General features: G+C 69.9%; 106 protein-coding genes (2 of these 106 cut by a window edge). 50 read left to right on the forward strand and 56 right to left on the reverse strand.

Annotated elements, in window-relative coordinates; translation table 11 throughout:
* A protein-coding gene (locus tag MRBLWH10_RS15770) for a GntR family transcriptional regulator (RefSeq protein ID WP_341940644.1) crosses the window boundary here: on the reverse strand, positions 1–60 show its beginning. It extends 645 nt beyond the left edge of the window; the window shows 60 of its 705 coding nt (coding positions 1–60); its start codon is at positions 58–60; its stop codon lies beyond the left edge, outside the window.
* A 101-nt stretch (positions 61–161) separates the two neighbouring features.
* Between MRBLWH10_RS15770 and manD the strand changes: the two genes are divergently transcribed.
* The 4 genes from manD to MRBLWH10_RS15790 all read left to right on the forward strand — a co-directional run bounded on the left by manD (position 162) and on the right by MRBLWH10_RS15790 (position 3,635).
* Complete coding sequence (gene manD, locus MRBLWH10_RS15775; protein WP_341940645.1) at positions 162–1,400, forward strand: D-mannonate dehydratase ManD; 1,239 nt, start codon at positions 162–164, stop codon at positions 1,398–1,400.
* 110 nt (positions 1,401–1,510) lie between these two features.
* The gene (locus tag MRBLWH10_RS15780) at positions 1,511–1,789 is read left to right on the forward strand and encodes a hypothetical protein (RefSeq protein ID WP_223587358.1); all 279 of its coding nucleotides are present in this window, start codon (positions 1,511–1,513) and stop codon (positions 1,787–1,789) included.
* A 128-nt stretch (positions 1,790–1,917) separates the two neighbouring features.
* A complete protein-coding gene (locus MRBLWH10_RS15785) occupies positions 1,918–2,769 on the forward strand; it encodes a hypothetical protein (protein ID WP_341940646.1) in 852 nt (283 codons plus the stop codon).
* Positions 2,766–3,635, forward strand: coding sequence for an SDR family NAD(P)-dependent oxidoreductase (locus MRBLWH10_RS15790; RefSeq protein ID WP_341940647.1), 870 nt, complete (start codon positions 2,766–2,768; stop codon positions 3,633–3,635). Before MRBLWH10_RS15785 ends, MRBLWH10_RS15790 begins: the two co-directional genes overlap by 4 nt.
* A 63-nt stretch (positions 3,636–3,698) precedes the next feature.
* On the opposite strand, the gene MRBLWH10_RS15795 is transcribed toward MRBLWH10_RS15790, so the two are convergent.
* Positions 3,699–5,297, reverse strand: coding sequence for an amidase family protein (locus MRBLWH10_RS15795; RefSeq protein WP_341940648.1), 1,599 nt, complete (start codon positions 5,295–5,297; stop codon positions 3,699–3,701).
* Between the two features lie 177 nt (positions 5,298–5,474).
* A complete protein-coding gene (locus MRBLWH10_RS15800) occupies positions 5,475–6,248 on the reverse strand; it encodes an amino acid racemase (protein WP_341940649.1) in 774 nt (257 codons plus the stop codon).
* Between the two features lie 412 nt (positions 6,249–6,660).
* Between MRBLWH10_RS15800 and corA the strand changes: the two genes are divergently transcribed.
* The gene (gene corA, locus MRBLWH10_RS15805; RefSeq protein ID WP_105677228.1) at positions 6,661–7,662 is read left to right on the forward strand and encodes a magnesium/cobalt transporter CorA; all 1,002 of its coding nucleotides are present in this window, start codon (positions 6,661–6,663) and stop codon (positions 7,660–7,662) included.
* Positions 7,663–7,889: 227 nt separating this feature from the next.
* Here corA and MRBLWH10_RS15810 read toward each other — a convergent pair whose 3' ends face one another.
* Positions 7,890–9,026: an MFS transporter gene (locus MRBLWH10_RS15810; protein ID WP_341940650.1), complete on the reverse strand. Its 1,137-nt coding sequence runs from the start codon at positions 9,024–9,026 to the stop codon at positions 7,890–7,892.
* Between the two features lie 197 nt (positions 9,027–9,223).
* Here MRBLWH10_RS15810 and MRBLWH10_RS15815 point away from each other — a divergent pair, with 197 nt between their 5' ends.
* Positions 9,224–9,955: an SGNH/GDSL hydrolase family protein gene (locus MRBLWH10_RS15815; protein WP_341940651.1), complete on the forward strand. Its 732-nt coding sequence runs from the start codon at positions 9,224–9,226 to the stop codon at positions 9,953–9,955.
* Positions 9,956–10,098: 143 nt separating this feature from the next.
* On the opposite strand, the gene MRBLWH10_RS15820 is transcribed toward MRBLWH10_RS15815, so the two are convergent.
* The 4 genes from MRBLWH10_RS15820 to MRBLWH10_RS15835 all read right to left on the reverse strand — a co-directional run bounded on the left by MRBLWH10_RS15820 (position 10,099) and on the right by MRBLWH10_RS15835 (position 14,634).
* On the reverse strand, positions 10,099–10,701 hold the full coding sequence (locus MRBLWH10_RS15820; protein ID WP_341940652.1) for a DUF305 domain-containing protein: 603 nt from the start codon (positions 10,699–10,701) through the stop codon (positions 10,099–10,101).
* A gap of 78 nt (positions 10,702–10,779) precedes the next feature.
* On the reverse strand, positions 10,780–11,268 hold the full coding sequence (locus MRBLWH10_RS15825; RefSeq protein ID WP_341940653.1) for a hypothetical protein: 489 nt from the start codon (positions 11,266–11,268) through the stop codon (positions 10,780–10,782).
* Positions 11,269–11,299: 31 nt separating this feature from the next.
* Positions 11,300–13,864 carry an FtsX-like permease family protein gene (locus tag MRBLWH10_RS15830; protein WP_341940654.1) on the reverse strand — a complete coding sequence of 855 codons (2,565 nt, stop codon included), beginning with the start codon at positions 13,862–13,864 and terminating at the stop codon, positions 11,300–11,302.
* A complete protein-coding gene (locus tag MRBLWH10_RS15835) occupies positions 13,864–14,634 on the reverse strand; it encodes an ABC transporter ATP-binding protein (protein WP_341940655.1) in 771 nt (256 codons plus the stop codon). The genes MRBLWH10_RS15830 and MRBLWH10_RS15835 overlap by 1 nt, the downstream gene beginning before the upstream one ends.
* Positions 14,635–14,742: 108 nt before the next feature.
* On the opposite strand from MRBLWH10_RS15835, the gene MRBLWH10_RS15840 reads away from it, so the two are divergent.
* From MRBLWH10_RS15840 to MRBLWH10_RS15865, 6 genes are all read left to right on the forward strand, one after another.
* Positions 14,743–15,978: a sensor domain-containing protein gene (locus MRBLWH10_RS15840; protein ID WP_223587366.1), complete on the forward strand. Its 1,236-nt coding sequence runs from the start codon at positions 14,743–14,745 to the stop codon at positions 15,976–15,978.
* Positions 15,966–16,604, forward strand: coding sequence for a response regulator transcription factor (locus tag MRBLWH10_RS15845; protein WP_105675719.1), 639 nt, complete (start codon positions 15,966–15,968; stop codon positions 16,602–16,604). The genes MRBLWH10_RS15840 and MRBLWH10_RS15845 overlap by 13 nt, the downstream gene beginning before the upstream one ends.
* Before the next feature lie 175 nt (positions 16,605–16,779).
* The gene (locus MRBLWH10_RS15850) at positions 16,780–17,124 is read left to right on the forward strand and encodes a PadR family transcriptional regulator (RefSeq protein WP_341940656.1); all 345 of its coding nucleotides are present in this window, start codon (positions 16,780–16,782) and stop codon (positions 17,122–17,124) included.
* Between the two features lies 1 nt (position 17,125).
* Complete coding sequence (locus MRBLWH10_RS15855; protein WP_105675723.1) at positions 17,126–17,497, forward strand: DUF1048 domain-containing protein; 372 nt, start codon at positions 17,126–17,128, stop codon at positions 17,495–17,497.
* Positions 17,494–18,264, forward strand: coding sequence for an ATP-binding cassette domain-containing protein (locus MRBLWH10_RS15860; protein ID WP_341940657.1), 771 nt, complete (start codon positions 17,494–17,496; stop codon positions 18,262–18,264). Before MRBLWH10_RS15855 ends, MRBLWH10_RS15860 begins: the two co-directional genes overlap by 4 nt.
* Positions 18,261–19,028 (forward strand): ABC transporter permease, encoded by a 768-nt coding sequence (locus tag MRBLWH10_RS15865; protein ID WP_105675727.1) that lies wholly within the window; start codon positions 18,261–18,263, stop codon positions 19,026–19,028. The genes MRBLWH10_RS15860 and MRBLWH10_RS15865 overlap by 4 nt, the downstream gene beginning before the upstream one ends.
* A gap of 250 nt (positions 19,029–19,278) precedes the next feature.
* Here the strand turns inward: MRBLWH10_RS15865 and MRBLWH10_RS15870 are convergent, their stop codons facing one another.
* The 4 genes from MRBLWH10_RS15870 to MRBLWH10_RS15885 are packed head-to-tail and all read right to left on the reverse strand — an operon-like array spanning position 19,279 to position 23,001.
* Entirely contained in the window at positions 19,279–20,493 is a 1,215-nt protein-coding gene (locus MRBLWH10_RS15870; protein WP_105675729.1) for an ABC transporter permease, read from the reverse strand.
* The gene (locus tag MRBLWH10_RS15875) at positions 20,490–21,197 is read right to left on the reverse strand and encodes an ABC transporter ATP-binding protein (protein WP_341940658.1); all 708 of its coding nucleotides are present in this window, start codon (positions 21,195–21,197) and stop codon (positions 20,490–20,492) included. The genes MRBLWH10_RS15870 and MRBLWH10_RS15875 overlap by 4 nt, the downstream gene beginning before the upstream one ends.
* Entirely contained in the window at positions 21,197–22,249 is a 1,053-nt protein-coding gene (locus MRBLWH10_RS15880) for a peptidoglycan-binding protein (RefSeq protein ID WP_341940659.1), read from the reverse strand. Before MRBLWH10_RS15880 ends, MRBLWH10_RS15875 begins: the two co-directional genes overlap by 1 nt.
* Positions 22,246–23,001 (reverse strand): hypothetical protein, encoded by a 756-nt coding sequence (locus MRBLWH10_RS15885; protein WP_341940660.1) that lies wholly within the window; start codon positions 22,999–23,001, stop codon positions 22,246–22,248. Before MRBLWH10_RS15885 ends, MRBLWH10_RS15880 begins: the two co-directional genes overlap by 4 nt.
* Positions 23,002–23,139: 138 nt before the next feature.
* On the opposite strand from MRBLWH10_RS15885, the gene MRBLWH10_RS15890 reads away from it, so the two are divergent.
* Entirely contained in the window at positions 23,140–23,805 is a 666-nt protein-coding gene (locus tag MRBLWH10_RS15890; protein WP_341940661.1) for a response regulator transcription factor, read from the forward strand.
* Positions 23,806–23,810: 5 nt separating this feature from the next.
* Positions 23,811–25,070 carry an ATP-binding protein gene (locus MRBLWH10_RS15895; RefSeq protein WP_341940662.1) on the forward strand — a complete coding sequence of 420 codons (1,260 nt, stop codon included), beginning with the start codon at positions 23,811–23,813 and terminating at the stop codon, positions 25,068–25,070.
* 111 nt (positions 25,071–25,181) lie between these two features.
* On the opposite strand, the gene MRBLWH10_RS15900 is transcribed toward MRBLWH10_RS15895, so the two are convergent.
* From MRBLWH10_RS15900 to MRBLWH10_RS15910, 3 genes are read right to left on the reverse strand one after another with little or no spacing between them, the layout of a single operon-like run.
* The gene (locus MRBLWH10_RS15900; protein WP_341940663.1) at positions 25,182–26,111 is read right to left on the reverse strand and encodes a glycine betaine ABC transporter substrate-binding protein; all 930 of its coding nucleotides are present in this window, start codon (positions 26,109–26,111) and stop codon (positions 25,182–25,184) included.
* Positions 26,104–27,057, reverse strand: coding sequence for a proline/glycine betaine ABC transporter permease (locus MRBLWH10_RS15905; protein WP_341940664.1), 954 nt, complete (start codon positions 27,055–27,057; stop codon positions 26,104–26,106). The genes MRBLWH10_RS15900 and MRBLWH10_RS15905 overlap by 8 nt, the downstream gene beginning before the upstream one ends.
* Positions 27,054–28,391 (reverse strand): betaine/proline/choline family ABC transporter ATP-binding protein, encoded by a 1,338-nt coding sequence (locus tag MRBLWH10_RS15910; RefSeq protein WP_341940665.1) that lies wholly within the window; start codon positions 28,389–28,391, stop codon positions 27,054–27,056. Before MRBLWH10_RS15910 ends, MRBLWH10_RS15905 begins: the two co-directional genes overlap by 4 nt.
* Positions 28,392–28,715: 324 nt before the next feature.
* Between MRBLWH10_RS15910 and MRBLWH10_RS15915 the strand changes: the two genes are divergently transcribed.
* Entirely contained in the window at positions 28,716–29,060 is a 345-nt protein-coding gene (locus MRBLWH10_RS15915) for a DUF6578 domain-containing protein (RefSeq protein ID WP_341940666.1), read from the forward strand.
* A 29-nt stretch (positions 29,061–29,089) separates the two neighbouring features.
* Here MRBLWH10_RS15915 and MRBLWH10_RS15920 read toward each other — a convergent pair whose 3' ends face one another.
* The 4 genes from MRBLWH10_RS15920 to MRBLWH10_RS15935 form a co-directional block, all read right to left on the reverse strand.
* Positions 29,090–29,431: a hypothetical protein gene (locus MRBLWH10_RS15920; RefSeq protein WP_341940667.1), complete on the reverse strand. Its 342-nt coding sequence runs from the start codon at positions 29,429–29,431 to the stop codon at positions 29,090–29,092.
* Between the two features lie 154 nt (positions 29,432–29,585).
* Positions 29,586–30,776 carry a methyltransferase gene (locus MRBLWH10_RS15925; protein ID WP_341940668.1) on the reverse strand — a complete coding sequence of 397 codons (1,191 nt, stop codon included), beginning with the start codon at positions 30,774–30,776 and terminating at the stop codon, positions 29,586–29,588.
* 24 nt (positions 30,777–30,800) lie between these two features.
* Positions 30,801–31,532, reverse strand: a complete 732-nt coding sequence (locus MRBLWH10_RS15930) for an IclR family transcriptional regulator (RefSeq protein ID WP_341940669.1) — start codon at positions 31,530–31,532, stop codon at positions 30,801–30,803.
* Between the two features lie 8 nt (positions 31,533–31,540).
* The gene (locus MRBLWH10_RS15935) at positions 31,541–32,824 is read right to left on the reverse strand and encodes an alanine racemase (RefSeq protein ID WP_341940670.1); all 1,284 of its coding nucleotides are present in this window, start codon (positions 32,822–32,824) and stop codon (positions 31,541–31,543) included.
* Positions 32,825–32,924: 100 nt separating this feature from the next.
* Between MRBLWH10_RS15935 and MRBLWH10_RS15940 the strand changes: the two genes are divergently transcribed.
* The gene (locus MRBLWH10_RS15940; protein WP_341940671.1) at positions 32,925–33,845 is read left to right on the forward strand and encodes a sugar kinase; all 921 of its coding nucleotides are present in this window, start codon (positions 32,925–32,927) and stop codon (positions 33,843–33,845) included.
* Between the two features lie 92 nt (positions 33,846–33,937).
* On the forward strand, positions 33,938–34,549 hold the full coding sequence (locus MRBLWH10_RS15945; RefSeq protein WP_341940672.1) for a bifunctional 4-hydroxy-2-oxoglutarate aldolase/2-dehydro-3-deoxy-phosphogluconate aldolase: 612 nt from the start codon (positions 33,938–33,940) through the stop codon (positions 34,547–34,549).
* A 75-nt stretch (positions 34,550–34,624) separates the two neighbouring features.
* Here the strand turns inward: MRBLWH10_RS15945 and MRBLWH10_RS15950 are convergent, their stop codons facing one another.
* Positions 34,625–34,786 carry a hypothetical protein gene (locus MRBLWH10_RS15950; protein ID WP_341940673.1) on the reverse strand — a complete coding sequence of 54 codons (162 nt, stop codon included), beginning with the start codon at positions 34,784–34,786 and terminating at the stop codon, positions 34,625–34,627.
* Positions 34,787–34,922: 136 nt separating this feature from the next.
* On the opposite strand from MRBLWH10_RS15950, the gene MRBLWH10_RS15955 reads away from it, so the two are divergent.
* From MRBLWH10_RS15955 to MRBLWH10_RS15965, 3 genes are read left to right on the forward strand one after another with little or no spacing between them, the layout of a single operon-like run.
* A complete protein-coding gene (locus tag MRBLWH10_RS15955) occupies positions 34,923–35,300 on the forward strand; it encodes a GntR family transcriptional regulator (RefSeq protein WP_105675753.1) in 378 nt (125 codons plus the stop codon).
* Positions 35,297–36,199: an ABC transporter ATP-binding protein gene (locus MRBLWH10_RS15960; RefSeq protein WP_105675755.1), complete on the forward strand. Its 903-nt coding sequence runs from the start codon at positions 35,297–35,299 to the stop codon at positions 36,197–36,199. Before MRBLWH10_RS15955 ends, MRBLWH10_RS15960 begins: the two co-directional genes overlap by 4 nt.
* A complete protein-coding gene (locus tag MRBLWH10_RS15965; protein ID WP_223587382.1) occupies positions 36,199–36,885 on the forward strand; it encodes a hypothetical protein in 687 nt (228 codons plus the stop codon). Before MRBLWH10_RS15960 ends, MRBLWH10_RS15965 begins: the two co-directional genes overlap by 1 nt.
* Positions 36,886–36,958: 73 nt before the next feature.
* Here MRBLWH10_RS15965 and MRBLWH10_RS15970 read toward each other — a convergent pair whose 3' ends face one another.
* Positions 36,959–37,537: a helix-turn-helix domain-containing protein gene (locus MRBLWH10_RS15970; protein WP_341940674.1), complete on the reverse strand. Its 579-nt coding sequence runs from the start codon at positions 37,535–37,537 to the stop codon at positions 36,959–36,961.
* A gap of 74 nt (positions 37,538–37,611) precedes the next feature.
* On the opposite strand from MRBLWH10_RS15970, the gene MRBLWH10_RS15975 reads away from it, so the two are divergent.
* From MRBLWH10_RS15975 to MRBLWH10_RS16005, 7 genes are all read left to right on the forward strand, one after another.
* Positions 37,612–39,021, forward strand: coding sequence for an MFS transporter (locus tag MRBLWH10_RS15975; RefSeq protein WP_341940675.1), 1,410 nt, complete (start codon positions 37,612–37,614; stop codon positions 39,019–39,021).
* Between the two features lie 65 nt (positions 39,022–39,086).
* Positions 39,087–39,464, forward strand: a complete 378-nt coding sequence (locus tag MRBLWH10_RS15980; RefSeq protein WP_341940676.1) for a hypothetical protein — start codon at positions 39,087–39,089, stop codon at positions 39,462–39,464.
* Positions 39,465–39,497: 33 nt separating this feature from the next.
* Complete coding sequence (locus tag MRBLWH10_RS15985; protein ID WP_341940677.1) at positions 39,498–40,298, forward strand: MerR family transcriptional regulator; 801 nt, start codon at positions 39,498–39,500, stop codon at positions 40,296–40,298.
* 341 nt (positions 40,299–40,639) lie between these two features.
* Positions 40,640–41,257: a sigma-70 family RNA polymerase sigma factor gene (locus tag MRBLWH10_RS15990; protein WP_341940678.1), complete on the forward strand. Its 618-nt coding sequence runs from the start codon at positions 40,640–40,642 to the stop codon at positions 41,255–41,257.
* Positions 41,254–41,709: a hypothetical protein gene (locus tag MRBLWH10_RS15995; RefSeq protein WP_341940679.1), complete on the forward strand. Its 456-nt coding sequence runs from the start codon at positions 41,254–41,256 to the stop codon at positions 41,707–41,709. The genes MRBLWH10_RS15990 and MRBLWH10_RS15995 overlap by 4 nt, the downstream gene beginning before the upstream one ends.
* 53 nt (positions 41,710–41,762) lie before the next feature.
* Complete coding sequence (locus MRBLWH10_RS16000; RefSeq protein ID WP_105675772.1) at positions 41,763–43,316, forward strand: S8/S53 family peptidase; 1,554 nt, start codon at positions 41,763–41,765, stop codon at positions 43,314–43,316.
* Between the two features lie 129 nt (positions 43,317–43,445).
* Entirely contained in the window at positions 43,446–45,869 is a 2,424-nt protein-coding gene (locus MRBLWH10_RS16005) for a CHAT domain-containing protein (protein WP_341940680.1), read from the forward strand.
* A gap of 483 nt (positions 45,870–46,352) precedes the next feature.
* On the opposite strand, the gene MRBLWH10_RS16010 is transcribed toward MRBLWH10_RS16005, so the two are convergent.
* Genes MRBLWH10_RS16010 through MRBLWH10_RS16030 form a run of 5 tightly spaced genes read right to left on the reverse strand, consistent with a single transcriptional unit; the run spans position 46,353 to position 50,828 of the window.
* Entirely contained in the window at positions 46,353–47,132 is a 780-nt protein-coding gene (locus MRBLWH10_RS16010) for a DeoR/GlpR family DNA-binding transcription regulator (protein WP_341940681.1), read from the reverse strand.
* Between the two features lie 36 nt (positions 47,133–47,168).
* Positions 47,169–48,008 carry a class II fructose-bisphosphate aldolase gene (locus MRBLWH10_RS16015; RefSeq protein WP_341940682.1) on the reverse strand — a complete coding sequence of 280 codons (840 nt, stop codon included), beginning with the start codon at positions 48,006–48,008 and terminating at the stop codon, positions 47,169–47,171.
* On the reverse strand, positions 48,005–48,937 hold the full coding sequence (locus tag MRBLWH10_RS16020) for a 1-phosphofructokinase family hexose kinase (protein WP_341940683.1): 933 nt from the start codon (positions 48,935–48,937) through the stop codon (positions 48,005–48,007). The genes MRBLWH10_RS16015 and MRBLWH10_RS16020 overlap by 4 nt, the downstream gene beginning before the upstream one ends.
* On the reverse strand, positions 48,934–49,935 hold the full coding sequence (locus tag MRBLWH10_RS16025) for an ROK family protein (RefSeq protein ID WP_341940684.1): 1,002 nt from the start codon (positions 49,933–49,935) through the stop codon (positions 48,934–48,936). Before MRBLWH10_RS16025 ends, MRBLWH10_RS16020 begins: the two co-directional genes overlap by 4 nt.
* A complete protein-coding gene (locus MRBLWH10_RS16030) occupies positions 49,932–50,828 on the reverse strand; it encodes an SIS domain-containing protein (RefSeq protein WP_341940685.1) in 897 nt (298 codons plus the stop codon). The genes MRBLWH10_RS16025 and MRBLWH10_RS16030 overlap by 4 nt, the downstream gene beginning before the upstream one ends.
* A gap of 342 nt (positions 50,829–51,170) precedes the next feature.
* On the opposite strand from MRBLWH10_RS16030, the gene MRBLWH10_RS16035 reads away from it, so the two are divergent.
* The 3 genes from MRBLWH10_RS16035 to MRBLWH10_RS16045 are packed head-to-tail and all read left to right on the forward strand — an operon-like array spanning position 51,171 to position 54,348.
* Complete coding sequence (locus tag MRBLWH10_RS16035; RefSeq protein ID WP_105675784.1) at positions 51,171–52,421, forward strand: extracellular solute-binding protein; 1,251 nt, start codon at positions 51,171–51,173, stop codon at positions 52,419–52,421.
* 32 nt (positions 52,422–52,453) lie between these two features.
* A complete protein-coding gene (locus tag MRBLWH10_RS16040; RefSeq protein WP_105675786.1) occupies positions 52,454–53,425 on the forward strand; it encodes a sugar ABC transporter permease in 972 nt (323 codons plus the stop codon).
* Positions 53,426–53,427: 2 nt separating this feature from the next.
* The gene (locus MRBLWH10_RS16045) at positions 53,428–54,348 is read left to right on the forward strand and encodes a carbohydrate ABC transporter permease (RefSeq protein ID WP_181155931.1); all 921 of its coding nucleotides are present in this window, start codon (positions 53,428–53,430) and stop codon (positions 54,346–54,348) included.
* An 85-nt stretch (positions 54,349–54,433) separates the two neighbouring features.
* Here MRBLWH10_RS16045 and MRBLWH10_RS16050 read toward each other — a convergent pair whose 3' ends face one another.
* Positions 54,434–55,594, reverse strand: coding sequence for an ROK family protein (locus MRBLWH10_RS16050; protein ID WP_223587392.1), 1,161 nt, complete (start codon positions 55,592–55,594; stop codon positions 54,434–54,436).
* 138 nt (positions 55,595–55,732) lie between these two features.
* Complete coding sequence (locus MRBLWH10_RS16055; RefSeq protein WP_105675790.1) at positions 55,733–56,032, reverse strand: chorismate mutase; 300 nt, start codon at positions 56,030–56,032, stop codon at positions 55,733–55,735.
* 43 nt (positions 56,033–56,075) lie between these two features.
* On the opposite strand from MRBLWH10_RS16055, the gene MRBLWH10_RS16060 reads away from it, so the two are divergent.
* On the forward strand, positions 56,076–57,272 hold the full coding sequence (locus MRBLWH10_RS16060; RefSeq protein ID WP_341940686.1) for an AI-2E family transporter: 1,197 nt from the start codon (positions 56,076–56,078) through the stop codon (positions 57,270–57,272).
* A gap of 75 nt (positions 57,273–57,347) precedes the next feature.
* Here MRBLWH10_RS16060 and MRBLWH10_RS16065 read toward each other — a convergent pair whose 3' ends face one another.
* The 8 genes from MRBLWH10_RS16065 to MRBLWH10_RS16100 all read right to left on the reverse strand — a co-directional run bounded on the left by MRBLWH10_RS16065 (position 57,348) and on the right by MRBLWH10_RS16100 (position 64,650).
* Complete coding sequence (locus MRBLWH10_RS16065) at positions 57,348–57,713, reverse strand: hypothetical protein (protein ID WP_341940687.1); 366 nt, start codon at positions 57,711–57,713, stop codon at positions 57,348–57,350.
* Between the two features lie 114 nt (positions 57,714–57,827).
* Complete coding sequence (locus MRBLWH10_RS16070) at positions 57,828–58,745, reverse strand: ABC transporter substrate-binding protein (RefSeq protein WP_341940688.1); 918 nt, start codon at positions 58,743–58,745, stop codon at positions 57,828–57,830.
* 50 nt (positions 58,746–58,795) lie between these two features.
* Positions 58,796–59,518 carry an ABC transporter permease gene (locus MRBLWH10_RS16075; RefSeq protein ID WP_341940689.1) on the reverse strand — a complete coding sequence of 241 codons (723 nt, stop codon included), beginning with the start codon at positions 59,516–59,518 and terminating at the stop codon, positions 58,796–58,798.
* Positions 59,515–60,204, reverse strand: a complete 690-nt coding sequence (locus MRBLWH10_RS16080; protein ID WP_341940690.1) for an ABC transporter permease subunit — start codon at positions 60,202–60,204, stop codon at positions 59,515–59,517. The genes MRBLWH10_RS16075 and MRBLWH10_RS16080 overlap by 4 nt, the downstream gene beginning before the upstream one ends.
* Complete coding sequence (locus MRBLWH10_RS16085; protein ID WP_341940691.1) at positions 60,201–61,067, reverse strand: ATP-binding cassette domain-containing protein; 867 nt, start codon at positions 61,065–61,067, stop codon at positions 60,201–60,203. The genes MRBLWH10_RS16080 and MRBLWH10_RS16085 overlap by 4 nt, the downstream gene beginning before the upstream one ends.
* Positions 61,068–61,104: 37 nt before the next feature.
* Positions 61,105–61,407, reverse strand: coding sequence for a DUF427 domain-containing protein (locus tag MRBLWH10_RS16090; protein ID WP_105675802.1), 303 nt, complete (start codon positions 61,405–61,407; stop codon positions 61,105–61,107).
* Between the two features lie 292 nt (positions 61,408–61,699).
* Positions 61,700–63,133 carry an NAD(P)/FAD-dependent oxidoreductase gene (locus tag MRBLWH10_RS16095; RefSeq protein WP_341940692.1) on the reverse strand — a complete coding sequence of 478 codons (1,434 nt, stop codon included), beginning with the start codon at positions 63,131–63,133 and terminating at the stop codon, positions 61,700–61,702.
* 188 nt (positions 63,134–63,321) lie between these two features.
* The gene (locus MRBLWH10_RS16100; RefSeq protein WP_341942601.1) at positions 63,322–64,650 is read right to left on the reverse strand and encodes an MFS transporter; all 1,329 of its coding nucleotides are present in this window, start codon (positions 64,648–64,650) and stop codon (positions 63,322–63,324) included.
* A 229-nt stretch (positions 64,651–64,879) separates the two neighbouring features.
* Between MRBLWH10_RS16100 and MRBLWH10_RS16105 the strand changes: the two genes are divergently transcribed.
* Positions 64,880–65,557 carry a hypothetical protein gene (locus MRBLWH10_RS16105; RefSeq protein ID WP_341940693.1) on the forward strand — a complete coding sequence of 226 codons (678 nt, stop codon included), beginning with the start codon at positions 64,880–64,882 and terminating at the stop codon, positions 65,555–65,557.
* A gap of 194 nt (positions 65,558–65,751) precedes the next feature.
* On the opposite strand, the gene MRBLWH10_RS16110 is transcribed toward MRBLWH10_RS16105, so the two are convergent.
* Together MRBLWH10_RS16110 and MRBLWH10_RS16115 are read right to left on the reverse strand one after the other, a co-directional pair.
* Complete coding sequence (locus tag MRBLWH10_RS16110) at positions 65,752–66,846, reverse strand: beta-propeller fold lactonase family protein (protein WP_341940694.1); 1,095 nt, start codon at positions 66,844–66,846, stop codon at positions 65,752–65,754.
* Positions 66,847–66,929: 83 nt separating this feature from the next.
* The gene (locus MRBLWH10_RS16115) at positions 66,930–68,216 is read right to left on the reverse strand and encodes an adenylosuccinate synthase (RefSeq protein WP_105675810.1); all 1,287 of its coding nucleotides are present in this window, start codon (positions 68,214–68,216) and stop codon (positions 66,930–66,932) included.
* A gap of 188 nt (positions 68,217–68,404) precedes the next feature.
* Between MRBLWH10_RS16115 and MRBLWH10_RS16120 the strand changes: the two genes are divergently transcribed.
* Positions 68,405–69,340, forward strand: a complete 936-nt coding sequence (locus MRBLWH10_RS16120; protein ID WP_341940695.1) for a DMT family transporter — start codon at positions 68,405–68,407, stop codon at positions 69,338–69,340.
* 57 nt (positions 69,341–69,397) lie between these two features.
* Here MRBLWH10_RS16120 and MRBLWH10_RS16125 read toward each other — a convergent pair whose 3' ends face one another.
* The 3 genes from MRBLWH10_RS16125 to MRBLWH10_RS16135 all read right to left on the reverse strand — a co-directional run bounded on the left by MRBLWH10_RS16125 (position 69,398) and on the right by MRBLWH10_RS16135 (position 73,801).
* Positions 69,398–70,822, reverse strand: a complete 1,425-nt coding sequence (locus tag MRBLWH10_RS16125) for a mechanosensitive ion channel domain-containing protein (protein ID WP_341940696.1) — start codon at positions 70,820–70,822, stop codon at positions 69,398–69,400.
* Between the two features lies 1 nt (position 70,823).
* Positions 70,824–72,980 (reverse strand): adenylate/guanylate cyclase domain-containing protein, encoded by a 2,157-nt coding sequence (locus MRBLWH10_RS16130; RefSeq protein ID WP_341940697.1) that lies wholly within the window; start codon positions 72,978–72,980, stop codon positions 70,824–70,826.
* A 146-nt stretch (positions 72,981–73,126) separates the two neighbouring features.
* Positions 73,127–73,801, reverse strand: coding sequence for a GntR family transcriptional regulator (locus tag MRBLWH10_RS16135; protein WP_105675820.1), 675 nt, complete (start codon positions 73,799–73,801; stop codon positions 73,127–73,129).
* A 119-nt stretch (positions 73,802–73,920) separates the two neighbouring features.
* Between MRBLWH10_RS16135 and MRBLWH10_RS16140 the strand changes: the two genes are divergently transcribed.
* From MRBLWH10_RS16140 to MRBLWH10_RS16180, 9 genes are all read left to right on the forward strand, one after another.
* Positions 73,921–74,616, forward strand: a complete 696-nt coding sequence (locus MRBLWH10_RS16140) for a Pr6Pr family membrane protein (RefSeq protein ID WP_341940698.1) — start codon at positions 73,921–73,923, stop codon at positions 74,614–74,616.
* Positions 74,617–74,730: 114 nt separating this feature from the next.
* Complete coding sequence (locus MRBLWH10_RS16145) at positions 74,731–75,681, forward strand: hypothetical protein (RefSeq protein WP_341940699.1); 951 nt, start codon at positions 74,731–74,733, stop codon at positions 75,679–75,681.
* Between the two features lie 205 nt (positions 75,682–75,886).
* Entirely contained in the window at positions 75,887–76,963 is a 1,077-nt protein-coding gene (locus MRBLWH10_RS16150) for a MoxR family ATPase (RefSeq protein ID WP_341942602.1), read from the forward strand.
* Positions 76,964–76,971: 8 nt separating this feature from the next.
* On the forward strand, positions 76,972–77,859 hold the full coding sequence (locus tag MRBLWH10_RS16155) for a DUF58 domain-containing protein (RefSeq protein ID WP_341940700.1): 888 nt from the start codon (positions 76,972–76,974) through the stop codon (positions 77,857–77,859).
* Complete coding sequence (locus tag MRBLWH10_RS16160; RefSeq protein WP_105673512.1) at positions 77,846–78,334, forward strand: hypothetical protein; 489 nt, start codon at positions 77,846–77,848, stop codon at positions 78,332–78,334. The genes MRBLWH10_RS16155 and MRBLWH10_RS16160 overlap by 14 nt, the downstream gene beginning before the upstream one ends.
* Entirely contained in the window at positions 78,325–79,311 is a 987-nt protein-coding gene (locus MRBLWH10_RS16165) for a VWA domain-containing protein (protein ID WP_341940701.1), read from the forward strand. The genes MRBLWH10_RS16160 and MRBLWH10_RS16165 overlap by 10 nt, the downstream gene beginning before the upstream one ends.
* Positions 79,308–80,369, forward strand: coding sequence for a VWA domain-containing protein (locus MRBLWH10_RS16170; protein ID WP_341940702.1), 1,062 nt, complete (start codon positions 79,308–79,310; stop codon positions 80,367–80,369). The genes MRBLWH10_RS16165 and MRBLWH10_RS16170 overlap by 4 nt, the downstream gene beginning before the upstream one ends.
* Entirely contained in the window at positions 80,366–81,127 is a 762-nt protein-coding gene (locus tag MRBLWH10_RS16175) for a hypothetical protein (RefSeq protein WP_341940703.1), read from the forward strand. Before MRBLWH10_RS16170 ends, MRBLWH10_RS16175 begins: the two co-directional genes overlap by 4 nt.
* On the forward strand, positions 81,121–82,254 hold the full coding sequence (locus MRBLWH10_RS16180; RefSeq protein ID WP_341940704.1) for a hypothetical protein: 1,134 nt from the start codon (positions 81,121–81,123) through the stop codon (positions 82,252–82,254). The genes MRBLWH10_RS16175 and MRBLWH10_RS16180 overlap by 7 nt, the downstream gene beginning before the upstream one ends.
* A gap of 16 nt (positions 82,255–82,270) precedes the next feature.
* Here the strand turns inward: MRBLWH10_RS16180 and MRBLWH10_RS16185 are convergent, their stop codons facing one another.
* The 3 genes from MRBLWH10_RS16185 to MRBLWH10_RS16195 all read right to left on the reverse strand — a co-directional run bounded on the left by MRBLWH10_RS16185 (position 82,271) and on the right by MRBLWH10_RS16195 (position 84,918).
* Positions 82,271–83,269 carry a hypothetical protein gene (locus MRBLWH10_RS16185; protein ID WP_258132511.1) on the reverse strand — a complete coding sequence of 333 codons (999 nt, stop codon included), beginning with the start codon at positions 83,267–83,269 and terminating at the stop codon, positions 82,271–82,273.
* A 64-nt stretch (positions 83,270–83,333) separates the two neighbouring features.
* Complete coding sequence (locus tag MRBLWH10_RS16190) at positions 83,334–84,305, reverse strand: alpha/beta hydrolase (RefSeq protein WP_341940705.1); 972 nt, start codon at positions 84,303–84,305, stop codon at positions 83,334–83,336.
* 148 nt (positions 84,306–84,453) lie between these two features.
* Positions 84,454–84,918, reverse strand: a complete 465-nt coding sequence (locus tag MRBLWH10_RS16195) for a hypothetical protein (RefSeq protein WP_341940706.1) — start codon at positions 84,916–84,918, stop codon at positions 84,454–84,456.
* A 103-nt stretch (positions 84,919–85,021) separates the two neighbouring features.
* Between MRBLWH10_RS16195 and argG the strand changes: the two genes are divergently transcribed.
* A complete protein-coding gene (gene argG, locus MRBLWH10_RS16200) occupies positions 85,022–86,467 on the forward strand; it encodes an argininosuccinate synthase (protein WP_105673498.1) in 1,446 nt (481 codons plus the stop codon).
* Positions 86,468–86,660: 193 nt separating this feature from the next.
* Here argG and MRBLWH10_RS16205 read toward each other — a convergent pair whose 3' ends face one another.
* Genes MRBLWH10_RS16205 through MRBLWH10_RS16215 form a run of 3 tightly spaced genes read right to left on the reverse strand, consistent with a single transcriptional unit; the run spans position 86,661 to position 89,439 of the window.
* Positions 86,661–87,656, reverse strand: a complete 996-nt coding sequence (locus MRBLWH10_RS16205; protein WP_341940707.1) for a hypothetical protein — start codon at positions 87,654–87,656, stop codon at positions 86,661–86,663.
* On the reverse strand, positions 87,644–88,804 hold the full coding sequence (locus MRBLWH10_RS16210; RefSeq protein WP_341940708.1) for an ATP-binding protein: 1,161 nt from the start codon (positions 88,802–88,804) through the stop codon (positions 87,644–87,646). The genes MRBLWH10_RS16205 and MRBLWH10_RS16210 overlap by 13 nt, the downstream gene beginning before the upstream one ends.
* Positions 88,804–89,439, reverse strand: coding sequence for a response regulator (locus tag MRBLWH10_RS16215; protein ID WP_341940709.1), 636 nt, complete (start codon positions 89,437–89,439; stop codon positions 88,804–88,806). The genes MRBLWH10_RS16210 and MRBLWH10_RS16215 overlap by 1 nt, the downstream gene beginning before the upstream one ends.
* Before the next feature lie 279 nt (positions 89,440–89,718).
* Between MRBLWH10_RS16215 and MRBLWH10_RS16220 the strand changes: the two genes are divergently transcribed.
* From MRBLWH10_RS16220 to MRBLWH10_RS16235, 4 genes are all read left to right on the forward strand, one after another.
* Positions 89,719–90,339 carry a TetR/AcrR family transcriptional regulator gene (locus MRBLWH10_RS16220; protein WP_341940710.1) on the forward strand — a complete coding sequence of 207 codons (621 nt, stop codon included), beginning with the start codon at positions 89,719–89,721 and terminating at the stop codon, positions 90,337–90,339.
* 58 nt (positions 90,340–90,397) lie between these two features.
* The gene (locus MRBLWH10_RS16225) at positions 90,398–93,259 is read left to right on the forward strand and encodes a YhgE/Pip domain-containing protein (RefSeq protein WP_341940711.1); all 2,862 of its coding nucleotides are present in this window, start codon (positions 90,398–90,400) and stop codon (positions 93,257–93,259) included.
* Positions 93,256–95,439, forward strand: coding sequence for a YhgE/Pip domain-containing protein (locus tag MRBLWH10_RS16230; protein WP_341940712.1), 2,184 nt, complete (start codon positions 93,256–93,258; stop codon positions 95,437–95,439). The genes MRBLWH10_RS16225 and MRBLWH10_RS16230 overlap by 4 nt, the downstream gene beginning before the upstream one ends.
* A 107-nt stretch (positions 95,440–95,546) precedes the next feature.
* A complete protein-coding gene (locus tag MRBLWH10_RS16235) occupies positions 95,547–98,192 on the forward strand; it encodes a penicillin acylase family protein (RefSeq protein WP_341940713.1) in 2,646 nt (881 codons plus the stop codon).
* 2 nt (positions 98,193–98,194) lie between these two features.
* On the opposite strand, the gene MRBLWH10_RS16240 is transcribed toward MRBLWH10_RS16235, so the two are convergent.
* Entirely contained in the window at positions 98,195–99,544 is a 1,350-nt protein-coding gene (locus MRBLWH10_RS16240) for an MFS transporter (protein ID WP_341940714.1), read from the reverse strand.
* Positions 99,545–99,684: 140 nt separating this feature from the next.
* On the opposite strand from MRBLWH10_RS16240, the gene MRBLWH10_RS16245 reads away from it, so the two are divergent.
* Complete coding sequence (locus tag MRBLWH10_RS16245; protein WP_341940715.1) at positions 99,685–100,446, forward strand: alpha/beta hydrolase; 762 nt, start codon at positions 99,685–99,687, stop codon at positions 100,444–100,446.
* A gap of 281 nt (positions 100,447–100,727) precedes the next feature.
* Here the strand turns inward: MRBLWH10_RS16245 and MRBLWH10_RS16250 are convergent, their stop codons facing one another.
* From MRBLWH10_RS16250 to MRBLWH10_RS16280, 7 genes are all read right to left on the reverse strand, one after another.
* A complete protein-coding gene (locus tag MRBLWH10_RS16250) occupies positions 100,728–101,531 on the reverse strand; it encodes a DUF559 domain-containing protein (protein WP_341940716.1) in 804 nt (267 codons plus the stop codon).
* 418 nt (positions 101,532–101,949) lie between these two features.
* Positions 101,950–102,339 (reverse strand): monovalent cation/H(+) antiporter subunit G, encoded by a 390-nt coding sequence (mnhG, locus tag MRBLWH10_RS16255; RefSeq protein WP_105673481.1) that lies wholly within the window; start codon positions 102,337–102,339, stop codon positions 101,950–101,952.
* Positions 102,336–102,605: a monovalent cation/H+ antiporter complex subunit F gene (locus MRBLWH10_RS16260; RefSeq protein WP_105673480.1), complete on the reverse strand. Its 270-nt coding sequence runs from the start codon at positions 102,603–102,605 to the stop codon at positions 102,336–102,338. Before MRBLWH10_RS16260 ends, mnhG begins: the two co-directional genes overlap by 4 nt.
* Positions 102,602–103,174 (reverse strand): Na+/H+ antiporter subunit E, encoded by a 573-nt coding sequence (locus MRBLWH10_RS16265; RefSeq protein ID WP_105673479.1) that lies wholly within the window; start codon positions 103,172–103,174, stop codon positions 102,602–102,604. The genes MRBLWH10_RS16260 and MRBLWH10_RS16265 overlap by 4 nt, the downstream gene beginning before the upstream one ends.
* Positions 103,171–104,724 carry a Na+/H+ antiporter subunit D gene (locus MRBLWH10_RS16270; RefSeq protein ID WP_341940717.1) on the reverse strand — a complete coding sequence of 518 codons (1,554 nt, stop codon included), beginning with the start codon at positions 104,722–104,724 and terminating at the stop codon, positions 103,171–103,173. Before MRBLWH10_RS16270 ends, MRBLWH10_RS16265 begins: the two co-directional genes overlap by 4 nt.
* Complete coding sequence (locus tag MRBLWH10_RS16275; RefSeq protein ID WP_105673477.1) at positions 104,721–105,254, reverse strand: Na(+)/H(+) antiporter subunit C; 534 nt, start codon at positions 105,252–105,254, stop codon at positions 104,721–104,723. The genes MRBLWH10_RS16270 and MRBLWH10_RS16275 overlap by 4 nt, the downstream gene beginning before the upstream one ends.
* Positions 105,254–108,199, reverse strand: a complete 2,946-nt coding sequence (locus MRBLWH10_RS16280) for a Na+/H+ antiporter subunit A (RefSeq protein WP_341940718.1) — start codon at positions 108,197–108,199, stop codon at positions 105,254–105,256. Before MRBLWH10_RS16280 ends, MRBLWH10_RS16275 begins: the two co-directional genes overlap by 1 nt.
* Positions 108,200–108,299: 100 nt before the next feature.
* On the opposite strand from MRBLWH10_RS16280, the gene MRBLWH10_RS16285 reads away from it, so the two are divergent.
* Positions 108,300–109,793: a hypothetical protein gene (locus tag MRBLWH10_RS16285; RefSeq protein WP_341940719.1), complete on the forward strand. Its 1,494-nt coding sequence runs from the start codon at positions 108,300–108,302 to the stop codon at positions 109,791–109,793.
* Positions 109,794–109,921: 128 nt separating this feature from the next.
* On the opposite strand, the gene MRBLWH10_RS16290 is transcribed toward MRBLWH10_RS16285, so the two are convergent.
* Positions 109,922–110,986, reverse strand: a complete 1,065-nt coding sequence (locus MRBLWH10_RS16290) for a LacI family DNA-binding transcriptional regulator (RefSeq protein ID WP_341940720.1) — start codon at positions 110,984–110,986, stop codon at positions 109,922–109,924.
* 59 nt (positions 110,987–111,045) lie between these two features.
* On the opposite strand from MRBLWH10_RS16290, the gene MRBLWH10_RS16295 reads away from it, so the two are divergent.
* Positions 111,046–111,755, forward strand: partial view of an MFS transporter gene (locus MRBLWH10_RS16295; protein ID WP_341940721.1) — the 5' portion only. The gene runs 523 nt beyond the window's last position; only the first 710 of its 1,233 coding nucleotides appear in the window; the start codon lies at positions 111,046–111,048; the stop codon falls past the right edge of the window.

Consider the following 111,755-nt stretch of genomic DNA (forward strand, 5'->3'; position numbering starts at 1 on the left):
GATCCGGCCGTAGGCGAGGGCGCGGGCGGAGGGGCGCGCACTCGGCTCGGACTCGGGCATACCGTCACGATAGCTTGACGAAACTTGTATGGCAGTGATTTCATGAGAGTGCCATACAAGATGTGCGTGCGATGCCGCCGCACCGAGCCCGAGGAGCAACGATGTCCATCGACAAGGCCGAGGTGATCGTCACCAGCCCAGACCGCAACTTCGTCACCCTCAAGATCACGACGGCCGACGGGGTCTCCGGACTCGGCGACGCGACACTGAACGGCCGCGAGCTCGCCGTGGTCGCCTACCTCGCCGAGCACGTCGTGCCGTTGCTGATCGGCGCCGACGAGGACCGCATCGAAGACACCTGGCAGTTCCTCTACCGCAGCGCCTACTGGCGTCGCGGCCCCGTCACGATGGCCGCGATCGCCGCGGTCGACATGGCCCTGTGGGACATCAAGGGCAAGAAGGCGGGGATGCCCGTCTACCAGCTCCTCGGCGGAGCCAGCCGCACCGGACTCCTCGCCTACGGCCATGCCTCCGGCAAGGAGCTCCCCGAGCTGTTCGACTCCGTGCGCTCGCACCTCGACCAGGGGTACCGCGCCATCCGCATCCAGACCGGCGTCCCCGGGCTCAAGGCGATCTACGGCATCGCCTCCCAGGCGGCGGATGCCGGAGGCGGCGAGGCCCGCTACGACCACGAGCCCGCCCGCCGCGGCGCGAAGCCGGTCGAAGAGGACTGGGACACCCGCGCGTACCTGCACCACCTGCCCGGAGTGTTCGAGGCCGTGCGCAACGAGTTCGGCCCCGACATCCCCCTGCTGCACGACGGCCACCACCGGATGACGCCGATCCAGGCCGCGAAGCTGGGCAAGTCGCTCGAACCCTACGACCTGTTCTGGCTCGAGGACTGCACCCCCGCTGAAAACCAGGAGGCGCTGCGCCTCGTGCGCCAGCACACCACCACACCGCTCGCGATCGGCGAGATCTTCAACACGGTCTGGGACTTCAAAGACATCATCCGCGACCAGCTCATCGACTACGTCCGCGGAGCGGTCACCCACATGGGCGGCATCAGCCCGCTGAAGAAGACGCTCGACTACGCGGCGATGTACCAGATCAAGTCCGGGATGCACGGACCAACCGACATCTCCCCGGTCGGCATGGCCGCGGCGATGCACCTGGGGCTGTCGATCCACAACTTCGGCATCCAGGAGTACATGCAGCACGGCAGCCGCACCAACGAGGTGTTCCAGCAGTCGTTCACGTGGCGTGACGGCCTGCTGCACCCCGGCGACCGGCCAGGGCTCGGCATCGAGCTCGACGTCGACGAGGCGGGCAGGTACCCGTACGAGCGCGCGTACCTGCCCTACAACCGCCTGGCCGACGGGACCGTCCACGACTGGTGAGAGGCGCCTCCGTAGAATCACCGATTTCCGCGACGATCCGTTGTCAGGCCGGAACGACACTCCTAGGCTCCTTCCCGAAGCCGCACGGAGCGGCGCCGAAAGGGAGAGCGATGAAGAGGTGGGCGCGGACAACAGCGATCGCCGCGGCGATCACGATGGGGATCACGCTCGGCGGCCCCGTCGCAGCGCAGGCGGTGGAAGACGAGAGCGGGATCAGATACGACACGGTGTTCGCCTGGTCCTATCTGGGCATCAGCGGCAGCGGCGCCTTCATGTACACGAATCAGCTGGGCGGCGTCGTGCATGCATCCGACTACATCGGGGATTCGTTCTACGGAACGGAGCAGGAGCTCGCCGAAGAGATCGGACGCGCAGGCGGCGGCGGCTGAATCTCGTTCACACCGCGGCAGGGCCCTCTCGCCGCAACCGGCGCGACGGGTGCCGCACCGCGCGATAGCCCCGGCCTCACAATCCGTGCTCCTCCCTGCGCGCACACGGGAAGTAGGCTGAGCACACTATGGAGTGGTGGAACTACTGGTGGCTCATCTTCCCGCTGATGGGTGTCGCGGGGGCGGTTGCCAAGCGCTGGGAGTGGGCGGCACGCCGCCGTCATGAGCGCCGCCTCGAGACCATGAAGATGAAGGCCCAGCTGAAGACCGCCGAGATCGAGGCCCGCTCACTCACCCAGCAAGCGAAGCGCAAGGGCCCGACGATCGTCGACACCACGGCATCCGTCGCTCCGAATCACCTTCTCGAGCGGCTGTTCTCCGAGCACGACGAGATCACCGCCCGCTGGCTCGACTACGAGCTCGACGTCGCGAAGCTCATCGCCTTCCCCGCCATGAGCGACGGGCGTCAGCCGCTCGTCGCCGCGTTCCTCCGCGCGAAGAGGACGGCCGACGCCCTGCGCCCCGACTCGGCCGACGCGAACGTGTCGGAGAAGCAGGTGTCGGAGTACCTCGACGCGGTGGGTGCCTACGCCGTCGCCTTCGAGGTGGCCGAGAAGGATGCCAGGCGCCTGCGCGACTCCACCTTCACCGAACCGGAGCGCAAGCGTCTGGAACGCGCGCAGCAGCTGCTCAAGGTCGCCGTCGACGAGTCGGCCACGCAGGCCGAGCGCAACGTCGCCTACAAGCGCGTGCGCGACGAGCTCGACGGCCTCATCCTGCTCTCCGACGACGCGGTCGAAGTGCTGGAGAAGCAGGTCGCCAGGGCGCTGCCCTCCGCCCCGGATGCCGCGGCGCCGGCCCCACCGGCCGCGGAACCGCGGTCGCAGGAGCCCGAGCGGATCCCGGTGGCCGACCCGCTGCGTGCCGCCAACCCGCGGCGTTCTTCGCCGCCGCCGCAGCAGCACCGAGAGGACGCATGACCTCCTCCGATCCCACCGCCCCGGATGCCCGCCGCCGCACGATCGTCATCACCGGAGCATCCGACGGGATCGGCGCCGCCGCAGCCCGACAGCTCGCGTCGACGGGAAACCGCGTGCTGCTCGTCGGCCGCTCGGTCGAGAAGACCGCCGCGGTCGCGCGCGAGACCGCGGCCGAGCACTTCACCGCCGACTTCGCCCGACTCGATGACGTCCGCGCCCTCGCAGCGCAGATCGCGGAGGCGGTCGGCGATGACGGCATCGACGTGCTGGCGAACAACGCCGGCGGGATCTTCGGCGACCGGACGCCGACCGTCGACGGACACGAGAAGACCATCCAGGTGAACCACCTGGCGCCCTTCCTGCTGACGAACTTGCTGCTGCCGCAGCTGCGGAAGGCGGATGCCGCGATCATCAACACCTCGAGCGTCGGGCACCGCATCTTCGGGCACATCGACGTCGACGACCTCGACAACCGCAAGAAGTACCGTGCGAACAAAGCCTATGGCGACGCGAAGCTCGCGAACGTGCTGTTCACGAAGAGCCTGCACACGAAGTTCCACGCCGAGGGGCTGAGCGCGGTGGCGTTCCACCCGGGGATCGTGCGCACGAACTTCTCGGCCGGATCGTCGAGCGTCATGCGGCTCCTCTATCGCACGCCCGTGAAGCACCTCCTGACCATCAGCACCGACACGGGCGGCGAAACCCTGCGGTGGTTCATCGAGGGCACCCCCGGCGAGACCTGGCAGTCGGGCGCGTACTACGACGAACGCGTGCTGACCCTGCGCGTGAACCCCCAGGTTGAGGACGAGGCCCTCGCCGAGGCGCTGTGGCAGAAGAGCGCGGAGCTCACCGGTCTCGCGACCTGATCGCAGCGCCCGGCGATGCGGGGGCGGACCGAGTTGCCCGCCCCCGCATCCGTCGCCTCAGGCCTACAGGCTCGGCGCGCGGCGCGCGCCCGTCGCCTGCTCGTACGCGTAGGCGTAGGAGATGAGCGAGGCATCGCTCAGCCGGGTCCCGATGAAGGAGATCCCGAGCGGCAGGCCCGACTTCGTGAACCCGGTCGGCACCGTGATATGCGGATAGCCAGCGACCGATGTGTTGCGCGTGCTGCTCTGGAACGGCGGGTGCTCGCCACCCTCCAGCGGGAGCGCCGGCAGGTCGGAGAGGGTGATGATCGCGTCGAGGTCGTGTTCCCGCAACACGTCGTCCACGCTCTCCTGAGCCCACTCGGTCAGGCGCGCACGGTGTGCGCGGTATTCAGGATCATCGAGGTCTCCATCGGTCTCGTCCGCCATGAGGAGATAGTCCTGCTCGAGCGGGCGAGGAAGCTCGATGTCGGCGTTCTCCTGGTTGTAGGCGATCAGCTCCGTGAGATCGCGGGGATGATCGCCGGGTGTGGAGGCGAGGTACCCGTTGAGATCGTGCTTGAACTCGGTGAGGACGGCCGGAAGCAGGTCGGTCTGCAAGAGCGAGCCGATGTCGGCCAGGTCGGCACCTTCGACCACTTCCGCGCCCATACCGCGAATCACCTCGACGGACATGTCGAACGCGTCGTCCGCCTCGTCGTCCATGCCCTCGTGACCCTCCCTCCACACGCCGATGCGGGCACCACGGAGAGCGTTCTGCTCGAGCATCTCGTCGAGATCCTCAGGGAGTCCGCCGTCGACCGAGTCCCCGTCGGCGTCGTCGACGCCAGCGATCACCTGCAGCGTGATGGCCGCGTCGGTGACGGTGCGAGCAATCGGCCCGGGCGAGTCATGCTTGCTCGTGATGGGGATGACGCCCGAGCGGCTCACCGTCCCGAGCGTGGGCTTGATTCCGACCGTCGACGCGGATGCTGCGGGGCAGGTGATCGAGCCGTCGGTGTCGGTGCCGATCGTGACCGTGGCGAGCGCTGTGGCCGCAGCCACGGCCGCGCCGCTCGAGGAGCCGCAGGGGTTGCGCTCGAGGTCGTACGGATTCCGGGTCTGCCCGCCGATGGCGCTCCAGCCGGGAATCTGCCGCGAGGAGTAGAAGTTGGACCACTCGGACAGATTGGTCTTGCCGAGGATGATCGCCCCCGCGTCGCGCAGCTTCTGCACGAGGAACGCATCCTGCGCCGGCGTGGATCCGGAGAGTGCGGTCGACCCCGCCGTGGTCGTCTGCTCGTCGGCCGTGTCCATGTTCTCCTTCAGCAGCACGGGGATGCCGTCCAGCGGCCCGCGCGACTCGTCGGAGCGCCGGCGCTCATCACTCTCGCGAGCGAGGTCGAGCGCATCAGGGTTGGTCTGCACGATCGCATGGAGACGCGGATTCAGCTCCTCGATCCTGTCGAGGTAGGCCTGGGTCAGTCCTACGGCGTCGAGCTTGTCCTCGTCCATGGCGCGCTGGAGCTCGGGGATGGTCATCTCATCCAGGAACTTCGACATGTCCGTGCCGGGTTTCGGCACTTCCACGCTGACCGTGCATGCCGCCAGCGGCGCGGCCAGACAGGTGACCGCGATCAGGGCCACGGCCCCGCGCAGTCGATTTCGGTTCGACTTGTGCATTGTGCATCTCCTGTCACCGTGTCGGAATGACGACAGCGGGTACGAATCGTGCGGTGTGCTGTCCCGCTTCTCGGTGCGGGATGAGCGCCTGATCGGCGTCTTCTTCGACGGTAGATTCGCGGCGCGGCGGCGACGAGAGAGCCTGACACCACATGAGGGTGTAGCAGGCTGCACTGTTCAGACGGCGGTCGGCACGACCTCGCCGGCGAATCGGTCGCGATCGCCGACGTCGGTCAGAGACGCACGCACGCATGCGAATGCGAGGCATTCCAGGGAGTCGATCACCTTCGCGAGGCGAGTCGCCGACCCGAGCGCGATCGGCAATTCCGTGCACGCGGCCACCAGCACGTCGGCGCCGGCGGAGCGCAGACGCGATGCCGCGGATGCCACCAGGTCCTCCGCCAGAGAGAGTCGTCGACCGCTCTTCACGAACCCGATGGCCTCGTCGATCAGTCGGAATTGGTCGCGGTCCGAGGGGTACACGACCTGGAGGCCCCGGCGAGCCGCCGCCGCGTCGTAGAGCCCGGCCGCCCTGGTGCCTCGCGTGCCCAGGATGCCCACCCGTTCGGCATCCGTGCGGGCGATCCGATCCAGAGTCTCGCCGATCATGTCGATGCAGGCCAGCCCCGTGGCAGCGCGCACCTGGGGCAGGAAGGCATGGGCGGTGTTGCACGGGATCGCGAGGATCTCCGCCCCCGACTTCTCGAGTTTCCTGGCGACTGCCACCATCGCCGGGACCGGCGAGGCCCCGCCACCCACGATCGCCGCCGTACGGTCGGGAATCCGTGGATCGCTCCCGATCACCGTGGGGATGTGATTCTGATCGTGATCCGCCGGAGTAGCTCGGACCACGGCCTCATAGAAGCGGGCTGTGGCGAGCGGCCCCATCCCGCCGAGCACGCCGAGGACTCGAGGCTCCCGAAAGCGCGCAAGGGCGAGTGGCGTGGACACGCAACGATCGTCTCCCCCGGCGACGGCAGAGTGTCGGTGCAGCGGAACGAAATCCCGTGACCGTTTCGTCCGAGTGCGGCCGGCGCGACGAGGCCTGACGGCCCGCGCTACGGAACGCAGTGTCGGAGACCGTCACCGGGGATCCCCGCATCCGGAGCCTGAATCCAGGTTGGGGGAGTATGCTGTTCCGTTGGGTCACAAGACCCCCGAGTGCTCGAAAGGCGGTGATGGCGATGTCCGGTGATAGTCACGACGCCGCCTTCGCTGCGTCGCACTCGCCCGCGCGTTGAGCATCCGCTCCGCGTCTCGCAGGCCTGATCTTCCGCAGCCGTCGGCGGCGTCATCCGCACCCGATGGATTCTGCGCACCCGCTCCCTGAGCCGGCGTGCGCCTGCAAGAACGGAGCCGCACCATGGCGCTCATCGACAACGGCGTGTACGTCCACGGACGTCGCGTCGAGACCCCGAAGAACCTGGACGAGACCTACCGCATCCTCGACGCCCACGGGGGCATCGCGTGGATCGGCCTGTACCGGCCGAGCGCGCAGGAGGTGCACTCGGTCGCCCGCGAATTCGACCTGCATCCGCTGGCCGTCGAGGACGCGCTGTCCGGCCACCAGCGCTCCAAGGTCGAGCGCTACGGCGACACGCTGTTCGCGGTGCTGCGGCCCGCCCGCTACCGCGACGAGCAGGAGTCGATCGAGTTCGGCGAGCTGCACCTGTTCATCGGCCCCGACTTCGTCGTGACGATCCGCCACGCCGAGTCGCCGAACCTCGCCGCCGTCCGCCGCCGCATGGAGGCGCACCCCGACCTGCTCTCGATGGGACCGGAGGCGGTGCTCTACGCGATCCTCGACGAGGTCGTCGACGAGTACGAGCCGATCGTCGCCGGGCTGGAGAACGACATCGACGAGATCGAGGACGAGCTGTTCGGCGACAGCGACGACGACGCCCTCTCCCGCCGCATCTACCAGCTCTCCCGCGAGGTCATCGGCTTCCAGCGGGCGGTGCATCCGCTCGCCGGGATGCTGGAGTGGCTGCGCCGCGGATCCGACAAGTACCGCATCGACGAGGAGCTGCAGCGGTCGCTGCGCGACGTTCTCGACCACGTCATCCGCGTGAACGAGCGCGTGGACTCGTTCCGCGCGATCCTCGACAACGCGCTGACCGTGCACTCGGCGCTGGTGTCGCGGCGGCAGTCCGACGCGAGCCTCGCGCAGAATGACGAGATCAAGAAGATCTCCTCGTGGGCGGCGATCATCTTCGCCCCGACCCTCGTCGGCACCGTGTACGGCATGAACTTCGACGCCATGCCCGAGCTGCACTGGCAGTTCGGCTACCCCCTCGCCATCGGCGCCATGGCCGCGTTCGCGATCGGCCTCTACGGAGTCTTCAAGTACAAGCGCTGGCTCTGACCCGCGCGCGGGCCGGGTCTGCGTTCGCGCGTGGTCAGGCTCTGCGTCTGCGGCGAGATCCCGTGCACTCGCCGAGTGCACGGGATCTCTGCGTGAAAAGCCCGTGCACTCGGCAGGATGCCGTGCACTCAGCAGGTTGCCGGGTACGCGGCAGGACGCGGTGCGCTCACCGGGATGCCGCGCACTCAACAAGATGCGGGCGCTGTGTGCAGGGCGGGCGGGGCGTGTCAGCGGGAGGTCCGCAGGAGAGGGGTGAGGGCGGCGGCCACGGCGGTCAGCACGGCGGCGGCGATCAGGATGCCGTGCACCCCGGCTGCCGTGTACGCCGCCGCGGCGAGCGCGGGACCCGCGACCGCGCCGAGGTTGAGCGCCACCGTCGCATACGCCCCGCCGAGGACGGGAGCCCCCGACGCCTCGCGCACGATCCGCGAGATCAGGGCCGCCCCGACGGCGAACGACGCAAACCCTCCCGCGAAGGCGCCGACGTGCACCAGGATCGCCGACCCTGAGCTCAGAGCGAACAGCATCCACACCGCTGTGGCCGCGACGGTCCCCCCGACGATCCACGTGCGCTCCCTGCGAGCGGCCGCCCGCGCGGTCGCACTGACCCCGAGGAACGCGCCGACGCCGAACACCGCGAGCAGCAGAGGGATCCACGGCTCGGCGACCCCCGCCTCCGCGCCGACGACGCCCAGGAAGGTGAACACCCCGAAAGTCGCCGCATTGACGAGCACCGCGAGCGTGATCGGCACCACCACGCGTCGACGGCGCAGCTCTTCGAGCTCGGAGCGCACGCCGGGATGCGCGGCCGGCGCGACCGACTCCAGGGTGCGATCCCTGAGAAGGGCGATGACCGCGGGCACGCACAGCAGCACCACGCCCCAGAACGTCGAGCGCCAGCCGAATGCGGCGGCCAGCATCGCTCCGGCCGGCACGCCGACGATCGTCGCGAGCGTGGTGCCCGCGAGCAGCGTCGAGACGGCGCGGGTGGTCAGCGCGGGCGGCACGATCGCCCGCACAGTCGCGAGGGCGATCGCGAGGAACCCGGCGTTGGCCAGGGCCGCGACCACCCGGGTGAGCAGGAGCAGCCAGAACGTCGAGGCCACCGCCCCGACGACGTGCGCGGCGATGAACACCGCCAGCAGCAGCACGAGAGTGAGACGCGGCCGCCAGCGGGATCCGAACACGGCGACCAGTGGAGCGCCGACGACCATCCCGACCGCGAAGGCCGACGTCAGCAGCCCGGCGGTGGCAGGTTCGACGCCGAGGTCGGCGGAGAGCGGGAGGAGGAGTCCGGCGAGCATGAACTCGCTGGTGCCCTGGGCGAAGATCGCCAGGGCGAGGACAGGGATGAGGAACGGCATGAGGCATCCAGACAGGACGAAGCCATCCGCGCCGCACAGGACGGCGGACGGCGAGCGAGAAAGGGTCGACAGAGGATGCGGGGAGCGCACGACGTGCGCTCTCACCCGCAGGCTACGGTCTGTCTGACTCGGGACTCACGGCTCCACCCTAACGCGCAGACGGCGCCTGCCACCCGTGCGGCGCTAGGCTCGGAGCCGTGCCGAACGCAGAATCCCCCGCCTCCGCAGCATCCGATCTCCGCCGACTCACCGAGGCTCTCGCCGCAGAGACGCCGCTGAACTGGGTCATCACCGGAGACTCCATCACGCACGGACTCGTGCACACCCAGGGCGAGCGCAACTACGCCGAGCACCTGCACGAGCTGATCCGCGGCGAGCTCTCACGCACCCGCGACATCGTGATCAACTCGGCCATCAGCGGCCACCGCATCACCGACATCCTCGGCGACTGGGAGCGACGCATCTCGTCGTGGAAGCCCGACGTGGTCACCCTCATGATCGGCACGAACGACCTGGCGATCGGCGACGACGGGGTCGGGGTCGATCCTGCCGCGTTCGCCGCGTCGCTGCACGAGTTCGTCTCCCGCGCGAGGGAGCTGGGCGCGATCGTCGTGCTGCAGACCCCGCCGTCGATCGACGTGCCCAACGCCCCCGGACGGGAGAGGCTCGACGAGTTCGCCGACGCGGTCCGTGCGGTCGCCGCCGCCGACGACGTGATCCTCGTCGACCAGCTCGCCCGCTTCACCGCCCTCGGCAACGGCGGGGTCCCGTGGGGGCTCATGGGCGACCCGTTCCACCCCAACGCGGCCGGGCACGCGGCGCTCGCCCTCGAGCTCGCGAACGCTCTCGGCTTCAGCCCCGAGCCGCTGCGCAACCGCACCCTGCCGCTGCTCGCCGCCCGCGTCGCGATGGCGCGCCTCAACCCGTAGCCCCGGCCTCCCGCCGGGTTCAGCCCGCCGCCCGGGCTCGGGCCCGCCGCCGACCGGTTCACAACTCCTCACGGATGGGCCGGATCCCCGCGGATCCGGCCCATCCTGCCCTCGCACTCCGGATTCTTGAGGAGTTGTGAACCTCAGAGCGTCGAGAGGAGCTCCTTCATCTCGGCGATCTCGGCGCCCTGGGCGTCGACGATGCTCTGCGCGAGAGCCACCGCGTCGGGGTTCTGCCCGTCGGCGAGCTGCGACTCCGCCATGTCGATCGCGCCCTCGTGGTGCACGATCATCTGCTCCAGGAACAGCCGCGACGCCTCGGCGCCGGTCGCGTCCTCCAGCGCGGCGAGGTCGTCGGCGGTCATCATGCCGTCGCCGTGATCCATCTGTCCGCCGGACTCCGCGGACACACCCCAGTCGTCGAGCCACCCCCGCAGCTGCTCGATCTCAGGGGACTGCGCCGCCTTGATGCGCTCGGCGAGGTCGATGACGCGCGGGTCGACGCCCTCCTCGCCGAGCACGAGGTCGGACATCTCGACCGCCTGCTCGTGATGGACGATCATCATGGTCGCGAACATCGCATCGGCGTCGTTCGCGTCGGATGCCGACGACTCGGATGCCGGAGCATCGGATGCCGAGTGGTCCATGCCGGGCATGGAACCTCCCGATCCCGTGGGTGCGCAGCCGGCGAGCGCGATGCCGCCGGCGAGGAGGAGGGCGGCCGCAGCCGCAGTGCTGATCTTCATGTCTGTTCTCTCTGTCTGTGGTTCAGTCGATGCGCGCGACCGCGGGCGCGGTGCGCGTGATGCGGGAGCACCCGCGGTTCAGGTGCGACTGATGCAGAGGACGATCAGGGAAGGCGGTCGAGGGAACCCCGCGTCTGCGAAGACCTCTCGTGACGGGAGACAGGACAGTGCGGGATGCAGCCGTCGATGCGCGCGCGGCACGAGGAGCAGGAGCAGGCCGGCGAGGAGCGCGAGCACGCACGCGGCCCACATCCCGCCGCCCGCGTCGCAGTCGGCGCATCCCGACGAGCTGAGGAGAGCGCCCCCGGAGGAAGGTGCGGCGGCGAGCGCATCCGCAGAGACCGAGCCGTACTCGGCGTGCACCCCCACCGTCGGGCCGTGCGTCCCCACCGCCGCAACGTGCACCGGGGCATCGTGCGCCGCCCCTGCTGCCGGGCCGTGCGCCCCCACCGCCGCATGGACCGTGCCGTGCACGTCGAGCGCGTGCATGCCGAGAAGCCCGACGATGACGCCGGTGGCGAGCACGACGGCGAGCAGTGCGCTGCGCACCGCTCGCCGTCGTCTCATCCCTCGATGATACCCCTCTGGGGTATGCGGACTACTGCCTCGACCCGATCTCGTCGATCGGCCGGACGCGCATCGTCGTGATGGTCGCGACCCAGAGCGCGAGAAGCGCGAGCACCGACATCGATCCGATGATGATCCCGCTCATCCCCAGCGGCAGTGCGGGGATCGGACTCCCGCTCACCCCGATGCTCATGCCCATCAGCGGCGGGATCGCGACGGCGACCCCGAACACCGCGGCGATCACGGCGATCAGCACGGCCTCCGTGCGCATCATCGCCCGCACCTGCCGCCGCGACGAGCCGATCAGCTGCAGCAGCGCCAGCTCCCTCGACCTCTCGGCCGTGGCCATGACCAGGGTGTTGATGACCGCGATCGCGATGTACCCGAGGATCACGATCAGCGCCACGAGGTTCACCCAGCCCTGCTGCGACTGCGCATCGGCCCCCGCCGCCTTCTGCCCGCCGACCCCCTGAACCAGCAGTTCCGCGCTCTCGAGCGACGCCCGGACATCGGATGCCGCGCCGTCGGCCACCGCGACGAGCGCGAAGTCCGTGAGAGCGTCCGTCGTGTGCAGGCGCACGGCATCCGCCTCCATCGTGAGGTCGCCGAACCCGAGCCCCCGCTCGTAGGTCGCGACGACCACCGCCTCCAACGGCGTTCCGTCGCCGAACCGCCCCTTGACGGTGTCGCCGAGGTCGACCCCCAGCGTCTGCACCATGTCGGTGCTCACCGCGACGGCGTGCTCTCCGTCCAGTGCCTCCAGGCCCCCCGACTGCACGCGCAGATCGAGGGTGTCGGACACCGCGTCGGGGGCGATCCCCTGCAGCGTGTGCTCGCCGATCATCGGAGAGCCGTCGAGATCGCGGTAGTCGAGCGCCGCCATGCTCACCGTCACCGGGTTCACCTGGGTCACCCCCGGCACGTCGGAGACGACGCCGAGCGCACCCGTCGAGATCCCGGCCTGCGCGCTCACGCGCAGATCCGCGGTGACACCGGCCTCCGCCTGCGCCGCGGCCTCCGCCGCGACGATCGCCGGAGCGCCGACCTGCACGAGGCCGAGGCCGATCCCCAGCGCCAGGGGGAGGATGGCGCTCGCCATCCTCCGGCTGTTCGCGATGCTGTTCTCGGCCGCGAGGAACCCCGCGGCCGTCGTGCGCCGCAGCACCGCACCGAGCAGCCGCATCACGAGACCGACGAGCCAGGGCCCGAGAACGGCGAGCGCGATGATGAGCACCATCGCCGCTCCCGCTGCGGCGCCCCTGGCGTACTCGCCGCGTGCGACGAGCGGCACGGTCGACAGCGAGACCCCCGCCGCTGCGAGCACGATGCCCACGATGATCCGCGGCAAGCCGATGCTCCGGGCCCCGGTGGCCGACTCGCGCAGAGCCTCGACCGGGTCGAGCCGGGCCGGTCTCCGCGCGGCGATGGCCGCCGCACCCCAGGCGGAGCCGAGCACGAGCAGGAGCGCGCCGGCGGCGGGGATGGGACTGATCGCCAGCGCGAAGTCACCGGGGATCACCCCGCCCTGCACGAACGCCGTCTGCAGCGCCGTCGAGAGCAGGTAGCCGGGCAGGATGCCGAGCACCGCCGCGACCCCCGCGACCGAGAGCACCTCTCGTGCGATCAGGGAGTGCACCTGACGCGGGCTCGCTCCGACCGCGCGGAGCAGGGCGAAGTCGCGACGCCGCGCCTGCACCGACAGGGACAGCGTGCCCGCGACGATGAACAGCGCGACCAGGATGCAGGTGCCGACGAACGCGCTGCCGATCGCGATGAGCGTCATGCGCGCGGCGCCGGAGTCGAGGAACTCGATGTCGCCGCGTCCTGCTCCGGTCTGCGCGCTGAGCCCGGGGACGGCGGCTCTGATCGCCTCGGCGACCTCGTCGGGCGCCGCCCCCTCGGCCACGAAGACGCCGAGCACCTGCGCGGCGCCGCCGTGGGGATCGAGCTCGGCGATGCGGTCGTCGGAGAGATACGCGTGCTGTGCTCGGGTGGCGGCATCCGTCTCCGCGAGCACGCCGACGACGCGGTACTCCGCGCGCTCTCCGCCGTGGGCGATGAGGACGGTCACGCCGACATCGACGCCGGGACCGGCGACCATGACGACCTCGTCCTCGGCCTCAGGCGCCCGCCCGTCGCGCAGCGCGACGGCGGACAGCGCAGTCGCCGACCACGGGTGCGCCTCGACGACGAGGCCCGCAGCGTCGACGAGCGGCACCGTGACGTCGGCCACCATGCTCGCCACGCCGGGCACCGCGGCGACGGCATCCGCCGCCCCGTCGGGGAGCACCGCCCGCTCCGGAAGGGAGATCGGGAGGTCCCCCGACGGCGGCACCGGAACGCCGTCCGGCACCCCGGGCGGCGGCTCGGCGGGGGCGGTCGACTCGGCCTGCTGGGAGGCGCCGACGACCACGTCGACCTGCGTGTAGCGCTCAGGGGCGAGTCCACCGCGGATGCCGGACTCGACGAGCACGCCGAGGCCCGTGACGAGCATCGTCGCGACGAAGATGGCCACCGCCACTCCGACGAAGCCGCCGCGATGGAAGCGGACGTCTGCGCGCACGAGTCGCCCCATGCGCAGGGGCGCGGCGCCCATCACCACTCCCCGAGCGAGCTCATGCGCTCGGTGATCCGGGCGGGCGTGGCTCCGTCGAGGTGGCCGGCGAAGGCTCCATCGGCGAGGAAGATCACACGGTCGGCGTGCGAGGCGACGACGGGGTCGTGCGTGACCATCACCACGGTCTGCCCCAGGGACTTCGTCATGTGCGCGAGGAGGTCGAGCACCTGCGCACCCGCGCGCGAGTCGAGCGCTCCGGTCGGCTCGTCGCCGAAGAGCACGTGCGGACGCGTGATGAGCGCCCTGGCGATCGCCACACGCTGCTGCTGACCGCCGGAGAGCTCGGAGGGCCTCCGCCGCCGCTGCTCGACGAGTCCGACCGACTCCACCAGGAAGTCGAGCCATGCCCGATCGAGCGGGCGGCCGGCGAGGCGCAGCGGAAGCGTGATGTTGTCGTCGACGTCGAGCGCGGGCAGCAGGTTGTACGCCTGGAAGACGAAGCCGATGTGGTCGCGGCGGAACGCCGTCAGCGCGGCGGCGCGCATCCCGGAGATCTCGGTGCCGCCGAGCCGCACCGATCCGCTGGTCGGACGGTCGAGACCGGCGGCGCTGTGCAGCAGCGTGCTCTTGCCGGAGCCCGACGGCCCCATGATCGCGGTGAAAGTGCCCTGCCCGAGGACGAGGTCGATACCCCGCAGCGCGGTGACCTTGCCTGGTCCCGATCCGTAGGACTTGACGACGCCGTCGAGGCGGAGCGCCTCGGTCACGACTGCGGGGGCGGAGGCGGATGCCTGAAGTGGAGAAGTCATGCTTCGACGTTAGGAAGACCGCGCGCGGCATCCCATCCTGCGGGGCACCGGATGGATGGTGGAGCCAGCTGTACCGTGCCGGTTCGGGTTGTCCGTCAGACTGGCACAGTGAAAGATGGACGGATGCGGCGCTGGCTGCGCGACTGGGCGTTCGTCGCGGTCGACACCGCGGCATCCCTCGGCTCCCTCCTGCTCTTCTGCATCGGACTCGTCCTGCTCCCCCTGATGCTCATCACGGGCGGAGTCCTGCTGCTGCCGCAGTTCGTGCGGATCCTGCACAGGTGGAGCGATGTGAACCGCCGCCGCGTGGGGCGCTACCGGGGTGAGGACATCCCGTCGCCGGGCGGGACCCTGCACCGCGGCGCGACCATCGACGAGCGCCTGCGCTTCTCGTTCTCCCCCGCCGCGGGCCGCGAAGCCCTCTGGCTCACGGTGCACGCGCTGCCGATGATGTTCGTGTCGATCGTGACGATCGCGCTCCCCATCGGCGTGGTCCAGTCGCTCGCCATCCCGTTCTACTGGCAGCTCGCTCCGGCCGACGAGCCGATCGTGTTCGCCTTCCCCGTCACGTCCTGGCAGTCCGCGGCTCTCATGCCGCTGGTCGGCGTCATCTACGGCCTCATCTCGTGGGCGCTGATCCCCGCCATTGCCCGTCTCTTCTCCCTGATCTCGGCGCGGATGCTCACAGCCCCCCGCCGGTCTCTGCTCGCCGAGCGGGTCGACGCCCTGACCCTGAGCCGCGCCGCCGCGCTCGACGCTCACGGCGCCGAGCTGCGGAGGATCGAGCGCGACCTGCACGACGGCGCGCAGAACCGGCTGGTGAACGTCGTCATGATGCTCGGCATCGCGGAGCGCGCCCTCGAGACCGGCGCGACGGATGCCGTCGAGCAGGTGCGCCGCGCGCAGGATGCCGCGACGGACGCCCTCGCGGGACTCCGCCGCACGGTGCACGACATCTATCCGCCGATCCTCGACGAGCTCGGACTCGAAGGAGCGCTCGCGTCCCTCGCCGGACGCAGCGCCGTGCCGTGCACGCTGGAGTCGTCAGACGTGGGCCGGGTGCCGGCGGCCGTGGAGTCGGCGAGCTACTTCGTCGTCGCCGAGGCCCTCACCAACGTGAACAAGTACAGCGACGCGGCGAGCGCGTCCGTGCGGGTGCGACGCGACGGCGACCTGTTGGAGATCACCGTCACGGACGACGGCGGCGGTGGGGCGATCGAACGCCCCGGCGGAGGTCTCGCCGGCATCCGACGACGCATCGAGGCGTTCGAGGGCACGATGGACCTGACGAGCCCCGCGGGCGGGCCGACGACTCTGAGAGCGGAGATGCTGTGCGGATCGTGATCGCGGAGGACGACACCCTGCTCCGGGAGGGGCTGGCGCTGCTGCTGCGCAGCGAGGGCTTCGACGTGGTCGCGGCCGTCGACAACGGCGACGACTTCCTGGCGCTGCTCGAGGATGCCGACGCCGCCGTCCTCGACGTGCGGATGCCGCCGACCTTCACCAGTGAGGGCCTGAAGGCGGCGGCGGAGGCACGCCGCCGTCGCCCCGGCTTCCCCGTGCTCGTCCTCTCCGCCTACGTGGAGGACCGCTACGCCGGTGAGCTGCTCGCGGCGGGCGCCGACGGGCTGGGCTACCTGCTCAAGGAGCGGGTGGGCAAGGTCGCCTCGTTCGTCGACGCCCTGCGCCGCGTGGCGGCGGGCGGGACGGTCATGGACCCCGAGGTCATCTCCCAGCTCATGAGCCGACGCCGTGCCGATGATCCGGTGCAGACGCTCACTCCGCGCGAGCGGGAGGTGCTCGGGCTCATGGCCGAGGGTCTCGACAACCTCACGATCGCGAGCCGGCTGTTCGTCACCGAGACCGCGGTGAGCAAGCACATCGGCAACATCTTCGCGAAGCTCGGTCTCGCCGCCAGCGACAGCGGACACCGTCGCGTGCTCGCCGTCCTGGCGTACCTGCGCAGCTGACGGCATCCGCCCTCCCCTTCGCCGCCTGCGGAGGTCTCTCCTGCGACCCTTCGAGCTCGTCGAAAGAAGTTCGGTATTCGGTGTTGCTAAGTACCGGTACTCAGTGTTACTTTGTACTGGTACCCAGCAACACTGAGTACCGAAGACCGAGACAGAAGAGAGAAAGGAGGACCTGATGGGCAAGCAGATGACCGAGATGCTCAAGGGCACTCTGGAGGGCATCGTTCTGGCCCTCCTCGCCGAGCAGCCGGCATACGGGTACGAGATCACCACACGAATCCGCGACCACGGGTTCACCGACATCGCCGAGGGCACGATCTACGCACTCCTCGTGCGCATCGAGCAGAAGAACCTCGTCGACGTCGAGAAGGTTCCGAGCGAGAAGGGCCCGCCCCGCAAGGTGTACACCCTGAACGCGCAGGGCCGGCAGGAGCTCGACGAGTTCTGGAAGACCTGGGACTTCCTCAAGACGCATATCGAACAGCTGAACAGCACGAACACACACGACAAGGAGAACTGACATGGCCGCGAAGTGGATCGAGATGATCACCGGATCGCTCGAAGAGAAGAAGCAGTACAAGCAGGCGCAGGCCCGCATCAACGCCCTCCCCGAGCCGTATCGCGAGATGGCCAAGGCCCAGCAGCGCTACAACATGTACTACGGGGGCATCACCGACGGCGACACCATCGTGAAGATGTTCCTCGACATCGCCGACATGTGGGAGCGGGCCGCACTCGACGGCACTCCCGTCAGCGCGATCGTCGGCGACGACCCGGTCGAGTTCGCGGAGAACTACGCCGCGGCCTACGGCGGACGACAGTGGATCGACAAGGAGCGCGGGCGCCTCATCAAGGCGTTCGACGACGCGAAGAAGAAGGAGAACCGATCATGACCACCCCCGCCATCTCGGTGCGCGGCATCGAGAAGTCCTACAAGGACCTGCACGTGCTCCGCGGCGTCGACTTCGAGGTCGCCTCCGGGTCGATCTTCGCGCTGCTCGGCTCCAACGGCGCCGGCAAGACCACCATGGTCCGCATCCTCTCCACCCTGCTGAAGTCGGATGCCGGCACCGCCACGGTGCAGGGCGTCGACGTCGCCGCAGACCCCCTCAAGGTGCGCGAGTCGATCAGCCTCACCGGCCAGTTCGCCGCGGTCGACGATATCCTCACCGGACACGAGAACCTCGTGCTCGTCGCGAAGCTGCGGCACCTGAAGAACCCGGGCGCCGTCGCTGACGACCTGCTCGCGAAGTTCCGACTGACGGATGCCGGGTCCCGCAAGGTCGGCACCTACTCCGGCGGCATGCGCCGCCGGCTGGACATCGCGATGAGTCTGGTCGGACACCCCGAGGTCATCTACCTCGACGAGCCGACCACCGGCCTCGACCCCGAGGCGCGCATCGAGGTGTGGGACGTCGTCCGCTCCCTCGCCGACAGCGGCACCACGGTGCTGCTCACCACGCAGTACCTCGACGAGGCCGAACAGCTCGCCGACCGCATCGCGATCCTCCACGAGGGCCGCATCATCGCCAACGGCACCCTCGCCGACCTCAAGAAGCTGCTCCCCGCAGCCACGGTCGAGTACGTCGAGAAGCAGCCGACCCTCGAGGAGATCTTCCTCACGCTGGTCGGCACCACCGGAAAGGAGAACGCAGCATGAGCACGCACTTCGTCGCCGACACCGCGACGCTCACCGGCCGCTCCATGCGGCACATCTTCCGCAGCGCCGACACCATCATCACCACGGCGGTCACCCCGATCGCGCTGATGCTGCTGTTCGTGTACGTCTTCGGCGGAGCCCTCAAGCAGAGCACCGGCACCGAGAACTACGTCAACTACCTGCTCCCCGGCATCCTGCTGATCGCGATCGCGTCGGGCATCGCCTACACGGCGTTCCGGCTGTTCACCGACATGCAGTCGGGCATCTTCGAGCGGTTCCACTCCATGCCGATCGCCCGATCGAGCGTGCTGTGGGCGCATGTGCTCACCTCGCTCGTCGCGAACGGCATCACCCTGGCGATCATCTTCGCTGTCGGCTTCCTCATGGGCTTCCGTACAGGGGCGAGCGTGTTCGCGTGGCTCGGGGTCATCGGCATCCTGCTGCTGTTCACCCTCGCGCTCACCTGGCTCGCGATCATCGCGGGGCTCAGCGCGAAGACGACCGACGGAGCGAGCGCCTTCTCGTACCCGCTCATCTTCCTGCCGTTCATCAGCTCGGCCTTCGTGCCCACCGACACGATGCCGGGGCCGGTGCGCTGGTTCGCCGAGAACCAGCCGGTGACCTCGATCGTCAACACGATCCAGGCGCTGTTCGCCGAGAAGCCCGTCGGGAACGACATCTGGGTGGCACTCGCCTGGTGCGTCGGCATCCTCGTCGTCGGCTACGTGTTCGCGATCATCGCCTACCGCAAGAAGATCAGTTGACCTCGCTCAGCGAGACGGAACGCTCCGCCCGGGGATACTCCCCGGACGGGGCGTTTCGCCGCGCTCGGCGGCGTGCGGTCACGTCCCGCCCGGTCGGGTCGCGACACGTCGGGTCTGGTCGCGTCGTGTCCCGACGCGTCGGGAGGAGAACTCGCGTTCGGGCTGAGACCTGAGCCGGATTCCTCAGCCCGAGAAAGAGATCTCCTCCCGAACACGCGCTCACCCCGTGCGGAGAGCGGATGCCGCGGCCTCACACCGTCCGCAGGGCCGTGGTCGGCGACAGCCGCGCCGCGCTCACGGCGGGGTAGAGGCCGGCGACGACGCCGACCGCGAGCGCCACGAGCGGCCCGCCGACCAGCACGACGAGCGGTATCGACGCCGCCTGCCCCTGGATCGCGGCGTAGACGAACACCCCGACCCCGCCGAGCAGCATGCCGACCAGTCCGCCGAGCCCGCCCAGCACCAGAGCCTCGCCGACGAACTGCCCCGCGATCTGCCCCGAGCGTGCGCCGAGCGCCCGTCGCAGCCCGATCTCCCCTCGACGCTCCAGCACGGCGACCACCATGGTGTTCGCGATGCCGATCCCGCCGACCAGCAGCGCGATCGCCGCGAGGCCGACCGCGAGGCCCGACAGCGAGTCGTCCGCGGTCTCCCGGGCTCCGGCGAGATCGCCGAGTCCCATGACCTGCACGTAGTCGGATGCCGGGTTGGCTGCGCGCGCGACGGCGTCGCGCACATCCGCTCCCGTCCCGCCGTCCGCCATCCGGACGTAGATCGACGCGATGGTGTTCTTCTCGCCATCCGCCGACACGTGCTCAGCGGCCCAGCGGTCGCCGAGGAACGCCGAGGCGTCGATCGACTCGGCGAGACCCGCCGAGTCCAGGATGCCGATCACCGTGTACCACTGCTCACCGATCCACACCCGCACACCGGGCTCGGTGATCCCCATGCGCGCCGCCGCCGCGGCTCCGAGCACCGTGACCGGAAGGGAGCGCGTCGACTCGTCGAACCACTCCCCCTCGGCCACCGACCCCTCCACCGACGACAGGAAGTCCGGGCTCGCCGCGTACGCCGTCAGCCCGTTGCCCTGACTCTTCGCGATCAAGTCGTTGCGGTACACGCCGATCCCGTCGGGCACGCTCTGCAGCACGCCGACCTCCTCGACGCCGTCGACCCGGTCGATCATGCCCGCGGCCGACTGGGGCAGCGGCACCGGCTTGTCATCGGGACCGTATCCCGGCTGGACGACGAGCATGTCGGCGCCGAGCGCGTCGAGCTTGGCGAGCAGCGCCGCCTGATTCGACGCCGCGATACCCGTGATCGCGGTGAGAGCCGCGATCCCGACCGCCACGCCGAGCGCCGAGAGCGCCGTGCGCATCTTGCGGCTGCGTGGACCGATGAGCGCGGTGCGGATGCTGTCGAGCGCGCTGAGCCTCGGCATCCTCTCCCCTGAACGCCGCTTCATCGTGCTGCTCCTTCCAGGACCAGGGCCCCGGTGTCGCTGAGGATGCGCCCGTCGTGGATGCTCACCTGACGCTGCGTGCGGGCGGCGATGTGCGCATCGTGGGTGATGATCACCACTGCGGTTCCGGCCTCGGAGATGGAGGTGAGCAGCTCGAGGATGCGCTCGCCCGTGGTCGAGTCCAGGGCGCCGGTCGGCTCGTCGGCGAACAGCACCGACGGATCGCCGACGACCGCCCTGGCGATCGCGACGCGCTGCTGCTCGCCGCCCGACAGCTGACCGGGCCGGTGCCGCATGCGCGCACCCAGCCCCACCCGTTCGAGTGCGACCGCGGCCCTCGACGCCCGCTCCGCCGCAGGCACCCCGGAGTAGAGCAGCCCGAGCGCGACGTTGTCGAGCGCGCTCAGCGCCGGCAGCAGGAAGAACTGCTGGAAGACGAACCCGATCCGCCGTGCGCGCAGGGCGGCGCGCTCGCGCTCCCCCAGCCTCGCGACGTCCGTGCCGTCGATCAGCACGGTGCCGCTCGTCGGATCGTCGAGGGTGCCCATGATCGCGAGCATCGTGCTCTTGCCCGATCCCGACGCCCCCACCACCGACACGAGCTCACCGCTCCCGATGGCCAGGTCGACCCCGTGCAGCACGCGCAGCGGCGGGCTGCCCGGATACTCCTTGACGACGTCGACCAGCTCGACGACCGTTCCGGGCATCACTGGGCCACCACCACGGCGTCGCCCTCGGCGAGGTCTCCCCCGACGATCTGCACCCGGGCGTCGGCGATCAGCCCGACCTCGACCGCCACCCGCTCGACCTTCCCGTTCTTGCGGAGCACGTCGACCGCATAGCCGCCGTCGGCGGTGGCGACCAGCGCGGTCACCGGGACCACGAGCGCGTCCTTGACCTCGTCGGCCGCGAGCACGACCTTCACGGCACGAAGGCCGATGCCCTGCGCGGCCGCGGGGTCGGCCAGATCGACCAGCGCGGTGGGCGGCGTCGTCTCGCCCTCCTTCTCCGTCGGCTGCCCGCCGGGGTCGATCGACGTGATCGTCGCCGGAACCTCGGTGCCGTCGGGGAGCACGACCTTCACCGCCGTCCCCGGCAGGATCTCCCTCGCCTGCGCATCCGTGAGCTTCGCCACCACGCGCAGGGTCGTGCCCGTGTAGCTGAGCGGGCTGGAGCCGGCGGGGTCGCCGAGGTGGGCCTTCACCGCATCGACCCGCACCGAGGCATCGGCGATCGCGACGACATCCCCCAGCTTCACGACGCCGTCCTTCGCCATCCCCAGCGACTTCTGCCAGGCCTTGACCGCAGCCTCCGTGACCTGCGTGAACTCGTCGTCGACCGTCAGGTTCTTGCCGAAGCCGAGGTCGGCGAGCGCCTGCTCCAGCTGACGCACGTCGGGCCCCTTCTCCACACCCAGGCCGAGATCCCGCCAGAACGGCCGGTCGCCGCGCACCGCGATCACCGGCTTGCCGTCGACCTCGTAGAGCGCCTGACCGACGCCCACCACATCGCCGGCCTTCGGCAGACGGGTGACGGTGCCTCCGCGCCCGGGGAGGTCGATGGATGCGCCGTAGCTGAGGCTGCCGTTCAGACGCAGGTCGGAGGTGAGCGTGGTGAGCTCGGCGATGGCCGTGACCGGCTTCTTGCCCTCGTCAGGACTCTCGGCGGCGGACTGCCAGGGCTGCAGCACGGCGAGCGCCACCCCCGCAGCGGCGACGAGCGCGAGGGGCGTCAGCACCCAGGCCACCCGGCGGCTCATTCGCCGCCCTCCGCGGGAACGACGGTCGTCGCCATGAACCCGCCCTCGAAGAACTCGCTCACCACGGCGAACCAGTCGAAGTCGAGCGCCTCGATGCTCTTCTGGGAGATCGCCGGCGGCATCTCGCCCATCGCGTCCTTGCACGACGTGAGCAGCTCCCTGGCCTCGTCTTCGGTGATGCCCGCCGGGAGCTCCAGCATGCCGTCGGCATCCGGATCAGCGAAGTCCGCGTACCCGTTCTCCCTGGCGCACTCGGCGAACTTCAGGCTCGCCTCGATCATGTCCTTCGCGGAGAACGCCTTGGCGCCCTCGGCCATCGACATGTCCGGTTCGGGCTGCGAGAACTCCGGGACCTTCTTCTCGCAGGTCTCCCACGCCTCCCGCTGGCCGCCGTCCTCCGGGTAGCCGTCTGCGGTGGTCGACGCCAGCCACATGCCGTCCTCGTCGGTCGTGACCATGGTCATGCCGAGGTTCTCGCCCTCTCCCGTGCTGAGCGTCGCCGACCCGCTGTCCATGCTCTCCATCGGGGAGTCGCCGGGAGCATCGGGCATGAGCATGCCCACCTGCCCGCCCTCGAGGATCTTCGCCGTCTGCCCCTCCCCGGTGAGGCATGTCACGAAACGCGCCGCTGCGGCGTCGTTCGCGGCATCCCCCTTGCCCTGTCCCTCCGGAGCCGCGCAGGCGGCGAGCACGATGACCGCCGCGATGGCGGGGATCACCGCCAAGGTACGGCGCTTCTTCACATCGACCATGACATTTCCCTTTCTCCCGGCCGCGGCTCGTCCACGACTCCGCAGTCAGTTCTATGGAGGCGGTGGTTTGCTGTCGGTATGACGGCTCCTAACCGGAAACTAACCGCGGCCCCCGCACCCTCGGATGAGGGAGGTGCCATGCGGCTGCTGCTGGTGGAGGACGAAGTCGATCTGGCCGACACGCTGGCCGACGGCCTGCGCCGAGAGGGATACCTCGTGGACGTCGCGCGCGACGGCGCGAGCGCGCTGACAGCGGCCGCGGCATCCGACGTCGACGTGATCTTGCTCGATCGCGACCTGCCTGTGCTGCACGGGGATGCCGTCTGCCGCACCCTCGTGGCGCAGGGGTATCCGGCGCGGATCCTCATGCTCACCGCCGCGGGCGCCCTCACCGACCGCGTCGAGGGCCTCGACCTCGGCGCGGACGACTACCTCGCCAAGCCCTTCGCCTACGTGGAGCTGCTCGCGCGCATCCGCTCCCTCGCCCGCCGCACGCAGACGACGCGGCAGAGCGCGGTGCGCGAGTTCGCCGGGATCCGGCTCGACGTGGCCCGGCGCATCGCGGAGCGGGAGGGGATGCCGATCCGGCTCACCCTCAAGGAGTTCGGGGTGCTGGAGACGCTGCTCACCGCCGAGGGCGGATACGTGAGCGCGGAGGAGCTGCTCGACGAGGTGTGGGACGAGCCGCTCGAACGGACCCGCGGCGTCGTCAAGATCGTGGTGCACACGCTGCGCCGCAAGCTCGGAGAGCCGGCCGTCATCCACTCGGCGGCCGGCCACGGATACCGGATGGGAACGTCATGAGACGCATGAGCTTCCGCACCAGGCTGGTGCTGATCATCACCGCGGTGTTCATCGCGGCGGGCGCCGCCCTGCTCGCCGTGCAGTACCTGGTCGTGCAGCAGCTGTTCGCCTCTGCCATCTCGTTGACGACGCAGAGCTGCGTGCCCGCGAGCACCCTGACCGACAGCACCGACGTCACCGGGACGACCGCGCCTGAGGGCGCCGTCCCCTTCTCCACCTTCGGGTCGACGGACAGCGCGACCATCACCGGCTGCGCCTATTTCGAGGAGGTCGCGCAGGCGATACCCGCATCGACTCCCGCCCAGACCGTGGCGGTCGACTCGGTCGGCGGCGCGGTGCTGCAGCAGTCGACCTTCCTCGCCGACGAGGTGGGCGGCGGCCTGCTGCTGTGGTCGGCGGTGACCCTCCTGGCGTTCACCGGGGTGGCCGCCGCGATCGCGTTCTGGCTCGCCCGGCGCTCCCTCGACCGCATCGGCGAGGTCACCGCCACCGCACGCGACATCTCCGAGCGCGACCTCGGACGACGCCTCGACCTCCCCGGCCCCGACGACGAGATCAAGGAGCTCGGCGACACGATCGACGGCATGCTCGACCGCCTGGAGTCGGCGTTCGCCGCGCAGGACCGCTTCGTCGCGAACGCCTCCCACGAACTGCGGACCCCGCTCACGACCACCCGCACCGCACTGGAGATCCCGCTGGCCCAGGGCGACGTCCCGGAGGGGCTGGAGCCCAACATGCGCAGGGCCCTTCGTGCCACCGAGCAGAGCGAACGGCTCATCACCGCGCTCCTCACGCTCGCCCGCTCCCGCACCGACCTCGAGCACGTCGAGCACGTCGAGGTCGACAGCGTCGTCTCGGCGGAGATCGAGGAGCTCGCGGTGAACGACGTGACGCTGCACGCGGACCTCTCGGCGGCGTCGATCGACGGAGACGGGATGCTGATCGCCAGGGCCGTGCGCAACCTGCTGGAGAACGGCATCCGCCACAATGTGACGGACGGCGAGCTGTGGGTGCGCGTGCGCCGCGGCAAGGATCGCGTCGTCGTCGAGGTCGAGAACACCGGCGACCCCATCGCGCCGGCGACGCTCGCGCTGCTCACCGAGCCCTTCTACCGAGGAGACGCGACGCGCACGTCGACCGGTCCGGACGGCACAGGGCTGGGCCTCGCGATCGTGCAGAGCGTCGCGGAGAAGCACGGCGGAACCCTGCATCTCACCGCGCGCCCCGGCGGTGGCCTGATCGCCGCCCTCTCCCTCCCCGCCTAGCGCCTCAGCGCTGTTGAGGGGTCAAGAAGTGCCGCCTCCCACTCCCCGGAGGCGGCACTTCTTGACCCCTCGACGCAAGATCGAGCGTGCGCGAGCGCGAGGGAGTGGGCGTCAGTCGACGACCCAGCCCAGGCGGTCGCCGTTCTGCTCGAGCCAGGCGTCGACGGCATCCGCTTCCTTGCCCTCGCCGTACTGGTTGACGACGAGGTCCTCCAACGAGCCGTACTGCTCGTCGTCCAGACGGATCTTCTCGATGAGCGCTGCGGCCTCGGGGAACTCCTTCGCGAAGCCCTTCGTGCCGAGGAAGTGCAGCCCCTCGGCCTCGCCCATCGCGCCCTTCGGATCCTCGAGATCCTTCACGGGGAACGCGTCGTTGGCCCAGAAGGGGCGCCACAGCGTGACCACGATGTCCTCCTGCTTCTCGGTCGCGGCCTTCAGCTCGGTGAGCATGGCAGCGGTCGAGGAGGTGAGCAGCGAGTACTCGCCGTCCAGCCCGTAGGCCGACAGCATCTTGACCGTCTGCTTCGTGAGACCCGCACCGGGCTCGATGCCGACGATCTTGCCTCCGAAGTCCGCGCCCTTGCCCGCGAGGTCCTCGATCGAGTCGATGTCGGAGTACTCCGGCACGGCGATCGTGAGCTTCGCGTTGTCGTAGTACGCCCCGAGGTCTTCGATCGAGTCGGCGTACTTGGTCATGTACTCGGCGTGCGTCAGCTCGGGCCAGGCCGACGGGTAGAGGTCGACGTCGCCCTGAGCGAGTCCCGCGTAGAGCGGCCCCGCCTCGGTGAGCGTCTTCATCTTCACGTCGTAGCCGAGCTTGCCGAGCTGGTCCTGCAGCAGGTACGCGGTGCTGAGGCCGTCGGTCCAGCTGGGCAGGTACCCGAGCGTGATGGTGCCCTTGTCTCCCGTGCTCTCCCCACCGGTCGACCCGCCGCCGGTGAGGCCGCTGGTGCCTCCGGCGCCGTCTGTCGCGCAGCCGACGAGGGCGAGGGATGCCGCGGCGACGAGGGCCGCGGAGATGAGGATCCTGTTCTTAGGCATTCTGCAGCTCCTTCTCTTCGGCGGGCGTCTCGGGCTCAGCGGCGGTTCCGGCTGCGGATGCCGCGTCTGCGCTCTCGGCGGAGCGGCGGTGGGCCAGCATCCAGAGCAGCGACGAGGGGTTCTGTCCCACCGAGCCGAGGGAGGCGGTGACGCGGTCGAGGAAGACGGCGATGAGCACGACGCCCAGACCGGCCTCGACGCCCTTGGCGATGTTGACGGTGGAGATCGCCTCGACGACCATCTTCCCGAGGCCGTCGGCCCCGGCCATACCGGCGATCACGGCCATCGAGAGGGCCAGCATGATCACCTGGTTCACTCCGGCGAGGATCGTCGGCATCGCGAGCGGAAGCTGGATGCCGCGCAGGATCTGCGCGGGGGTCGCGCCGAAGGCCTGACCGGCCTCGACGGTCTCGGAGTCGACCCCGCGGATGCCGAGCTCGGTGAGTCGCACGCCAGGGGGCAGGGCGAAGATGACGGTCGCAACGAGACCCGGCACCACGCCGATGCTGAAGAACACGATCGCGGGGATCAGGTACACGAACGCGGGCATGGTCTGCATGAAGTCGAGCACCGGCTTCAGCACCGCACGCACGGTCGGGTTGCGGGCCGACCAGATGCCGAGCGGGATCGCGATCAGCACCGCGACGATCGCGGCGACGAGCACCAGTGCCAGCGTCTGCATGGCGGGCACCCACAGGCCCATCGCGACGATGAGACCGAAGGAGATCACGGTCCCGATCGCGAGCTGCCAGGAGCGCACGAGCCACGCGATGAGGGCCGCCACGGCGATCACGACGAAGAAGTACGGCAGCAGCAGGAGGTACGTGAGGCCCTCGACGAGCGACGTCACGACGAACGAGACGACTCCGAGGAGACCGTCGAGGTTGTCCTTGATCCAGTCGACGGCGGATTCGACCCACGTGCCGACGGGGAGATGGAAGTTCATCGGGTGGCCTCCTCGGCGCTGTCATCCGTGCGTTCGAGTCCGCGCTCCACGACGGGGAACGTCGCGGGCTCCGCGGTCCAGCCGTCGTCGAGCACGGCGTCGATCTCGGCCTGCGGCATCGGCATGAGCGGCAGGGTGAGCTCTCCCGTCGCGCCGGGGCCGGGGCCCAGGGCGGCGAGGAGGGTGACGCGGGGGATGACTCCGACCAGGCGGCCGGCGGCATCCGTCACCGCGAGCGGCACGGGGGACTCGACCGAGGGGATGAAGAGGTTCATCAGCACCTCGTCCTCGTTCACGGCGAGCGGCACCGGCTTGAGGATCGAGTCCAGCGTGGTGATGCCCTTGCGCACGAGCTTCACGGCATCGCGGTCGGTCACGATGCCGACGAGCTGGCGGTCGCGGCCGACCACGTACGTCGCCGACATGTAGGCGTCGCGCATCTGGCGGAGCGCCGTGCGGGGGCCGGCGGTGTGCGCCACGACGGGACGAGGGCGCTCCATGACGTTCGCGGCGGTGAGCACACGGGCACGGTCGACGTCCTGCACGAACTGCTCGACGTAGTCGTTCGCAGGGTCGGTGAGGATGTCCTCCGGCGTGCCGATCTGCACGATGCGGCCGTCGCGCATGACCGCGATCCGGTCGCCGAGGAACATCGCCTCGTTGAGGTCGTGCGTGATGAACACGATCGTCTTCTGGAGCTTCTGCTGCAGTTCGAGCAGCTGCTCCTGCATCTCGCGGCGGATCAGCGGATCGAGCGCGCTGAACGCCTCGTCCATCAGCAGGATGTCGGTGTCGGCGGCGAGCGCGCGGGCGATGCCGACGCGCTGCTGCATGCCGCCGGAGAGCTCGGAGGGCAGCTTGTCGCCCTGGCCTTCGAGACCCACGAGGGTCAGGATCTCCTCGGCCTTCGCGAGACGCTCGCCCCTGGGCATCCCCTTGAGCTCCAGCGGATAGGCGACGTTCGCGGCGACCGTGCGGTGCGGGAGCAGGGCGAAGTGCTGGAACACCATCGAGATGCGGTCGCGGCGGATCTCCCGCAGCCGCGAGGTCGGGATGCCGGTGATCGGGTCTCCCGCGACGATGACGCTGCCGTCGGTCGCCTCGTGCAGCCCGTTGAGCATGCGGATGATGGTGGACTTGCCGGAGCCGGACAGCCCCATGATGACGAAGATCTCACCGCGGTTCACGGTGAAGCCGGCGTCGATGACGGCGGCGGTTCCCGCGTCGACGACGTCGGTGCGGCTCTCTCCGGACTTCAGTCGACGGACGGCCTGGTTCGGGTTCTTCCCGAAGACCTTGTACAGATGGCGCGCTTCAAGTGCGATTTCGGACACGTTTCCCCCGCGGCGCGCCCTGTGGGGCGAGCCCGCTTCGGTTACGCCCGGGTGACGTTCACGGGGCCGTTTCGAGTGCTTCGCTGTGGCGGCGCTGGCGAGGGATTTCGGATCCCTCGCAGAGAACATCGACCGTACGCCCGCGCCTCTTCGCAGCACAGCACATCGAAAGAAGGACGCGGCCGCGGACTGATCTTGGGCCGTCAGGCCCTCAACCCAACCTAACGAAATGGCCGGTCAGGGACAAATCCGCAATTCTGATCACTGTTCGGTTTCGTCGGCTGACCGGGGGATTGAACGGGGTGGACGAGTATGGTCTCCCCCATGAGGATCTGGCTGTCGGCGTGGGAGTGGTCGTGCTGCGGAGAGCCGTTCGAGACCGGCTCGGAGGTCACGCTGGGCGTCAGCACAGAGGTCGGAGAATGGTTCGGGAAGACCCTGGGCGAGGTGTTCGCGAACTCCCTCGACGGCGTCGAGATGCACCACGAAGACGATCCGCTCCCGCAGGTCACGGGGATCGTGACGAGCATCGCGGCAGTCTGGCGGCGGCACGAGAACGGCGGCCGGATCACCGATCCCGCGAACCTCGACCCGATCCCGCGAGTCCCCTGGCGCGAGGAGGGACGAAGGCCCGCCGGCTACCTCGTCGACCTGGACGTCTCGCACTGATCGCCGACGCCGCCCACCGCGGCCCGCGATCAGTCGGGCAGCAGCCGTTTCGTGAGCGCCTGGACGTCGCCGTCGAGGCCGTCCAACCGATGCTCGACCCGATCGAGCCGCTTCTCGATGCCGACGAACCGACGATCCATCTCGCCGAAGCGTCGATCGACTTCCTCGAACCGTCGATCCACCTGCTCGAACCGATGATCCACGCTCTCGAATCGGACGATCATCTCCGTCTGCAGGCCCTCGATCTTCGTGTTCACCGTGGCGAACTGCGCGGAGATCGTGCGCATCATCAACTGCGTGGACAGCGCGATCGTTCCGGTGAGGGCTGCGGCGAGGATGCCGAGCGCGGTCCATATCTGAGGTTCTGTCACGGTGAGCACCTTTCCATCCTCCGGGCTGAGGGCTTCAGATTGCCAGCCATCGAAGTGAGGGAAAGTCCCTGTCAGAGGAGAATTCCGGATGCTGTGGAGAACTCGCGGGATGGCTCGATTGTGAAGGACGAGTGGGGTGTTCTGCAGAGAGCGATCAGCGCCGGATGCTGCGGGTCACCGTGAACTTCGGGGTGCGCAGCACCTGCTCCGTCTCGCCGATCAGCCGCGACAGCTCCGCCCGGTATCCGAGGGAGGAGTTGTACACGGTCCACAGCTCGCCGCCGGGGCGCAGCATCCGCGCCGCCGCCTCGAACAACCGGGTCGCCGCCCCGGTGTGGATGCTGGCGCCGAGGTGGAACGGCGGGTTCAGCAGCACGACGTCCGCGCTCGCATCGGCCAGAGCCGAACCGGCATCGTCGTGGGTGACCGCGATGCGGTCGGCGAGCGCGTTCGCCTCGACGGTCGCTCGCGCCGATGCCACGGCGGACGCCGAGCGGTCCGTCGCGATCACCCGCGCCCCCGGATGGGCGAGCGCGTAGGAGACCGCGAGCACGCCGGTGCCGCAGCCCAGGTCGATCACGGTCGGCGCCCCGTTCACAACTCCGCAAGATCGGGAAGAATCCCGGCCTTCAGGGTCGATATCAGCGATTGCGGGGCCGTTCTTGCTGAGTTGTGAACCGAATCCGGCGAGGGCGTCGAGCAGCACACGGGTGCCGATGTCGATCCGGGAGCCGGCGAACGCCCCGCCGTGCGCGACGACCGTGAGGCCGCCGTGCACCGTCGACACCGGGAACGGCGCGGCCGCGGGAGCCGGCAGAGGCGCGGAGGCCACGATCAGCCGGGACTTCCGCTCCGCCCGCTGCGGCTGCACCTCCGCGAAGCGCCGAGCGAGCACGTCGTTCTGCGCGAGGGTCATGTGCTTGACCCGCCCTCCGGCCACCAGAACGACGTCGGGCGCGGCCCAGCGGGCCACGGCATCCGTGATCTCCTCCAGCTCCGCGAGCGCCTTGGGCAGCTGCAGCAGCACGAGCCGCGCGCCGTCGAGCAGCGAGCGGTCGAGCTCGTGCGACGCGAATCCGCTCAGCCCCAGCTCCTCGGCGTTGCGCAGCAGGGCGCGCCGCCCCGTCGCGAGGTCCTGGTGCACGCGCACGCCGGTGCGACCGGCATCCGTCAGCGCCAGCGTGATCGCGCCGTACTCGTCGCCGATGACCGCGATCTTCTCGCCGGCGATGCCGAGCGCGAGCGCCCTCTCCACGAGCAGCAGGTCGGTGGCGTCGTGGGCCTGGAGGTTCTCGGCCTCGACGTCGGGCCACCGCCGCAGGCGGTCGTAGGGGAAGTCGGGCACGTCCCCACGATACGCGGCCGTCGCCTACCCGACCTCGCGGGCGATGCGCGCGGCCGTGCGCTCCAGCAGCGGGATGCGGTGGGCGAGATCGTCGAGGTCCTGCACCATCCGGATCGCGGTGAGCGACAGGGCGCCGACCACGCCCATCGCGGTGCGGATCGGCACGGCGACGCAGTTCACGAAGTCCTCGAACTCGGCGTCGTCGACCGCCCATCCGCGGGCCGAGATGACGTCGAGCTCGGCGTCGAGGGCGGAGCGCGAGGTCAGCGTGCGCGCGGTGTGCGCGGTCCAGTCGGTGCCGGCGAGCACGGCATCCCTCCTGTGCTCGTCGAGATCCGCGAGGATCGCCTTGCCCACCCCCGTGCAGTGCGGGAGCACGCGCGAGCCGATGCGGGAGTACATCCGCACACCGCCCTGATCCTCGACCTTGTCGACGTAGACGATGGTGTCGTCGATGAGCGCGGCCACGTGCAGCGTGTTGCCGACGACCTCGTGCAGCTCGCGCAGGTGCGCGGACGCCGCCCTGCGCAGGTCGAGGTTCTCCAGCGCGATCTGGGCGAGCGAGACGAGGTGGAACGCCAGCACGTACGCCCCGTCGGCCCGTCGGCGCACGTACCCCACGTCCTCCAGGGTCTGCAGCTCACGGAACATGGTCGAGCGGTGCAGGTCGAACTCGGTCGCGAGCTCCGCCACGCTCTTCGGCCTCGCCGCGATCGAGTCGATGATGAGGGCGGCCCTGCGCACGCTCTGAGACACGGCGGGGCCTAGAAGAAGGTCCGCACGAGCTCGACCACGCGGTCGTCCTCAGCGGACGCGACGACGGGCAGGTAGTGCCACTTGTCGAAGGCGGTGCAGGGGTGGGAGAGACCGAGACGGACGACGTCGCCGATGCCGACCCCGGCATCCGTCAGCCGCAGGAAGGTGTGCTGGTCGTTCATCGACGACACCGTCGCGCCGGCGAGCGGGGCGAGGGCCGCTCCGGGGTCGGCGGCGACACCCTGCGGCGTCGGCAGCCCTTCGTCGAACGGCAGGTCGCGCTTGCCCCCGTCGAGCAGCGCGAGCCCCGGCTCGGGGTGCGAGACGACGCGGGTCCAGCCGTGCATGGCCGAGCGCAGGATGCCGTGCTCGCCGTCGTACGTCTCGTCGAGCGGGGAGATGCCCCGGTAGAAGCCGTCGTCGTGCACGATGTAGGCGCCGGAGCGGAGGGTCCAGCGGGTGCGCTCCCCGCGGGCGATGGCGGGCGCGTAGACCTCGGCCACGAGGTCGAAGTACGCGCTGCCCCCGGCCGTCACGAACACGTCGCCCTCGTCGTCGTAGAGGTCGGCGAGGGAATCGTGCAGCGCGATCTGGTCGCCGAGGTAGCGGCGCACGGCGGCGAGCGCCTCCGGCGAGCGGTCGTGCCCGAGGCTGCCCTCGTAGCCGGCGACCCCGGCCAGCCGCAGGACATCGGATGCCGCGATCAGCCGTGCGATCTCGCCGGCCTCGTCGGGGGTGCGGGCGCCGGTGCGGCCTCCGGGCGCTCCGAGCTCGACGCACACGTCCACGCGGCGGGGCACGCCGATCTCGCGCAGGGCGCTCTGCATTCGCTCCACCGTGTCGACGGAGTCCGCCCAGCTGAGGAAACGGAACTCCGGGTCCGCCAGCTCCTCGGCGAGCCAGCGCAGCGAACGGGGGTCGACCACGGCGTTCGCGAGCATGATCTCCTCGAGTCCGAAGGTGCGCGCCGCGCGCACCTGATCCATGTTCGCGAGGGTGATACCGGGGCATCCGGCGTCGAGCTGGCGCTGCCAGAGCGCGGGGGCCATCGTCGTCTTGCCATGGGGCATGAGCTCGAGCCCCCGCTCGCGCGTCCACGCGGCCATGACGTCGACGTTGCTGCGCATGGCGCTGTCGTCGAGCGCGATGAGAGGGGTCCAGAACTCGGAGAGGCGGGGCGCGGTGGCGAGGAACGCGTCGACGGTCATCCCGAACGCGCGCTCCGGGATGCCCTTGTCTCTGGCCGAGAGGCGCTCAGCGCCGAGTCCGTCGAGCAGCAGTCGCTGTGCCATGGGTTCCTCCTCATACGGGTTCTGCGTCGAACCTACCCCCGGATGCGCCAGTGTGCACATGCTGCAACGCTCGTTGCGGGGACTGCACACGCTCGACATCATGGCACTCATGACCCCTGCCGCCACGCCGGCCCTGATCGCGATCGGGGAGACCATGCTCCTCGTCACCCCTCGCGACGCGACCCCCCTCGCCGACGCCGACGACGTGCGCCTGAGCATCGGGGGCGCCGAATCGAACGTCGCCGCCCACGTCGCGATCCTCGGCGAGAGCTCCGCCTGGGTGAGCCGCCTCGGCGACGAGGTGCTCGGGCACCGCGTGCACCGCGCCGTCGCATCGCGGGGCGTCGACACCCGCTGGGTCGGGTTCGACGCGGATGCCCCCACCGGGGTGTACTTCAAGGATCCGGGCAACGGCGTGCGCTATTACCGTGCGGGTTCCGCCGCCTCGCGCATGACACCGGACTCCGTCGCCGACGTGCCCCTCGAAGACGCCCGGATCGTGCACGTCTCCGGCATCACCCCCGCGCTCTCCGCGAGCTGCGCGGCCATGATCGAGGCCGTGATCACGCGGGTCTCCGCGAGCCCCGCCCTGCTGAGCTTCGACGTGAACCATCGCGCCGCGCTGTGGTCGGCATCCGATGCCGCACCCGCGCTGCTCGCCCTCGCGAACCGCGCCGACATCGTGTTCGTCGGCCTGGACGAGGCCGAGACCCTGTGGGGATGCCGCACCGCCGGCGACGTGCGCGCCCTCCTGCCCTCCCCCGCGCACGTCGTCGTGAAGGACGGCGACGTGGGTGCGACGGAGTTCTCCGCCGACGGCGTCGTGTTCGCACCGGCCATCCCGACCGAGGTCGTGGAGGCCGTCGGCGCGGGCGACGCGTTCGCCGCCGGCTACCTGGCCGGGATGCTGCAGGGTCGATCTCCGCAGGAGAGCCTGCGGGCAGGGCACGAGCGCGCGCACCTGGTGCTGCAGTCGACCGAGGACGTGGTCGGCGCCGCGCAGACGGATGCCGTGGGCTGACCGCCCGCGGTCGATGACGAGAACGGCCGCCCCCGCGGCCCGTGAGAGAAGAGACCGGCTGCCGCGGCGGCCGCGACGAGAGAGGGAAGACGATGGACAACTCCGGTTTCGAGGAGCTCTTCGCCGGCGCACGACTGATGGCGATCCTGCGCGGCATGGGCGTCGAGCGCAGCCTGGCGGTGTCGACGACCGCATGGGACCTCGGCATCGACATGGTCGAGCTGCCCATCCAGACGCCCGAAGACCTCGAGGCGCTGCGCGCGGTCGCGGCGGCGGCGCGCGAACGGGGCAAGATCGTCGGCGCCGGAACCGTGGTGTCGCTCGAACACGTCGCCCAGGCGACCGCGGCGGGCGCATCCTTCACCGTGAGCCCCGGACTCGACCTCGACGTCGTCCGGGCGTCGCACGAGGCGGGGATGCCGAGCATGCCCGGCGTCGCCACGGCGAGCGAGGTGCAGCTCGCCCTCAAGGCCGGGCTGACCTGGGTGAAGGCGTTCCCGGCATCCGTGCTCGGGACCCCGTGGCTCACCGCCATGCACGGCCCCTTCCCGCAGGCGAGGTTCGTGACCACGGGCGGCATGAACGCGGCCAACGCCGGCGACTACCTGAAGGCGGGCGCGAGCGTCGTCGCCGTCGGCACCGCGCTGGAGGACCCGGCGCAGCTCCCCCTCCTCGCCGCCCTGCTCGACGGTTCGGACTCCTGAGCCGCCGCACACCCCGACAACGCCTCCAGAGAGCCTCCCCGACGTCTTCGTCGGGGAGGCTCTCTCGCGTGAGACCTACCCGGCTGTGAACGAGATGTTCGACGAGTACCAGGTCGTCAGCGCACGCTCGGCGTCTTCGCGAGCGCGATCGTTCTCGCGCTCGCCGGCCGAGGTCAGGTACGCCGGATCCTCACCGACCGATTGCGCCGTGTCGTCAGGCTGATTCTCTCGAGACATGCCCACACGATACGTCGACAGGTCGGTCGCTGTCACGAGATCGAAGGAGGACGCGCCTTCCCGCGACCTCTTGACACAACTCCCGGTTGCATGGTTACCTAGTCGAGTAACTAACCCACTAACCATCGGAGGACTCGTGATCGAAGAAGGCAAGCCCCTCTTCCTCCAGATCGCCGAGCAGATCGAGGACTCGATCCTCGACGGCTCGCTGGCCGAGGAGTCTCAGGCGCCTTCGACGAACGAGCTCGCCGCGTTCTACCGGATCAATCCGGCCACCGCTGCGAAGGGAGTCGCAATGCTCACCGACAAGGGCGTGCTGTACAAGCGCCGCGGCATCGGCATGTTCGTCGCCGCCGGCGCGAAGGACCTGCTCCTCGGGGAGCGCCGTTCCGCGTTCGCCGAGCGCTACATCGACCCGCTCCTCACCGAGGCCCGCACGCTCGGCCTCGACGCCACCGACCTCGCGGCACTGCTCGCCGAGCGCGCCGCCCGCACCGAAGGGAACCCCGCATGACCGCGGTCATCGAGGTGCAGAACCTCACCAAGAGATACCGGGACAAGAGGGCGCTCGACGACGTGTCGCTGTCGCTCGAGCCCGGCGCGATCTACGGCCTCCTCGGCCGCAACGGCGCAGGCAAGACGACGCTCATGTCGATCCTCACCGCGCAGAACTTCGAGACGTCCGGCTCCGTGCGGGTGTTCGGCGAGCACCCGTACGAGAACGCCCGCGTGCTCGGTCGGATCTGCTTCGTCCGCGAGGGGCAGAAGTACCCCGACGATGCGACGCCCCGGCACGCGTTCTCGGCCGCACGCCTGTTCTTCCCGCACTGGGACCAGACGCTCGCCGACCGGCTGACCGCCGAGTTCCAGCTCCCGTTGAAGCAGCGCATCAAGAAGCTCTCGCGAGGGCAGCTCTCCGCCGTCGGCGTGATCATCGGCCTCGCCTCGCGCGCCGAGCTCACGTTCTTCGACGAGCCCTACCTCGGCCTCGACGCCGTCGCCAGGCAGATCTTCTACGACCGGCTGCTCGAGGACTACGCGGAGCACCCGCGCACCGTCATCCTGTCGTCGCACCTGATCGACGAGGTCTCCAACCTCATCGAGAAGGTCATCGTGATCGACAACGGCCGGATCATCCTCAACGAAGACACGGATGCCGTGCGCGACCGTGCCGTCACCGTGGTCGGTGACGCCGCCAGAGTCGACGCCTGGGCCGCCGGCCGTGAGGTCCTTCATCGCGAGGCGCTCGGGAGAGTCGCCTCGGTCACCACGCTCGGCGAGCTCAGCGCCGCGGAAAGAGCGGAGGTCGCCGCCGCCGGCCTCGACCTCGCGCCGGTCTCGCTGCAGCAACTCGTCGTGCGGCTCACCCAGCGCGGCGACGTCACCGCCGCCGAGAAAGAGGAGGTGCGCTGATGCGACGCACACTCAACGTCGTCCGTCTGCAGATGATCAACCGGCAGACCTTCATCTGGACGCCGCTGATCATCCTGGTCGGGGCGACCCTGCTCTCGATCCTCGTCTACGCGATGATCCCGGTCGACACCCCCAAGTACGGTGGTGCAGGGCAGGCGCCGCTCTGGTACTTCATGGCGATCGGCATCGGGGCGATGACCTACACCTTCCCGTTCTCGCAGGCGCTGAGCATCACGCGCCGGGAGTTCTTCCTCGGCACGATGCTCACCGCGGTGCTCGCCAGCGCCCTCATGGGGGTGCTGTTCCTGATCGGCGGCGGCATCGAGGTGCTCACACACGGCTACGGCGTGAACGGCTACGTCTTCTACCTGGACTGGCTGTGGGAGGCCGGACCCATCGGCGCCTTCGTGGTCTACTTCACGCTCGCCCTCGGCCTCTTCGTGCTCGGCTTCACCGGGGCGACGATCTTCAAGACCTGGGGGCTCACCGTCCTCACGATCTCGTGGGTGGCCGTGGCGCTGCTGCTCGTCGGCCTGGGGTTCCTGGCGACGAAGCTCGACTGGTGGGGCGGCTTCTGGGAGGGCGTGATGACCCTCGGCGCCCTCGGCCTCGCGCTCTGGGGCCTCGTGGTCACCGTCGGCCTGATGGGGATCTCGTTCCTCGCCTTCCGGAGGGCGCTCCCCTAGACGATCGGAGGACGGATGCCGCGGCTGCACGGACACGTGCGGTCGCGGCATCCGCGTCTCTGCGCGCGAGGGGTCAGATCGCGTCGTCGGCGGCCAGGAGGTCCATCTGCCAGGCGCGGCCGTCCGGATCGTCCTGGTCGTGGGCGTCGACGGCCTCGGTGATGACCTCGTCGATCCGCTCCAGCAGGGCGCTGAACTCGTCGGTCGTGAGGCGCACCACGCGCTGCACGAACGCCGCGTGCACCCCGCTCGCCCGACCGGCGACATACTCGGGGGTCCACTCGACCACGCGTCGCATCATGTCCTGATGGTCCTCGGCGAGCGAGCGGATCATGACGCTGCCGAGGGCCTCGTCGGGCACCGGGCTCTCCGGGCCGCCGAGGTTCAGCGCCAGCTTGCGACCGACCCAGACCCGGTCGCGTCGATCGCGCGCATGCTCGGGGGCCTCCTCGATGAGTCCGGCATCCGCCAGCACCCGCAGGTGGAAGCTCGCGCTGTTCGGGGCGATGCCGAGCTCCGCGGCGACATCAGCGGCCCGCAGGTGGTCGCGGCGCGCGAACAGGGCGATCATCTGCCGTCGCAGCGGGTTCGCGTACGCCTTGAGCATGTCCGACGTCATCCAGACCGGATCGACGCGCTTGTCCTCGCTCATCCCGCCAGTGTATCCGCATCCAAAGTTGCGCAATAGGAGTTGCGCAACTTCTCTTGCGTAACTATCGTGTGAGCATGACCACCGTGACCGCGCCCCACAGGCTGTGGCAGAACACCCGCTACCTCACCTGGCTCCTCAGCGACACGAGCAAGGGGCTCGCGGCATCCCTCTTCGGATTCGCCGTCCCGCTGCTCGCGCTCATCATCACGAACGACCCCGCGCAGGCGGGCATCATCGGCGGCGCGGGCATGGTCGCGCGACTGCTGACCACCCTCGCGGGCGGGATCCTGGCCGACCGGCACCGCCGCATCCTCCTCATGCTCATCGGCTCCCTGCTCGGCGTGCTGCTGTCGGCGGCCTTCCTGCTCCTCGCCCTCGCCGACGCGCTCACCTTCTCGACGCTGCTCGTCATCGACGTGCTGCTCGCCGCCCGCAGCGGGCTCTTCGACGTCGCCGGCGAGAGCGCCATCAAGGAGATCGTCCCCGACGAGGCGATGGGCCGCGCGCAGGCCGCGAATCAGGGACGGGATGCCGCTCTCCAGCTCGTCGGAGGACCGCTCGGCGGCCTCCTGCTCGGCGTCGGCGGATGGCTGGTCGGCGCGGTGATGGCGCTGTGCCACCTGGTCGCGGCCCTCACCGCATGGATGCTCCGCCGGGGCGCGCGTCGCGACGGGATCGTCGGCACCGGCACGGACGCCGATTGGGAGAGGCGAAACCCGGACGAGGTGCGCGCCGGACGGCGTGTCGAGGTCGGACACGCGGATGCCGACACGGACGCTCTGGGTCTTCCCACCCCATCCGCAGGTCATCCGGCATCCGCGAGTCATCCGACATCCGTCGTGAAGACGAGCGCGTGGACGGAGTTCCGCGAGGGCTTCTCGTGGCTGCTCTCGCGCCCCGACCTGCGCGGCGTCCTCTTCATCACCACGATCATCAACCTCGGCTTCAACGCGGCGATCACCACGGTGATCTACTCGCTGCAGCAGTCCGGATACTCCGCGGTGTTCATCGGCGCACTGTCGGCGGCGCTGGGTGGAACGATGCTGCTCGGCGCCATCGTGGCTCCGATGCTCGTCCCCCGGATCAGTGCGGGAACCCTGACGATCGTGAGCCTCGCATGCGCGACCGCGGGCATCGTCGCCATCTCGATGATCACCGAGCCCTGGCTGATCGTCGGTGTGCTCGCCGCATCGGTGTTCCTGCTGCCCGCGCTGAACGCCGCGCTGATGGGCTACTTCATGGTCGCCACCCCGTCGCGGCTGCTCGGCAGGGCCAACAGCGCCGCCGCCGTGCTGGGCATGGGAGCCATGCCCCTCGCCCCGCTCATCGCCGGCTTCGGACTCGCGTCGGCCGGACGCGAGTGGACCGTCATCGCGTGCGCCGTGCTGTGCCTCGTGGCGGTGGCCCTCGCCGTCGGCAACCGCGCGCTGCGCGCGCTCCCCACCGAGTCCGGCTGGACCGCGCACGCGACGCAGTTCGAGTAGAGCGCCCCGGCGCACGCACCGCGCCGCACCTGCGGGAGACTGGAGCGGGACCGAAGGGGACGCTCATGACACGACGATGGCGGGATGCCGTGCTCCCGACGATCGGCCTCGTCGCCGCCGCGGTCGCCGTCAGCTGGACGATCACGTTCTCGGTGCCGGTCGTGGTGCCGACGGCATCCGACACCGCCGACGTCGCCTTCGGCTGGCCGCTCCCCTGGTACCACCAGGATCTGTCGCGCTTCGCCTACGTCGACCACCCCGTCGAGGTCACGGTCGTCGGCGACCGCGCAGACCCGGTGCCGACGAGCGTCGACTGGCTCGCCTTCTCGGGGAACGTCGCCCTCACGGCCCTCGTGCTGTGGCCCATCGCCCTCGTGCTCATCCGCGGTCTCGCGCGGCTGGTCCTGCGCGCGCGGGACGACGCGCCGACGGGAGAGACTTGACCCTGACACTGTGGAAGAAGGGATAACGGAAGCATGTTATCCATCGGAGCCTTCGCGCAGATCGGCCAGGTGACCCACCGGATGCTTCGGCACTGGGACACCGCCGGTCTGCTCGTTCCCGCCCACGTGGACGAGTTCAGCGGCTACCGCTCGTACGACCCTTCGCAGCTGGAGAGGCTGCATCGGATCGTCGCGCTGCGCCAGCTCGGCTTCGGCCTCGACGACATCGCGCTGATCCTCGAACAGGGGATCGACGCGGAACGGATCGCGGCCATGCTGCGTCTGCGTCGCGCCGAGGTCGAGGAGGAGCACCGGATCGCCGCCGCCCGACTCGTGGACGTGGAGCGGCGGCTCCATCTCATCGAAAGCGAGAACCAGATGTCACAGGTCGAGATCATCGAGAAGCCCCTCCCCGCCGTGCGGCTCGCCGCGCAGACGGCATCCGTGCCCGAACACGAGGTCGGCTCCCCGGTCGGCCCCCTGTTCGAGAGCCTCGAGAACGTGCTCGGCGACGAGTGCGGCGCCCTGTCGACGCCGATCGCGCAGTACAGCCTCGGCGAAGACGGCATGGACATCACGGTCGGCTACGCCTACGGCGGCGAGCGCCGCGACGGGTTCGAGCTCGTCGACCTCCCCGCCGTCGAGCTCGCGATCTGCGGGGTGCACCTCGGCGCGATGGACCGCATCAGGGAGACCTGGAGCGCGGTGCACGCCGAGATCATCGCCCGGGGCTACGTGCCCAGCGGACCCTGCCGCGAGCTCTACGTGCGCGCCGTGTCTGAGGACCAGTCCGACTGGGTCACCGAGCTGCAGCAGCCCGTCGAGCGCCCGTGATCTGATTCTCGGATCACCCCTGGCCTGATCCCCGGGCGCAGCTTCGGAGACTCCGAGGCCCATCGCACACCTCTGGCCTGATCCCCCGGGCACAGCTTCGGAGATGCCCGACCGACACGCCGCATCGGCGGTCCAGGAAGCGGCGTGTCGGTCGGCTGCTCCGAAGTCGTGCCCGGCATCCGACCCGAAGTCGTGCCCGGGCATCCACTCGAGATCGTGGCCCCGAATGGACGACCGAGGAACTCCCGGGGAGACGGACGGAGCCGAGCAGGTAAACAACCGCGTCCATGTATCACGAACCTCTTGCCGCGCTCCTTACAGGTGTGATCACAATGGGACTCATGATCGACGGCGCACCCGACGCCGATCTCGATCCGGCAGCGGACGACGGGGCGGCGCGGTGGCAGCGTGCCGCAGCCTTCTTCGACGCATGGCGAGACGGCGACAGCCGCGCGATGGACGACCTCGTGCGACTGATGACACCTGTGCTCTGGCATGTCGTGCGCGCGTACGGGCTGGAGCGGATGCTCGCCGAGGACGTGGTGCAGACCACCTGGCTCCGTCTCGTGCGCGGGCGCGAGACGATCGCCGACTCGCGCGCCATCGCCGCCTGGCTCACCACCACGGCACGGCGCGAGGCGTGGAAGGTCGGCAAGGCCCACGGCAGGGTCGACACCGCAGAACCGGAGGACCTCGACGCCCTCCTCCCCGAGCAGTCGTCCGCCGAGGACCACGCGGCGACCGGCGACGAGAACCGCCGACTGTGGGCCGCGGTGCGCGTGCTCGACGACCGCTGCCAGCGTCTGCTGCGCGTCGTGGCGTTCGACGACCGCCCCGACTACGCCCGCATCGCCGCCGACCTGTCGATGCCGATCGGCAGCATCGGCCCCACGCGCAAGCGCTGCCTCACCAAGCTGCGCGACCTGCTCGACCCTTCGCCGAGGGGAGGCCTCTCGTGAACGAGCACGACGATGCGGAGCTGTTCGCTCGGCTGCGGTCGATGTGGTCGGATGTCGACCCCGTTCCCGCCTTCCTGATCGACCGCATGATCGCGGCGGTCGCCACCGACTCCCTGTCGGAGGAGTACGCGCTGCTCACCATCGTCGAGCGCCCGCTCAGCGAGGTGCGCGGAGAAGCGGATGCTCTCACCCTGCAGTTCAGCGACGGCACCACGAGCATCCTGCTGCACGTCACCTCGACCGCGAACGGCCGGCGCCGGGTCGACGGCTGGGTCGACACGGCTGCGGCGGAGATCGTGCTCACGCAGGGCGACGCCGTCCGCACGACGACCCCCTCCGAGACGGGGCGATTCGTGTTCGACGACGTGCCGCCCGGACTCACCCGCGTGCGCCTGTCCACCAGGATCGGCGACGACGTGCGCACCCTGTCGACCCCGCAGTTCGAACTGTGATCCGCTCCGCGCGGGCACGAGACGCGGGCACGCCCGCACCGAGAGGATGACCGATGGATCAGCCCAAGGGATGGACCTGGCAGGACCGAGCGGAAGGGTCGATCCGCCGCGGCTCGGCGCTCGACCCGAACGTCGAGCCGGTCGACGGCATCCGGGCGTTCCCCACCGCGTACCTGCCGGAGCGCCTGCTGATCACACACGATGACGACAACGGGGCGTACGACCAGGAGGTCAAGACCCTGCACGAGGCCGCCGGGTCGTTCGGCTGGGAGCTCGTGCTCGAGGAGCCGGAGCTGCGACGGGGGCTGACCGCCGAGATCCCGTGGTTCGTACGCGCCCATCTCACGACGCCGGATCAGCCGGTGCGCGGGGAATCGCCCGTTCCGCCCGACGCCTGGCGAGTGCTGCAGCGCGCCCGCCGGATCTCCCGATCGCGGATGCCGCGGACCAGCCTCGAGCACGTGCTGTCGATCGACCCGGTCGGGCTCAACCCGTTCACCAGGACGAACCCGTTCACGCGCACCAATCCGTTCACGCGCACGAACCCGGTGGGACCCGGCGGCGCGGCGGGCAGCGAGGACTACCTGCAGCCCGGCCGCGGCGCACGCCAGCCGGTGAGCTGGCTCGGCCCGGCGCCTTCGCGCGCCGCGACCCCGCGGAAGGGCCGGAGACCTGTGGTCGCCGTTCTCGACACGGGATGCGGGGTCCACGACTGGCTCCCTGAGGGAATCGTGACGCGGCACGTGGAGCTCGACGGCGTTCCCGTCGGCCTGACGGACGACGCCGATCCGGAGCGCTATCCCGACCTCTATGGCCAGCTGGACGGCGAGATCGATGCCGTGGCAGGGCACGGCACGTTCATCGCCGGCCTGATCCGCCAGGCCGCCCCTGACGCCGACATCCTGTCCGTGCGCATCGCCGGAGCGCTGGGCGTGGTCGATGAGAGCACGTTCCTGAACACCCTCGCGCAGGTCGTCGAGCTCCTGCGCCGGCATCGCGAGAATCCGCGCACCGGGTATCCGATCGATGTGCTCAATCTCTCCCTCGGGTACTACCACGAGACGCCGAGCGACGGCCTGTTCAGCCTCACTCTGAACGCGCTGCTCACCAGAGCGCGAGAGCTCGGCTGCGTCGTCGTGTGCTCTGCGGGCAACGACGCGATCGATCGACCGTCGTTCCCCGCGTCCCTGTGGGCGTGGCCGGGAGCCGACAACGGCATCCCCCGGGATGACGACGCTCCGCTGGTGTCCGTGGGCGCGCTCAACCCGTCGTCCCGCTCGGTCGCACTGTTCTCGAATGTCGGCCCCTGGGTGCGCGTGTACGCACCCGGTGCTGCGGTGGTGAGCACGTCGCCCGCCTTCGTCGGCGGAGAGCAGGCGACCTCGCGGGCCGACGTCGACGGGCTGCGTCGCGAGACCCTCGATCCGGACGACTACCGCGGCGGCTTCGCCGTGTGGAGCGGTACCTCGTTCGCCGCTCCCTACGTGGCGGGGCGGATCGCGGCGCAGTTGGGCACCGTCCCCCTGGGCGGAGTGAAGACGGATGCCGCGATCGCAGCCGTCACGTCGGTGCTGAACGCACTGCCCGCGCCGACAGAGGGGGTCTGAACCGGGGGCCGTCTTCGAGACCGCCGTCCGGGCGACATCAGCGGTCTGCTCACGGGTCGACACGACTTCCGGGCGGCCTCGCCCGCCCGGCACTTCCCCAATCGCACGCCGCAGGGCCATCCTGGGAGCATGCCCCTGTCTGCGACCGAGCTGCACCAGCGCGGTGTCGCTGCGGCCAACGCGCGGCGGTTCGGCCAGGCTCGTCGCGCCCTCACCGCGGCATCCGCCCGCACGGACGATGAGGACCTCCGCGCCCGCATCGACGGCACCGTCGCGTATGTGCTCGCACAGACGGGGAGACCCGCCGACGCGGAGCGGCTCTCGACCGCTGCCCTCGCCCGCCCCGGGTTGAGCGAAGAGACGGTAGCGGTGCTGAGTGGCCAGCTCGGCACACTGCTCCTGTACTCCGGTCGCCTCGATGAGGCCGAAGCCATGCTGACTCGGGCGATCCGCGTCGTCGCCGCAGAATCCGCCGAGCACGCGAACCTGCTCATGAACAGGGCGGTGGTGCGGATGCAGCGCCACGAACTCGCTCCGTGCGTCGCCGATCTCGAACACGCGGCGGCGATCTTCGAGGCGGCGGGCGAGGAGGAGCCGCTCGCTGAGGCCCGCCACAACCTCGGCTATGCGGCGCTGCTCGGCGGCGACCTGGTCGCGGCGCTCGCGCTGATGACCCGCTCCCGACCGGCGCTCGCGGCAACGAGCGATCTGGCCGCCGCGATCGGCGACCTCGACCGCGCCGAGGTGCTCCGCGACGCGGGTCTCACGACCGAGGCGGAGGCCCTGCTCGCCGAGGTGGCCGTGCAGTTCGGCGCGCAGCGGATGAGGCAGGCTCGCGGCGAGGCCGAGTTCCACCTCGCCCGTTCGCAGCTGCGGCACGATCCCCGCGCGGCGGAGCGGACGGCGCGCACCGCGGTCCGCCGCTTCACGGCGCTCGGCAGCGACGGATGGGCCACCCGCGCCGAAGCGGTGCGCCTCGACGCTCGGCTGCGCGCAGGCGGGAGGACCGACCCTGCGGACTTCGCGCGCACGGCATCCGCTCTCCGTCGCCGCGGCTTCCGCACCGAGGCCACGGGGCTCGCGCTCACCGCACGGCTCGGCGGGCGCGGACGGATGCCACGCCTTCCGCCCGACGCTCCCATACCGCTGCGGATGCATGCGCAGGAGGTCAGGGCGGTGCGCGCGTCTGCAGCGGGGCGGGATCGCGAGGCGCTGCGCGCAGCCTCCGACGGGCTGGAGCTGCTGACGGCGTGGCAGCAGTCGTTCGGAGCGCTCGACCTGCAGGCATCCGTCGCGATGCACGGCGCCGACCTGATGTTCGCGGGGCTCGCCGCCGCAGCGCGCACGGGCGACCCGGCCGTGCTGTTCGAGTGGTCCGAGCGCGCGCGGCACCTGAGCCAGCAGGTGGCGCCCGTCCGTCCGCCGCACGACCCTGAGCTCGCCGGCGACCTCGCCGAACTGCGGATGCTGCGCGCCGATCTCGCCGGAACCGACTGGTCGGGTGACGCCAGGGTGCGCGCACTCCGGGCGCGCGTGCGCGAACGGCAGTGGTCGACGACGGGTGTCGGCGGCACCCGCACGCGCATCGAGCTCGCCGAGGCGCAGGGACGGATCGCCGACGACACCGCGATCCTCGCCTACGTGTTCACCGGTGCGGAACTGCAGTGCGTCGTGGTGACGGCATCCGACTCCCGCATCGTGCCGCTCGACTGGCCCGGCGTGCGCGGCGCCCTCGACGGCCTCCGTGCCGACCTCGACGTCGCCGCCCTCACGCGCGGCGGACCGATGGCCGCACTGGTGGAGCGCTCGCTCGATGAGCGCCTGCGCGTCCTCGACGACGCGCTGCTCGCCCCCGTGCGCGCGGCGGTGCAGGCACGGCGCTTCGCGCTGACGATCCCCGGCATCCTCGCCGGCATCCCCTGGGCGATGCTGCCTGGTCTCTCCGGGGTCCCGTTCACCCTGGCGACCTCGGTGTCGCGCTGGCTCGCCGACCGCCCGACCGCAGACCGGACGCGAGCGCCGAGGGCCGGGTTCGCCGCCGGGCCGCGCGTCCCCCGCGCGGAGGAGGAGATCAGACGGGCGGCCGCGGCGTGGCCCTCGGTGACCCTGCTCACCGCCGACGACTCCCGCGTCACGAGCGTCACCGACCTCGCGGGGGAGTCCGACGTGCTGCACATCGCCGCGCACGGACGCCACGCGACGGGCAACCCGATGTTCTCGGGACTCGAGCTCGCCGACGGCACCCTGTTCGGCTACGACGTCGACCTCATCCCGCACGTGCCGGCGACGGTGCTGCTGTCGGCGTGCGAGCTGGGTCGCTCCTCGGTGCGCTGGGGCGAGGAGGCGCTCGGCATGACGCGGGTATGGCTGCACGCGGGCACCGGATGCGTGATCGCGGCGCCCGTCATGGTGGCGGATGCCGTGGCCGGCGAGCTCCTGTCCGCCGTGCACGAGGGGCTGGCCTCGGGCGCCGATGCCGCGGACGCTCTCGCCGCGGCATCCCTCTCCACCGGGCTGCGCGCCCCCTTCCAGTGCCACGGGAACGGATTCTGAAGATTTTCTCCAATCGCTGTATCAGAACCGGGGGGACCCGCTCCTGATCTACAGAAGGTGCCATGCGAAGGGCTTCGAGAAGGCGAAGCGCGGGAGGCGCAGTCGAACTGGGGAACCTGTGCACTGGGGAGTGCAGGGATACGACAGGCCACCATCTGCCCGGAGGTGCCGCGGTTGCAACCGCGGCACCTCCTTCATGGGCGCCCGCATGGCCGCCTGACACTGGGTCGTGCTGGCGCCCTGCGTCAGTTCCGCTGACGGGTCACAGAATGCCGCCTCAGCGGGGCTTCGAGCGGCATTTCGTGACTCCTCAGCGGCGCACCTTGCAACGACCACGCGAGAGCGGCGAGCGTCCGGAGCGCACGAGAGGTCGCGTGGATGACGACGCGTGAGGGGTCGCGAAACGCTGCATCCAGGGGGTGCGATGCGACAGTTCCTGACCCCTCAAGGGCGCACGGCGCACGCGCGCACACGCGCCGGGGGTCAGGATGCCGTGAGAACCTCGTACCCGGCGGCGCGCAGCGCGGCGACGGCGTCGACGTCGGCGTCTTCGTCGGTCAGCACCACGGGGAACAGCTCCACCCCGCCGACGCTGGCGAAGGCCGTGACGCCGAGCTTGCTGCCGTCGGTCACGACGACCGCGCGGCGCGCACGCTCGGCCATCATGCGGTTCACCGCGGCCTCGCGCTCGTCCTGCGTGGTGGCGCCGGCCGCGGCATCCATCCCGTTCACGCCGATGAACGCGAGGTCGAGCCGGACGCCGCGGAGCAGCTGCTCCACGAAGGGGCCGACGAGCTCGTAGGTGCGCGAGTGGATCACCCCGCCCGTGACGACCACCTTGATGTCGGGGCGGGTCGCGAGCTGAGCCGCGATGTTGACCGCGTTCGTGACGACCGTGATGCCGCCGCCTGCGGCGAGGTCCTCCCGTGCGGCGATGGCCGCGGCGATCGCCGTCGTCGTCGTCCCGCCCGAGAGCCCGACGACCATGCCGGGCATGACGAGCGCGGCAGCCGCCTGGGCGATGCTCTCCTTCTGCTGCGTGCGGAGGTGGCTCTTGTACCGGATCGGCAGCTCGTAGGCCACCGCCTGCGCCACCGCTCCGCCGTGCGTGCGGGTGAGCAGCCGCTGCTCCGCGAGGCTGTCGAGGTCGCGGCGGGTGGTCGCCGGCGATGCGCCGAAGCGCTCGACGAGCTCCTCGACCGTGACCTCGCCGGCGTCGGCGAGCAGGTCGAGGATCGCGTTGAGACGGGCGGCGCGCTTCATGTCACCATCCTGCCCGACCCGGCGCCGCGGTCGTCCTCACGATTCCAGGGCGAACAGGCGGAGCATCCGCGCGGCCTCGTCGGCCAGCGCCTCGCGCGCGGGCTTCAGGTACTTGCGCGAGTCGACGAGCGTCTCGTCGGCGGCGAGCGTCGACCGGACGGCCCTGGTGAAGAAGCCGTTCAGGTGCGTCGAGACGTTGATCTTCGTCATGCCGGCGCGCACGGCGTCGGCGATGACGGCATCCGCCACACCCGAGGAGCCGTGCAGCACCAGGGGCACGGAGAGCGCGGCGTGCAGACGGGCGATGAGGTCGAGGTCGAGGGATGCCGAGCGGTCGAGCATCGCGTGCGAGGAGCCGACCGCCACGGCCAGCGCGTCGACGCCCGTCGCCTCGACGAAGGCCCTGGCCTCGTCGGGGTCGGTGCGGACGCCGGGCGCGTGCGCACCGTCCTTTCCGCCGACCTCGCCCAGCTCTCCCTCGACGTAGACGCCCGCGGCGTGCGCGCGCGCGGCCACCGCCGCGGTGAGGGCGACGTTGTCGTCGTAGGGGAGGGCGCCGCCGTCGAACATGACCGAGCCGAAGCCGAGGGCGATCGCCTCGTCGACGAGCTCCGGACGCTCGGCGTGGTCGAGGTGCACGGCGACCGGGGTCGATGCGCGCCGCGCGATCGCGAGCGTCGCGAGCGCGATCGGCTCGAGGGCGCCGTGGTAGTCGGCGCAGTTCTGCGAGATCTGCAGGATCACCGGGAGTCCAGCCAGCTCCGACGCGCGCACCAGCCCCTCGGCGGTCTCGAGGTGGATCACGTTGAACGCGCCGATGCCGGTGCCGCGGGTCGCGGCATCCGTCACCAGTTCACGGGCGGAGACGAGGGTCATTCGCGGTCCTTCTGTTCGTACGGGCGCACGCTCAGTCGTGCGTCGAGGTCGGGCCAGGTGTCGGAGATCTCGCCGGCGAGGGGCATCAGCACCGCCGCGGCCGACCAGGATGTCGCGCGCCGGAGGATCCGCTCGGGGTCGCGCTCGCCCTCCGCGTAGAGCACGGCGCATGCCGCGACACCGGCGTCGCCGGCGCCGGTCGGGTTGCCGGCGAGAGGGGCGTCGAGGCGGGCGTGCACGACGTCGGATGCCGTCACGGCGAGCATCCCGTCGGCCCCCAGCGACAGCAGCACGAGCTCCACGCCGCGCGCGATGAGCGACCGGGCGCCCTCGACGGGGTCGGCGATGCCCGTGGCGTCGACGAGCTCCGCGGCGTTGGGCTTGAGGACGGACGCTCCGGCATCCGCCGCCTGCAGCAGCGCGGGACCGGAGGTGTCGACGATCACCGGCACCCCGGCGTCCCGGCCGACGCCGATCAGGAGCGGGAGGAGCGTGCGGGGAGCACCGGGCGGGAGACTGCCCGAGATCACCAGGACGTCGGCGGCGGGCAGCCGTTCGACGACCTCGGCGAGCAGGGCGCCCCATTCCTCGTCGGTCGGGTTGACGCCGCGCTCGTTGACGACCGTGGTGTCGCCGAGGTGCTCGTCGACGATCGCCACGCTCTGCCGCGTGGCTCCGGCGACCTGGACGAGCGCGTGGGGCACTCCGGAGAGCACGAGCTCGTCGGCGAAATCGGCGCCCGCCCTGCCGCCGACCGTGGTCACGGCGACGACGTCGGCGCCCTGCGCGTGCGCGACCCTGGCGACGTTGAGGCCCTTGCCTCCGGCGCGTGCGGCGCCGGCATCCGCCCTGTGCGTCTCGCCGATCGTGAGGCGGTCGACGCGCCAGGTGAGGTCGAGCGCGGGGTTCGGGGTGACCGTGAGGATCATACGAGCTCCCTCGCGCGCAGCGCGGCGCCGATCAGCCCCGCGTTTCCGGAGAGCTCGGCGGGCACGAGCTCGGGCAGACGGTGGAAGCTCAGTCGTGCGGCGAGCCGCGAGCGCAGTTCGTCGAACAGCGCCCCGCCGGCGCGCGACAGCCCTCCGCCGATCACGACGGCCTCGGGCGCGACGACCGCGGTGAGCTGCGCGAGCGACATGGTCAGCGCGTCGAGCGCGGAGTTCCAGATGTCCGCTGCGACCTGGTCGCCGGCGGCCGCGCGGGCGATCACGTCCTTCGCGCCGTCCGGCGTGACGCCGGTGGCTTCGCGGTAACGGCGGGCGATGGCTCCGGCCGAGGCCACGGCCTCCAGGCATCCGCGGGCGCCGCACGCGCAGATCGGACCGTCGGCGATCGGGGAGTGCCCGATCTCTCCGGCGTACCCGCCTGCGGTGTAGGGGACGCCGCCCACGAGGAGGGCGCCCGCGATGCCGGTGCCGATCACGAGGACGACGGAGTTCGCATAGGCGCGGGCGCCGCCCAGGCGGTGCTCCGCCCAGCTCGCTGCGCGCACATCGTGGTCGAAGCCGACGGGGAGACCCAGCTCCGCGGCCGCGAGGTCGCGGATGGGCGCGTCGTGCCACCCCAGGTTGCTGGCGAAGACGCCGAGCCCGGCATCCGCGTCGACGATCCCGGGGACGACCAGCCCGACCGCCTGGGGCACCACGTCGGGGTGGTCGGCCGTGAGCTCGGCGGCGAGCACGCCGAGGCGCTCGATCAGCACGCCGGTGCGGTCACCGTCGGCCACCGGCGTCGGTGTGCGGCGGAGTCCTCGTGCGATGCCGTCGGCGTCGAACAGCGCGGACTTGATGTCGGTGCCGCCCACGTCGAACGCGAGCACCGGCGCCCCCTGTCCGAGCGACCGCACCGAGGCGAGTCGCTCGCCGGAGGCGTCCTTCACGACATCGGGTACGGGTGCGGTGTCGCTCGGATCAGGGGAGGCCATCATGCATCCAGGATGACGGAACGCGAGAGGTTGCGGGGCTGGTCGGGGTCGAGCCCGCGCACGACGGCGCGGTCGAGGGCCACGCGGTGCAGGCGCACGAGGTCGGCCATCGGGTCGATCGGGTTCTGCACGAAACGCGCCCCCGTGGCCTCGACCTGCGCCGCGAGCCCGTCGGGGGCCTCGCCGAACTGCCAGGTGACGCGGCCGGGGGCGGCGATCGCGATCGGGCCGTGGCGGTAGTCCATCGACGGGTACGACTCGGTCCACGACTGCGAGGACTCGCGCATCTTCAGCGCCGCCTCGTGGGCGAGGCCGATCGTCCAGCCGCGTCCGAGGAAGGAGTACTGGTCGGCATCCCGCAGTCCGTCGTCGTCGACGCCGGCGAGCACGCCCCTGGCGTCGTCGATCGCGCTGGTGAGGTCCTCGCCGAGCGAGGCGCGGAACAGCGCGAGCGCGGTCGTGGCGAAGCGGGTCTGCACGACTGACTTCTCGTCGGCGAACGGCAGCAGCACGGCCTCGTCGACGAGCGACACCAGCGGCGACGTGGGGTCGCCGATCACGCCGACGACGGGGACGCGGCCCTTGATCTTCTCGACGAGCTCGAGCACCTCGGTGGTCGTGCCGGAGCGGGTGAGGGCGACGACCGCGTCGTAGTCGCGGTCGATGAACGCCTCGGATGCCGCGAACGCGTCGGTCTCGCCGAGGCCGGCGTTCTCGCGCAGCGCGGCGTAGGACTGGGCGATGAACCAGGAGGTGCCGCATCCGACGACCGCGATGCGCGCGCCGGCCGCCGGGAGGAGCGCCTGCTCGTCGCGCAGATCGGCCGCTCGCGCCCAGGTGTCGGGCTGCGAGTTGAGCTCTTCGCGCATGTGCGCGCCGGGCAGAAGTTCGGTCATGATCGACCCCTCCAGAGGAAAGTTTGCGTGATTGTGATTGTTTGAAGCTTGATTCGATCATAGTATGTCGTCAAAGAAGATCATTGCAAGGTTCTTCTTGATTTTGTTTGTTCTCCTGACAAATAATCGAACAAGTTCCACCGCCTCTCCGCTGATCCCGTCGACGAAGAGGTCGCCCAGAGCCCATCCGGCTCACATGATCCCCCTTCCCGCAAGATCGGGGATCACACGCACCGTCGCGTGAAAGTGTTCGCGACTGTGCACTACCCGCCTCTCCACTGGAGGGCAGACCACCGCTCTCCTCCGAGGCGGCGGACACACACAGTGAGGAATGCAATACACATGAAGAAGTCACTGCGATTCGGCGCAGCCGCTGTTGCGGCCGTCGCCACGCTCTCGCTCGCTTCGTGCGGGTTCGGCGGCTCCACCGGCGGCGACGGCGGCGATGCCGGCGGCGCGACCACGCTCGACCTCCTCGTCCCCAGCTACTCCGACGCCACCAAGGGCCTCTGGGAGGACGTCATCAAGGGGTTCGAGAAGGAGAACCCCGACATCAAGGTGAAGCTCGAGGTGCAGTCGTGGGACAACCTCGAGAAGGTCGTCTCCACCAAGATCCAGGCGAACGACGCCCCCGACATCTACAACGGCGGCCCCTTCGCCGGCTTCGTCGGCGATGACCTGCTCTACCCGGCCAAGGACGTCGTCTCGGCGGACACGTACTCCGACTTCCAGGACGCCTTCCTGAAGAACGCCGAGGTCGACGGCACCGCCTACGCCCTCCCGCTCATCGCGTCGGCGCGCGCGCTGTTCGTGAACAACGCGCTGCTCACGCAGGCCGGCGTCTCCGAGGCGCCCAAGAACTGGGACGAGCTGCTGGATGCCGCGACCAAGGTCTCCGCCCTCGGCGGCGGCGTCTCCGGCTACGGCATGCCGCTCGGCTCCGAAGAGGCTCAGGCCGAGGCGGCCGTGTGGCTGTGGGGCGGCGGCGGCTCGTTCGGCGACGCGAAGGACATCACGATCGACACCCCCGAGAACCTCGTCGGTGCCGAGCAGATCAAGAAGATGATCGACGCGGGTGCGACGCAGGCTGACCCGGGCTCCACGCAGCGTTCGCCGCTGATGGACATCTTCATCCAGGGCAAGATCGGCATGCAGGTCGGCCTCCCGCCGACAGTCGGCCAGATCGAAGAGGGCAACCCCGACCTCGACTACTCGATCGTCCCGATCCCGACCAAGGACGGCTCGCCGTTCACGCTCGGCGTCATGGACCAGCTGATGGCGTTCCAGAACGACGGTGACAAGAAGGAGGCGATCACCAAGTTCTTCGACTACTACTACTCCGCCGACGTCTACGTGCCGTGGGTGCAGGCCGAGGGCTTCCTCCCCGTCACCAAGTCGGGCGCCGAGAAGCTCAACGGCGACGAGAAGCTGAAGCCGTTCCTCGACGTGCTGCCTGACGCGCAGTTCTACCCGTCGACGAACCCCAAGTGGTCGGCCACCGACGGCGCCTTCAAGTCGCTGTTCGGCCAGCTCCAGTCGCAGTCCGCCGCTGACGTCCTGAAGCAGATCCAGGCCCAGGTCGACGCGGGCTGATCCGCCGGAAAGGGAGAGGTTCGGGTACAACCATGAGCCAGACAACAGAGTCCTCGAACCTCGCGGGGGCGGCTGACAGCCGCCCCCGCACCCCGAAGGCCTCCGGCGCCGCACGCGGCAAGCCGGGCATGAAGGATCTCCTCCAGGCGCTGCCCTGGATCGCACCAGCCCTGGTACTCATCATCGGCGTCGTGCTCTTCCCCGCCGGCGTGATGTTCTACAACTCGACCCGCGACATCTCGCTCTCGGGTCTCGACAAGGGGTCGGTCGGCCTCGAGAACTTCGCCACGGTGTTCGCCTTCGCGGAGTTCTGGCCGATCTTCTTCCGCACCATCGTGTGGGTGGTGACCGTGGTGCTCTTCACGGTGCTCATTTCGCTCGCCCTCGCGCAGATCCTGAACAAGGCCTTCCCCGGCCGACAGATCGTGCGGATGGCCGTGATCGTCCCGTGGGCGGCATCCGTCGTCATGACCACGATGGTCTTCTACTACAGCCTCGAGCCGTACTTCGGCATCTTCAACAAGTTCCTGTACGACATCGGGCTGTCCGACGACCAGGTCGGCTTCGGGTGGACCAAGAACCCCACCACGGCGTTCATCTGGTCGATCGTGATCGCGATCTTCGTCTCGCTCCCCTTCACGACCTACACGATCCTCGCCGGGCTCCAGACGGTGCCCGCCGACACCCTCGAGGCCGCGAAGATGGATGGAGCCGGAGCCACCCGCACCTACTGGACCATCGTCGTCCCCCAGCTGCGCAGCGCCCTCGCGGTCGCCATCCTCATCAACATCATCAACGTGTTCAACTCGCTGCCGATCCTGAAGGTCATGACCGGGTCGATCCCCGGCTACGGCGCCGACACGATCATGACGATGATCTTCAAGTACATCGAGCTGCAGAAGAAGGTCGACGTCGCCAGCGCCCTGTCGGTCGTCGCCTTCCTCATCGTGATCGTGATCGTCGCGATCTACGTCAAGGCCGTCAAGCCCATGAAGGAGGTCTGATCATGACCGTGACCGAGACCGCCCTCGTCACCACCCGCGGCACCGGGGCCCGTGCTCCGCAGATCGGCCGCAAGCGCCGCTACACCGAGGACCAGGTGTCGCTGCCCCGCGTCATCCTGCGCATGGCCGCCGGGCTGCTGGTGCTCCTGATCTTCGTGCTCCCGTACCTGATCATGTTCTTCGGATCGGTGAAGACCAAGCCGCAGATCCGCTCCGTGAATCCCACCTACTTCCCCACGGAGTGGCACTGGGAGAACTTCGTCACCATGTGGTCGACGCCCGAGACGCCGCTGCCGTACAACCTGATCTCGACCATCATCATCGCCGTCTTCGCGACGCTCCTGGTGCTCGTCGTCTCACTGCCGGCCGCGTACTACACGGCCCGGTTCAAGTTCCCCGGCCGCATGGTGTTCCTGTTCCTGGTGATCGTGACGCAGATGCTGCAGCCCGCGGTGCTGACCTCGGGTCTGTTCCGTCAGTTCACGACACTGGGGCTCGGCGACACGTGGGCCGCGATGATCTTCATCAACGCCGCGTTCAACCTGTCGTTCGCGGTGTGGATCATGCACTCCTTCTTCGCCGGCATCCCCAAGGAGGTCGACGAGGCCGCGCAGATCGACGGCGCCGGGCGCTTCACGGTGCTGTTCAAGATCAACCTGCCGCTCGTGTGGCCGGGCATCGTGACCGCGATCGTGTTCACCTTCGTGGCCTGCTGGAACGAGTTCGCCGCATCGCTCGTCATCCTCTCCACCGACAAGAACCAGCCGCTCTCCGTGGCGCTGACCAAGTTCGTCGGCCAGTACGAGACGAGCTGGCAGTACGTGTTCGGCGTCTCGATCGTCGCGATCCTGCCGGTGGTCATCCTGTTCATGCTCATCGAGAAGCGCCTCGTCGGCGGCCTCACGGCGGGCTCCGTGAAGTAGGCCCCCGTTCACCAGAAGGGCCTCGGATGCTGCGGCATCCGAGGCCCTTCTGCTGCTGTCCGGACGCAGCTCGCGCGGGAGCGGCTCAGTGAGCGGATGCCGCCCGCAGCTGGTCGGGACTCCAGCGCACGCCGAGCGCCGCCGTGAGCGCGAACTGCGCCACACCCGTGGAGATGACGGCTCCCGCGTCGGCGTACCTCACCGGAACGCGCGCGGTGCCCGTCGCCGCGTAGTCGAGGTCGGCGCGCACGAGCTCCAGGAAGGGCTCGCCGAGCGCCCGCACGGGGCCGCCGATCACGACCTCCGCCGCGTCGAGCACCGCGGCGATGAGCTTGATCGTGCGGGCGAGCGCCCTGGCGCCCTCCGCGAACACGTGCTCGTCGACGCCCGCGGCGAGCGCGGTGATCACGCCGTCGTCCATGGCGTCGGTGAAGTCGTCGCCGAGCATCGCGGTCATCGACGACGCCGACTCCAGGCATCCGTAACGCCCGCACCGGCACTGCCGCGCCTCGTCGCCGAACTCGACCTGCACGTGCCCGATCTCGCCCGCACGGTCGCGGGGACCGGGGGCGAGCTCCCCGTCGAGGGTCACGGCCGCGCCGATGCCCACGCCGATGTGGATGAAGAGGCGGTAGCCCGATGCCTCATCCTCCATGGCGGCCTCGGCGATGGCCTCGGCATCCACGTCGTTCACGAGCAGGACGGGCACGTCGAGCAGCGACTCCAGCCGCTCGGCGAGGGGCACATCGCTCCAGCCGAGCTGCACGCTCTCGAGCACCGAACGGCCGTCGGTCGTTCCGGGCAGCTGGGCGCCCGCGATGAGCAGTCGGTCGCCGTGATCGGCCGCGATCTGCGCGACCGCGTCGCGGATCAGATCGTCGCGGCTCTCCGCCGTGTACTCGATCCGGCGCGTGTCCACCTCGGAGCCGTCCAGCGCCACGAGGGCGAGGCGGGCATCCGTCGGGCGGATCACCATGACGAGGATGAGGTGGTGCGCGGCATCCACGCTCAGGGTGGTGGCCCTCTTGCCGCCGGTGCTCGCGGCCTGCGCCCCCTCGACAACGAGGCGGCTCTCGATGAGCTCGGCGACCAGGGAGGATGCCGTGGCGGCCGTCAGCCCCGTCGCGCGGGCGATGCCGGCCCTGGTCTGCGCCCCTGACCCGCGGAACACGAGCTGCAGCGCACGGCGGAGGTTCGCCCGGCGCACGGACGCCTGCGTGTCGAGAGCATCATCGCTGTTCAGCATGGGCGGATTCCGTTGTCGAAAATGGTTGACAGGGATCGGGTCACTGCGTACCCTCGATCATAGTTTATTCAATAAACTAAGTTGACTGCCCCGGGCGGATGAGTGCTGCACACACCGTCGTCCGCCCGGGGAATCATCTCAGCGGCCTTCGGCGGCTTCGGTGTGATGACGGATGACCTCAGCCACGACGAAGTTGAACCACTTCTCCGCGAACTCCGGGTCCAGGTGGGCCTGCTCCGCGAGAGCGCGCAGTCGAGCGACCTGCTGCTCCTCGCGCCCTGGGTCGGATGCCGGCATCGCATGATCCGCCTTGAGGTGCCCGACCTGCTGCGTCGCGCGGAAGCGCTCGGCGAGCATGAAGATGAGCGCCGCATCGATGTTGTCGATGGTCGCGCGCAGTCGGAGAAGTTCGGACTTCGGGTCCACGGCGTCGGTCATGGTCTTACTCTACGGTCCCGCACCCGCCCGCTATCGTGAGCACATGAGCGAAGAAGAATCGGCGCCGTCCGAGAGCGCCATGGGCGCAGCATCCGTCCCCGTCGAGGAGACGGCGGCACCCGCCGCGCAGGCCCCTGCCCCGCTCACCCCGCGGCCGGTGGTGATCGAGCCGATGACGCCGAGCCGCTCGTTCTGGACCCGCATCGACCGCCCGTTCGTCTTCGGCTTCCTGGTGACGCTCGGCGGTCTCGGGGCGATCGTGCTCGGCCTCGCGGTGACGAGCCTGTCGACCGTGCTCATCTACATCGCCCTCGCCCTCTTCGCCGCTCTGGGCCTCGACCCGGCGGTGCGGTTCCTGGAACGCAGAGGACTCTCCCGCTCGATCGCGGTGCTCGTCGTCATCCTCGGCCTGATCGTCATCGTGGCGCTCATCCTCTGGATGGTGCTCCCCATCGTCATCGAGCAGGTCGCGAGCTTCGTGCGCTCGGTGCCCTCGATGATCCAGGACTTCACGCGCAGCGACATCTACGCCACGCTCGAGAAGCAGTTCGGCGACCAGTTCGAAGACCTCGTCGCCGACATCCAGAAGTTCCTCACCAACCCGGGCAACATCGCCACGATCGGCGGCGGCGCGCTCAAGATCGGCGCCGGCATCGCGACGGGCATCTCCGGGGCGATCGTCGTGCTCGTGCTCACGCTGTACTTCGTCGCCACGCTCCCCGGCATCAAGACCTCTCTGCTGCGCCTCGCCCCCGCCCGTGACCGCGCCAGGGCGGCCGACATCACCGAGCAGATCACCGACTCGGTCGGCGGCTACGTCATGGGGATGGTCGTGCTCGCGTTCTTCAACGCACTGCTCGCGTTCCTGCTGTACCTGTTCCTCGGGCTGCCGTTCCCGCCGCTGATGGCGACGGTCGCGTTCTGCATCACCCTGATCCCGCTCGTCGGCTCGGTGATGTTCTGGATCATCGGCACCGGCCTCGCACTGTTCACGAACCCGCTCGCCGCGCTGGTCTTCGGCATCGTGTACCTCGTGTACATGCAGGTCGAGGCGTACGTCATCACCCCGCGCGTGATGAACAGGGCGATCTCGATCCCCGGCTCGCTCGTGGTCATCGGCGCTCTCGCCGGCGGCACGCTGCTCGGACTCCTCGGCGCACTCGTGGCGGTGCCGGTCGCGGCATCCATCCTCATCATCATCAACCAGGTCCTGGTGCCCCGGCAGGACGCCCGGGTGTAGTCGCATCCCGCTCTCGCATCGCGCGAAGGGGCGCATCCCGGATCGATTCGGGACACTCTGCGCTCTTCGAGGGGGTCAGAGATCCTGGTCGAGGACGCCGACGAACCGGCTTCCGACGCCCTCGAAGTAGCCGCGATGCAGCCCGGCGGCCGGTTTCGGGAGTTCGTCGGATGAGTGCTGGCGGCAGATCACGGAGGTGAACTCGGGCCACCACTTCTTCGGTCTCGCTGCCTCGGAATAGCCGCACACATCGCAGGTCAACGTGACCCAGACGGGGCGCGCGCCCTTCTTGCGGTTCGATCGGGACTGGACGAGCCATGCGGGCGGATCCTGCTCGAGCGCCGCGAGCTCGGACTCGCTCGCGCCGTCGCCGAAACCGTGACGGTCGGCCATCTCCAGGGAGATGTCGAGCCGCTGGGCGAGCTCGCGCTTCGAGATCATGCCGAAGTATCCGTTGCCATACGCTCCATCCTCTCAGGCCGCTCCCTTCGGCCACACCGCACGTACGCGGAAGGGGCCTCCGGACTGTCATCCGAAGGCCCCTTCCGCGCTGGATCAGACCAGACCCTGCTCCTTCAGCCAGGCCTTCGCGATGTCGGCCGACGACTTCTGGTCGACCGTGCTCTGCACGTTGAGGGCGACGAGCTCGTCGGCGGTGAGCTTGGCGCTGATCGCGTTGAGCACCTTCGAGACCTTGTCGGAGACATCGCTCGACACGATCGGCACGACGTTGGAGGCGATGATCATGTTCTTCGGATCCTCGAGCGCCACGATGTCCTCGGTCTGGAACGCCGGGTCGGCCGTGTAGATGTCGGCGACCTGGATCTGACCTTCGAGCAGGGACTGGAGGGTGGTCTTGCCGGTGCCCAGGAACTCCAGGTCGACGCCGTAGACCTCCTTGGCCTTGGCCGGTCCGTACGGACGTTCCTCGAACTCCGGAGCGGCCCCCACCTTGACCGGGGTCGTGACCTTGGAGAGATCGGCGATCGTCTTGAGGTCATGCTCCGCTGCGAAGCTCTTCAGGACCGTGTAGGTGTCCTGATCGGAGGCCTCCGCGTAGTCGAGGGCCGTGAGTCCCTTCGGGAGGGCCTCCTTCAGCGCTGCGTACACGTCGTCGGGGCTGGTGACATCGGTGCCGCCCGACAGGTATTCGAGCAGGCTCCCGGTGTACTCGGGGAAGACGTTGATCTCCCCCGACTCGACCTCGGGCATGTACGCCTCGCGCTGGCCGATGGTGAACTTCTTCTCGACCGTGAAGCCGGCGTCTTCGAGAGCCTGGGCGTAGATCTCGGCGATGATCTCGTTCGAGTAGTAGTCCTGCGAACCGACCACGATCGTGTCGCCACCGGAGCTGGAGCCCGAATCGGACGGGGAGTCGAGCGGGTTGCTCGAGCTGCAGGCTGAGAGGGCGAGTGCCGCGGCGGCGACCAGACCGACGGCGAAGGCTGTGCGCGTACCTCGTGCTGTGAACATGACTTCCTCTTCTCTGGGACTTCTGGGGTGTCGAGTGCTGTGGAACGGATTCAGGCGGTGGCGGATGCAGCGACCGGCGCGGCGGCACGGCGGCGTGTGGGACGTCCGGTGCGCAGGCCGCGCGGCACAGCGGCGTGCTGGGCGGACGCGAGGAGCAGATCGACCAGGAGTGCCAGGACCGCGACGATGATCGCCCCGCCGAGCACCTGGTCGAAGCGGCGCAGCGGGATGCCCTGGATGATCGGCCAGCCGAGGCCGCCGAGGTTGACGTACGCCGCGATGGTGACGGTGGCGATGACCTGAAGCAACGCCGAGCGGATGCCGCCGACCAGGAGGGGCAGGCCGAGCGGAACCTCGACCTTGAAGAAGATCTGCCACTCCGTCATGCCCATCGCCCGTGCCGCGTCGATCACACGACGGTCGATCGCCTCGAGCCCGGTGTACGCCCCGGCGAGCAGCGAGGGGATCGCCAGCAGCACGAAGGTGATGATGGCGGCCTCGGGCACGTGAAGCACGCCCAACAGCAGGACGAGCAGCACCATGAGCCCGAAGGCGGGGATGGCGCGGGCCGCCCCCGAGACGGCGACCGCGATCTCGCGGCCCTTGCCCGTGTGGCCGATGAGCCAGCCGAGCGGGAGGGCGATCGCGGCGGCGATCAGCACGGAGATGAGAGTGAGGGCGAGGTGCTGGCCGAGCAGCACGGGCAGCGCGTACCGCCCCTGCCACTGCTCGGGGGCGAACATCCAGGCGATGGCCTCGGCGAAGAGGTTCATGCGGCGGCCCTCGTGGTGACGGCACGCGCGGCTGTCGCCTTCGCGGTGGCGGAGTTCGCTCGCGTCCATGGCATGAGCGCTCTGCCGATGAGCAGCAGGATCAGGTCGATCACCAGGGCGATCACCACGACCGCGATGACGCCGGCGAACACCTCGGCGATGATGCGCCGTTCGAGACCGTTCGTGAAGAGATAGCCCAGGTTCGTCACGCCGATCAGGATGCCGACGGTCGCGAGCGAGATCGTGCTCACGGCCGTCACCCGCAACCCGGCGAGAATCACTGGCCCCGCCAGCGGGAACTCCACTGCCCAGAAACGGCGGAACGGGGCGAAACCGGTGGCGGTCGCGGCCTGGCGCACGTCATCGTCGACCGAATCCAAGCCGTCGGCGACCGCGCGGACGAGAATCGCGACGGCGTAGATCGTGAGCGCGATGACGAGGTTGACCGGGCTGATCGCGGAGTACCCGAGCGCGGCCGGCATCAGGATGAGAAGCGCGAGAGAGGGGATCGTGTAGAGCAGGCCCGTGAGCACGATGATCGGCCCGCGCACCAGCCGATACCGCCACGCCACCCATCCCAGCGGGAGCGACAGCACGAAGCCGAGCACGATCGGCACGATGCTCTGCTGAAGGTGCGTCACGGTCAGCGCGAGGATCAGGCCGAGGTTGTCGACGATCCAGTTCACGGGGCCCCCGCCCCCTCGGCGGGCTCGGGCACGGGGAGGCCCGCGGCATCCGATCCGACGATCGCGCCCTGCGTTCGGCCCTCGGAGTCGACGACGACCGTGCCGCGCGGAGTCTGCTTGAGGTGCAGCGCACGATGCCCGCGGTCGGCGCCGATGAAGGCGGAGACGAAATCGTCTGCGGGGTTCTCGATGATCTCGCTCGGGCTGCCCACCTGCACGATGCGCGCGCCCTTGTCGAGGATGACGACCTGATCGCCGAGCAGGAACGCCTCGTCGATGTCGTGCGTGACGAAGACGACCGTCTTGTCGAGCTCGCGCTGCAGCCGGATCGTCTCCTGCTGGAGGTCGGCGCGGACGATCGGGTCGACGGCGCCGAAGGGCTCGTCCATCAGGAGGATGTTCGGGTCGGCCGCGAGCCCGCGGGCGACGCCGACGCGCTGCTGCTGGCCGCCGGAGAGCTGGCTCGGGTACCGGTCGGCGAGAGCGCGGTCGAGCCCGACCGTGTCGAGCAGCTCCCTGGCGCGCTCGTGTGCCGCCTTGCGGGCGACGCCGTTGAGCCGCAGCACCGTCGCCACGTTGTCGATCACGCTGAAGTGCGGCATGAGGCCCGAGTTCTGCATCACGTAGCCGATGCTCCGCCGCAGGGCCACGGGGTCGCCGCCGAGCACGCTGACGCCGTCGATCTCGACCTCGCCAGACGTGGGCTCGACCATGCGGTTGATCATGCGCAGCAGCGTCGTCTTGCCGCATCCGGACGATCCGACGAACACCGTGGTCTTGCGCGACGGCAGCACGAGGCTGAAGTCGTTCACGGCGAGAGTGCCGTCGGGGAATCTCTTGGTGACGTTGCGGAACTCGATCACGACGTTCTCCAGTCGGGGGTGCGCGCGACGTGCGCGATCAGGGTGCGACCTCGACGCCCGGCGCGAAGGCGACGTAGCCGGAGAAGTCCTTGCCGACACGGTCGAAGGCGGTCGGATACGGATGCGGGTAGGACCATGCGAGGTCGGCGTGCAGCTCGCCGCCGGCCTGCACCGAGTAGTACTGACACACGCCCTTCCACGGACAGGTGTACGGGGTGGGGCTCTCCACGAGCGCCCCCTCGACGACGGATGCCGGCGGGAAGTACCAGTTGCCCTCGATGCGGATGAGATCGCTCTCGTCGGCCTCGGCGATGACGGTTCCTGCGAGTACAGCCTTCATGGTCCTGCCTCCTCGGATGTGGTTTCGAGCGTATAAGAGGTCACGGACATCAGGGCCGGGATCGCCCGGAGTCCGTCAATGTGCGACACATTCCCGCACCTGTTCGGAGCCGCCGCTCGTTCGGATTGCCTGCGCGGAACCCCGGATGCCGGTCGCATCCGCGCGGTGTCCGCCGACGAAACGCACCGCCGGCCGACATCCCGCAGCCGATGCGCGCACCGCACTCACGCCGACTCCCCGTTCACGCCGACTCCCCGTTCACGCCGACTCCCCGTTCACGCCGACTCCCCGTTCACGCCGACTCCCTGCCGTAGCCCTCCAGCAGCCGCAGCCAGACCTCGCTGATCGTCGGGTACGCCGGCACCGCGTGCCACAGCCGCGCGATCGGCACCTCTCCGACCACCGCGAGCGTGGCGGTCTGCACGAGCTCCGCCACCTCGGGACCGACGAACGTCGCGCCGACCACGACATCCCGCTCCGTGTCGATCACGAGCCGGGCCTGCCCCGCGAAGCCGTCTTCGTACAGGCCGGCCCCGGCGACCCAGCCGAGGTCGTAGTCCACGACGCGGACAGGGAGACCGGCATCCTGCGCCGCCTTCTCCGTCAGTCCGACCGAGGCGACCTCGGGGATCGAGAACGTCACCTGCGGCGCGGCCGCGTGGTCCGCCGTGGCGACATGGCGGCCCCAGGGCACGTCGTCGACCTCGCCGCTGAGCGCGCGCGCCGCGATCACGTCTCCGGCGGCGCGCGCCTGGTACTTGCCCTGGTGCGTGAGCAGCACGCGCCCGTTCACGTCGCCGACCGCGTACAGCCAGTCGACCCCCGGCACGCGCAGGGTGTCGTCGACAGCGATCCACTTCCCCGGTTCGAGGCCGACCGTCTCCAGTCCGATGTCGTCGCTGCGCGGGGACCGCCCCGTCGCGACCAGGACCTCGGATGCCGTCACGGTCGAGCCGTCGGACAGCTCGATCCGCACCCCCTCCTCGTCACGCCGCACCGACGACGTGCCCGTCGACAGGCGCACGTCGACGCCGAGCTCCTTCAGGCCGGCGGCGACCCGCTCTCCGGCGAAGGGCTCCATCCCGCCCAGCAGCCCGCCGCGGGCGATGAGGGTGACCGTCGAGCCGAGGGCGGCGTAGGCGGTCGCCATCTCGACCGCGACGACCCCGCCGCCGATGACCGCGAGCGACTCCGGCAGCTCCTTCGCGCTGGTGGCCTCGCGACTCGTCCACGGCGCGGACTCGGCGAGTCCGTCGATGGGAGGGACGACGGCATCCGATCCGGTGCTGATCGCGACGGCGTGCCGGGCGTGGAGCACGCGCTCGGTTCCATCGGCATCCGTCACCGTCACCTCGCGCTCACCCGTCAGGCGGCCGTGACCGCGCGCCAGGTCGATGTGCGCCGACTCGAGCCAGCGCACCTGGCCGTCGTCCGACCAGTTGCTGGTGAAGGAGTCGCGGCGGGCGAACACGGCGGCGACGTCGAGCTCTCCGGTGACGGCCTCGGCGGCTCCTCCGACGTGCCGGGCGGCCCGCAGCGCCTGCGCCGAGCGCAGCAGCGCCTTCGAGGGCATGCACGCCCAGTAGGAGCACTCGCCTCCCACGAGCTCGCTCTCCACGATGATCGCGGTGAGACCGCCCTGCACGGCGCGGTCGGCGACGTTCTCGCCGACCGGACCTCCGCCCAGGACGATCAGGTCGTACTCGTCGGTCTTCTCAGCAGTCATGCGTCGCACCTCTCCGTCGCCCAGTCTTGCTCAAGAGCAACGCGGAGTCACGGGGGTCTTGTTCCGCCCGCCCGCCAGAACTCCGGAGATCCGTCAGGTTCGGTGGCCCGTACGTGCGCCCCGCCCCTGAACCGCGGTGCTTCTCCGGAGTTCTGGCGGATGCCGCCGCGAACAGCGCCCCGGCGCGCTCAGCCCGCCGACACCTCCCGCGGCGCGAGCCGGGGAGCCAGCACCGCCGCGGCCAGGCCGATCACCGCGGCGAGCGCGAACACCGCGGTGAACGGGTCGGCGACCGCCGCCGCTCCGGCGAACAGCACCCCCGTGAGCGCGAGCGCGAGGGCGCTGCCGAACGAGTCGGAGACGGTCATGGCCGCGCTGTTGAACCCCTGGTCCTCGGTCGAGGACATCCCCAGGGTCAGCGCGCTGCTCCGCGGACTCATGAGACCCATGCCGGCGCCCGACACGATCCAGGCGACGACGATCACGATCGCCTCCGCCCTGAGCGCCGTGGCGACGAGCGACACCCCCACCCCGGCGAAGACCAGGGCGGTTCCGATCCGCACCGCCACGACGCTGTCCAGGCGTGCGCCCATGCGTCCCTGGACCGTCGCCGCGATCGACCACGCGAGGGCGCCGCCGGTCAGGGAGAGGCCGGCGATCGTCGGCGAGAGCCCGTAGCGATCCATGAGCAGGTAGGGGATGTAGATCTGCGCGCCGAAGTACGCCGCCGCGGTGAGTCCTCGCACCAGGATCACCGACGGGAGTCCGCGGCGAGCCCGCAGCGCCCCTGCCGGCAGCAGCGGGCGGACGGCGATCAGCGCCACGACGACGGCCGCCGCGGCGAGCGCCGGTCCCGCGCCGGGGACGTCTCCGAGCAGGTTGAGGCCGAGCACGGCGAGAGCGGCTAGCAGCGACCATCCGAGCCGGCCGAACGCCCAGGGCGTCGCCGCGTCGCCGCTCCGGGCGAGACCGCGGAGCGCCGGCACGACCATGAGGAGAGCGACGAGCACCAGGACCACGACGCCGAGGAACACCCAGTGCCAGCTCCACAGCTCGGTGACCGCGCCCGCGACGGACGGCCCGATCAGCGAGGGGATGACCCAGGCGGCGGCGAAGCCGGCGAAGATCGCGGGATGCAGGTCACGGGGGTAGACCTTCGCGACGACGACGTACAGCGCCACCATGAGTCCGCCGCTGCCGAGGCCCTGCGCGAAGCGGCCGACCACCAGGACCGCCATGCTGGGGGCGAGCCCGGCGACGAGGAGTCCGGCGACGAAGACCGCCACCGAGGTGTACAGGGGCTCGACCGGTCCTCGGCGATCCGCCCAGTTGCCCGCGACGACCATTCCGATCACGCCAGTGGCGAGGGGGCCGGCGAAGGCGAGGGCGTAGAGCCGCTCGCCGTCGAGCTCGGCGCTCACGGTGGGCATCACCGTCGTGACGGCCAGGGACTCGAACGCCCCGAGGAAGACGAGCGCGCACGCGCCGATGGTGATCCAGAGGTACGCGCCGCTCATGATGCCGGGGGCGGCGGCCTTGGCGGTCGACACCCCTCCCGTGTCGAAGGTCATGGGTTCGACGCTAGAACCTCAACATTGGTTGAGGTCAAGCACGGGATGCTCGGCACGTCGGCGCGCCCGCGCAACCGATACATTGGAGTCTTTGCCGATGAGGAGTTACCCGATGGATTGCGTACTGGCGGAGACGGGCACCGAGCCCAGTCTCCTTCTTCTGATCGTGGGTGTCGTGGCCGCTGTCACCGGAGCCGTCCTGCTTCTCCGAAGGAGGGGCCCGCGTCTCGTTCGGAGCACCTTCGCCCTCGGCGCGATCCTACTGGGAGCAGCGGCTTTCACGGGGCTCGCCGCCGAGCCCGCGTCCGCAGCAGCGGACTGCCCTCCCGCACAGTCGCAGGCGCAGACGCCGGCACCGGCGGAGACGCCGTCACCCTCGCCGTCGCCGTCCGAGACGCCGATCACACCCCTCGTGATCGACGGCGAGGTCACCGCCGCGGTCGTCCAGACGTTCGACCAGGCCAGCGGAGTGTCGACGCTCGACTACACGGGATCCTTCGGACCGAGCGCCGCATCCACCGCCGCCATACCCGCGGGGTCGACCGTGGAGTTCACGATCGTCAACCATGAGATCAACGGTGACCTGGGTACGGGCAGCGGGGCGATCGACCCTCGCCTCACCTGCACCCCTTCGTCTCTCCCCACGTCGCTGAACGCGGGAGGGGTCTTCGAGGAGACCGTCGTCGTGTCCTGCCAGACCACCGCGGCCCTGAACCCCGGGGACGCCCCCGCGGGCATCTCCCTGAGGGTGAGCCCCAGCCACAGCGGGTCGATCACGTCCGCCGTGGTGGCCCTGCCCGGCGACGCCGACGCCACGAACAACACGCGCAGCCAGACGGTCGTCGGCCCCTGATCCGCCCGTCCCGGTGAGCGCAGAGCGCGGGCCCGAGGCGATCGCCTCGCCCCCGCGCTGACCTGCCGAGGACGCTGCCGGAGCACGCTCCACCGCCACGCGCGTCACCCCTGACGACGCGGTGCTCACTCCGCTCACGGCATCAGCGCACAGGGCGACACCCTTCGACGAGACAGCGTTCAGCGCGCGCGGCCTCAGCGCACGGGCAGGAAGTGCGTCGGCGTGGGTGCCGGAGCCCGGTGGCGGATGCCGAGGGGCGCGCCCGTGCGCTCGTCGAGGTCGATCAGGCTGATCGTGTCGGAGCGCTGACCGGCGACGAGCAGCTTGCCCTGGTGCACGAGGTGGTGCCTCGGCCAGTCGACTCCGGAGTCGGCGAGCGCGATCGGCTCGAGTGCCTCACCGGCGCCGCGCACGCGCAGCGCCGCGATCGTGTTGCTGCCGCGCAGCGCCGTGTAGAGGAACTGCCCGTCGCGCGTGCGGGCGAGCTCCGCGGGGAAGTCGACGCCGATCTCGGCGATCGGGCTCGACAGCACGGACGACACGACCGCCCAGGTGCCGTCAGGGCCTGCCGCGAGCGTGAAGACCTCGCAGGAGTACTCGGTGACCACGTGCAGATGCCCGCTGGGGTGCACGACCATGTGCCGCGGCCCCGTGCCCTTCGGCAGCACGACCTCGTGGTCGAGCGCGAGGCCGCCGGCGGTCTGCCGCCAGATGCGCACGAGGTCGAAGCCGAGATCGGTGGTCGCGATGCGGCCGTCGGGCAGGAAGGCGGCGGCGTGCGCGTGCGACTCACGACCCTCGTCGCCGTAGGGGTCGGATGCCGCGGCCGCGGTTCCGGCCGGGGCTCCGGCTTCCCCCGCGGGTTCGCCCAGGAGCGCCGCGCGCAGTTCTGCGGCCTTGTTCGCGGCATCCGGGATCAGTCGTCCGGCGGCGTCGAGGCCGATGCGCACGACCCTGCCGTCTCCGTAGCAGCTGGCGATGAGCGAGGAGCCGTTCGGGGCGACGGCGACGTGGCACACGTACTGTCCGGCCTCGACGGGCTCGCCGAGCGGGGTGAGCGCGGACTCCCCGCTGCGGGCGAACGCCTGCACGGCGGCATCCCCCTCCAGCGCCGCGTAGACGACGTCGAGCGTGGGGTGCTGCGCCAGCCACGACGGCGACGGGGTCGACGTGACGGCGCCGCGGTAGCTCAGCGACGTCTCGGCGCCCTCATCCCCCGCGAGCAGGCCGATGCCGTCTGCGATGCCCTCCATCGCGGGGCCGTATCCGCCGAGCCAGAACCGCGTCATCCGTGTCTCCCTCTGTCACCGTCGATCCGGAAACCGCTTGCCAGATCGGGGACCAGCGTACGCCGGTCCCCGATCGCGCGCGCTCAGTCGAGCAGATCGTGACGGACGATGACCTGATCGCGCTCGGGGCCGACGCCGATCACCGAGATGCGCGTGTTGCTCATCGCCTCGAGTGCGAGCACGTAGTCCTGCGCGTTCTGCGGCAGATCCTCGAAGGTGCGCGCGACCGAGATGTCCTCGCTCCAGCCCGGGAAGTACTCGAGGATCGGGGTGGCGTGGTGGAAGTCGGTCTGGTTGACCGGGACCTCGTCGAACCGCACGCCGTCGACGTCGTAGGCGACGCACACGGGGATCTGCTCGAGTCCGGTGAGGATGTCGAGCTTGGTCAGCACGAGGTCGGTGATGCCGTTGATGCGGGTCGCGTAGCGCGTGATGGGGGCGTCGTACCAGCCGACGCGACGCGGACGGCCCGTGGTGGTGCCGAACTCGAAGCCCTGCTTGCGCAGCCACTCGCCCTGCTCGTCGAACAGCTCGGTCGGGAAGGGACCGGAGCCGACGCGCGTCGTGTACGCCTTGACGATGCCGACGATGCGGTCGAGGGCTCCGGGGCCGACACCGGATCCGGTGGACGCTCCGCCCGCCGTCGCCGACGAGGAGGTCACGAACGGGTAGGTGCCGTGGTCGATGTCGAGCATCGTCGCCTGGCCGCCCTCGAACACGACGACCTCGCCGCGCTCAAGGGCCTGCGCGATGAGGTAGCCGGTGTCGGCGACCATCGGGCGCAGGCGCTCGGCGTAGGACAGCAGGTCCTCCACGATCTCGTCGGCGGTGATCGCACGGCGGTTGAAGATCTTCACCAGCAGGTGGTTCTTCTGGTCGAGGGCGCCCTCGACCTTCTGACGCAGGATGTTCTCGTCGAAGATGTCCTGCACGCGGATGCCGACGCGGTTGATCTTGTCGGCGTAGGCCGGGCCGATGCCGCGGCCGGTGGTGCCGATCATGCGCTTGCCGAGGAAGCGCTCGGTGACCTTGTCGAGCGTGCGGTGGTACTGCGTGATGATGTGCGCGTTCGCGCTGACACGCAGGCGCGACACGTCGATGCCGCGGGCCGCGAGGGCCTCCAGCTCGAAGAACAGCACCTCGAGGTCGATCACGACGCCGTTGCCGATCACGGGGTTCACCCCGGGCGACAGGATGCCGGACGGCAGCAGGTGCAGGGCGTACTTCTCGTCGCCGACGACCACGGTGTGCCCGGCGTTGTTGCCGCCGTTGAACTTGACGACCCAGTCGGTGCGCTCGCCGAGCAGGTCTGTGGCCTTGCCCTTGCCCTCATCGCCCCACTGGACGCCGACGATAACGATTCCTGGCATGGGAGACCCCCTTGCTTTCGCCGGGTTTGCACCGGCTGATGAGCTGGCCCTCTTCGGGCGACTCCATCCTATCGAAGGCTGGTTTCGGTCTTTCCGGGAGAGGCAGCCGTGCACGCTGGCGCGAATCCGTCGAGGGTTGGCGCTCCGGCCGGTCGACGGATGTCGGCGACCCGGAGCAGGATCGAAGGATGCCGGACACCGCCCAGAACCCCTCCACACGTCCGCCGCGCACGCCCGCGCAGGGACCGCTCGTGCTCGTCGCGGCCCTGGTGACGGTGGTGCTGTGGGCCTCGGCGTTCATCGGCATCCGCGGGGCCGGTCCGCACTTCGACCCCGGAGCGCTCGCGCTGCTGCGCATGGCGGTCGGCGCCGTCGCCCTCGGGCTCATCGCGCTGCGCCGCGGCATCCGCCCTCCGTCTCGACGGCAGATCCCTCTCGTGGTGCTGTGGGGCGTCGGGTGGTTCTGCGTCTACAACCTCGCGCTCAACGCCGCCGAGCGCACGCTCGATGCGGGCACGGCCGCGATGGTCGTGAACCTCGCCCCGCTCATGGTGGTCGTGTTCAGCGGGCTGTTCCTGCGCGAGGGCTTTCCGCGGCCCCTCGTCATCGGCGCGCCGATCGCCTTCCTCGGCGTGGTCCTGATCGGCATGAACACGTCGTCCGGCGACGGCTTCGACCTCACCGGCCTGCTGCTCGCCCTGCTCGCCGCCGTCATGTACGCAGGGTGCACGCTGCTGCAGAAGCACCTGCTCAGCGCCGGAGCCGACGCGACCACGCTGACGTGGTTCGGCGCCGTCGCGGGCACCGTGGCGCTCCTCCCCTGGACGGGCAGCCTCATCGGCGCCCTGCAGACCGCGCCGCTCGACGCGACGCTGTGGGTCGTCTACCTCGGCATCTTCCCCACCGCGATCGCCTTCACGACCTGGGCCTACGTGCTGCAGCGGAGCACGGCGGGCCAGACGTCCGCCACCACCTACGTCGTCCCGGCGATCGCGATCCTGATGTCGTGGATGATCCTCGGCGAGGTGCCGACCCCGCTGATGTTCCTCGGCGGGGCGCTCTGCCTGCTCGGCGTGCTCGTCACGCGGATGACGTGGGGGCGGCGGCCGACGACAGCGCCCTGATCAGGATCGGCCGCTCATGGCCGCGGCGCCGGCGGCGCCGGCGGAGCCCCTGCGGGCTCAGCGGGAGCCGAGCGATCCCCGAGCGACCCCGAGCTCGTCGAGCCGCGCCTGGGCCTGCGCACGCTTGAGCTCCAGCGATTCGCCGATCTCCGAGGCCAGACGCGGACGGGTGCGGACCAGCTCGTCGACGACGTCCAGCGGCAGTACGACGACGGTGAGGATCTCCCCGGCGACGGTGACCGCCTGCGTGCGCTCCCTGGTGAGGGCCGTCTGCCCGATCAGCTCGCCTTTCTCCGCGGTTCCGACGTCGATCCGTCCGCCGTCCGCCTCGACGGCGATGGCGGCGCGTCCGGACACGACGACGCGCACCTCGTCGGGCACGACCCCGCTGGGCAGCACGACCTCCCCCACTCCGTAGCGCTCGAGTCGGGCCGACGACATCAGCGGCTCCGTGTCCTCCTCCCGCAGATGCAGGGTCGGGGCGATCACGGTCAGCGCGTGCGCGAGCATGTGCGGCTCAGCGAGCGGATCCGTCGAGTCGCCGTCGAGAGCGAAGCCCCTTCTCCGCGCCGCGTACCAGAGCCAGGAGAGGTACATCGACAGCGCCACGGAGGCGTCGGCTGGGCCGGCGACCGGGATCGTCACCGCGTAGGAGCCTGAGCCCGCGTACAGCACCGACGCGCGTTCCCCCGGCGAGCGCATCGGGAGCCCGTCGGCGACGTCGAGCAGCAGCGCCATCACCTCGTGCGGAGGGTCGTCGGTCGAGAAGCTCACCGACGCGTCCGCCGAGTACGGGCCCGCCGGCATGCTCATGTTCGTGAACGACGCCCCCGAGAGCGTCGCGTTCGTCACGATCTGGATGCCGGATCCGGTGTCGATGTGCACGGCACGCCAGTTGACCTCGACGACCCGCCCCTGCACGCCTTCGGCGTTCAGCCAGTCGCCGATCTTGAAGGGCTGCTCGAACAGGAGGAGCAGTCCGGAGATGACCCCTCCGACGGCGTTCTGCAGCGCGAGGCCGATCACGATCGATCCCACACCGAGCGCGGTGAACAGACCGCCGACATCGGCCTCCCACACCCAGGAGAAGAGCAGAGCGAGGCCGATCACCACGAGGGTCAGCCGCGCGATCTCCACGAAGATCGAGGGGATGCGCTCGCGCCAGGAGCCCGGTTTCGCGTTGGCGAACAGCGCGACGTTGAACGCCGACAGCACGAGCAGGATGAGGAGGAAGCCGAAGACCGTCGCGACGACGCGGACCCACACCTGATCGGCGGGCGACTGGATCGCGAACGCGAGGAGGGCGAACAGCGCTCCCGACGGGATCACCCAGTTGCGCAGCATCCGCAGCGGGCGCGCGATCGGGTTGCCTCGTCGGCTGAGCGCTCCGATCGCCTCGGTGAGCGCCACGAACGCCACCGGAACGCCGACCGCGAGGGCGATCACCCACCAGCCCCAGCCGTCCTGGAACGCCTCGGTCATGTCAGGCGACCTTCCAGACCGTCTCGGTCCTGCCGTCGGACTCCACCGTGCCCGCCTGGACGTACGTGATGATCTCGCTCGTGCGGTCGCGCACGGCCTGGCTCACGTAGATGCCGGGCTCTCCTGTGACGGAGCGCACGCGGTATGCGAGGTTCACGGCATCCCCCCACAGGTCGTAGGCGAGGCTCGTGCGCGCGACGAGGCCGCTGGTCACCGTTCCGGTGTCGACGCCGGCGCGCAGCGCGAGCTGTGCGCCGTTCTGCGCGTTGAAGCGCTCGATCACGCCGACCAGGCCGCGCGCGAACTCGACCGATCGGCGGATGTTGTCGACCCGCGGCACCACCAGCCCCGATGACGCGAGGTAGCCGCCGCGCAGGGTGCGCACCTTCTCGACCCCGGCCTTCTCCGCGGCCTCGTCGAAGCCGCGCATGAGCGAGTTCAGCAGTCCGATCTCCTCCTCGCCGCTGAGGTCGCGGGCCAGCTCGTCGAAGCCGACGAGCTCGGCGAACACCACCGAGACGTTCTCGTGCGCCTCCGTGATCGCCTCGTCTCCCTGCTTGTATCGAGTCGCGACGCTCTCGGGCATCAGCGTGTGCAGCAGCTTCTCGTTCTCCTTCTGCTGCTCGTCGATGAGGTCCTGTTTGATGCGCAGGCTCGACGCCATGTCGTTGAACGCGCTGCCGAGGTCGCCGAACTCGTCTCGCGACCCGTGCGGGACCTGCACGTCGAGATCACCCTCGGCGACCCTGTGCACCGCGCCGACGAGCCGGTGGATCGGCCGGGTGAAGACCTGCGCCAGCACCAGGGACAGCACGGATACGGCCAGGAGGATGCCGAGCAGCGACAGCAGCACCGTGCGGGTGAAGTCCGCGACGGGCGCGAACGCCTCCGACGTGTCGATCCGCGCGATGATCACCCAGTCGAGCCCCTCGATGTCGAGCGGCGCATAGGCGGTGACGCTCTCACCGCCGATGTAGTCGCGCCCCTCGATCGTGCCGCTCCTGCCCGCCTGCGCTTCGGCGACGGCCTTCGTGTTGACCGGCTGCAGCAGGACGGTGCCGCCGACGTCGACGATCCGCTCGGCGGTGTCCTTGGCGATGCCCACGCTCACGAGGCGGTCGGCATAGGTGTCCGGATGCTCGACGAGGATGCGCGAGGTGCTGCGCATGAGGTCGTCCCGGCCGACGAGGTACACCTCGCCGGTGTCGCCGAGCCCCTGGCCCTTCCACCCCTCGCCGCCGGTCATGACGTCGTTGATGCGGCTCAGCGGCACCTGGAAGGCGATCGCTCCCGTGATGCGGCTGTCGTTGCCGACCGGGGACACCACCCAGATCGCAGGAACGTCCATCGAGGGGATCCATCGCTCGAAGTCGGTCATGCCGACCGAGTCGACCGAGTTCGTCGCGATGACCTCCCGATAGGTCTCGGCGAACGACGTGTCGCGGTACGGCCCCGTGTTCACGTTCGTCCCCAGATCGACGCCCTTGTACGCCGAGAAGACGACGTCACCGTCGAGGTTCAGGAGCAGCGCGTCCTCATAGCCCGCCTGCTGGATGAGGCGGGTGAAGTAGTCGCCGTACCGATCAGCGGCGGCGGCGTAGGTCGAGCCGTCACCGCTGTCGTTGTCGGTGAGGAGGGCGTCGTAGTCGGCGTCGAAGTCCTGGTTCTTCACGGTGTACTGCAGCTGCAGGTACCGACCGGCGTTGGACTGCGGGATGAACGCCTCCGAGCCGAACTCGTCGTCGGATCGCGCCTCCAGCTCGGGGATGAAGGTGTCGGCGTAGTACGTCTCGAGCTGCTCCTGCTGCTCCTCGGTGATCTCCCGCTGCTGCAGATCGTCGAACGCGGCGTTCAGCTGGGTCGACAGCGTCTGCGCGCTGAGGTTGCGCGAGTGCAGCGAGGCGTCGAGTCGCATCGTGTGGACCGCGTCGGTGAGCTCGGCCGCGCGCATCGAGCGGATGGTGATGAGCTGGTCGACGGATGCCGCGTGCAGCGACTGCCTTCCGTTGATGAAGCCGATGGCGCCCACGACGACCGAGGCGACGAGGCTCACGCCGAGCAGCATGATGAGGAGCTTCGACTGGATGCTGAGCCCCGGCCTGCGGAGTCTGCGCCTCCCTCGTGCCGGCTCGTCGACTCCGTGTCCGCTCTCGGTCATGTGTCCTCCGCCACGCGCATCAGGTCCGGCATCCCCTCATGAACCTAGCGATATGCCGATATCGCGTCCAGGGGGAGCCTGACTCCGGGCGTCACGGAGGGGTCGCCGAACACCGCTGCGGGGCAGGAACGCCCCGACCGCGTCTTTCAGAGCGCCGTGTCGACCCCGACGCCGTGCTGCGTGCGGAACCAGCGCTCAGCGGCATCCGCGTCGCCCAGGAGCATCGCGTTGCGCATCTCCTCGAAGCACTCGGCACGCATGGCGGCCGAACCCTCCTGCTGGCGGACGTGGCGGAGGTTGCGCGCCACGAGCAGGTTGGTCTCCGACATCATCCTGATGAAGACGGGGTTCCCCGACTTCGCCACCAGGAAGCCGATGAACGCCTGCGACTCGGCCATCAGCGCGTCGGAGTCGTCGGCCCTGGACGCCGCGATCATGCGGTCGAGGAACGACACGGCCTCGACCAGCTCGTCGGCGCTCATCCGCCGCATCGCGAACTGGAGAGCGGTGCTCGCCTGCATCCCGATGTGCTCGAGAGTGCTGAGCACGTCGTCGTCGGTGACCTGGGTCACCCTGGTGTACCGGCTCGGCGACACCTCGACGAGCCCGACCCACGTGAGACGCTGCAGCGCCTCACGAACGGGCGTGCGGGAGATGCCCAGAGCTGCGGCCACTTCCTTGTCGTTGACCTTCTCGCCCGGCTCGAGCACTCCGTCGACGATCGCGGACCCCACGAGGTCGAAGATCTGATCCGCCAGTGCCATGCCCTCGACGGTGAACGGCCCCAACCGCGCGTCGAGTGACAGATTCGTATCCGTCATCTTGCTTTCCCAGCTCCTTCATCGGCGCCCACGGTCCCCTCGCGGCGCGCCGTCGATGATACGCCGCCCAGCTTGGGGCCACCTGGCAGCCGCGCGCTACAGTGTCGATCGGAGGACCGATGACAACCTGGTGGCCCTACGCACGACTCGCAGCTGCGGCGCTCGCCCTCGCCGCGATCATCGGGCAGCTCGCGCTGAGTCTGAGCAACGCGATGAACGCGACGACCGCGTGGGGCGGGCATCTGCCGACCGTCGCCGCGAACTTCCTCAGCTTCTTCACGATCGAGTCGAACCTGCTGGCCGCGATCGTGCTCGCGATCGGCGGAGTGTGGGCGCTCCGGCAGCGGGACGCCTCTGCCGCCGAACCGCACTGGTTCGCGGTGCTGCTCGTCTGCGTGAGCACCTACATGATCGTCACCGGCATCGTCTACAACCTGCTGCTGCGCAACGTCCAGCTGCCGCAGGGCGTGACCCTGCCGTGGTCGAACGAGGTGCTGCACGTCGTGATCCCCCTCTTCCTGCTCGCGGATGTGCTCTTCGCCCCGCGGCGCAGGGCCCTGGGCTGGGGCGCCGTGCTGATCACCGCGATCTTCCCGATCGTCTGGGCGGTGTACACGCTGCTCCGCGCGAACCTCATCGTCGCGCCGGCCACCGGCGACCCGTGGTGGTACCCGTACCCGTTCCTCGATCCGCACCTGCACGACGGCGGGTACGGCACCGTGGCGCTCTACATCGTCGGCATCGCGGTCGCCATCATCGGCGTCGCGGTGTTCGTGGTGTGGGTCGGCCGGCGCCGCGGCATCCGCCCGAACTGAATCGGCGCTCGCACCGAAGCTGAATCCCGGTATATTTGCTGAAGCATGCGCCGGCAGGGAGTGGCCGGCGCAGCGCACAGAGCCACGGGCTCGCGATGAAGGGATCGGTCGGAGATGCACCAGGGGCAGGAGGGGCCCGATCCCGACGTCGCCGCGCCCGCAGGCGCCAGCAGGAAGGACAGCCGCCACGCGGCCGAGTCGACCGCTTCTCTGCCCGCGGCAGGCGCGGTCGCGCGCGCACACGCCACCGTCGCCGGCTGGTCGCGGGGCAGGCGAACCCTTGCGATCGTCTCCGCCGTCGGCGGCGTCGGCCTGATCTCGGTCGGCCTGCTCACCTCGGGCGGCGGCGATCTGTCGGCCCTCGCGAACATGCCGGTGACCACCTACGCCGATCGCGCCGAGACCGTGCAGGACACGAAGGTCCCGGTCGACGAGCCCGACTCGAGCGACACACCGGATGCCGGTGAGAAGACCGTCGACGACGATCGGGCCGACGACAAGGACGGCGGCAAGAAGACCGACGCGCCGACGTCCGAGGCCCCCGGATCCGATGCGGGCCCAGGGACTCCCGGCGGGAGCGCCCCTGGAGGGACGGATCCGGGCACGACGAACCCCGGGACAGGGACTCCGGGCACCGACCCGGGGACCACGCCGACGAATCCGGGCACGAACCCCGGGACTCCGACGAATCCGGGCACTCCGACCACACCGACCAACCCGGGCACGAACCCCGGGACCCCGACGACCCCGACGACTCCGACCACGCCCCCGGCCCCCAAGCCCCTCGGGTTCGCGGGGCTGGAGAAGCACTACACGCTGAGCCTCCTCGGCATCAAGGTCCTCGGCAGCTACACGCTCACCGTCACCGGTCAGCCGGGGGCATCGATCTCGGTGAAGTACGGGTCCGCCAACGCCGGAAGCACGAAGTTCGACGCGAACGGGCGGGCATCCCTCACCCTGGGCGCGTCGCTCATCGACCTCGGCCTCTCCAACCCCACGATCCGCGTCTCGTACTCCGACGGCACGGCGGGCGCGGCCATCGAAGCACCCCGCGACTCGATCTGATCAGGAGTCGGATGCCGCGGCATCCGTCATGGGGACTTCTCTCCGGGACCATCCGGAGGAGACCCGGTTACGCTGGTGCGGGGGATCGTCGTCGTGTCCCCGTGCGATCGAGGAGACACTGATGAACGAGCCGTACGCGCCCGGCCCCGCCACGGGTTCCACCCCGCCCCCGCCGCCCGCTCCACCGGCTCCGCCCGCACCGGCGATGCACGCCGCACCGCCGGCTCCGCCCGCCCCTCCTGCCCCCGCGACGCGGGCCGAGGCCGCATCGACCGCCCCCACCGCGCCTCCGGCTCAGCGCCCCTCCGCCGACGAGCTCGCCCGCGCCGGGCGCGTGCTCGAGGTCGTCTCCGACGCGTACTCGGCGAAGATGGTCGGCCAGGAGCGTCTGCGCATGAGCCTGCTGATCTCGCTCATCGCGGGCGGCCACATCCTGCTCGAGAGCGTCCCCGGCCTCGCCAAGACCACCGCCGCGAGCACCCTCGCCGACACCGTCAAGGCGCGGTTCAAGCGCATCCAGTGCACCCCCGACCTGCTGCCCAGCGACATCACGGGCAACCAGATCTACGACGCGGCCACCGGGTCGTTCCGCACGGTGCTCGGCCCCGTGCACGCGAACTTCGTGCTGCTCGACGAGATCAACCGCTCCAGCGCGAAGACCCAGAGCGCCATGCTCGAGGCCATGCAGGAGCACCAGACCACCATCGGCGGGGAGGTGCACCACCTGCCGAAGCCGTTCCTCGTGATCGCCACGCAGAACCCCATCGAGCAGGAGGGCACGTACGAGCTCCCAGAGGCGCAGATGGACCGCTTCCTGCTCAAGGAGATCGTCGAGTACCCGAGCCCCGCCGAGGAGTTCGAGATCCTCGGCCGCATCGACTCGGGCGTGCTCGACCCCGACCGGCACGTCGAGAGCGCCGTGAGCCTCGACGATGTGCGGCTCCTGCAGGACGTCGCCTCGCGCATCTACGTCGACCCCGCCATCCGCAACTACATCGTGTCGCTGTCGTACGTGACGCGGAACCCCGCGCCGTACATCGGCGACGAGCGCGCGCGGTACATCAAGTACGGCGCGAGCCCGCGCGCGAGCATCGCCTTCCTGCAGGCGTCGCGAGCGCTCGCCCTCCTCAACGGCCGCGCGCACGTGCTGCCGGAGGACATCAGGGCGCTGCGCCACCTCGTGCTGCGCCACCGCGTGCTGCTGACGTTCGAGGCCGACGCCGAGGGCATCCGCAGCGAGGAGATCATCGACCAGATCTTCGCCGCCGTGCCCACCCCCTGAGAGCCCGCATGCCCAGCCTGATCACCCAGGTGAAGAGCAAGCTCTTCATCCACTCGTCGCGCAAGTCGCTGCACGCGCTCGACGGCGCCTACGCGTCGCTGCTGCACGGCCGCAGCCTCGACTTCGAGGACCTGCGCAAGTACGAGTACGGCGATCAGGTGCGCGACATCGACTGGCGCGCCACCGCCCGCCAGGGGACTCCGCTGGTCAAGCGGCACAGGGCGCAGCGCATGCACACCATCCTGTTCGCCGTCGACACCGGTCGCTCGATGGGCGCCCTCGCGCACGACGAGCGGTCGAAGAAGGAGCTCGCGATCCTCGCCGCCGGTGTCCTCGGCGTGCTGGCGCTGCGCCACGGCGACGACTTCACGACCGTGTACGGCGACGCCGCCGGCATCCGCCGCCTCGCTCCCGGTCGCAGCGAGGGCGCCCTCGAGCACGCGCTGCGCACCATCGACTCCGCGATCGACTCCAGCAGCGCCCCCAGCGACCGCGACGCCCTGCTGTCGTTCATCACGCGCACGATCTCGCGCCGCATGATCGTCGTGATCGTCACCGACGAGGCGCCCGTCACCGAGGACACGGAGCGGATGCTGCGCCGCCTCCGCGTGCAGCACGACGTGCTGTGGCTGACGGTGCGCGACGCCGAGGTCGTGCTCGACCACGCGACGCGCACCGTGCGCAGCGACGTGGACACGATGTGGGACGTGCCCGACTTCGTGCAGGGCGACGCCGAGATCGTGCGCGAGCTCACGGCGCAGACCGAGGCGGATGCCGCGCACCTCGCCGAGACCCTGAAGGGTCTGGAGATCAGCCACTCCGTTCTCGACGGCCAGGACGACGCCGTGACGCAGCTCCTGCAGCTGCTGAACCGGAGGTCCCATGCCCGGCTCTGACGAGCTCTACCCTCCGTTCCAGTACTCCGGCTGGTGGCTTCTGCTCGCCTTCGGCATCCTGGCGGTGCTCATCCTGGCCGCGTGGCTGCTCATCGTGCTGACCCGACCGCGCCGCGGGGTCGCCCAGCCGGATGCCGCGCACCCCGGGCCGCTCACCGTCGACGTGCTCTCGCAGCTGCGCATCGAGTACCTTGACCGGATCCAGCTCGTCGAGGCCGACTACCGCGCAGGGAAGCTCTCCGCCCGCAATGCGAACCTCGAGCTGAGCAGGGTCGTGCGCACCTTCGTGAACGAGTACAGCGGACTGGAGGCCCCCGTGCTCGCTCTGGACGACCTCGTCGCCCGCGGCGTGCACCCGGCGCTGATCGACGCCATGGGGCGCCACTACTACCCCAGCATCTTCCGCCCCGGTCCCGCGATCGATCCGGTCGCCGGCGCCGAAGCCGCCAGAACGGTGGTGCGCTCATGGCACTAGCGAACGGGTGGATGATCCTCATCGCCGCCGGGGTCGTGCTCGCCGCCGTCGCGATCGGGCTGCTGCTCGGCCTGCGGGCGCGCGCCCGCACCGCGGCAGGAGAGCGGGCGCGCATCGCCCGCGCAGAGCGGCTGAGGTCGCTGCCCACGTTCCGTTCCGCCCTCCGTCGGCGGGTGCTCGGGCTCTCCGGCATCCTGATCCTCGGCGCGGTCGCGACGCTCGCCGCCGGCGCCGTCGCGGCGAGGCCGATGTCGTCGCAGACGATCCAGCCCGTGAACACGAGCCGCGACATCATGCTGTGCCTCGACGTGTCCGGGTCCATGAGCGAGGTCGACGTCGAGGTCCTCAGCGTCTTCGAGGAGCTGCTCGACGGCTTCAAGGGCGAGCGCATCGGACTCACGATCTTCAACAGCTCCCCGGTGCAGGTCTTCCCGCTCACCGACGACTACGCGTTCATCCGGGAGCACCTGCGGAGCATCCGCGAGAGCTTCGACTACGCCGACGAGATCCCCGAGCACTGGGTCGGCACCCTCAACGGCGACGGCGCCTCGCTCATCGGAGACGGCCTCGCCGCGTGCGCCATGGGCTTCGACCACCCCGACGACGAGCGCTCGCGCTCCGTCATCCTCGCCACGGACAACGAGATCAACGGCGCCTCGATCGTCACCCTCGATGAGGCCGCTGCCTACGCCGGCTCGAACGGCGTGCGGGTGTTCGCCCTCAACCCCGTCGAGGGCAAGGACGCCGACGTGAGCGCCCAGCTCGCGCGGGCCGCCGAGAGCACCGGCGGCCAGGCGTACGGCCTGCGCGACACCACCACGGTCGGCGACATCATCACCCAGGTGCAGAAGCAGGAGGCGACCGCGCTCAAGGGGCAGGCCAGGGTCGTCTGGACCGACACCCCGAACCTGTGGATCGTCGTGCTCATGATCCTGACGCTCGCCTTCGTCGTCGTGGTCTGGAGGGTGCGACTGTGATCTTCCAGCCCGTCCTCAACGTCTTCCTGCTGCTGCTCTTCTTCGCGCCTGCCGTCGCGCTCGTCATCTGGGTGCTGACCCGGCGGAGCGAGGAGACCCGCGCCCCGCGCTGGCTGTGGGTCATGCGGCTGGTGATGCTGCTCGCGTGCTTCGCGATGCTGCTGCGCCCCGGCATCCCCGGGGGCTCGACGCAGACCCTCGCGACCGACACCGACATCGTGCTCGTCGTCGACACCACCGCGAGCATCGTCGCGGAGGACTGGGACGGCGGTGAGCCGCGCCTCGACGGCGTGCGCGCCGACATCCAGGCGATCGTCGCGGAGTACCCCGGCGCGCGCTTCGCGCTCATCACCTTCGACGCGGCCGCCGATCTGAGGATGCCGCTCACCACCGACACCACGGCGCTGATCTCCTCGCTCGACGTGCTGCGCCCCGAGGTCACCAGCCAGTCGCGCGGCAGCTCGGTCGGGATCGCGAACCGGATGCTCGACGACACCCTCTCGCAGGCCGCGAAGTCGTCTCCCGACCGCTCCCGCATGGTGTTCTACTTCGGCGACGGCGAGCAGACCGACGGCGGGACCCCCGAGTCGTTCGCCAGCAGCGCGAAGCGGACGGATGCCGGCGCGGTCTTCGGCTACGGCACCGAGGAGGGCGGGCCCATGCGCCTCACCACCGGCGGGGTAGACCCCTCGGCCGACGGCGGGTACATCCAGTACCAGGGCGAGGACGCGACGTCGGTGATCGACGAGAAGAACCTCACGACGATCGCGGAGCAGCTGGGCGTGCCGTACGAGCACAGGACGGCGGACTCCGCACCGACGCTCCCCGCGGCTCCGTCGACGACCACGAGCTACGCGGCCTCGGGCGAGACGGGGAACGTCACCGAGCTCTACTGGATCGCCGCGCTCGTCCTGATGGCGCTGCTCGCCGTCGAGCTCGCGCGCGCCACCATGCTCGTCGCCCGACTCCGGCTGCTGAGAGCGCCGGGGACTCCCCGGTCGCCGAGCGACCGCAGCGGGACGACGCGCCCCGACCAGAGCACGGGCGGTGAGTCATGACCGACGCACAGGCGGCGGCATCCGCTCTCCTCGCGGCCAACCGGCGACGCCGACTCGTCCGCCGGTGGGTCGCTGTCGGAACCCTTCCGCTGGTTCTCGTCGCGCTGCTCTTCGTGGGCAAGCTGCTGAGCATGTACGCCTTCGCCCACCAGGCGATCAGCTCGTACGTCGTCGACGACTACGCGGGCTCCGAGGCATCGGCCCGCAACCAGGAGTTCCTGAACTGGTTCGAGCCGTACAAGGCGCCCTTCAACGTCGGCACGGCGCTCGCGGGGGCAGAGAAGCTCCCCGAGGCCCGCGCGAAGCTGGAGGAGTCGCTGACCCTCGCGCACGGCCTCGAGGTGTGCACCGTGAGGATCAACCTGGCTCTCGTCATCGAGCGCCAGGGAGACGCGGCACGCGAGGGCGGCGACGGCGCGGCCGCTGCCGAGTTCTACGGCGAGGCGCTGACCGTGACCGCGGAGACGCCGGCGGAGTGCGACAGCGAGGATGCGCAGAAGCAGTCGTCCGACCCTGACCGCGACATGAAGAAGACGACGGACGACCTCGAGGACCGCCTGAAGCAGAAGCAGCAGGAGCAGCAACAGCAACAAGAGCAGGAGCAGCAGCCGAAGCCGGAGGAGCAGCCCCAGAAGCCGCAGCCCTCGGAGGACAAGCTCGACGACCTCAAGGAGAAGCTGGAGCAGGGCACGCAGGAGCGCGACCAGCAGCAGAACGGCGACGAGCCCGGCGGCTCCGGGACAGACAGGCCATGGTGATGGACCGGGAGAAGCAGCGCCAGCGCTACATCGCCGGCACGGAGGGCGCCCCTCCCGTGCCGCCGCCCGGCGGGTACCGCGGGGCACGGCGTCAGCAGGGCCCCGCGGTACCCCCCGGCGCGCCGTATCCGGCCGTCCCTCCGGCATCCCCCGCGGGGGCGACCGCTCCTGGTGAGGAGAAGAGACCGGCCTCGGCGTTCGGCTGGGTCACGCTCGGCGTCGCCGCCCTGTTCGCGGTGATCCTGCTCGGCACCTTCCTCGCCGGGGCGACGGACGCCCTCTACGGCATCACCATGATCGCGCTGCAGCTCGCCGTCCTCGGCGTCGTGATCGCCTCCCTGTTCTCGGCACGCGCGCGGATGCTGGGCGGCATCGCCCTGATCATCACCCTCTTCTTCAACGTCGCCACCGTCGGGGGGATCAGCGCCCTGCGGACCTCGGCTGCCGGCACCTACGACGGCGTGAAGAGCGACGCGCAGAAGCACGAGGAGGCGTACCCGGGCATCAAGGGCACCGACCCGCAGGATGCTCTGAACCAGCAGTCCCTCGAAGAGGTGCGCGCCTCGGCGGACAGCCTGTTCACCGACATCCGCACGGCTCTGACGGAGGAGTTCGGCTACGAGTGGGTGCAGGTCGGAGACGAGGACATCCGCCCGGAGCGCAACGGCTACGGCGGCGAGTCGATGCTCAGCGAGTACACGACCGCGAGCTGGGCGACCACCGAGCCGATCCAGGACTACGACCGCAAGACGGCCGTGATGGGCGTGATCCAGAACGTCGTGATCCAGCACGGGATGTACGGCCTCTACGCGTTCAACGACCCCTCGACATCGAGCATCGACCCGTCGATGATGGCGAAGCTGTACGGCAGCGACGACCCGCGCACCCAGCACACCTGGGAGTCGTACTCCGAGAACTACCCGGAGCCCCTGCGGTTCTACGCCGACATCTACGACCTGTCGAACGATCAGGACGGCAGCTTCCTCACCACGAGGCAGGCGCAGAACGCCCGCACCGGCGAACCGCTCGAAGGGCTGCAGCTGACGGTCATCGCGAGCGGCGTGCTGAGCGACGCCGACCGCGACGCGTTCGTGAAGAAGCTCGAGGAGTACCCGGGGTTCCCCTGAGTCGGCCTCAGCCGGTTCAGCGGGAGAGGGTGAGGAGCATCCGAGCGAGGGCGTACCGGGTGTGGCCCCGCGGTGCCCTCGGGTCGTACCCCAGGACGTCGATCAGCGCCGTGAGCCGCTCCTGAACGCTCGAGTGATGCCGGCCGAGCCGGACCGATGCCGCACGGACGCTGCGCTCATCGGCGACGGCGTCCAGCAGTTCCAGGCTGCGAGCATCGAGGCAGGCGAGCGCTTCCGCATCCGGATGCGGCGGGGTGGAGTCCGCCGCCTCAGCCAGGAGCAGCGCCGCGCCCAGATCGGCGGCGTCGACCACCGGGTCTGCCTCGCTGGTCAGGCGCACGGCGATGAGCGCCGCCGACCACGACGTCGGCAGAGTCGACGCAGCGCCCGTGGTCAGCCCGATCCCGAGGCGCGGGGCCATACGATCGCGCCACGCCTCCATCGGCTCGATGCCGGAGTGCAGAATCGTCGCCCTGGTCAGGCCATGCCTGGTGGCCACGACGGCTGACGGATGCTGTGGCAGTGGCGCCGGATCCGGCGGAGAGGCGACCACCCGCAGCGGGGCCTCTCCCAGGCGGAGACGCGACACGGCTCCCGCGCGCTCCTCGTCGCCCGCGTAAGAGCTGATCGCCAGCTCGACAGCGCTCTCCTGTCCGATCGTCCGCCGCGCTCGGATGATTCCGAGTGCGAGGACGAGCCGTTCGAGGATCATCGCGTCGTTCGAGTGCGGCTCTCCCTCGCGCTCGATCCACGCCACGGCATCCGGTCCGCTCTTCCGCGTCGGCCACGGCTCGCCGAGCCCGTCAGGGTCGATGCGCACCCCGTCCGCACGCACACGCACGGTCTGATGGCCGTCGCGGTGGCCGACGGTCGCGCCGCTGAGCACCGCCGCGCCACGCAGCATGCTCTCGACACCCACCGAACGCGCGACGAGTGCATCGAAGTAGGAGACGACCTTGAGGGTCTCGCTCGCATCCGGATCGAGGGCGGTGAGCCGCCCCAGCAGGTCTTGCATGTCGGGCTCCATCGCGCGGGGATTCCACCCTACGCCGGTCACGACGACCGACGCAGGGTGATGATCACGCTCCCAGCAGGCGGTTCATCCAGTTGTCGCGAGCCGCGAGCATGGCCTGAGCCACGGCGCTCTGGGGGGCGAAGGCCTCGAAGGCGTGGAATCCGCCGGCCCAGACGTGGAGCTCGGCCTGCACACCCGCCTCCCACAGTCGGGTGGCGTAGGCGACGTCCTCGTCACGGAACACCTCGGCGCTGCCGCAGTCGATGAAGGCGGGCGGGAGCCCTGCGAGATCGGCCGCCCGCGCCGGAGCGGCGTAGATCGACACCTCGGCCGTGCCCTTGCGATCACCGAGCAGCGCCGTCCATCCCAGGACGTTCGATCCGCGATCCCAGAGGCCCACGCCGTCGATCTGCCGCGTCGAGACGGTCTCATCGCGGTCGTCGAGCATGGGATAGAGGAGCATCTGGCCGAGCAGCGCAGGGCCGCGGCGGTCCCGCGCCAGAAGCGCCGCACCCGCCGCGAGTCCACCGCCCGCGCTGCCCCCGGCGATGACGATCCGGCGCGGATCGATGCCGAGCTCGTCGGCATGCTCCGCGGTCCAGCGGAGGCCCGCGTAGCAGTCCTCGACGGGGTACGGATCGGGGAACTCCGGTGCGAGCCGGTACTCGACGGTGACGATGACACCGTTGAAGCGCTCTGCCCAGTCGAGGAACCCGTCGACTCCGAGCCAGCGGTTGCCGATGATCATCCCGCCGCCGTGCGTGTGGAAGATGCCGGGGCCGACACCGGTGCGCCCCTGCTTCTGCACGACGCTCACGACGATCTCGTCGCCGCCGTGCCCCGCTATGGTGACGTCGCGCGAGACGAAACCTCGCGAAGCGAGAAGGTCGGCCATCTGGTCCTCACCGCTGACGATGGACTCGCGCATGAACGGGATCATCTCGAGGTTGAGCGTCGTCGGGATCTCTCCCCCCGCGAGCAGCAGCGCCGCCTCGAGCTCGGGGTCGAACGGCGGTCGCGCGATCGTGTCGGTCATGTGAACTCCTTCGTCCTCACTCGCCACCTCGGCGGTGTTCAGCCAGAATCCTGCCCATCCTCGCCACGCGGAACCCGCCAACCGGGGCGGATCCGCAGGGCTCTCACCGCCGTCTGGCGGATGCACGCCCCTCCAGGAGCCGAGCGGCTCAGACCGGGTCGGCGTCCGACAGGTCCTCGACCGCGGTCGCGGTCGTCCCCTCGAAGCGCACCCCGATGCCGAACGGGTCGGCCATCTCCAGGCTCGACTCGGCGAAACGCAGCATCCAGGATCCATCGCCCCAGATCACCGCCTCAGGCGCGTCGAACGGGGGCTCCGCGGGGTCCAGCTTCACGAGCTCGGAGGGTTCGAGGGCGAACTGCGGCTCACGAAGCCGTTCGAGCAGGTAGTCGGCGGCGATCTCGACGTACTCCTCCCAGCCCGAGCACACGGTCGCCGCACGCTCGCGCACCGCGGCATCCGGCGCGGCCGCGGGCTCGATGACGATGCTCACCGACCAGGACCTGCTCCCGTCGACATCGCTCGTCGACGTCCAGCACGCGATCGAATCGTCGGAGTCGACACGCGAGAACTCTGCGCCGCCGATGACGACGCTCTGGGGAAGATCATCCATGAGCCCAGTCAAACATGCACGTCGCCTGGCGCGCAGACGCCCGATCCGACGGCATCCACCCGCCCGCCGAAACAGCCGACACGCCGCCGATAGACTGGGAAGCATGTCCAAGGTTCTCCAGTCCCTGCCCGTCGGCGAGCGCGTCGGCATCGCCTTCTCCGGAGGACTCGACACCTCCGTCGCCGTCGCATGGATGCGCGACAAGGGCGCCGTCCCGTGCACCTACACCGGAGACCTCGGACAGCCCGACGAAGACGACATCGAGTCGATCCCCGGGCGCGCGCTCGAGTACGGGGCAGAGGTCGCCCGCCTCGTCGACGCCAAGACCGCGCTGGTCGAGGAGGGCTTCGTCGCCCTCGCCTGCGGCGCGTTCCACATCCGCTCCGGCGGCAAGACCTACTTCAACACCACGCCCCTCGGCCGCGCCGTCACCGGCACGATGCTCGTGCGCGCCATGAAGGAGGACGGCGTCGACATCTGGGGCGACGGCTCCACCTACAAGGGCAACGACATCGAGCGGTTCTACCGCTACGGCCTGCTCGCGAACCCGCGCCTCCGCATCTACAAGCCGTGGCTGGACGCCGACTTCGTCACCGAGCTCGGCGGCCGCAAGGAGATGAGCGACTGGCTCGTCGAGCACGGCTTCCCCTACCGCGACTCCGCCGAGAAGGCGTACTCGACCGACGCGAACATCTGGGGCGCGACGCACGAGGCCAAGACGCTCGAGCACCTGAACGTCTCGCTCGAGACCGTCGACCCGATCATGGGCGTCAAGTTCTGGGACCCTTCGGTCGCCATCGAGACCGAAGACGTCACCGTCACCTTCGAGGCCGGCCGCCCCGTCGCCATCAACGGCGTCGAGTACACCGACCCGGTCGAGCTCGTCCACGAGGCCAACCGCATCGGCGGACGCCACGGCCTCGGCATGAGCGACCAGATCGAGAACCGCATCATCGAGGCGAAGTCGCGCGGCATCTACGAGGCCCCGGCCATGGCGCTGCTGTTCATCGCCTACGAGCGCCTGGTCAACGGCATCCTCAACGAGGACACCCTCGCGACGTACCACGAGCAGGGTCGCCGCCTCGGCCGCCTCATGTACGAGGGCCGCTGGCTCGAGCCGCAGTCGCTCATGCTGCGCGAGTCGATCCAGCGCTGGGTCGGCCTCACGATCTCCGGTTCCGTCACGATCCGCCTGCGCCGCGGCGACGACTGGACCATCCTCGACACGGTCTCCCCGAACCTCTCCTACGGCCCCGAGAAGCTGTCGATGGAGCGCGTCGGCGACGCCGCCTTCGGCCCCGTCGACCGGATCGGCCAGCTCACGATGCGCAACCTCGACATCGCCGACTCGCGTGCACGCCTGGAGCAGTACGCGGGCCTCGGCCTCGTCGGCGGTGCGACCGGTGAGCTGGTCGGACGCGTGACCGCGGGCGAGTCCACCGAGATCACCGGCGCCGTCGAGGGCTCGGTCTCCGAGGCCGACGAGACGCTGGCTGACGCCGTGGACACGGCGTCAGAGGGCGCCGCCTTCGACTCCGGCACCGACTGACACCTCAGTCGCTGAAGAGGGGGCGGATGCTGCGGCATCCGCCCCCCCCTCTTCAGCGTCGGCTCCGCGATCGGGCCGCCAGAACTCCGGAGATCTGCCTGACCTCCGCCACCGGCGGCTGGTCTCTCCGCGGAGAACGCGCCGAACGGCCCCGCCGAATCCACGATTCTCCGGAGTCCTGGACGGCTCAGGGTCAGCGCGCGGGGTCGGCGTCGACGACGACGTGTCTGTGGTGCGTCCCCTCGACGTCGAGCACGACCGTGACCGCGTCCTGCTGCTCCCCTCCGACGGTGATCACCGCCGTCGCACCCGACGGCGCCTCCGTCACCAGCTGCGCCACCCTGGTGGCCGCGGCATCGCCGAGAACGCGCTCGTCCTCCGCATCGGAGAGCATCGTGATCGACACGGCACGAGCCCTGGCCTGGGCCGCCGCCGCGTTCAGCGCGGGATGCTGCAGGCGCGGAGAGCGGATGCGGTCGCGGATCGCGCCCTCCAGGATGCGGATGCCGGTGAGCGCCTCCTCCGTGAGCTCGCCGCCGTCGCGCAGCATCCTCAGCGTGGGCGAGACCTGCGCACGGATCGCATCGAGCTCGCGCTGCAGGTCGCCGGACGCCGCATCCAGCGCCCGCGTCATGCGCTCCGACTCGGCAGCCGCCGAACGATGCCTCCTCTCGCGGCCGACCATCCCGCGCAGGATGCCCCGCCACAGGAGCCCGAGCACGGCGACCGACACCGGGATCGCGAGCATGTTGGCCACTCCGCCGGCGTCCTGCCCTCCGATCTCCGCCCAGATCAGCACCGCGGCGACCTGCAGCGCCGTCCCGCTCAGACCCGTCACGAGGTTTCCGCGGGCGACCTGGAGCGCGACGAGGTATGCCGCGTAGTCGATGAGCCAGACGTCCTTCGCCGCGGTGCCCTCGATCAGCACGAGGAGCGTGATCGACAGCGTCGCGGCGGGGATGCTCAGCGCCCTGAGCCCCGTGAGCGGACGGTCCCGCGGATCCGTCAGCAGGACGGCGCCGGCGAGCGCGACGAGATAGGCGAGCATCAGCAGCGGGCGCGGCGGCGAGAAGTGACCGGCGAGGACTCCGCTGGCCACACCGCTCGCCCATACCGCGACCATCACCCAGCGGGCGGCGCGCGATGCGAGCCCCGACGCCCCGGTGCCCGTCGTGTTCACGGCATCCACGTCAGGATCACCTCCGTCCCGTCACCCGGCGCCGACCTGACCTCGGCGCTCCCGCCGGCGACGTCGCTCATCCGCCCCACGATGCTCCCGGAGAGGCCGAGACGGCCGGCGGCGGCGCTGGCCGCGTCGAATCCGACGCCGTCGTCGCGCACCACCGCCCTGATCGCGCCGCCCTCGACGCGGACGTCCACGTCGATGTTCTGCGCCTGCGCGTGCCTCACGGCGTTGCGCAGCGCCTCGGCCGCGGCGCCCATCACCGCGGCGAGCGCCCGCACCGAGACGACCTGATCGTCACCGGACGCGACCATCCTCGCCGTCGGCGCCACCCGCTCCAGGCGGACGCGCAGCTGATCGGATGCCGCTCGCCCGTCGACCTGGGCGGTGTCGGCATCCGATGACGCCGCATCCAGCACGGTCAGCGCGTGCAGGGCCTCCTGCCGGAGGATGTCGGGCGCCGGACCGCGGAACAGGAGCGCGGCGGTGAACACCGACAGCACGTCGTCGTGGACGAAGCGGCTCAGCTCGGCCCTGCGGTGGGCTCTGGCGTCGCTGCGCGCCTGCAGCTCGGCGGCCTCGCGCGCGGCGGTCTCGGACTCGTGCAGGTTCGCCAGGGCGTTGCGGATGCCGTAGAGGATCACCGTGAATCCGATGTTGCTCATGTGCACCGGGGTGGCGACCGCGACGGCCTCGGAGACGCCGCCGGTGAAGATCCACGAGGAGAGGGCGACGGTCGCGCCGGATCCGACCGACAGGGAGAACGCGAGCGGGGCGCGGAAGGAGACGGCGAGCAGGCTGACCGCCGTCGGCTCCAGCAGCCACACCCACGGGATCACCGCAGGGTCGGCGCCGCGGTAGGCCGCGAAGGACAGCAGCTGCAGTCCGATCACGAGCAGGGAGGCGCTCGGCCAGGCGACCCGCAGCACGCTCATCGGGAGCACCCGGCCCAGCGCGGCGAGCAGGAGGAAGGCGACGACCGCCAGCAGGCCGAGGGCCGTCCACCACTCGGCGAAGTCGTCGAACTGCGCGACGAGCGGAGGCTCGGGGCTGCCGACGAACAGGATCGAGATCACGGCGAGCGCGGAGCACAGGGTGATGAGCCACCCCACCTGACGATTCGCCCGCACCGTCGCCGCGGAGGCGCCCCGCATCAGCCGTCTCGCTCGACCAGGCCGTCTTCGACGGCGCGACGGAAGAGGTCGACCTTGGTCGGCGCCGCGCGATCGACGGATGCGTACTTCGTGCGGATGCGGCGGATGTGATCGAGCACCGTGTCGCGGGAGATGAAGAGCGCCGCGCTGACGCGATCCGCGGTCTCACCCGAGGCGTAGAGCGCGAGGACCTCCGCCTCCCTGGCGCTGAGATGGGCGCTGACGAAGGCACGGTCCTCGACGAGAGCGGCCGCCCAGTCGGGGGTCGCCACCTGGCCCCCGCTCAGCACCGTGAGCACCGAGCGCACCAGCGCGACCGGCACCTCCGACTTGCGGATCATCCCCGCGACGCCCGCCTTCGCCGCCTCGCGCACGAGCCGCGGCTGCTCGCCGCTGGTGTAGGCGAGGACAGGAGCCCCGGTGCGGGAGAGCAGGCGCATGTTCTCGGCCGGCGTTGAGCCGTCGGCGAGCTGGAGGTCGAGCAGGATCAGGTCGATTCTCCCGCCCCGCGCGAGCACGGCGGCCGCGGTGGATGCGCTGGCGACGACGTGCAGGTCGGGATGGGAGTTGATGATCGCCGTGACCCCCAGGGCCACCGCCGGGTGGTCGTCGATGATGGCGATGCGCGCTTTCATGCTCTCGAACTCCCCAGGTGGATGCGTGCGGCACTACGCCCCCCACGGGGAAACTACCGCATTCGGATGCCGCTCCGCCACGGCGATATATCAAAGCGGGATCGTCCGCCCTCGGCTCGAGGATCCTTCGCCCGACCTGCCCTCTCACTGTGGCACGGCGCCACGCTCGGCACCCCTCGAACCGACTGCCCCGATACCGTTGACCCGTCAGAACTGACTGCCTGTGAGTCCACCCCATTAACTTGCACAAGACTGTGCACTATAAGTTACGATAGTGACATGACCACCCGTGCACCCCGCCGCGATGCCGTGGAGAACCGCGCCGGCATCCTGGACGCCGCCCGCTCGACGCTGGCGAGCGACCCGCACGCCTCCGTCGACGTGATCGCCCGGAGCGCCGGCCTCTCGCGTCGCACCCTCTACGGGCACTTCGACGACCGCGACGCCCTGATCCGCGAGATCATCTCCAGCGGCGCCCAGCGGTTCAACGCGATCGCCGAATCGGTGTCGGACCCCGACTGCCGCATCGCCCTCGCCCGTCTCGCCGCCCGCCTCTGGCGCGAGGCCGCGCACGTGCAGGTCGCCGCGGCGCTCGCCCTCGACGAGGCCCACGTCGAGCACACCGCCGACGCCCTCGTCCCGCTGCGCCGCACGGTCGCGAACCTCGTGACACGCGGGCAGGAGGACGGGAGCTTCCGCACCGACCTCGCCGCCCCCACCCTCGCGCGGCTGATCGAGGAGACCGCCCGCACGGCGATCGCCCGCACGGACGCCACGAGCGAGGGCGCATCGAACCTCGCCGTCCGCGCCGTCCTCAGCATCGCCGGGCTCTCCTGGCGAGAGGTCGACGCCCTGCTCGCCGCTCATCCCGACATCATCACGACAGAGGCCCCATCATGAGAGATGTCACGTGGAGAACTGCGCTCGACACGACGATGAGCGCACCGGAGGGGGCACGATGCACAACTCGCTGAGCGTCTTCCGGCGCGACGTCCGCCGCATCGCACGCGTGAGCAAGGCGTGGATCATCATCGTCGGCGTCATCGTCACGCCGTCCCTCTACGCGTGGTTCAACATCATCGCCTTCTGGGACCCGTACTCGAACACGCAGAACGTCTCCGTCGCGATCGTCAATCAGGACGAGGGCGCGACCTCCGACCTCACCGGACACATCGACGTCGGTGGCGAGCTCGTCGGCCAGCTCAAGGAGAACGACCAGCTCGGGTGGGAGTTCGTCGACGAGGACGAGGCCATGGATGCCGTACGGAGCGGGAAGAGCTACGCGGCGATCATCATCCCCGCGGACTTCAGCCGCGACTTCGTCAGCATCACCACCGGCGACTTCCACCGCCCCGCTCTGCAGTACTTCGTCAACGAGAAGGCGAACGCGATCGCCCCGAAGATCACCGATGTCGGCGCCTCGACGCTCGACACCCAGATCAACAGCACCTTCGTGTCCGTCGTCGCCGAGGCCGTCACCGAGCAGCTGAAGAACGCGGGAGGAGACGCCGAGGCCAGGCTCGGGGATGCACGCGACGGAACGGTCGCGGCCCTCGACGACGCCGTCGGCAAGGTCGACACCGCCCGCCAGCGCATCACGGAGTTGCAGACCGGCCTGACCGGCGCCCAGTCCGGAATCGACAGCGCCGCGGTCGCGCTGCGCGATGTCGACAAGACCCTCGGAGAGGTGCAGAGCGCCGTCGCCCAGGCGCAGAAGATCGCCGCAGAGGCGCAGCAGGAGCTGCTCGCGTTCACCGATGAGGTGACCTCCGCCTACGTCTCCGGCGCCACCCTGCTCGCCGACGCGTCATCGAAGATGAACACCTCGATCGCCACGCTGTCGACGGGCCTGCACAAGGCGAACGTCGCGGTGGGCGGGGCGATCAGCGACCTCTCCGCGGTCATCGACTCCAACGCCAAGGCCCTCGACGAACTCCAGGCGGCGCTCGACGAGACCACCCCGGGATCCGACGCCGCTCAGCGGCTGAGCGAGGCGATCTCCGCCCTGCAGGAGCGCAACACCGCAGACGCGCAGGTGCTCGCACAGCTGAAGCAGCTGAACACCGACGTCTCCTCCACGATCGACTCCGTCACGGCCTCGGCGGATGCCGTCGACGCCGCCGTCGGCACGGCGGCGACCTCGGCCGGCGCCATCCGGGATGCGCTCACGCAGAGCATCCCTCAGCTCAACCACGCGATGTCGGTGCTGTCGTCCAGCGCGGATTCCTTCTCGGCCGCTCTGGGCGCCCAGCGCACCCAGTTGACGCAGGCGCAGGGCCTGCTCGCCGGCCTCAAGACCCAGCTCACGTCGACCACCGCGGCGCTCACCGCTCTCGACGACAACCTCGCCGCCGCGCAGTCCGGCCTCGGCGGGGTGCGCACCGACATCCTGGCGCTCAGTGCCGCCGACATCTGGAACAGGCTCAGCACGATCAGCGGACTGGACGCCGACCAGATCGCCCGGTTCATGGCCTCACCCGTCGAGGTCGAGGAGAACGTGCTGTTCCCGACGAAGTCATACGGATCGGCCATGGCCGCACTGTTCACCAACCTGTCGCTGTGGATCGGCGCGTTCGTGCTGATGGTCATCATGCGGCTCGAGGTCGACACCGAAGGGGTCGAGGGGGTCTCGGTGCGGCAGGCGTACCTCGGGCGCTGGATGCTGCTGGCGTCGATCGCCGTGTTCCAGGCCGTGCTCGTCTGCGTGGGCAACCTCGTCATCGGCGTCCAGACCGCGAACCCGTTCGCCTTCGTCGGAACCGGCGTGCTGATCGGCCTGGCCTACCTCAGCATCATCTACGCGCTGTCGGTGTGCTTCGGCATCGTCGGCAAGGGCCTGTGCATCCTGCTGGTGATCTTCCAGATCCCTGGCGCATCGGGGCTGTACCCGATCGAGATGATGCCGGACTTCTTCCGCGGGCTGTACCCGTTCCTGCCGTTCACGTACGGCATCGACGCACTGCGCGAGACAATCAGCGGCTTCTACGGCGGCCACTACTGGCGGTTCATGGGAGCGCTGGCCGTCTTCGTCGCACTGGCCTTCGTGCTCGGGCTGTTCCTGCGCCGCCGGCTGGGCAACTTCGCGCTGCTGTTCAACACCCGCCTCGCCGAGAGCCAGCTGTTCGTGAGCGAAGACGTGCAGATCACCGGCCGCCGGCGCACGCCGGAGATCATCCGTGCCCTGACCGACGGCGACGGCTACCGCGCGGAGGTCGCGCAGCGCGCCCGGCGGTTCACCGATCGGTATCCGACGGTGCTGCGCCTCACGCTGATCGTCGGCGTCGGAGGGATGGCCCTTCTCGGCCTCGCCGCGTGGCTCACCCCTGGCGCGAAGGCGACGATGCTCGGCCTGGGCGCGCTGTGGTGCCTGATCCTCATCGCCTTCCTGGTGACGCTGGAGTACGTCAAGCAGAGCATCCATCAGGCCGCCGAGGTGGCCGACCTGCCCGAAACAGACCTGCGCGAGGCTCTCGTCGTCGAGAACGGCCGCGGGGCGCTCCTGCTGGCCGACGCCGTCCCCCACGCGGGCGCAGAGGCCTCACCCGCTCGCACCGCCGTGCTGGAGCGGCCGGATGCCGTCGTCGATGACGCGGCCGACGACACGGCCGTCCTGGAGGAGCTGTTCATCGCCGACGACATCGATCGCGAGCCCGACGCCGAGGCTCCCCCCGCCGAGACGCTCGACGCACAGGCAGAGGCAGACGCCGACGCGGACGCGGAGCCCCTGCAGACCGAGACGGATGCCGGACCGATCGACGCCGAGAAGACGGACCCGCCGGAGACCGGCCACGACGCGCACGACGGGGAGGACGACAAGTGAAGAACATCCTGAGCGTCTTCCTGTTCGACCTGCGGCGGGCGACGAGCAACGTCATGACGGTCATCGTGCTGTTCGGCCTCGTCGTCATCCCCTCGCTGTTCACCTGGTTCAACGTGATCGCGAGCTGGAACCCGTTCGACAACACCAAGAACCTCACCGTCGCCGTCGCCAACACCGATGACGGGTATCAGAGCGATCTCATCCCGCTCCGCATCAACGTCGGCGAGCAGGTGCTGTCGGCGCTGCGGGCGAACGACGATCTGAACTGGGTGATCACCTCGGAGGAGAAGGCGATCGACGGCGCGAAGTCGGGCGAGTACTACGCCGCGATCGTGCTCCCGCCGAGCTTCAGCGCCGACATGATGACGTTCTACTCGAACGGCTCCGAGCGCACCTCGATCGAGTACTACACCAACGAGAAGAAGAACGCCCTCGCCCCCAAGATCACCGAGCAGGGCGCGGGGGAGGTCACGACGAGCATCAACGAGGTGTTCACGGAGACCCTCAGCGAGGCGGCGCTGAACATCATCACGTCGCTCTCCGGCTACCTCGACGACGCCGACACCCAGGCGATGCTGTCCCGACTGCAGGCCCACGTCAGCCAGGTCGCCGCGCAGCTGCGTTCCGGGTCGGCGACGGCCGACATGTTCACCTCCCTGATCGCCTCGAGCCGGCCGCTGGTCGACAGCGCGTCGGCGCTGGCGACGGCATCCGGTGATGCGCTCCACGACGCCACCGGCGCACTGGGCGGAGGAACGGATGCCGCCCGAACGCTGAAGGACGTCCTCACATCCACCACGGCGTCGCTCGGCGACGCCCTGTCCGGCACGGCCGACAGCTACCAGGCCGTCGCCGACAGCATCGACGACGTGTTCGCGTCGATGAGCACCCAGTCGGGCGACGCCGCCGGGGCCGTCGGCGCCGTCGCGACGCGGGTCCAGACGCAGATCGACCAGTACCAGGCCCTGCGCGACACCCTCGTGAACGACGTCCGTCCGCAGCTGCCCCCGGCGACGCTGGACGAGTTCGACCGCGCCGTATCGCGGATCGAGGCCGCCATCGTCCGGCAGCAGGACCTGCACGACAGCCTCGTGCAGACCGCGACGGACATCACCGACACGAACGCCGACGTCCAGGGCCGGCACCAGGAGATCACGGCGCTGATCGCGAGCGCGAAAGCGGCCGTGGAGGATGCGCGGAACGCGTACACGGGCAGCCTGCGGCCGAAGCTCGACGCCCTCGCCGACACCCTCTCGACCATCGGCGGCAGCATCGACTCGATCGAGTCCGATCTCTCCTCCGTGGCCGACTCGCTCTCCGGCTCGGACTCGCTGCGCACGGCGCTGACGAACGCCGAGTCGTTGACGACCGAGATCTCGGGCTCGCTCACCGAGACCGCCGATCGATTCGACGCTCTCGCCGCCGCGTTGACGAAGGCCATCGACACCGGCGACCTCAGCGAGCTCACCGCGCTGATCGGCGCGGACCCGCATGCGCTCGCCACCCATCTCGCCGAGCCCGTCGAGCTCAAGCGGCTGCCCGTCTACTCGGTCGTGAGCTTCGGCGCCGCCATGACCCCGCTCTACACGACCCTCGCACTGTGGGTCGGAGCGCTGTTGATCTCGGTGTCGATCCGCGTCGACCCTCCTCGTGGCGAGGGCTCCGGCCTGCCGGCGCTCTCCCCCACCCAGACGTATCTCGGCCGGTTCGGCATCTTCGCGGTCGTCGGGTTCCTGCAGAGCTCCCTGGTGTGCCTCGGCAGCGTGCTGTTCACTCAGGTGGAGCCGAAGCATCCGTTCCTGCTCATCCTGACCGGCTGGGTGATGTCGCTGGTGTTCACCCTGATCGTCTACACGTTCGTGGTGACGTTCGGGAACGCGGGGAAGGCGCTGGCCGTGCTGATGCTCGTCGTGCAGATCTCCAGTTCCGGTGGCGCCTACCCGCTGCAGGTGCTCCCGCAGTGGTTCCAGAACATCAGCCCGTTCCTTCCCGCGACGCACGCCGTCAACGCGATGCGCTCTGCGATCGCCGGCATCTACCACAACGACTTCTGGGTGTCGCTGGGCTGGCTGTCCGCCTTCATGCTGCCCGCTCTGCTGCTCGGTCTGGTGCTGCGTCTGCCGCTCATCGGCTTCAACCAGAAGCTGCTGCGCGCGCTGGCGTCCACGAAGCTCATGTGAGTCCCTGAGGGCCCCGGCCCTGGGTATGATGCGAGAACGCGTACTGACACGCGTCCTGGGGCTCGTGGGACTGAGTCTCACGACGCCACCCGAAAGAGTTCTCGACGATGACAACCGATTCGCCGGCTGCGGCCGCACCCTCGCGCCCCTCGCTGCCCGTCCGCATCGGGCGCATCTCGTTCCTCGTCCTCGCCGGCGTCGTCGTCATCGCGGTCGCCGCCGCCTTCTTCCTCACGTGGACGATCCAGCGCTCCTTCCCGCAGACCGACGGCTCGGTCGAGCTCACCGGGCTCAAGTCCGAGGTCACCGTGCAGCGCGACGAGCGCGGCATCCCCACCATCACGGCGGACACGACGGATGATCTGTTCTACGCCGAGGGATTCGTGCACGCGCAGGACCGGTTCTTCGAGATGGACTTCCGCCGCCATGTGACGTCCGGCCGCGTGGCCGAGATGTTCGGGGAGTCCCAGGTGGGCACCGACTCCTTCCTCCGCACCCTCGGCTGGCGCGAGGTCGCCGAAGCCGAGGTCGAGGCGATGGACGACACCACCCGCGGCTACTACGAGTCCTACGCCGATGGGGTCAACGCGTACCTCGCCTCGCGCTCCGGCGCCGACCTCTCCCTCGAGTACGCGGTCCTCGGTCTGCAGAACGCCGACTACTCGCCCGAGCCGTGGACGCCCGCCGACTCGGTCGCCTGGCTCAAGGCGATGGCGTGGGACCTCCGCACCAACGTCGAGGACGAGACGGAGCGGGCGCTGCTCGCCTCCCAGCTCGCCGACGGATCCGCGACCGACGCCGAGGTGTCGTCGACGCTCGATCAGCTCTACCCGCCGTATCCCTTCGACGAGAACCCGGTGATCGTGCCCAAGATCTCGACGGTGCCCACGGTGGGGACGGACGCGGATGCCGTCGCCTACACCTCCGACGGCGCCGGCGACGAGGTGCAGCGGGCGAGCACGACGATCGAGTGGCAGCAGGCGTCCGACGTGATCGAGGCCGCCAGCCTCCTCGTCGGCGACGTGGGCGAGGGCATCGGCTCGAACTCGTGGGTGGTGTCGGGCTCCCTCACCGAGGGCGGCCTCCCGCTGCTCTCGAACGACCCCCACCTCGGCTCGGCGCTCCCCTCGGTCTGGTACCAGGTGCAGCTCAAGTGCGCCAAGGTCACCGACAGCTGCCCCTTCGACGTCGGCGGGTTCTCGTTCTCCGGACTCCCCGGCATCGTGATCGGGCACAACCAGCAGGTCGCGTGGGGCTTCACCAACCTGACCACGGATGTCACCGACCTGTACATCGAGAAGATCGACGGCGATCAGTACTGGCGCGACGGCGCCCTCGTGCCCCTCGAGGAGCGCACCGAGACGATCAAGGTCGCGGGCGGAGACGACGTCACCCTGAAGATCCGCTCCACCGTGCACGGACCGATCATCTCCGGGCTGGTCGACGACTTCACCGCCCTCGCCGACGACCCCGACCCGGCTCTGAGCGCGGGCGGCGCCGCGGCATCCGACCCGTCGAGCGAGACCGAGTACGCCGTCAGCCTGCGCTGGACCGCCCTCGACCCCGGCACGGCTTCGACCGCGATCTTCGCCCTCTCGACCGCGAAGGACTTCGACGACTTCCGTCGTGCGGCATCGCTGTTCGACGTGCCGGCGCAGAACCTCATCTACGCCGACACCGAGGGCAACATCGGCTACCAGGCGCCCGGCCGCCTGCCGATCCGCGGGGCCGGAGACGGATGGATGCCGCAGCCCGGCTGGGACAGCACCTACGACTGGACCGGATTCATCCCGTTCGAGGAGCTGCCGGTGTCGTACAACCCGAGCTCGGGGTACATCGTCACGGCCAACAACGCGATCGTCACCGACGACTACGCGCACTTCCTCACCAAGGACTGGGACTACGGCTACCGGGCGGGCCGCATCGCGCATCTGATCGAGCGACGAGCGGCTGAGGGCCCGCTGTCGGCCGCCGACATGCGCGACATCCAGATGGACAACGAGATGTGGATCGCGAAGAGCCTGACGGCCGCGATCGCCGACGTCGACGTGAAGGGAGCGGGTCCGAAGAAGGCGGTGGCGCTGCTGGACGGCTGGGACGCCCAGAACGACGCCACCTCCGCCGCCGCCGCGTACGCGAACGTGCTGTGGTCGAACCTCGTGCAGAACATCTTCGGCGAGCGCGAGCAGCCGCTGCCGATCGACGGCCAGGGGCGCCTGTTCACCGTCGTCGCCGCCCTGCTCGACGACCCCGCGGACCCGCTGTGGACGAACCCTCAGCTGAAGGTCGACGGCATGGACGAGATGCTGGCCCTCTCCGCCGAGGAGGCCTACGACGAGCTCGCCGGGCTGCAGGGCGACGACGTCTCCCGGTGGAACTGGGGCGACCTGCACGCGCTCAGCCTCGCCACCTCCACGTTCGGCTCCTCCGGCATCGCCCCGATCGAGTGGCTCTTCAACCGCGGGCCCTACCCCGTCGGCGGCGGAGGGTCCGTCGTGAACGCGACCGGCTGGAAGCTCGGCACCTCCTACGCCACGACCACCGTGCCGTCGATGCGCATGGTGATCGACCTCTCCGACTTCGACTCCTCGACGTGGATCCACCTGACCGGAGCATCCGGCCATGCCTTCGACGCGCACTACACCGACCAGACCGCCGACTGGGCCGCAGGTGTGCAGAAGCCCTGGGCCTTCTCCCCGAAGGCGGTGGATGCCGCGACCGTGAACACCCTCGTGCTCACCCCGACCGGCTGAGCTCAGCCTGCAGTGGAGTCGGATGCGGTGGCGGCACGACGGGCGATGACCCAGGTTCCTGACGCCGCGGCGAGGAAGATCACGGCCAGCATCGCCCACCCCGCGAAGCCGAAGGTGATCGCCGTGGCGTTCACCACGAGGGGGGCCGCGAGCGATCCGAGCGAGAACCCCATCCCGAACACGCCCTGGTACGCCCCCGCGCGCTTCGGGTCGGCGAGCTCGAAGCTGAGCCCCCAGCCGCCCGCCTGAGAGAGGATCTCCGCGAACGTGTAGGCGACGGTCGCGGCGACCAGCAGCAGGATCGCCACCCACGCCGGCACCCCCGCCGCCAGCGCGTAGACGAGGCAGGCGGCGACGATCAGGCCACCCGCGATCAGGGTGACACGGCCGGCCGTGCGCAGGTCGTGGGTTCCACGCGACGCCCGCACCTGGAACATCACCACCAGGACGGTGTTCACGATCAGCAGCACGGCGAACGTCACCTCCGGGGCGGCGGTCTCGCGAGTGATCCACAGGGGCACGCCGACCTCGAAGACGCCGAACTGCATCGCGAAGACACCCGTCAGGACGGTCAGCGCCAGGTACCGCGGGTTGCGCCAGGGAGAGCGTCGGCTCCAGTCCGTGCGCTCGGCGAGGGCGGCGGCCGCGGCATCCGTGTCGATCGAACCGGTGGCGGTGACCGCGGGCTGCGGGGTCGCACGCGCCGGCGCATCGACCTCGGCCGTCAGACGCAGCAGCGGCAGAGAGCCGACCGCGCACAGCAGTCCCGCCCCCACGATCACGATCCGGTAGGCCTCGGCCGTTCCCAGCGCGAGCGCGAACGCGCCGATCGCCGACCCCACGGCGATCGACACGTTGGTGACGGTGCGCAGCACGGCACGGGCATGCACCCGCCGTTCGGCCTGGAAGCCCCTGGCGATGATCGCCGACCGCGCCGAGTACCCCATCGAGTCGAAGAAACCGGAGAGCGACGCCAGCAGCAGGGCCGAGGTGAAGTCGCCTGCGAACGCGTAGGCGGTGAGCAGCAGACCGCCGAGAGCCTCGAACACGAAGGTGAGCCGACGGGCGCTCCAGCGGTCGGCCGACCATCCGCCGAGGAAGGACGCCACGACGCCGCATCCGCTCGACACCGCGAGGACGATCGCCGCCTCGCCCGCGCTCAGACCGACGATCTGCGTGAAGAACAGGACGGTGACCGCGAGGAAGACGCCGCGGCCGATGCGAGACACGGCCACCGCCGTGACGAGGGCGCGGAGCACGGGATCGCTGAGGCTGTGGGCGATGCGGGCGGCGAGGCCCTTGGCCCCCTCCTCCGTCTGCACCTGGTCGGCGTCTGGGCTGGATGAGGGCACGATTCATCCTCGCACGGAGGGCGGCCGACCCCGCCGTTCCGGCCTGCGCCTTGTACATCTCCCGCGCGGGGAGGGGTATCCGGGCTGCGGGAGCGGCGGCCGGGTCGTCGATGGCGATCCGCGTCGACTAGCGTGGACGGGTGCCGAATCGCCTTCTCGCTCCTCAGGACGTTCCGGCACTGCTCGCCGAGTTCGAGCACGGAGGCGCGACCCTGATCACCGAGACCTTCGGGACCGGAGAGCGCACCTTCATCCTGCTGCACGGCATCGGCATGGGGCGCAGCGTCTACCTCGACGTGGTGCAGCGGCTGCGCGGGCGGGTCATCGCGGTCGACCTCCCCGGTTTCGGCGAGGCCCCCGAGCCCACGCGCACCCTCACCATGGAACGGCACGCCGATCTCGTCGCCGCCTACCTCCGCCACTCCGACGAGGCCCCGGTCGTCGTCATCGGACACTCGATGGGCAGCCAGATCGCCGCTGAGCTCGCGGCCCGGCATCCGTCCCTCGTGTCCGGCGTGGTGCTGGCGGGTCCGACGGTCGACAGCGCCTCACGCAGCATCCGCGCCCAGGCCTCGTACCTGCTGCGCGACCTGCTCGGCGAACGGCCCATCGTGCTCTGGCGCGGTGCCCGCGAGTACCTTCGCGGGGGACCGAACCTGCTGCGGAAGATCCGGGCCACCATCGTGCACGAGCCCGAGAAGGCCTACCCGCGCATCGACCGCCCGACCCTCGTGCTGCGCGGCGAGCACGACCCGCTCGCGCCGATGAGCTGGTGCCAGCAGATCCTCACGCACATCCCGGGTGCCGAGCTCGAGGTGATCCCCGACCACGGCCACGGCACGCTCATCAGCGACGCCGGCCCCGCGGCATCCTTCATCCAGCGCTTCGCCGACCGGCTCTGATCCGGCCCTGGTCCAGGCCTGGCGCGGTTCCGATCCGGGTCAATTGCGGTCTGCTTCGGGTCTGGTGCGGTCTGCTTCGGGTCTGGTGCGGGTCCGGCCCGATCCCGGATCTGCTCCCGGTCCCGTGCGAGTCTGGTCCCGGGTCTGATCCCGGGTCTGCTCCCGGTCCCGTGCGAGTTTGATCCCGGGTCTGAGGCGACCGGGCGGCGCGCTTCGGCGTTCACAACTCCTCAAAAAATGCTCAGGAGAGCCGGATGCCGGGGGTTTTGACCCTGTTCACCTCAATCTGTGAGGAGTTGTGAGCGGCTGGCGGCTGCGAGATTCGTCCCGAGAACACTGATCGCCGTCGCCAGCGACCGGCGCACCTGATCCGGAGCGTCCATGATCTCGCTCGCGAGAGGCCTCAAGGTCACGTAGCCGAGCTCTGCCGCAGCCATGTCACGGCGCCGATCCTCGACCTGCTTGTCCCATCCCTCATGGAACTCCTTGCTGTCGCACTCGATGATCAGCCAGCCCTCGACGACGAAGTCGACACGGCCGACACCCGCCAACAGCATCTGCGTCTCAAACCGCACGCCCAGCGAGCGCAGGATGAGCCGCATGTACGTCTCCGGCCCTGACTCCGCTGACGGATCCACAAGCGCGAGCAGGGATCTGTACCGAGACGGCAGCTCCGCGAAGACCTCCTCGAGCTGGCGCCGAGTCATCACACCGTGATGCAGCACGCTATCCAGGGTGGCCAGCGCCGCGCGAGGGTGCTGGCAGCGGATCCCCTCGCGCACCGCATCGAAGACGGATGCGGCGTGCAGAGATCGTTCGCCTCCTCCGGTGTACCAGTGCACACGGGTACGCGAACTGAGCGGCATCCGAAGGCGTGAGGCCCCCTGTGCGACCTGCACGTGCAGCCGGTCGCAATGATGGACGAACACGCCGAAAGTACGGAGCAGCGAAAGGCACGATAACCGTCCCCCGATCCGCACTGCCTCGATGACGTCGTCATTCGTGCTCGGATCCGCGTACCGGTCCCTCCGGATTCGGCAGAGGATTCCGTTCCGCACGGCCGTCGCGATCTGACGTCCGCTCATGCCGTGCTCACGCAGTTCGGCTCGCCTGAAGACGACAGGGCGTACGCGTTCACGACGCGCTCTCTCACGGATGCTCTCGGTCGGATCATCGCTGAAGTCTGGCGACAGCGAAGAGATCGCGGAGCGCCGATTAGGCGATTGTGAACAAGTTCGCTCCGAGGACGAATTGGGGAGGAGAAGTGGCATCGATGTGCCGCGTTCACAACTCCTCAAGGATCGTCGCGGCCGGCGGCGGGAGTGGCGGGACTTCCTGCAGGGAGAGAGGTCCGGCAGCGAACTTTGAGGAGTTGTGAACAGACGCGCCGGATCCACACGCACGGATCGGCCGGTGCCGGATCGACCGGTCCGCCGGATCCACACGCACGGATCGGCCGGTGCCGGATCGGCCGGTCCGCCGGAACGGCCGGCCCCGGATCGGCTACCCGGCGCCGGGCGGGGTCTGCTTCGAGTCGGCGAGCTCGTCGACGACGAGGTGACGCTGGTCGATCGATCCGTTGCGGTACGCCTGGCGACCGACCATGTGCGCCGACAGGGGTGCGGTCGCGAACTGCATCAGCACGATGGGCGCCACGAGCACGAGGCCGAGGAGGATGCCGCCCACGGAGCGCTGCGACAGCGCGATCGCGATGCAGATCAGCAGCAGTCCGAGCACCTGCGGCTTGGTCGCCGCGTGCAACCGCGACGGCACATCGCGGAAGCGGAGGAGGCCGACCGCCGCCGACAGGCACAGCAGCGCCCCGAGCAGGATCAGCACGAGGACCGCCACGTCGATGACGGCATCCGGGATCATGAGACCGAACACGTTCATGGTGTCGTGTTGTCCCTTCTCGCGACGAAGCGGGCGACGGCGATGGAGCCGAACACCCCGATCGCGGCGATGATCAGCAGCACGGGGATGCTGCGGGTGTGTCCATTGATGGCCATCTCGGCGCCGAGCACGCACATCACCTCGGTGAGGAGCACATCGGACGCGACGGCGCGGTCGAGGATCGAGGGGCCTCTGACGATGCGGATGACGGTGAGCACGGCCGCGACGCCGAACACGACCATGATGACTGCGAGCAGGATGCTCATCGCGACGCCTCCGCCCTTTCGTCCTCTTTCAGCGCACGATACTGCGCCGGGTCACCGAGCGCACGGACGATCCGCTTCTCCCACAGGAGCACGCCGGCCCTCTGCTTCTCGACGTCGGCCATGCTGCGCACGCCGATCACGTGCAGGTAGAGGATCCGGCGGTCGCGATCGGCCTCGACCACGAGAGACCCGGGGACCAGCGATGACGCGACGGCGACGTGCGTCATCATGAGGTCGTCGGAGTAGCGCAGCTGCACGGCGATGATCGCGGTACCCGGCTGCCGGCGGAAGTCGAACACCTGCACGGCCACGGAGAGCGCGCCCCGCAGCACCGCGAACAGGAACTGCACGCCGAGGGTCACGGCGTACCAGACGTTGATGCGGCCGGAGAGCTCCACCGTCGGCAGCCGGAAGACACGGGTCACGAAGATCGCGACGACGAGACCGGTGACGAACGACAGCAGCGTGAACTGCGCCCACAGCAGCATCCAGAGCACGACGAGCCAGGCGAGGAACGGCAGCTGCACGCCGAGGTCTCGCCAGAAGTGCCGGCCGCTGTCGGGGCTCATCCGTCGACCTCGTCTTCCAGCTGCACGAGGCTCACCGGCTGCAGCAGCGCTTCGCCGATGCGGTCGCAGAGGGCGTAGAGGGGGCCGGCGAACACGGTCAGCGACACCGTGACGGCGACCATCCCCGCTGTCGCCACGGTCATGATCGCGGGGATGCGGCGGCGCTCCTGCTGCTCATCGGCGGCGGGGGCGTTGCCCAGGTGCGAGATGCGGCCCTCGGTCTCGGTGGAGTCCTCCTCCTCGCGCCAGAAGGCGAGGTTCCACGCGCGCATCAGGGCGTAGAGCGTGAGCAGCGAGGTCACGATGCCGCCGACGATCAGCACGATCATGAGCGGGGTCCCCACGGATGCCGCGGCCTCGAACAGCGCGAACTTGCCGATGAATCCGGAGAACGGCGGCAGTCCGCCGAGGTTGATCGCGGGGATGAAGTAGAGCACGGCGATCACCGGCGCGATCTTGAGCAGCCCCTTCACCCGCAGGATCGACGTGCTGCCCGCTCGACGCTCGACGAGGCCGACCGCGAGGAACAGGGTCGTCTGCACGATGATGTGGTGGACGATGTAGTACACCGTCGCCCCGATCGCCGTGGGCGTAGCTATCGCGAGTCCGAAGATCATGTACCCGACGTGGCTGACCAGCGTGAAGGACAGGATCCTCTTGAGCTCGGCCTGCGCCACCGCACCGAGCACGCCGACGATCATGGTCGCGAGGGCGATGATCAGCAGCAGCGTGTTGATGCTGTTGTCGGCGAACAGCTGCGTCTCGGTGCGGATCAGCGCGTACACGCCGACCTTCGTCAGCAGGCCCGCGAAGACGGCGGTGACCGGGGCGGGCGCCGTCGGGTAGGAGTCGGGGAGCCAGAACGACACGGGGAAGATCGCGGCCTTGATGCCGAAGGCGATCACGAGCATGAGGTGCAGGACGAGCTGCGTCTCCTGCGGGAGCTCCGTCATCCGCTCGGCGATCTGCGCCATGTTCACGGTGCCGAGGGCTCCGTAGATCATCGCGATCGACGCGAGGAAGAGGATCGACGACACGAGCGACACGACGATGTAGACGGCGCCGGTGCGGATGCGCGATTCGGTGCTCCCGAGCGTGATGAGCACGTACGACGCGACGAGCAGGATCTCGAATCCCACGTAGAGGTTGAAGAGGTCGCCGGCGATGAAGGCGTTGAAGATGCCCGCCGCGAGGATCAGATACGAGGGGTTGAAGATCGAGATCGGGGTCTCTTCGGCGCCGTCGGCGACACCCTGGCCGATCGAGAACAGGAGCACGGCGAGCAGCACGATGCTCGACACCAGCACGAGCAGGGCGGCGAGCCGATCGACGTACAGCACGATGCCGAACGGCACCGGCCAGCCGCCCACCGAGACCGCGAGCGGACTGCCCGCATCGACCGCGACGAGCAGGACGGCGGCGATCACCGAGACGACGACGAGGGTCACGACCGTGACGATCGACTGCACGCGGGCGTTGCGCCCGAAGATCAGGGTCACCGCCGCGCCGAGCAGCGGCAGGGCGACGAGGAGGGGGATGAGGGCGGTCACGTGCGGTCTCCCCCATCGTCGGATGCCGTCGGCCGGTCGACCGGGGCCTCATCGTCGATCGCGGGGTGGTCGCGCATGTGCAGCACCGTGATCGGGGCGGTCTGCACGCCGACGAAGTCGGTGGTGACGTCGTCGTCGGTGTAGTCGCCCTCGTCGTCGCCCATGAGGTCTTCCTCGGCATCCGTGCGTCCGCGGATGGCGATGTCGTCTTCGTCGTCCTCGACCGTGTCGGCCTGCCCCAGCTGCCAGGAGCGGTAGATCAGAGCGAGCAGGAACGCGGAGACGGCGAAGGTGATGACGATGGCGGTGAGGGTCAGCGCCTGCGGCAGCGGGTCGCTCATCTCCCCCTCCGTACCGAAGAACGGCGCATTGCCCGGCACTCCCATGACGATCAGCAGCAGCAGGTTCGTCGCGTTGCCGAGCAGCAGGAAGCCGATGAGCACGCGGGTCAGGCTGCGCTCGAGCATGGCGTAGACACCGCACGCGAACAGCACGGCCATGATGACGATGAGGGTCAGCGAGACATCCATCAGATGTTCACCCCTCTCTCGCGCATCTCCTGCGTCTGCCTGTCGACCTCGGCGCCGAGGCTGCGCAGCACATCGAGCACCAGGCCGATCACCACGAGGTACACGCCGATGTCGAAGATCGTCGAGGTGACGAACTCCATGTGTCCGAGACCGGGGATCTCCCACTCCCAGAACGTGCTGGTGAGCGGGGAGAGACCGAAGAACAGCGGCACGACGGCGGTGCCGACGGCCAGCACGAGTCCCGCCCCGAGGAGGCGTCCGGCATCCGTCGGCGCAGCCGCACCCAGCTCCCAGCGCCCGCCGGCGATGTACCGCATCACGAGCGCCATGCCGGCGACGAGGCCTCCGGCGAACCCGCCGCCCGGGAGGTTGTGGCCGGAGAACAGCAGGAAGATCGACACGACGATGATCGTGTGGAACAGCACGCGGACGATGACCTCGAGCAGGATCGACCGGTTCTCCGGTTTCATCTTCGACCCGCTCACGAGCCAGGCGCGCGGACTGCTGCGGTTCTCGGAGGTCTGGAAGCGCACGCCCTCCGTGGTCTCGACGAGCGGTCGACCCCGCGTCGCCCGCCGCGCGGACCTCGGGAGGGTCTTGGTCGCCGCGAGCAGATCGGCGCGATGCGTGACGAAGACGAGGGATGCGACGCCCGTCGCGGCGAGCACGAGCACGGACAGCTCGCCCATCGTGTCCCATCCGCGGAGGTCGACCAGCGCGACGTTGACCACGTTCTTGCCGTGCCCCAGCTCGTAGGCGAGCTTCGGGAACATCGCGGAGATCGGCTCGGCGACCCTGGACTGCGTGGCCACGACGGCGACCAGCGCCATCGTCACGCCCACGCCGATCCCGAGCAGCGCCCGCGGGATGCGGCCGACGGAGGCGTTGTGCTCGCCCATCCGCGCGGGAAGCCTCCGCAGCACCAGCGCGAACGTGACCATCGTCACGGTCTCGACGAGCACCTGCGTGAGGGCGAGATCGGGGGCGCCGCTGGTCGCGAAGAGGGCGACCATGCCCAGCCCGGTCACCGAGACGAGGACGACGCCGGTGTAGCGCTTCTGCGCGCGCACGGCGAAGATGCCCGCGACCGCCATGAGCGGGGCTGCGGCGATCTGCGCCGGAGTGTGCCACGCCGAGAGCTGGAACCGATCGATGTCGCTCGCGAGCAGCGCGGTGACCTCGGCGGCGACGAACACCACGAAGATCGTGCCGACGTAGACCGGCAGCGAGCCCCGCTGGGTCAGGGTCGTGCTGAGCACGGAGAGCCGGTCGATGCCGCGCATGGCGAGGTAGTAGGCGTCGGCGGCGGTGAACGGCAGCACGCGCGGCTTGCGATCCCAGCCGGTGCGACGGGTGAGCAGGAACAGGCCGATGCCGAGCAGGACCGTGAGGATCGAGATGCCGAGAGCCGGTTCGAATCCGTGCCAGAGAGCGAGATGACCGGGTCCTTCGACGGCCTCCCCCGCGTGATCGAGACCGGGGGTCGCGGTGACGGCGTACCCCTGCAGCGCGACGTCGAGCGCCGGGGCGCCGATGCCGGCGGCGAGGGTGAGCCCGGCGAGGATGATGGGCGCCGCGAGGAAGCCCACGGGCGGATCCGGCCATGCCGTCTCCGGCATCCGGTCTCCGCGCTGATCGCGCTTCGTGAAGAACGCGCCCCAGAGGAAGCGCGTGCCATATGCCGCTGTCAGCATGGAGCCGACGGCGATGCCGATGATCGCGACCAGACCCCACGGCGAACCGCCCTGGGCGTCGTCGAGGAGGGCCGTGAGAGTCGACTCCTTGGCGACGAATCCGATCGTCGGCGCGATGCCTGCCATGGACGCCACCGAGATGAACGCGGTCGCCGCGAGGATCGGGGCCTGTCTGCCCACACCGGAGAGCTCGGTGATGTCACGGGTGGACAGCTGGCGGTCGATGATGCCGACGATGAGGAAGAGCGCCGACTTGAACAGCGCATGGCCGATCACCAGGGCGAGGCCGGCGAGGGCCGACGCCTGCGTGCCGTATCCGACGACGACCGCGAAGAAGCCGAGCTGGCTGACGGTGCCGAAGGCGAGGATGCGCTTGAGGTCGGTCTCGCGCAGGGCCTGGATGCCGCCGAGCAGCATCGTGAAGACGCCGAGAGAGATGACGATGGGGCGCCACGGCCCGCTGAACGCGAAGATCGGGGCGAACCGGGCGATCAGGTAGATGCCGGCCTTCACCATCGCGGCCGCGTGCAGGTACGCGCTGACCGGCGTCGGGGCCGCCATCGCTCCGGGGAGCCAGAAGTGGAACGGGAACAGCGCCGACTTGCTGATCGCACCGATCAGCAGCATCACGATCGCGGCATCCACGATCGGTCCGGTCGGCGCCAGGGCGAGGATCTCGCGGATGCTCGAGGTGCCGGCGTCGACGACGAGGAGGACCACCCCGACGAACATGACCAGGCCGCCGAGGGTGGTGACCAGCAGGGCCTGCAGGGCGGCGCGTCGGCTGGCCGCGCGGCGGCGGTAGTGGCCGATGAGGAGGTACGAGAGGATGCTCGTCACCTCCCAGAACATCACGAGCATGACGAGGTCGTCGGTGAGGACGAGTCCGTACATCGCGCCGGCGAAGCCGAGCAGAACGCCGGCGAACTGGCCGATCCCTGCGGAGTCGTCGTGGAAGTACCAGCGGCAGTAGTAGAGCACCAGGGCGCCGACGCCGGTGACGATGAGGGTCAGGACCCAGCCGAGGACATCCATGTGCATGGACATGTTCAGCCCGAGCTGCGGGATCCAGGACAGGGTCTCGAAAGGCGAGTCGCCCGTGTCGAGGACCTGCGGCGTGAGCACGAGGGCATGGATGAATGCCGCGGCGGGAATGAGCGCGGCGACGACGAACGCGCGCGCGCCGATCCAGCGCACGAGAACGGGCATCAGGAGCGATCCGAGGAGGAACACACCGAGGAGGGTCAACATGATCGTGGCTCCCTCTGGGCTCGTCGGCCTTGCGGCACTGGCGGGCGGGTGTCCGTCCAGTTTACCTGGGTGAAAGGTGTGAGCGTGCGAGAGTTGTCCCATGCGACGCGCCTGGACCCGTGAGCTTCTCGGCTGGTTCGCCGCGCTCGGCGTATCGATCGCCGTCGCCGGACAAGTCGCGGCATCCGCTCGGTCCGAGCTCCTCTTCCGCGACGGGGACTCGCTGATCGTCGCGATGTTCGCCCGATCCGCACTCGCCGGAGGACCGCTCGACTGGGCCATGTCGAGCGTGCTGTTCCTCCCGGAGTCGGGCGTGTTCGCCGGTGTCGACGCCCTGCTGCCGCTCGATCTCGACGGTCTGCTCGCCGTGAACGCGGTCGTGAATCTGCTCGCCCTGTACGGCGTGATCCGTCTCACGGCCGGCCGCAGACGCGAGGGGAGCGCCCCTGTCGCGTGGTCCCTGGTCGCCCTGTGCGCCTTCGGGGTGCTGGCCGCGACGGAGACCTCGGCGTCGAGGGACGCCCTGGAGCTCGCCTCGTTGCAGCTCACGACGACCTACTACTCCTCGACCGTGGTCGCGGTCATCGCCGTCATCGGTCTGATGCGGCGCGCGCTCGATCGCCCCGGGTTCGTCTGCGTCGTCGCAGTCGCTCCGGTCGCCGCAGTCGCGACGCTGACGAATCCGCTCTTCGCGGTGTGGGCGACGGTTCCGCTCACGGCGCTCCTGGCGATCGGGTTCTTCCGATCGCGGGCGAGGGGGCGGATGCTGCTCCTGCTCGCCGTGCTCGTCGGCGGCACGGCCCTCGGCTTCCTCGCTCGTATTCCGTTCTCGGCATGGATCGCGAACACCGGTGCGGGTTACGCGCAGCCGGAGCTGTGGATGCAGTCGATCGGCTACTACGGCGGCCTGCTCGGCGAGCGCCTCTCGACTCCGCTGGGCCTCCTGGGCGCGCTCGTCACCGCCGCCCTCATCGTGCTCGCCGTGCTCAGGACCGTCCGCGCCTCCACCGACGCGGAGAGGTTCGTCGTGGCAGCGGGATGGATGCTGCCGCTGCTCGTCACGCTCGGTGCGATCGCCCTCGGCACCCACGCGGCGCGGTACCTCCAGCCCGTCGCGTTCGCCCCGCTGCTCGCTCTCGTCGCCGCACCCCGCGCCCTGCGCCTGCCGGAGCGGCCTGCGCGCCAGGCGGCCGCCGTCGCCTCGATCGTTCTGCTCGTGGCCGGCGGCCTCAGCATCCCTCGGCTTGCTGCGGCCGTGCAGGCGCCCGATCCCGATCTCACCTGCGTGACCGACTGGGTGAACGCCTCGGGACGGACCGGCGCCGGGCAGTTCTGGACCGTCCGGCTGCCGAAGGCGCACCTCGACGACCCTGCGCAGCTGGTGCAGGTCGACAACAGGCTGAACGCGTACGCCTGGCTGGTGAACCGCACCGACTTCGCGGTGGGCGAGGTCTCCTTCCTCGTCGAGGATGCGCAGAGCGTGCAGTGGGAGCTGCCGACGCCGGCCGTGCCGGAGAACGTCGTGCCGTGCGGCCGCTACCGCATCCTCGACTACGGCTCCACGACGCTCCCGCTCGGCCCGCCGCACAGCTGAGGCCGAGGCGTCGGCGTCTCGGTCGATCCGCTCCCTCGCTCGACGACCGAGCCCGCCGACCCCTGCGCAGCCCCGCTGGTCGTTGAGCGAGCGGAGCGAGACGAAACGTGGCGAGAGCCCGTGCGACCTCAGCCGCGCGGAGCCGCGGTCGTCGTGCCCTCGCGGAAGCGGCAGGTCAGGTGCTGGGTGATGCCTGGTTCGCCCCGGAGCATCCGCGCGACCTGCTCGCCCGCCGCACGCCCCTTCTCGACGGCGGGCTGCACGCTCGTGGTGAGCACGGGCCCGCCGAGCCCGTCGACGGCGATGCCGTCGAAGCCGGCGACGGAGAGGTCCTCCGGCACTCGCAGCCCCAGCTCCTCGGCGGCGCGGATCACTCCGACGGCGAGCAGGTCGCTCTGGGCGAGCACGGCCGTCGGGCGGCTCTCGGCGTCGGCGAGCAGCATCCGTCCGACCAGGAGACCCTCGTCGATCAGGCTGCCGGATGCCGAGATCGCCGGCGCATCGGGGAAGACCGATCTCATGCCCGCGAGGCGGTCGATCGTGACGTCGACCGTCGCGGTGCTGATCCGCTGCGGGGTCACCGGGAGGCGGTCGCGCGCGGTGTCGAGCGGGAGGGTGACCAGGGCCACGTCCTCATGCCCGAGATCCCGCACGTGGCGGGCGACCGCGGCGGCGGCATCCGCGTTGTCGAGCGTGATCCGCGGGATGCCCTCTCCGGCATCCCCCTCGATCACGACGACGGGAAGGCCCCGGCCGCGCACGATGTCGAGCGAGGCGCGGGTGCGCCCTGAGCATCCGATGAGCACCACGGCGTCGACCGGCGCGTTCGCCAGCGGAGACCCGTCGCTCTCGCCCGGGTCGTCGCGCATGAGCAGGATGCCGGCGCTGAGGTCGGCGAGGCCGTCGGTCAGCCCGTCCATCATGGCGGTGGTGACCGGGTCGAGGAAGGCCGCACGCAGATGCCCCTCGAGCACGACGGCGACGATGCCGCTGCGTCCCCTCCGCAGGGAGGCGGCACGCGGATCGGGGCCCGCGTAGCCGAGCTCGGCGGCGGCGGCGAGCACGCGCTCGCGCGTTCCCGCCGAGACCTTGGCCTTGCCGCTGAAGACGACGGAGGCGGTGGATGTCGCGACGCCGGCCTCGCGCGCGACGTCGGCGATCGTCGCTCGTCGCGGGCTGTCCTGACTGCTCATACTCCGAGGATACCTCCCCTGGTTTCGCGGGATCGAATCGATTCGATAGAGTGTCCGGCATGGACACCGCCCTCACTCGCCCCCAGTTCGTGCGCTGGCGCGCCGCGATCTTCGCGATCTTCCTCGCGAGCGGCCTGTCGATCGCGACCTGGGCCTCTCGCGTGCCCGACATCAAGCTCGCCCTCGACATCGACAACGCCCAGATGGGACTGCTGCTGCTCGGCATGGGCGTCTCGTCGATCATCGGCATCTCGACGAGTCCCGCCGTCATGGCGCGCACCGGTGCGCGGGTCGGGATGCTCGCGACGATGCTCACGTTCGCGATCGGGCTGACGCTGGTCGGCGTGGGCACGAACGTGATGGGCTCGGCGCCCGTGGTCGTCATCGGCCTCGTGCTGTTCGGATTCGGCAACGGCTCCCTCGACGTCATGATGAACGTCGAGGCCACGGCCGTCGAGCAGCAGATGGGCAAGACGATCCTCCCGGTGTTCCACGCCTTCTTCAGCTTCGGCACGGTGATCGGCGCGGGTCTCGGCGCCCTCGCCGTGCACCTCGGTGCGAACGTGTCGCTGCACTCCTTCGTCGTCGCCGGCGTCATCGCCGTCCTGGCTGTCGTGTGCTTCGCGAACGTCCCCGTGCGCGAAGCCGCGCTCGACCCGTCTCCCGCGGAGAAGCCGCACTGGCGCGAGCGGATGCACGTGGCGCTGGAGGCCTGGCGCGAACCGCGCACCTACGCGCTCGGCGTCGTGATGCTGGGCATGTCCTTCGC

This window comes from Microbacterium sp. LWH10-1.2, assembly GCF_038397765.1.
Classification (GTDB): domain Bacteria; phylum Actinomycetota; class Actinomycetes; order Actinomycetales; family Microbacteriaceae; genus Microbacterium; species Microbacterium natoriense.

Excerpts from the sequence above, each read along its gene's own strand:
- MRBLWH10_RS16055 (WP_105675790.1), bottom strand. The coding sequence starts at position 56,032 with ATGACCGACGCCGTGGACCCGAAGTCCGAACTTCTCCGACTGCGCGCG.
- MRBLWH10_RS16165 (WP_341940701.1), top strand. The coding sequence starts at position 78,325 with ATGGCACTAGCGAACGGGTGGATGATCCTCATCGCCGCCGGGGTCGTG.
- MRBLWH10_RS15880 (WP_341940659.1), bottom strand. The coding sequence starts at position 22,249 with ATGAGCCGCCGGGTGGCCTGGGTGCTGACGCCCCTCGCGCTCGTCGCC.
- MRBLWH10_RS16140 (WP_341940698.1), top strand. The coding sequence starts at position 73,921 with ATGACAACCTGGTGGCCCTACGCACGACTCGCAGCTGCGGCGCTCGCC.
- MRBLWH10_RS16190 (WP_341940705.1), bottom strand. The coding sequence starts at position 84,305 with ATGACCGACACGATCGCGCGACCGCCGTTCGACCCCGAGCTCGAGGCG.
- MRBLWH10_RS15970 (WP_341940674.1), bottom strand. The coding sequence starts at position 37,537 with ATGAGCGAGGACAAGCGCGTCGATCCGGTCTGGATGACGTCGGACATG.
- MRBLWH10_RS16290 (WP_341940720.1), bottom strand. The coding sequence starts at position 110,986 with ATGAGCAGTCAGGACAGCCCGCGACGAGCGACGATCGCCGACGTCGCG.
- MRBLWH10_RS16175 (WP_341940703.1), top strand. The coding sequence starts at position 80,366 with ATGACCGACGCACAGGCGGCGGCATCCGCTCTCCTCGCGGCCAACCGG.
- MRBLWH10_RS15855 (WP_105675723.1), top strand. The coding sequence starts at position 17,126 with ATGGCCGCGAAGTGGATCGAGATGATCACCGGATCGCTCGAAGAGAAG.
- MRBLWH10_RS16125 (WP_341940696.1), bottom strand. The coding sequence starts at position 70,822 with ATGACCGAGGCGTTCCAGGACGGCTGGGGCTGGTGGGTGATCGCCCTC.
- MRBLWH10_RS15965 (WP_223587382.1), top strand. The coding sequence starts at position 36,199 with ATGCGACGCACACTCAACGTCGTCCGTCTGCAGATGATCAACCGGCAG.
- MRBLWH10_RS15850 (WP_341940656.1), top strand. The coding sequence starts at position 16,780 with ATGGGCAAGCAGATGACCGAGATGCTCAAGGGCACTCTGGAGGGCATC.
- MRBLWH10_RS15935 (WP_341940670.1), bottom strand. The coding sequence starts at position 32,824 with ATGGCACAGCGACTGCTGCTCGACGGACTCGGCGCTGAGCGCCTCTCG.
- manD (WP_341940645.1), top strand. The coding sequence starts at position 162 with ATGTCCATCGACAAGGCCGAGGTGATCGTCACCAGCCCAGACCGCAAC.
- corA (WP_105677228.1), top strand. The coding sequence starts at position 6,661 with ATGGCGCTCATCGACAACGGCGTGTACGTCCACGGACGTCGCGTCGAG.
- MRBLWH10_RS15950 (WP_341940673.1), bottom strand. The coding sequence starts at position 34,786 with ATGTCTCGAGAGAATCAGCCTGACGACACGGCGCAATCGGTCGGTGAG.
- MRBLWH10_RS15885 (WP_341940660.1), bottom strand. The coding sequence starts at position 23,001 with ATGGTCGATGTGAAGAAGCGCCGTACCTTGGCGGTGATCCCCGCCATC.
- MRBLWH10_RS16050 (WP_223587392.1), bottom strand. The coding sequence starts at position 55,594 with ATGCTGAACAGCGATGATGCTCTCGACACGCAGGCGTCCGTGCGCCGG.
- MRBLWH10_RS15890 (WP_341940661.1), top strand. The coding sequence starts at position 23,140 with ATGCGGCTGCTGCTGGTGGAGGACGAAGTCGATCTGGCCGACACGCTG.
- MRBLWH10_RS16020 (WP_341940683.1), bottom strand. The coding sequence starts at position 48,937 with ATGATCCTCACGGTCACCCCGAACCCCGCGCTCGACCTCACCTGGCGC.
- argG (WP_105673498.1), top strand. The coding sequence starts at position 85,022 with ATGTCCAAGGTTCTCCAGTCCCTGCCCGTCGGCGAGCGCGTCGGCATC.
- MRBLWH10_RS16045 (WP_181155931.1), top strand. The coding sequence starts at position 53,428 with ATGACCGTGACCGAGACCGCCCTCGTCACCACCCGCGGCACCGGGGCC.
- MRBLWH10_RS16090 (WP_105675802.1), bottom strand. The coding sequence starts at position 61,407 with ATGAAGGCTGTACTCGCAGGAACCGTCATCGCCGAGGCCGACGAGAGC.
- MRBLWH10_RS15790 (WP_341940647.1), top strand. The coding sequence starts at position 2,766 with ATGACCTCCTCCGATCCCACCGCCCCGGATGCCCGCCGCCGCACGATC.
- MRBLWH10_RS16135 (WP_105675820.1), bottom strand. The coding sequence starts at position 73,801 with ATGACGGATACGAATCTGTCACTCGACGCGCGGTTGGGGCCGTTCACC.
- MRBLWH10_RS15830 (WP_341940654.1), bottom strand. The coding sequence starts at position 13,864 with ATGGGCGCCGCGCCCCTGCGCATGGGGCGACTCGTGCGCGCAGACGTC.
- MRBLWH10_RS16260 (WP_105673480.1), bottom strand. The coding sequence starts at position 102,605 with ATGAGCATCCTGCTCGCAGTCATCATGGTCGTGTTCGGCGTCGCGGCC.
- MRBLWH10_RS16185 (WP_258132511.1), bottom strand. The coding sequence starts at position 83,269 with ATGCAAGACCTGCTGGGGCGGCTCACCGCCCTCGATCCGGATGCGAGC.
- MRBLWH10_RS16040 (WP_105675786.1), top strand. The coding sequence starts at position 52,454 with ATGAGCCAGACAACAGAGTCCTCGAACCTCGCGGGGGCGGCTGACAGC.
- MRBLWH10_RS15780 (WP_223587358.1), top strand. The coding sequence starts at position 1,511 with ATGAAGAGGTGGGCGCGGACAACAGCGATCGCCGCGGCGATCACGATG.
- MRBLWH10_RS15820 (WP_341940652.1), bottom strand. The coding sequence starts at position 10,701 with ATGAAGATCAGCACTGCGGCTGCGGCCGCCCTCCTCCTCGCCGGCGGC.
- MRBLWH10_RS16100 (WP_341942601.1), bottom strand. The coding sequence starts at position 64,650 with ATGAGCGGCGCGTACCTCTGGATCACCATCGGCGCGTGCGCGCTCGTC.
- MRBLWH10_RS16195 (WP_341940706.1), bottom strand. The coding sequence starts at position 84,918 with ATGGATGATCTTCCCCAGAGCGTCGTCATCGGCGGCGCAGAGTTCTCG.
- MRBLWH10_RS16275 (WP_105673477.1), bottom strand. The coding sequence starts at position 105,254 with ATGGATGTCTCGCTGACCCTCATCGTCATCATGGCCGTGCTGTTCGCG.
- MRBLWH10_RS16180 (WP_341940704.1), top strand. The coding sequence starts at position 81,121 with ATGGTGATGGACCGGGAGAAGCAGCGCCAGCGCTACATCGCCGGCACG.
- MRBLWH10_RS16225 (WP_341940711.1), top strand. The coding sequence starts at position 90,398 with ATGCACAACTCGCTGAGCGTCTTCCGGCGCGACGTCCGCCGCATCGCA.
- MRBLWH10_RS16215 (WP_341940709.1), bottom strand. The coding sequence starts at position 89,439 with ATGAAAGCGCGCATCGCCATCATCGACGACCACCCGGCGGTGGCCCTG.
- MRBLWH10_RS15915 (WP_341940666.1), top strand. The coding sequence starts at position 28,716 with ATGAGGATCTGGCTGTCGGCGTGGGAGTGGTCGTGCTGCGGAGAGCCG.
- MRBLWH10_RS16210 (WP_341940708.1), bottom strand. The coding sequence starts at position 88,804 with ATGCGGGGCGCCTCCGCGGCGACGGTGCGGGCGAATCGTCAGGTGGGG.
- MRBLWH10_RS15990 (WP_341940678.1), top strand. The coding sequence starts at position 40,640 with ATGATCGACGGCGCACCCGACGCCGATCTCGATCCGGCAGCGGACGAC.
- MRBLWH10_RS15865 (WP_105675727.1), top strand. The coding sequence starts at position 18,261 with ATGAGCACGCACTTCGTCGCCGACACCGCGACGCTCACCGGCCGCTCC.
- MRBLWH10_RS16000 (WP_105675772.1), top strand. The coding sequence starts at position 41,763 with ATGGATCAGCCCAAGGGATGGACCTGGCAGGACCGAGCGGAAGGGTCG.
- MRBLWH10_RS16035 (WP_105675784.1), top strand. The coding sequence starts at position 51,171 with ATGAAGAAGTCACTGCGATTCGGCGCAGCCGCTGTTGCGGCCGTCGCC.
- MRBLWH10_RS15810 (WP_341940650.1), bottom strand. The coding sequence starts at position 9,026 with ATGCCGTTCCTCATCCCTGTCCTCGCCCTGGCGATCTTCGCCCAGGGC.
- MRBLWH10_RS16150 (WP_341942602.1), top strand. The coding sequence starts at position 75,887 with ATGCACGCCGCACCGCCGGCTCCGCCCGCCCCTCCTGCCCCCGCGACG.
- MRBLWH10_RS16025 (WP_341940684.1), bottom strand. The coding sequence starts at position 49,935 with ATGATGGCCTCCCCTGATCCGAGCGACACCGCACCCGTACCCGATGTC.
- MRBLWH10_RS16155 (WP_341940700.1), top strand. The coding sequence starts at position 76,972 with ATGCCCAGCCTGATCACCCAGGTGAAGAGCAAGCTCTTCATCCACTCG.
- MRBLWH10_RS16265 (WP_105673479.1), bottom strand. The coding sequence starts at position 103,174 with ATGAGCCCCGACAGCGGCCGGCACTTCTGGCGAGACCTCGGCGTGCAG.
- MRBLWH10_RS16060 (WP_341940686.1), top strand. The coding sequence starts at position 56,076 with ATGAGCGAAGAAGAATCGGCGCCGTCCGAGAGCGCCATGGGCGCAGCA.
- MRBLWH10_RS16070 (WP_341940688.1), bottom strand. The coding sequence starts at position 58,745 with ATGTTCACAGCACGAGGTACGCGCACAGCCTTCGCCGTCGGTCTGGTC.
- MRBLWH10_RS15785 (WP_341940646.1), top strand. The coding sequence starts at position 1,918 with ATGGAGTGGTGGAACTACTGGTGGCTCATCTTCCCGCTGATGGGTGTC.
- MRBLWH10_RS15940 (WP_341940671.1), top strand. The coding sequence starts at position 32,925 with ATGGCACTCATGACCCCTGCCGCCACGCCGGCCCTGATCGCGATCGGG.
- MRBLWH10_RS16235 (WP_341940713.1), top strand. The coding sequence starts at position 95,547 with ATGACAACCGATTCGCCGGCTGCGGCCGCACCCTCGCGCCCCTCGCTG.
- MRBLWH10_RS16120 (WP_341940695.1), top strand. The coding sequence starts at position 68,405 with ATGCCGGACACCGCCCAGAACCCCTCCACACGTCCGCCGCGCACGCCC.
- MRBLWH10_RS16115 (WP_105675810.1), bottom strand. The coding sequence starts at position 68,216 with ATGCCAGGAATCGTTATCGTCGGCGTCCAGTGGGGCGATGAGGGCAAG.
- MRBLWH10_RS15985 (WP_341940677.1), top strand. The coding sequence starts at position 39,498 with ATGTTATCCATCGGAGCCTTCGCGCAGATCGGCCAGGTGACCCACCGG.
- MRBLWH10_RS15860 (WP_341940657.1), top strand. The coding sequence starts at position 17,494 with ATGACCACCCCCGCCATCTCGGTGCGCGGCATCGAGAAGTCCTACAAG.
- MRBLWH10_RS16160 (WP_105673512.1), top strand. The coding sequence starts at position 77,846 with ATGCCCGGCTCTGACGAGCTCTACCCTCCGTTCCAGTACTCCGGCTGG.
- MRBLWH10_RS15980 (WP_341940676.1), top strand. The coding sequence starts at position 39,087 with ATGACACGACGATGGCGGGATGCCGTGCTCCCGACGATCGGCCTCGTC.
- MRBLWH10_RS15870 (WP_105675729.1), bottom strand. The coding sequence starts at position 20,493 with ATGAAGCGGCGTTCAGGGGAGAGGATGCCGAGGCTCAGCGCGCTCGAC.
- MRBLWH10_RS15835 (WP_341940655.1), bottom strand. The coding sequence starts at position 14,634 with ATGACTTCTCCACTTCAGGCATCCGCCTCCGCCCCCGCAGTCGTGACC.
- mnhG (WP_105673481.1), bottom strand. The coding sequence starts at position 102,339 with ATGAACGTGTTCGGTCTCATGATCCCGGATGCCGTCATCGACGTGGCG.
- MRBLWH10_RS16030 (WP_341940685.1), bottom strand. The coding sequence starts at position 50,828 with ATGACCGAACTTCTGCCCGGCGCGCACATGCGCGAAGAGCTCAACTCG.
- MRBLWH10_RS15895 (WP_341940662.1), top strand. The coding sequence starts at position 23,811 with ATGAGCTTCCGCACCAGGCTGGTGCTGATCATCACCGCGGTGTTCATC.
- MRBLWH10_RS15905 (WP_341940664.1), bottom strand. The coding sequence starts at position 27,057 with ATGAACTTCCATCTCCCCGTCGGCACGTGGGTCGAATCCGCCGTCGAC.
- MRBLWH10_RS15825 (WP_341940653.1), bottom strand. The coding sequence starts at position 11,268 with ATGAGACGACGGCGAGCGGTGCGCAGCGCACTGCTCGCCGTCGTGCTC.
- MRBLWH10_RS16015 (WP_341940682.1), bottom strand. The coding sequence starts at position 48,008 with ATGACCCTCGTCTCCGCCCGTGAACTGGTGACGGATGCCGCGACCCGC.
- MRBLWH10_RS15960 (WP_105675755.1), top strand. The coding sequence starts at position 35,297 with ATGACCGCGGTCATCGAGGTGCAGAACCTCACCAAGAGATACCGGGAC.
- MRBLWH10_RS16145 (WP_341940699.1), top strand. The coding sequence starts at position 74,731 with ATGCACCAGGGGCAGGAGGGGCCCGATCCCGACGTCGCCGCGCCCGCA.
- MRBLWH10_RS15900 (WP_341940663.1), bottom strand. The coding sequence starts at position 26,111 with ATGCCTAAGAACAGGATCCTCATCTCCGCGGCCCTCGTCGCCGCGGCA.
- MRBLWH10_RS15795 (WP_341940648.1), bottom strand. The coding sequence starts at position 5,297 with ATGCACAAGTCGAACCGAAATCGACTGCGCGGGGCCGTGGCCCTGATC.
- MRBLWH10_RS16075 (WP_341940689.1), bottom strand. The coding sequence starts at position 59,518 with ATGAACCTCTTCGCCGAGGCCATCGCCTGGATGTTCGCCCCCGAGCAG.
- MRBLWH10_RS16110 (WP_341940694.1), bottom strand. The coding sequence starts at position 66,846 with ATGACGCGGTTCTGGCTCGGCGGATACGGCCCCGCGATGGAGGGCATC.
- MRBLWH10_RS15945 (WP_341940672.1), top strand. The coding sequence starts at position 33,938 with ATGGACAACTCCGGTTTCGAGGAGCTCTTCGCCGGCGCACGACTGATG.
- MRBLWH10_RS16250 (WP_341940716.1), bottom strand. The coding sequence starts at position 101,531 with ATGAGCGGACGTCAGATCGCGACGGCCGTGCGGAACGGAATCCTCTGC.
- MRBLWH10_RS15875 (WP_341940658.1), bottom strand. The coding sequence starts at position 21,197 with ATGCCCGGAACGGTCGTCGAGCTGGTCGACGTCGTCAAGGAGTATCCG.
- MRBLWH10_RS15975 (WP_341940675.1), top strand. The coding sequence starts at position 37,612 with ATGACCACCGTGACCGCGCCCCACAGGCTGTGGCAGAACACCCGCTAC.
- MRBLWH10_RS16280 (WP_341940718.1), bottom strand. The coding sequence starts at position 108,199 with ATGTTGACCCTCCTCGGTGTGTTCCTCCTCGGATCGCTCCTGATGCCC.
- MRBLWH10_RS16130 (WP_341940697.1), bottom strand. The coding sequence starts at position 72,980 with ATGACCGAGAGCGGACACGGAGTCGACGAGCCGGCACGAGGGAGGCGC.
- MRBLWH10_RS16095 (WP_341940692.1), bottom strand. The coding sequence starts at position 63,133 with ATGACTGCTGAGAAGACCGACGAGTACGACCTGATCGTCCTGGGCGGA.
- MRBLWH10_RS16005 (WP_341940680.1), top strand. The coding sequence starts at position 43,446 with ATGCCCCTGTCTGCGACCGAGCTGCACCAGCGCGGTGTCGCTGCGGCC.
- MRBLWH10_RS16065 (WP_341940687.1), bottom strand. The coding sequence starts at position 57,713 with ATGATCTCGAAGCGCGAGCTCGCCCAGCGGCTCGACATCTCCCTGGAG.
- MRBLWH10_RS16220 (WP_341940710.1), top strand. The coding sequence starts at position 89,719 with ATGACCACCCGTGCACCCCGCCGCGATGCCGTGGAGAACCGCGCCGGC.
- MRBLWH10_RS16285 (WP_341940719.1), top strand. The coding sequence starts at position 108,300 with ATGCGACGCGCCTGGACCCGTGAGCTTCTCGGCTGGTTCGCCGCGCTC.
- MRBLWH10_RS16010 (WP_341940681.1), bottom strand. The coding sequence starts at position 47,132 with ATGAAGCGCGCCGCCCGTCTCAACGCGATCCTCGACCTGCTCGCCGAC.